Source organism: Aeromonas sp. 604443 (genome assembly GCF_049170315.1).
Taxonomy (GTDB): domain Bacteria; phylum Pseudomonadota; class Gammaproteobacteria; order Enterobacterales; family Aeromonadaceae; genus Aeromonas; species Aeromonas veronii_A.
This window is the reverse complement of sequence record NZ_JAAKMI010000010.1, coordinates 56,841-156,455: the sequence shown is the minus strand read 5'-3', so window position 1 is coordinate 156,455 and position 99,615 is coordinate 56,841. Positions and strand designations below refer to the sequence as shown.

Annotated in this window: 98 protein-coding genes and 1 other RNA gene (1 of these 99 cut by a window edge); 61 read left to right on the top strand and 38 right to left on the bottom strand. The window is 59.3% G+C overall.

Going from position 1 to position 99,615, the window contains the following annotated elements:
• Window positions 1–522 precede the first annotated feature (522 nt).
• Together G5380_RS14700 and fabR are read right to left on the bottom strand one after the other, a co-directional pair.
• The gene (locus tag G5380_RS14700) at window positions 523–888 is read right to left on the bottom strand and encodes a YijD family membrane protein (RefSeq protein WP_005339919.1); all 366 of its coding nucleotides are present in this window, start codon (window positions 886–888) and stop codon (window positions 523–525) included.
• Between the two features lie 19 nt (window positions 889–907).
• On the bottom strand, window positions 908–1,528 hold the full coding sequence (fabR, locus tag G5380_RS14695; RefSeq protein WP_005339921.1) for an HTH-type transcriptional repressor FabR: 621 nt from the start codon (window positions 1,526–1,528) through the stop codon (window positions 908–910).
• 147 nt (window positions 1,529–1,675) lie between these two features.
• On the opposite strand from fabR, the gene G5380_RS14690 reads away from it, so the two are divergent.
• On the top strand, window positions 1,676–2,794 hold the full coding sequence (locus G5380_RS14690) for a fatty acid desaturase (protein ID WP_421209480.1): 1,119 nt from the start codon (window positions 1,676–1,678) through the stop codon (window positions 2,792–2,794).
• 75 nt (window positions 2,795–2,869) lie between these two features.
• Here G5380_RS14690 and G5380_RS14685 read toward each other — a convergent pair whose 3' ends face one another.
• Window positions 2,870–3,025: a hypothetical protein gene (locus G5380_RS14685; RefSeq protein ID WP_005348505.1), complete on the bottom strand. Its 156-nt coding sequence runs from the start codon at window positions 3,023–3,025 to the stop codon at window positions 2,870–2,872.
• Window positions 3,026–3,200: 175 nt separating this feature from the next.
• Between G5380_RS14685 and G5380_RS14680 the strand changes: the two genes are divergently transcribed.
• Window positions 3,201–3,827, top strand: coding sequence for a lysoplasmalogenase (locus G5380_RS14680; RefSeq protein ID WP_005348507.1), 627 nt, complete (start codon window positions 3,201–3,203; stop codon window positions 3,825–3,827).
• 79 nt (window positions 3,828–3,906) lie between these two features.
• On the opposite strand, the gene G5380_RS14675 is transcribed toward G5380_RS14680, so the two are convergent.
• The gene (locus G5380_RS14675) at window positions 3,907–5,460 is read right to left on the bottom strand and encodes a DHA2 family efflux MFS transporter permease subunit (RefSeq protein WP_421209478.1); all 1,554 of its coding nucleotides are present in this window, start codon (window positions 5,458–5,460) and stop codon (window positions 3,907–3,909) included.
• The gene (locus tag G5380_RS14670) at window positions 5,460–6,512 is read right to left on the bottom strand and encodes an HlyD family secretion protein (RefSeq protein WP_201944010.1); all 1,053 of its coding nucleotides are present in this window, start codon (window positions 6,510–6,512) and stop codon (window positions 5,460–5,462) included. Before G5380_RS14670 ends, G5380_RS14675 begins: the two co-directional genes overlap by 1 nt.
• A gap of 96 nt (window positions 6,513–6,608) precedes the next feature.
• On the opposite strand from G5380_RS14670, the gene G5380_RS14665 reads away from it, so the two are divergent.
• Both G5380_RS14665 and G5380_RS14660 read left to right on the top strand, forming a co-directional pair.
• Entirely contained in the window at window positions 6,609–7,511 is a 903-nt protein-coding gene (locus tag G5380_RS14665) for a LysR family transcriptional regulator (protein WP_005357631.1), read from the top strand.
• A gap of 9 nt (window positions 7,512–7,520) precedes the next feature.
• The gene (locus G5380_RS14660) at window positions 7,521–7,835 is read left to right on the top strand and encodes a DUF2007 domain-containing protein (protein WP_005339933.1); all 315 of its coding nucleotides are present in this window, start codon (window positions 7,521–7,523) and stop codon (window positions 7,833–7,835) included.
• 11 nt (window positions 7,836–7,846) lie between these two features.
• Here G5380_RS14660 and G5380_RS14655 read toward each other — a convergent pair whose 3' ends face one another.
• Window positions 7,847–9,130 carry a dicarboxylate/amino acid:cation symporter gene (locus G5380_RS14655; protein WP_042052525.1) on the bottom strand — a complete coding sequence of 428 codons (1,284 nt, stop codon included), beginning with the start codon at window positions 9,128–9,130 and terminating at the stop codon, window positions 7,847–7,849.
• A 209-nt stretch (window positions 9,131–9,339) separates the two neighbouring features.
• On the opposite strand from G5380_RS14655, the gene G5380_RS14650 reads away from it, so the two are divergent.
• Both G5380_RS14650 and G5380_RS14645 read left to right on the top strand, forming a co-directional pair.
• Window positions 9,340–9,585 carry a YecH family metal-binding protein gene (locus tag G5380_RS14650; protein WP_005357633.1) on the top strand — a complete coding sequence of 82 codons (246 nt, stop codon included), beginning with the start codon at window positions 9,340–9,342 and terminating at the stop codon, window positions 9,583–9,585.
• A 99-nt stretch (window positions 9,586–9,684) separates the two neighbouring features.
• A complete protein-coding gene (locus G5380_RS14645) occupies window positions 9,685–10,284 on the top strand; it encodes a YhgN family NAAT transporter (RefSeq protein WP_139735873.1) in 600 nt (199 codons plus the stop codon).
• Between the two features lie 75 nt (window positions 10,285–10,359).
• Here the strand turns inward: G5380_RS14645 and G5380_RS14640 are convergent, their stop codons facing one another.
• Window positions 10,360–11,328 (bottom strand): LysR family transcriptional regulator, encoded by a 969-nt coding sequence (locus G5380_RS14640; RefSeq protein WP_005357635.1) that lies wholly within the window; start codon window positions 11,326–11,328, stop codon window positions 10,360–10,362.
• A 276-nt stretch (window positions 11,329–11,604) separates the two neighbouring features.
• Here G5380_RS14640 and tatA point away from each other — a divergent pair, with 276 nt between their 5' ends.
• The 3 genes from tatA (at window position 11,605) to G5380_RS14625 (ending at window position 13,735) form a co-directional block, all read left to right on the top strand.
• Window positions 11,605–11,766 (top strand): twin-arginine translocase TatA/TatE family subunit, encoded by a 162-nt coding sequence (gene tatA, locus G5380_RS14635; protein ID WP_005339944.1) that lies wholly within the window; start codon window positions 11,605–11,607, stop codon window positions 11,764–11,766.
• Between the two features lie 16 nt (window positions 11,767–11,782).
• Window positions 11,783–12,085 carry a YfcZ/YiiS family protein gene (locus G5380_RS14630; RefSeq protein WP_421209475.1) on the top strand — a complete coding sequence of 101 codons (303 nt, stop codon included), beginning with the start codon at window positions 11,783–11,785 and terminating at the stop codon, window positions 12,083–12,085.
• A gap of 228 nt (window positions 12,086–12,313) precedes the next feature.
• The gene (locus tag G5380_RS14625; RefSeq protein WP_227341810.1) at window positions 12,314–13,735 is read left to right on the top strand and encodes a transglycosylase SLT domain-containing protein; all 1,422 of its coding nucleotides are present in this window, start codon (window positions 12,314–12,316) and stop codon (window positions 13,733–13,735) included.
• Here the strand turns inward: G5380_RS14625 and G5380_RS14620 are convergent.
• A complete protein-coding gene (locus G5380_RS14620) occupies window positions 13,713–13,889 on the bottom strand; it encodes a hypothetical protein (protein WP_005339947.1) in 177 nt (58 codons plus the stop codon). The genes G5380_RS14625 and G5380_RS14620 overlap by 23 nt on opposite strands.
• A gap of 73 nt (window positions 13,890–13,962) precedes the next feature.
• Between G5380_RS14620 and G5380_RS14615 the strand changes: the two genes are divergently transcribed.
• Entirely contained in the window at window positions 13,963–15,216 is a 1,254-nt protein-coding gene (locus G5380_RS14615; protein ID WP_421352847.1) for a phospholipase D-like domain-containing protein, read from the top strand.
• A 578-nt stretch (window positions 15,217–15,794) separates the two neighbouring features.
• Here G5380_RS14615 and murA read toward each other — a convergent pair.
• The 7 genes from murA to mlaF are packed head-to-tail and all read right to left on the bottom strand — an operon-like array spanning window position 15,795 to window position 20,315.
• Window positions 15,795–17,051: a UDP-N-acetylglucosamine 1-carboxyvinyltransferase gene (gene murA / locus G5380_RS14610; RefSeq protein ID WP_005336355.1), complete on the bottom strand. Its 1,257-nt coding sequence runs from the start codon at window positions 17,049–17,051 to the stop codon at window positions 15,795–15,797.
• An 18-nt stretch (window positions 17,052–17,069) separates the two neighbouring features.
• Window positions 17,070–17,327 carry a BolA family iron metabolism protein IbaG gene (gene ibaG / locus G5380_RS14605; RefSeq protein WP_005306001.1) on the bottom strand — a complete coding sequence of 86 codons (258 nt, stop codon included), beginning with the start codon at window positions 17,325–17,327 and terminating at the stop codon, window positions 17,070–17,072.
• Window positions 17,327–17,599, bottom strand: coding sequence for an STAS domain-containing protein (locus tag G5380_RS14600; protein WP_005336352.1), 273 nt, complete (start codon window positions 17,597–17,599; stop codon window positions 17,327–17,329). Before G5380_RS14600 ends, ibaG begins: the two co-directional genes overlap by 1 nt.
• A complete protein-coding gene (locus tag G5380_RS14595) occupies window positions 17,596–18,228 on the bottom strand; it encodes an MlaC/ttg2D family ABC transporter substrate-binding protein (protein ID WP_005336350.1) in 633 nt (210 codons plus the stop codon). Before G5380_RS14595 ends, G5380_RS14600 begins: the two co-directional genes overlap by 4 nt.
• A 2-nt stretch (window positions 18,229–18,230) precedes the next feature.
• A complete protein-coding gene (mlaD, locus tag G5380_RS14590; protein WP_005336348.1) occupies window positions 18,231–18,728 on the bottom strand; it encodes an outer membrane lipid asymmetry maintenance protein MlaD in 498 nt (165 codons plus the stop codon).
• Between the two features lie 7 nt (window positions 18,729–18,735).
• Window positions 18,736–19,515, bottom strand: coding sequence for a lipid asymmetry maintenance ABC transporter permease subunit MlaE (gene mlaE, locus G5380_RS14585; protein WP_005336345.1), 780 nt, complete (start codon window positions 19,513–19,515; stop codon window positions 18,736–18,738).
• Window positions 19,515–20,315 carry a phospholipid ABC transporter ATP-binding protein MlaF gene (gene mlaF / locus G5380_RS14580; protein ID WP_005336343.1) on the bottom strand — a complete coding sequence of 267 codons (801 nt, stop codon included), beginning with the start codon at window positions 20,313–20,315 and terminating at the stop codon, window positions 19,515–19,517. Before mlaF ends, mlaE begins: the two co-directional genes overlap by 1 nt.
• Window positions 20,316–20,522: 207 nt before the next feature.
• On the opposite strand from mlaF, the gene G5380_RS14575 reads away from it, so the two are divergent.
• The 10 genes from G5380_RS14575 to npr all read left to right on the top strand — a co-directional run bounded on the left by G5380_RS14575 (window position 20,523) and on the right by npr (window position 27,338).
• Window positions 20,523–21,518 carry a KpsF/GutQ family sugar-phosphate isomerase gene (locus G5380_RS14575; RefSeq protein WP_204382278.1) on the top strand — a complete coding sequence of 332 codons (996 nt, stop codon included), beginning with the start codon at window positions 20,523–20,525 and terminating at the stop codon, window positions 21,516–21,518.
• Entirely contained in the window at window positions 21,518–22,072 is a 555-nt protein-coding gene (kdsC, locus tag G5380_RS14570) for a 3-deoxy-manno-octulosonate-8-phosphatase KdsC (RefSeq protein WP_108542371.1), read from the top strand. The genes G5380_RS14575 and kdsC overlap by 1 nt, the downstream gene beginning before the upstream one ends.
• Window positions 22,069–22,629 carry an LPS export ABC transporter periplasmic protein LptC gene (lptC, locus tag G5380_RS14565; protein WP_128814797.1) on the top strand — a complete coding sequence of 187 codons (561 nt, stop codon included), beginning with the start codon at window positions 22,069–22,071 and terminating at the stop codon, window positions 22,627–22,629. The genes kdsC and lptC overlap by 4 nt, the downstream gene beginning before the upstream one ends.
• Entirely contained in the window at window positions 22,616–23,143 is a 528-nt protein-coding gene (gene lptA, locus G5380_RS14560; RefSeq protein WP_040068817.1) for a lipopolysaccharide transport periplasmic protein LptA, read from the top strand. The genes lptC and lptA overlap by 14 nt, the downstream gene beginning before the upstream one ends.
• A 3-nt stretch (window positions 23,144–23,146) precedes the next feature.
• Window positions 23,147–23,872 (top strand): LPS export ABC transporter ATP-binding protein, encoded by a 726-nt coding sequence (lptB, locus tag G5380_RS14555; RefSeq protein ID WP_421209471.1) that lies wholly within the window; start codon window positions 23,147–23,149, stop codon window positions 23,870–23,872.
• A gap of 65 nt (window positions 23,873–23,937) precedes the next feature.
• Window positions 23,938–25,377, top strand: a complete 1,440-nt coding sequence (locus G5380_RS14550; RefSeq protein ID WP_201938916.1) for an RNA polymerase factor sigma-54 — start codon at window positions 23,938–23,940, stop codon at window positions 25,375–25,377.
• 20 nt (window positions 25,378–25,397) lie between these two features.
• On the top strand, window positions 25,398–25,685 hold the full coding sequence (hpf, locus tag G5380_RS14545; protein ID WP_005336323.1) for a ribosome hibernation promoting factor: 288 nt from the start codon (window positions 25,398–25,400) through the stop codon (window positions 25,683–25,685).
• Between the two features lie 2 nt (window positions 25,686–25,687).
• Window positions 25,688–26,134: a PTS IIA-like nitrogen regulatory protein PtsN gene (gene ptsN, locus G5380_RS14540; RefSeq protein ID WP_005336322.1), complete on the top strand. Its 447-nt coding sequence runs from the start codon at window positions 25,688–25,690 to the stop codon at window positions 26,132–26,134.
• Window positions 26,135–26,178: 44 nt separating this feature from the next.
• Window positions 26,179–27,045, top strand: coding sequence for an RNase adapter RapZ (gene rapZ / locus G5380_RS14535; RefSeq protein WP_421209469.1), 867 nt, complete (start codon window positions 26,179–26,181; stop codon window positions 27,043–27,045).
• 20 nt (window positions 27,046–27,065) lie between these two features.
• Window positions 27,066–27,338, top strand: a complete 273-nt coding sequence (gene npr, locus G5380_RS14530; protein ID WP_005336318.1) for a PTS phosphocarrier protein NPr — start codon at window positions 27,066–27,068, stop codon at window positions 27,336–27,338.
• 146 nt (window positions 27,339–27,484) lie between these two features.
• Here the strand turns inward: npr and degS are convergent, their stop codons facing one another.
• From degS to G5380_RS14515, 3 genes are all read right to left on the bottom strand, one after another.
• Window positions 27,485–28,609 carry an outer membrane-stress sensor serine endopeptidase DegS gene (gene degS / locus G5380_RS14525; protein ID WP_421209467.1) on the bottom strand — a complete coding sequence of 375 codons (1,125 nt, stop codon included), beginning with the start codon at window positions 28,607–28,609 and terminating at the stop codon, window positions 27,485–27,487.
• A gap of 109 nt (window positions 28,610–28,718) precedes the next feature.
• Window positions 28,719–30,080: a Do family serine endopeptidase gene (locus G5380_RS14520; RefSeq protein WP_216952220.1), complete on the bottom strand. Its 1,362-nt coding sequence runs from the start codon at window positions 30,078–30,080 to the stop codon at window positions 28,719–28,721.
• A gap of 81 nt (window positions 30,081–30,161) precedes the next feature.
• Window positions 30,162–30,542, bottom strand: a complete 381-nt coding sequence (locus G5380_RS14515) for a YhcB family protein (protein ID WP_216952219.1) — start codon at window positions 30,540–30,542, stop codon at window positions 30,162–30,164.
• A gap of 140 nt (window positions 30,543–30,682) precedes the next feature.
• Here G5380_RS14515 and zapE point away from each other — a divergent pair, with 140 nt between their 5' ends.
• From zapE to G5380_RS14475, 8 genes are all read left to right on the top strand, one after another.
• Window positions 30,683–31,777 carry a cell division protein ZapE gene (gene zapE, locus G5380_RS14510; RefSeq protein ID WP_421209466.1) on the top strand — a complete coding sequence of 365 codons (1,095 nt, stop codon included), beginning with the start codon at window positions 30,683–30,685 and terminating at the stop codon, window positions 31,775–31,777.
• 266 nt (window positions 31,778–32,043) lie between these two features.
• Entirely contained in the window at window positions 32,044–32,472 is a 429-nt protein-coding gene (gene rplM / locus G5380_RS14505) for a 50S ribosomal protein L13 (protein ID WP_005341737.1), read from the top strand.
• Window positions 32,473–32,487: 15 nt separating this feature from the next.
• Window positions 32,488–32,880 carry a 30S ribosomal protein S9 gene (gene rpsI, locus G5380_RS14500; RefSeq protein WP_005336286.1) on the top strand — a complete coding sequence of 131 codons (393 nt, stop codon included), beginning with the start codon at window positions 32,488–32,490 and terminating at the stop codon, window positions 32,878–32,880.
• 295 nt (window positions 32,881–33,175) lie between these two features.
• On the top strand, window positions 33,176–33,766 hold the full coding sequence (gene petA / locus G5380_RS14495) for a ubiquinol-cytochrome c reductase iron-sulfur subunit (protein WP_216952217.1): 591 nt from the start codon (window positions 33,176–33,178) through the stop codon (window positions 33,764–33,766).
• A gap of 2 nt (window positions 33,767–33,768) precedes the next feature.
• On the top strand, window positions 33,769–34,986 hold the full coding sequence (locus G5380_RS14490) for a cytochrome b (protein ID WP_201938937.1): 1,218 nt from the start codon (window positions 33,769–33,771) through the stop codon (window positions 34,984–34,986).
• A complete protein-coding gene (locus G5380_RS14485) occupies window positions 34,983–35,717 on the top strand; it encodes a cytochrome c1 (RefSeq protein ID WP_201938939.1) in 735 nt (244 codons plus the stop codon). Before G5380_RS14490 ends, G5380_RS14485 begins: the two co-directional genes overlap by 4 nt.
• A gap of 87 nt (window positions 35,718–35,804) precedes the next feature.
• On the top strand, window positions 35,805–36,434 hold the full coding sequence (gene sspA, locus G5380_RS14480; RefSeq protein WP_421352846.1) for a stringent starvation protein SspA: 630 nt from the start codon (window positions 35,805–35,807) through the stop codon (window positions 36,432–36,434).
• Window positions 36,431–36,856: a ClpXP protease specificity-enhancing factor gene (locus G5380_RS14475; RefSeq protein WP_005336278.1), complete on the top strand. Its 426-nt coding sequence runs from the start codon at window positions 36,431–36,433 to the stop codon at window positions 36,854–36,856. The genes sspA and G5380_RS14475 overlap by 4 nt, the downstream gene beginning before the upstream one ends.
• Window positions 36,857–36,899: 43 nt before the next feature.
• On the opposite strand, the gene dolP is transcribed toward G5380_RS14475, so the two are convergent.
• From dolP to G5380_RS14455, 4 genes are read right to left on the bottom strand one after another with little or no spacing between them, the layout of a single operon-like run.
• Window positions 36,900–37,478, bottom strand: coding sequence for a division/outer membrane stress-associated lipid-binding lipoprotein (dolP, locus tag G5380_RS14470; protein WP_005336277.1), 579 nt, complete (start codon window positions 37,476–37,478; stop codon window positions 36,900–36,902).
• A 4-nt stretch (window positions 37,479–37,482) separates the two neighbouring features.
• Window positions 37,483–38,073: a D-sedoheptulose-7-phosphate isomerase gene (locus G5380_RS14465; RefSeq protein WP_005336275.1), complete on the bottom strand. Its 591-nt coding sequence runs from the start codon at window positions 38,071–38,073 to the stop codon at window positions 37,483–37,485.
• Window positions 38,074–38,082: 9 nt separating this feature from the next.
• Window positions 38,083–38,475: a YraN family protein gene (locus G5380_RS14460; protein ID WP_058057529.1), complete on the bottom strand. Its 393-nt coding sequence runs from the start codon at window positions 38,473–38,475 to the stop codon at window positions 38,083–38,085.
• Window positions 38,396–40,183, bottom strand: coding sequence for a penicillin-binding protein activator (locus G5380_RS14455; protein WP_421209463.1), 1,788 nt, complete (start codon window positions 40,181–40,183; stop codon window positions 38,396–38,398). Before G5380_RS14455 ends, G5380_RS14460 begins: the two co-directional genes overlap by 80 nt.
• A 199-nt stretch (window positions 40,184–40,382) precedes the next feature.
• On the opposite strand from G5380_RS14455, the gene rsmI reads away from it, so the two are divergent.
• The 20 genes from rsmI to mutT all read left to right on the top strand — a co-directional run bounded on the left by rsmI (window position 40,383) and on the right by mutT (window position 63,397).
• Window positions 40,383–41,216, top strand: coding sequence for a 16S rRNA (cytidine(1402)-2'-O)-methyltransferase (gene rsmI, locus G5380_RS14450; protein ID WP_042079676.1), 834 nt, complete (start codon window positions 40,383–40,385; stop codon window positions 41,214–41,216).
• A 157-nt stretch (window positions 41,217–41,373) separates the two neighbouring features.
• An RNA gene (rnpB, locus tag G5380_RS14445) (RNase P RNA component class A) lies at window positions 41,374–41,760 on the top strand.
• 442 nt (window positions 41,761–42,202) lie between these two features.
• On the top strand, window positions 42,203–42,661 hold the full coding sequence (mraZ, locus tag G5380_RS14440) for a division/cell wall cluster transcriptional repressor MraZ (protein WP_013723406.1): 459 nt from the start codon (window positions 42,203–42,205) through the stop codon (window positions 42,659–42,661).
• A complete protein-coding gene (rsmH, locus tag G5380_RS14435) occupies window positions 42,662–43,600 on the top strand; it encodes a 16S rRNA (cytosine(1402)-N(4))-methyltransferase RsmH (protein WP_421206666.1) in 939 nt (312 codons plus the stop codon). It abuts the gene before it with no gap.
• Window positions 43,601–43,603: 3 nt separating this feature from the next.
• Window positions 43,604–43,918, top strand: coding sequence for a cell division protein FtsL (gene ftsL / locus G5380_RS14430; RefSeq protein ID WP_216952213.1), 315 nt, complete (start codon window positions 43,604–43,606; stop codon window positions 43,916–43,918).
• Window positions 43,915–45,669 (top strand): penicillin-binding transpeptidase domain-containing protein, encoded by a 1,755-nt coding sequence (locus G5380_RS14425; RefSeq protein ID WP_216952212.1) that lies wholly within the window; start codon window positions 43,915–43,917, stop codon window positions 45,667–45,669. Before ftsL ends, G5380_RS14425 begins: the two co-directional genes overlap by 4 nt.
• Window positions 45,653–47,134, top strand: a complete 1,482-nt coding sequence (gene murE / locus G5380_RS14420) for a UDP-N-acetylmuramoyl-L-alanyl-D-glutamate--2,6-diaminopimelate ligase (protein WP_216952211.1) — start codon at window positions 45,653–45,655, stop codon at window positions 47,132–47,134. The genes G5380_RS14425 and murE overlap by 17 nt, the downstream gene beginning before the upstream one ends.
• Window positions 47,131–48,486 carry a UDP-N-acetylmuramoyl-tripeptide--D-alanyl-D-alanine ligase gene (locus G5380_RS14415; protein ID WP_421206669.1) on the top strand — a complete coding sequence of 452 codons (1,356 nt, stop codon included), beginning with the start codon at window positions 47,131–47,133 and terminating at the stop codon, window positions 48,484–48,486. Before murE ends, G5380_RS14415 begins: the two co-directional genes overlap by 4 nt.
• Window positions 48,480–49,562, top strand: a complete 1,083-nt coding sequence (gene mraY, locus G5380_RS14410) for a phospho-N-acetylmuramoyl-pentapeptide-transferase (RefSeq protein ID WP_421206671.1) — start codon at window positions 48,480–48,482, stop codon at window positions 49,560–49,562. The genes G5380_RS14415 and mraY overlap by 7 nt, the downstream gene beginning before the upstream one ends.
• A gap of 4 nt (window positions 49,563–49,566) precedes the next feature.
• On the top strand, window positions 49,567–50,850 hold the full coding sequence (gene murD, locus G5380_RS14405; RefSeq protein WP_421206673.1) for a UDP-N-acetylmuramoyl-L-alanine--D-glutamate ligase: 1,284 nt from the start codon (window positions 49,567–49,569) through the stop codon (window positions 50,848–50,850).
• Window positions 50,847–52,028, top strand: a complete 1,182-nt coding sequence (ftsW, locus tag G5380_RS14400; RefSeq protein ID WP_005341699.1) for a cell division protein FtsW — start codon at window positions 50,847–50,849, stop codon at window positions 52,026–52,028. Before murD ends, ftsW begins: the two co-directional genes overlap by 4 nt.
• Entirely contained in the window at window positions 52,028–53,110 is a 1,083-nt protein-coding gene (gene murG, locus G5380_RS14395) for an undecaprenyldiphospho-muramoylpentapeptide beta-N-acetylglucosaminyltransferase (protein WP_216952208.1), read from the top strand. The genes ftsW and murG overlap by 1 nt, the downstream gene beginning before the upstream one ends.
• 111 nt (window positions 53,111–53,221) lie before the next feature.
• The gene (gene murC / locus G5380_RS14390; RefSeq protein WP_216952207.1) at window positions 53,222–54,676 is read left to right on the top strand and encodes a UDP-N-acetylmuramate--L-alanine ligase; all 1,455 of its coding nucleotides are present in this window, start codon (window positions 53,222–53,224) and stop codon (window positions 54,674–54,676) included.
• Window positions 54,677–54,773: 97 nt separating this feature from the next.
• On the top strand, window positions 54,774–55,526 hold the full coding sequence (locus tag G5380_RS14385; protein WP_216952206.1) for a cell division protein FtsQ/DivIB: 753 nt from the start codon (window positions 54,774–54,776) through the stop codon (window positions 55,524–55,526).
• On the top strand, window positions 55,507–56,766 hold the full coding sequence (ftsA, locus tag G5380_RS14380; protein WP_005336148.1) for a cell division protein FtsA: 1,260 nt from the start codon (window positions 55,507–55,509) through the stop codon (window positions 56,764–56,766). The genes G5380_RS14385 and ftsA overlap by 20 nt, the downstream gene beginning before the upstream one ends.
• 39 nt (window positions 56,767–56,805) lie before the next feature.
• Window positions 56,806–57,957 (top strand): cell division protein FtsZ, encoded by a 1,152-nt coding sequence (gene ftsZ / locus G5380_RS14375; RefSeq protein ID WP_005336147.1) that lies wholly within the window; start codon window positions 56,806–56,808, stop codon window positions 57,955–57,957.
• A gap of 99 nt (window positions 57,958–58,056) precedes the next feature.
• Window positions 58,057–58,980 carry a UDP-3-O-acyl-N-acetylglucosamine deacetylase gene (gene lpxC / locus G5380_RS14370; protein ID WP_005336146.1) on the top strand — a complete coding sequence of 308 codons (924 nt, stop codon included), beginning with the start codon at window positions 58,057–58,059 and terminating at the stop codon, window positions 58,978–58,980.
• Window positions 58,981–59,120: 140 nt separating this feature from the next.
• Entirely contained in the window at window positions 59,121–60,026 is a 906-nt protein-coding gene (locus G5380_RS14365; protein ID WP_257124209.1) for a peptidoglycan DD-metalloendopeptidase family protein, read from the top strand.
• Window positions 60,027–60,086: 60 nt separating this feature from the next.
• On the top strand, window positions 60,087–62,807 hold the full coding sequence (secA, locus tag G5380_RS14360) for a preprotein translocase subunit SecA (RefSeq protein ID WP_421209460.1): 2,721 nt from the start codon (window positions 60,087–60,089) through the stop codon (window positions 62,805–62,807).
• Between the two features lie 185 nt (window positions 62,808–62,992).
• The gene (gene mutT, locus G5380_RS14355) at window positions 62,993–63,397 is read left to right on the top strand and encodes an 8-oxo-dGTP diphosphatase MutT (protein WP_257124211.1); all 405 of its coding nucleotides are present in this window, start codon (window positions 62,993–62,995) and stop codon (window positions 63,395–63,397) included.
• 75 nt (window positions 63,398–63,472) lie between these two features.
• Here the strand turns inward: mutT and yacG are convergent, their stop codons facing one another.
• From yacG to G5380_RS14310, 9 genes are all read right to left on the bottom strand, one after another.
• The gene (gene yacG, locus G5380_RS14350) at window positions 63,473–63,667 is read right to left on the bottom strand and encodes a DNA gyrase inhibitor YacG (RefSeq protein WP_216952204.1); all 195 of its coding nucleotides are present in this window, start codon (window positions 63,665–63,667) and stop codon (window positions 63,473–63,475) included.
• Window positions 63,668–63,676: 9 nt separating this feature from the next.
• The gene (zapD, locus tag G5380_RS14345) at window positions 63,677–64,399 is read right to left on the bottom strand and encodes a cell division protein ZapD (RefSeq protein WP_216952203.1); all 723 of its coding nucleotides are present in this window, start codon (window positions 64,397–64,399) and stop codon (window positions 63,677–63,679) included.
• A 37-nt stretch (window positions 64,400–64,436) separates the two neighbouring features.
• A complete protein-coding gene (gene coaE, locus G5380_RS14340) occupies window positions 64,437–65,051 on the bottom strand; it encodes a dephospho-CoA kinase (protein WP_421209458.1) in 615 nt (204 codons plus the stop codon).
• Between the two features lie 14 nt (window positions 65,052–65,065).
• On the bottom strand, window positions 65,066–65,938 hold the full coding sequence (locus G5380_RS14335) for a prepilin peptidase (protein ID WP_216952201.1): 873 nt from the start codon (window positions 65,936–65,938) through the stop codon (window positions 65,066–65,068).
• Between the two features lie 60 nt (window positions 65,939–65,998).
• The gene (locus G5380_RS14330; protein ID WP_227341827.1) at window positions 65,999–67,240 is read right to left on the bottom strand and encodes a type II secretion system F family protein; all 1,242 of its coding nucleotides are present in this window, start codon (window positions 67,238–67,240) and stop codon (window positions 65,999–66,001) included.
• Between the two features lie 129 nt (window positions 67,241–67,369).
• Window positions 67,370–69,076: a PilB family type IVa pilus assembly ATPase TapB gene (gene tapB, locus G5380_RS14325; protein WP_416034850.1), complete on the bottom strand. Its 1,707-nt coding sequence runs from the start codon at window positions 69,074–69,076 to the stop codon at window positions 67,370–67,372.
• The gene (locus tag G5380_RS14320) at window positions 69,076–69,525 is read right to left on the bottom strand and encodes a pilin (protein WP_421209455.1); all 450 of its coding nucleotides are present in this window, start codon (window positions 69,523–69,525) and stop codon (window positions 69,076–69,078) included. Before G5380_RS14320 ends, tapB begins: the two co-directional genes overlap by 1 nt.
• 314 nt (window positions 69,526–69,839) lie before the next feature.
• On the bottom strand, window positions 69,840–70,715 hold the full coding sequence (gene nadC / locus G5380_RS14315) for a carboxylating nicotinate-nucleotide diphosphorylase (RefSeq protein WP_421209454.1): 876 nt from the start codon (window positions 70,713–70,715) through the stop codon (window positions 69,840–69,842).
• Window positions 70,716–70,718: 3 nt separating this feature from the next.
• Complete coding sequence (locus tag G5380_RS14310) at window positions 70,719–71,189, bottom strand: retropepsin-like aspartic protease family protein (RefSeq protein ID WP_421209452.1); 471 nt, start codon at window positions 71,187–71,189, stop codon at window positions 70,719–70,721.
• A 130-nt stretch (window positions 71,190–71,319) separates the two neighbouring features.
• Here G5380_RS14310 and ampD point away from each other — a divergent pair, with 130 nt between their 5' ends.
• From ampD to lpdA, 5 genes are all read left to right on the top strand, one after another.
• On the top strand, window positions 71,320–71,895 hold the full coding sequence (gene ampD / locus G5380_RS14305; RefSeq protein WP_421209450.1) for a 1,6-anhydro-N-acetylmuramyl-L-alanine amidase AmpD: 576 nt from the start codon (window positions 71,320–71,322) through the stop codon (window positions 71,893–71,895).
• A gap of 278 nt (window positions 71,896–72,173) precedes the next feature.
• On the top strand, window positions 72,174–72,938 hold the full coding sequence (pdhR, locus tag G5380_RS14300) for a pyruvate dehydrogenase complex transcriptional repressor PdhR (protein WP_005336127.1): 765 nt from the start codon (window positions 72,174–72,176) through the stop codon (window positions 72,936–72,938).
• Between the two features lie 79 nt (window positions 72,939–73,017).
• A complete protein-coding gene (aceE, locus tag G5380_RS14295) occupies window positions 73,018–75,678 on the top strand; it encodes a pyruvate dehydrogenase (acetyl-transferring), homodimeric type (protein ID WP_421209448.1) in 2,661 nt (886 codons plus the stop codon).
• A gap of 119 nt (window positions 75,679–75,797) precedes the next feature.
• Window positions 75,798–77,687: a pyruvate dehydrogenase complex dihydrolipoyllysine-residue acetyltransferase gene (gene aceF / locus G5380_RS14290; RefSeq protein WP_335812138.1), complete on the top strand. Its 1,890-nt coding sequence runs from the start codon at window positions 75,798–75,800 to the stop codon at window positions 77,685–77,687.
• A gap of 148 nt (window positions 77,688–77,835) precedes the next feature.
• Window positions 77,836–79,263 (top strand): dihydrolipoyl dehydrogenase, encoded by a 1,428-nt coding sequence (gene lpdA / locus G5380_RS14285; RefSeq protein ID WP_005341659.1) that lies wholly within the window; start codon window positions 77,836–77,838, stop codon window positions 79,261–79,263.
• Window positions 79,264–79,331: 68 nt separating this feature from the next.
• On the opposite strand, the gene G5380_RS14280 is transcribed toward lpdA, so the two are convergent.
• Both G5380_RS14280 and G5380_RS14275 read right to left on the bottom strand, forming a co-directional pair.
• Complete coding sequence (locus G5380_RS14280) at window positions 79,332–79,514, bottom strand: hypothetical protein (protein WP_005341657.1); 183 nt, start codon at window positions 79,512–79,514, stop codon at window positions 79,332–79,334.
• A 143-nt stretch (window positions 79,515–79,657) separates the two neighbouring features.
• On the bottom strand, window positions 79,658–81,568 hold the full coding sequence (locus G5380_RS14275; RefSeq protein ID WP_421172500.1) for a methyl-accepting chemotaxis protein: 1,911 nt from the start codon (window positions 81,566–81,568) through the stop codon (window positions 79,658–79,660).
• A gap of 234 nt (window positions 81,569–81,802) precedes the next feature.
• On the opposite strand from G5380_RS14275, the gene G5380_RS14270 reads away from it, so the two are divergent.
• The 5 genes from G5380_RS14270 (at window position 81,803) to G5380_RS14250 (ending at window position 91,446) form a co-directional block, all read left to right on the top strand.
• Window positions 81,803–84,058 (top strand): patatin-like phospholipase family protein, encoded by a 2,256-nt coding sequence (locus G5380_RS14270; RefSeq protein WP_407959346.1) that lies wholly within the window; start codon window positions 81,803–81,805, stop codon window positions 84,056–84,058.
• Between the two features lie 229 nt (window positions 84,059–84,287).
• On the top strand, window positions 84,288–86,885 hold the full coding sequence (gene acnB, locus G5380_RS14265; RefSeq protein WP_421352845.1) for a bifunctional aconitate hydratase 2/2-methylisocitrate dehydratase: 2,598 nt from the start codon (window positions 84,288–84,290) through the stop codon (window positions 86,883–86,885).
• A 280-nt stretch (window positions 86,886–87,165) separates the two neighbouring features.
• On the top strand, window positions 87,166–88,752 hold the full coding sequence (locus G5380_RS14260) for an EAL domain-containing protein (RefSeq protein ID WP_005355079.1): 1,587 nt from the start codon (window positions 87,166–87,168) through the stop codon (window positions 88,750–88,752).
• 162 nt (window positions 88,753–88,914) lie between these two features.
• The gene (locus G5380_RS14255; protein ID WP_421209441.1) at window positions 88,915–90,309 is read left to right on the top strand and encodes a D-arabinono-1,4-lactone oxidase; all 1,395 of its coding nucleotides are present in this window, start codon (window positions 88,915–88,917) and stop codon (window positions 90,307–90,309) included.
• Window positions 90,310–90,318: 9 nt separating this feature from the next.
• Window positions 90,319–91,446, top strand: a complete 1,128-nt coding sequence (locus tag G5380_RS14250; protein ID WP_258721559.1) for a CobW family GTP-binding protein — start codon at window positions 90,319–90,321, stop codon at window positions 91,444–91,446.
• Here G5380_RS14250 and G5380_RS14245 read toward each other — a convergent pair.
• Window positions 91,431–94,538, bottom strand: a complete 3,108-nt coding sequence (locus G5380_RS14245; protein ID WP_421352844.1) for an efflux RND transporter permease subunit — start codon at window positions 94,536–94,538, stop codon at window positions 91,431–91,433. The genes G5380_RS14250 and G5380_RS14245 overlap by 16 nt on opposite strands.
• Entirely contained in the window at window positions 94,535–95,635 is a 1,101-nt protein-coding gene (locus G5380_RS14240; protein WP_421209437.1) for an efflux RND transporter periplasmic adaptor subunit, read from the bottom strand. The genes G5380_RS14245 and G5380_RS14240 overlap by 4 nt, the downstream gene beginning before the upstream one ends.
• Before the next feature lie 90 nt (window positions 95,636–95,725).
• Here G5380_RS14240 and G5380_RS14235 point away from each other — a divergent pair, with 90 nt between their 5' ends.
• Window positions 95,726–96,334, top strand: coding sequence for a TetR/AcrR family transcriptional regulator (locus G5380_RS14235; RefSeq protein ID WP_158113360.1), 609 nt, complete (start codon window positions 95,726–95,728; stop codon window positions 96,332–96,334).
• Between the two features lie 11 nt (window positions 96,335–96,345).
• A complete protein-coding gene (mdtD, locus tag G5380_RS14230) occupies window positions 96,346–97,749 on the top strand; it encodes a multidrug transporter subunit MdtD (RefSeq protein ID WP_158113361.1) in 1,404 nt (467 codons plus the stop codon).
• On the opposite strand, the gene G5380_RS14225 is transcribed toward mdtD, so the two are convergent.
• The 3 genes from G5380_RS14225 to folB form a co-directional block, all read right to left on the bottom strand.
• Entirely contained in the window at window positions 97,721–98,209 is a 489-nt protein-coding gene (locus tag G5380_RS14225; protein WP_158113362.1) for a YbaK/EbsC family protein, read from the bottom strand. The two genes, mdtD and G5380_RS14225, sit on opposite strands and share 29 nt — an antisense overlap.
• A 126-nt stretch (window positions 98,210–98,335) precedes the next feature.
• Window positions 98,336–98,845 carry a 2-amino-4-hydroxy-6-hydroxymethyldihydropteridine diphosphokinase gene (folK, locus tag G5380_RS14220; protein ID WP_107684303.1) on the bottom strand — a complete coding sequence of 170 codons (510 nt, stop codon included), beginning with the start codon at window positions 98,843–98,845 and terminating at the stop codon, window positions 98,336–98,338.
• Window positions 98,845–99,216, bottom strand: coding sequence for a dihydroneopterin aldolase (folB, locus tag G5380_RS14215; RefSeq protein WP_270905374.1), 372 nt, complete (start codon window positions 99,214–99,216; stop codon window positions 98,845–98,847). The genes folK and folB overlap by 1 nt, the downstream gene beginning before the upstream one ends.
• 157 nt (window positions 99,217–99,373) lie before the next feature.
• Here folB and plsY point away from each other — a divergent pair, with 157 nt between their 5' ends.
• On the top strand, window positions 99,374–99,615 hold the 5' portion of the coding sequence (gene plsY, locus G5380_RS14210) for a glycerol-3-phosphate 1-O-acyltransferase PlsY (RefSeq protein WP_270905373.1). Its footprint extends 421 nt past the window's final position; only the first 242 of its 663 coding nucleotides appear in the window; it begins with the start codon at window positions 99,374–99,376; its stop codon lies beyond the right edge, outside the window.

Sequence of the window (99,615 nt, the reverse complement as noted above, 5' to 3'; positions counted from 1 at the left end):
TTAGAATACCGGCCTGTCACGCCGGGGGTCGCGGGTTCGAGTCCCGTCCGCTCCGCCACTAATTTGAAGGCCTTCCCTGATGGGAAGGCCTTTTTGCTATGGGCGGTTTTTGCCCATAAGTCCCACTGGTTTGCACACCAGAACCAACACAAAGCCCAGTCTGACGACTGGGTTTTGATGTTTTTAGCGTGTTAGACAGCCAGTGTTAGCATTTATCTGCCGGAAGATAACCAGACAGCCTGTTCTTATCACTATTTTCTAGTTATATCAGAGCGTTATCAGCTCAATTTACAGCCATTCGAGTGGTGCTATGGCCAACCAACTCAGGCTTTATCTGCATGCTGGCTACAAGGCAGCTCCATATTGCCCCCTCTCTTCTATCTTGGAGGCCAAGCTGCTTGGCTAGGTTGGGAATACCGAGATTGCCGGATTAATCAGGTACCGTTCAAGCAAAGAGGCCTTCCCGACGGGAAAGCCTCTTTGTTTTATCTATCAGCTGATTAGCATCACTCGGTCTATTTATCAGGGCTTCTCTTTGTTGCCAATGCTCAGGCCGAGCTTGATGGAGAGGGCCGCCAGTAACAGCAGCATCATGATCAGGGAGAAGAAGTTGCTGCCAAGCTCCGGGTATTGCACCTTGAGCAGCGCGGAGTGGCCGAAGACACCGATAAAGAAGCAGAGCAGAGTGCAGATGGGGGTGTTGCCCACCATTGGTTCATGGCGATAGTGCTGGAACAGCTGATAGGCCGCCAGCCAGAGGGCAATCAGCGGGAAGAAGGAGAAAGGCACAACCGAGTTGGTCAGCACGGCCAAAGAGGCATCGCCACAGATACCAATCAGCATGGCCATGGCGAGCGGTTTTTTCGGGATCATAAGCTGTTCAGTCATATCGTTCTCCATCCTGTGGTCATGGGTGAGGTTCACGGCGCTTCTGGTTTTGTACCTCGGCGCCCATGGCGATCATCCGCAGTTGGCGAATTGTTCGGTCAGAGAGTGCGCGGCACTCTTCGCTGGTCATGTCGAGTGCATCGGCACCGGCACTGAAGACGATGGTGACCATGGCTTCTGCCTGGATGTAGGCATCTTCCCGTGGTGCTTCGGTGGTGGCTTCCAGATAATCGGTCAGCTCTGCGATAAAGTGCTGGATTTCGCGAGCCACCGCCTGACGAAAGGCGGCCGAGGTGCCGGAGCGTTCCCGTAGCAGCAGCCGGAAGATGTTGGGGTTGTTCTCGACGAACTCCATAAAGGTCTGCACCGAAGTGCTGATGACACTGCCGCCACCGGCAATGCGCTGGCGTGCCTGGCGCATCAGTTGGCGCAGGGTGAGACCTCCTTCGTCAACCAGGGTCAGGCCCAGCTCCTCCATATCGCGAAAGTGGCGATAGAAAGAGGTGGGCGCGATACCCGCTTCACGAGCGACTTCCCGCAGGCTGAGATTGGAGAAACTGCGATTGGCGCACAGTTGGCTGAATGCAGCATCGATCAATGTACGCCGGGTTTTTTCTTTTTGTTGAGCGCGAATACCCACGAAATCAGTCACCTTCAGCTTAACGAGGACAAATGATAACCCGAAGGCGCCTCAGGATCAGGTTTGTATCCTACTTTTTTACCATTGACCGTGAGGAAATCACCATAGAAAATGGCTAACAGCTGTTCGCTGAAAGGATGCAATGAGATGGCCAGACCCCCCATTATTTTCACCAATACCCTGCTGTTCTCCCTCTCCGGGATAGTGGCGTTGATTGTCGTGCCCTGGTACGGCATGAGCCACGGTTACGATCTCTGGCAGTGGGCCAGTTTCCTGTTGTTGTTCTGCCTGAGTGGTCTCTCCATCACCGCAGGCTATCACCGGCTCTGGTCGCACAAGGCCTATAAGGCGCACCTCGCTTTGCAGTGGTTGTTTGCCATCGGCGGTGCGTTGGCGCTACAGAATTCGGCCCTGCACTGGTCGGCCGATCACCGCCGTCACCATCGTCATGTGGATGACAACGATAAAGACCCCTACAGCGCGGGGCGCGGCTTCTGGTATTCCCACATCGGCTGGATGTTGCGGGAGCATCAAGGAGATCGCTATGGCGATTACAGCAATGTGCGTGATCTGCAAAACAACCCGGTGGTCGCGTTTCAGCACCGTCACTATCTGACACTGGTGCTGGCGACCAATCTGGGCCTGCCGCTGCTGCTCGGCCTGTGGCACGGGGACTTGCTCGGCATGTTGCTGTTGGCGGGCGTGCTGAGGATGGTGATGACTCACCACACCACCTTCTTCATCAACTCGCTGGCCCATATCTGGGGCAGTCAGCCCTATACCGATCGCAATACCGCTCGCGATAACGGCATCCTGGCTTTTTTCACCTTTGGCGAGGGGTACCACAACTTTCACCACCTGTTCGAGAATGATTACCGCAACGGCATTCACTGGTGGCAGTTCGATCCGACCAAGTGGTTGATCCGGCTCGCCTCTTGGTGTGGTCTGGCGGGGGATCTCAGATCCTCGCCGGAGGAGCGTATCGAACAAGCCCGGCTGCAGATGCAGCTGAAACGGGCACAAGCCAAGTTGCGCAAGCAGGAAGATCGTGAACTGTGGCAGGCGCTGCTGCAGGAGGAGTACGACAAGCTGAGCCAGCAGTTGCAACACTATTACGCCAGTCGCAAGCGGCTGCTGGAGCTGCGCAAGCGCAAGGCGCTGGCGCGCTATGACCGCCTCAAGCTGCAACTGGAGTACCGGGCCCTGCGGGACGGCTTCATCGCTGGTAAACGCAACTGGAGTCGTTTGCTGGCAGGTATTGCATGATGCCGTCCGATTATCACAGAGACTAAAAGAGAAGACCGCCTGCTGGCGGTCTTCTCTTTTATGATTCAACTCAAGCTAGTTGGCTTGGCTCTGCTGTTGCTGCAACTGATCCAGTGCCTGTTGCTCCTGCTGGCTAAGACCCAGCTGTTCGCAGGCCTGCTCAAAGCTGATCCCCAGATGGCACATCATGATATCGATGGCGGGCAGATAGTTCTTCATAGCTTCTTCCATGGTGATCCTCCAGACCCGTCACTTATGCCCTGAACCACTCGGTGCGGCAATTAGACTTTAGGCTTAGTCTGTCCATTTGATAAGCACCCCTGCCACTGGGGGAGGGAATTTGTTACCCTGCACCATGATAAAAACGGTTGCCGTATGACTGCGAGCAACAGGTGAGGAGCAGGGCATGTTATTGAGTTTCTTGATCATCGCTTCAGGTTGGTGGCACATCCGTGCTGCCTACGGTTCAGACAGCCGCCAGTTCTATATCAGCAAGCCGCTGACCATGCTGCTTATCATCGCGTTGGCGTTCGGCTACCAGAGTTATGACCACGACGGTTCACACGCCTGGATCCTGCTCGGCCTTTGTCTCTCGCTGGCGGGCGATGTGCTGCTGATGCTGCCAAGCGATCGCTTCATTCAGGGGTTGGCGGCATTTCTTGTCGCGCATCTCTGCTATATCGTCGGTTTTGCCCAAGGGCCATTGCTGCTCAATCTGGTGGATGGTTTGCTGCTGTTGCTGATCGCCGGCATGGTATTCGGCCTGTTGTGGGGCAAGCTGGGGGAGATGCGGATCCCGGTCTTCTGCTACATGCTGGTGATCATCGGCATGGCCTGGGTGGCTGCCGGTGCCTGGCACGCCTCTCTCACTGCCGGTTCGGCCGCCGCTCTGGTGGGGGCGCTGATGTTCCTCTTCTCCGACAGTATGCTGGCGCTCGATCGCTTCCGTCGCCCCTTTCCCCACGCCCGCGCCTGGGTGATGAGCAGCTACTTCGCGGCGCAATTCCTGATTGCAGGGTCGCTGGCGGGATAACGCCTTCTGGTTGAGTGCAGTTAACAGATAACGAAAAACGGGCTTTGGCCCGTTTTTCGTTTTATGCCCCGGCGGTTTTTCACGCCTCTAGCGGTTCGGCATCCGCTGCCCGTGGGGTGGGGGATTTGAGCAACAACATCAGGCCGCTGGCGATCAGCAGGAAGATCCCCATGATGTAGAACACCTGGTTGTAGGCCATGATGGCCGCTTCCCGGTTGATGGTATTGGCCAGTATGGCGTGGGCTTGCTGCTGGGCTATCTCGGGGCCTGACCCCTGCGCCATCATGCTCTGGGCCAGCTGCAGCAGATAGCTCTGCCCCTCGATACTGCTGGCGGCCAGAGTGCTGCCAATCTGCAGCACATGGGTGCGGGTATCGTTGTCGAGCAGGGTCGCGATGATGGCGATACCGAACGCACCACCGAGGTTGCGCAGCACGTTGAGCAGAGTCGAGGAGGAGGGGATCTCGTCGTGGTTCAGGCTGGCGGTGGCGACCAGGGAGAGCGGCACCATGATGAAGGGCTGCCCCAGCGCCCGCACGATAAGCGACTGGATCAACTGCGGCCCGGCGTAGTCGGCACTCATGTTGACGTTCATAAAGCAGCTGACGGCGAAGATCAGGAAGCCGAAGCTCACCAGATAGCGCGGGTCTATCTTGTGGGTCAGTTTGGGCACCAGTGGTAGCACCAGCAGTTGCGGCAGCCCCATCCACATCAGTACCTCGCCGATTTCCAGCGCGTTGTAGTTGTGGATCTGGGTCATATAGAGCGGCAACACATAGATGGAGCCCATCAACGCCATACCGAGGATCAGATAGGCGAAGCAGGCCAGCGCGAAGCGCGGGTTGTGCAGCAGCCGCAGATTGACCAGCGGGTGACGGCGGATCAGCTGGCTGATGACAAAGAACACCAGCGCCACCGCCGAGATGACCGCCAGTCGCACGATGAAGCTTGAACCGAACCAGTCTTCCCGGTTGCCCTCCTCCAGCACTACCTCCAGCAAGCCGAGGCCAAGTGCCATGGTGACGATGCCGATAAGGTCGACCCGCTTGATCACGGCCCAGTCCACCGGTTTTTTATCCAGCCCGTGGGCCAGCATGGCCATCACCAGCAGTCCCGGCGGCACGTTGAGATAGAAGATGTAGTGCCACGACATCTGCTCGGTGAGCCAGCCGCCGAGGGTTGGGCCGATGGCGGGGGCGAAGGTGGCACAGAGGCCAAACAGCGCCATGCCGGTGGCCCGCTTCTGTAACGGCAACAGGGTGACGATGAGGGAGAAGGCCATCGGGATCAGCGCCCCGCCAGTGAAGCCTTGCAGCGCCCGGAAGACGATCATGCTGGTGAGGTTCCAGCTGAACGAGCAGAGCACGGAGGCGGCGATAAACGCACTGGTGGTCCAGAGCAGGTAGCGGCGCACGCTCAGCCCCCGGCTCAACCAGCCGCTCAGGGGGATGGCGATCATCTCCGCCACCAGATAGGAGGTGGAGATCCAGGAGCTCTCGCTCAGGGTGGCCGACAGGGCCCCCTGAATATCCTTCAGAGATGCATTGGTGATCTGGATATCGAGGATGGCCATGAAGGCGCCGATAAGGCCCCCCATGACCGCGATCCAGTTGCGACGTGGAATGGGTTCCATCAGTTGGCAGCCACCACGGGATCAGGAGTGCGGGTATCCACGATCACTTCGGTCGAGAGACCCGGCAGCAGCTTGCCTGCCAGCGGGCCCGGCTCGGGGATGCGGATCTTCACCGGTACCCGTTGCACAATTTTGGTGAAGTTGCCGGTGGCATTCTCCGGCGGTAGCAGAGCGAACTTGGCGCCGGTCGCCGGAGCCAGGCTGTCGATGATCCCCTCGACCGGTTGATCCGGGTAGGCATCGAGTACCACTTCGACCTTCTGGCCCGGCTGCATATGAGCGAGCTGGGTCTCCTTGAAGTTGGCCTCGACCCACACCTGCTGCAGCGGCACCAAGCTGGCGACCTGCATACCGGACTGGACGTAGAGCCCCTCCCGCAGGCTGCGCTTGCCGATGATGCCATCGGCCGGTGCCCGCAGCTCGGTATAACCTAGCTCCAGCTTGGCCTGCTCCAGTTGTGCTTCGCTCAATGCCAACTTGGCCAGATTCTGTTTGCGTTCAGCATCCAGTACCAGCAGTCGCTCACGGGCCGCCTGCAGGGCGGCTTGGGCCTCCCGGGCTTGCGCCTGATTGACCTGCAGGCCGGCACGAACCTCGTCCAAACTGTCTTGCGAGCTGTAGTGGCGCTGGTTGAGCTGACTGATCCGGTTGACCTGCTGGCTGGCACGCAGCTGTTCGGCATTGGCGGAGGCGACCTTGGCCTCGGCCTGCTGGATCAGGCTTAGTTGTTGGGTGCGGGTGGCAGCCAGATTTTCGGCCGTCGCCTGATTGAGGCGCAGGTCGGCTTCGGCCTCCGCGACCCTGGTTTTGTATTCGCGATCATCGAGACGGGCTATCAGTTGGCCCGCTTTGACCGGCTGGTTGTCGGTCACCAGCACTTCGCTGATATAGCCGGGCAGCTTGGAGCTGATCCCGGTTACCTCGCTCTGGAGATAGGCGTTGTCGGTGCTCTCGAAATAGCGGCCGTGGAGATACCAGTAGGCGGAGAAGAGGAGAGCGAGCAGGGCCAGGATCATGGCGGCCAGGAGAGGGATTTTCTTGTGTTGACTCATTTTGGAGATTCCTGAACGTAAGGGGCGCAGGCTAACACTGGTCAACTGTTTCGATTAGTATTGGTTCACGAGATATACAGTTTCACTGGTGCAACAATGGATCTCAATGCCGCGTTAATTCTGGTGCGTATCGTCGACAAGGGCTCGTTTACGGGGGCCGCCCGCGAGCTGGGGATGACCAAGGCGATGGTCAGCCGCCGCATCGCCGAGCTGGAACAGCGGCTCGGAGTGCGTCTGCTCTATCGCTCCACCCGTCAGCTCACTTTGACCGAGGAGGGGGAGAAGTACTACCTGCACTGCAGCAAGGCGGTCGATGCCCTGACCGAAGCCGAGCTGATGCTGAGCGCCAGTCAGCAGGAGGTAACCGGCACCCTCAAACTGGCGGTACCCATCGAGACGGGGCAACTGGTGGTTGGGCGCTTGGTCGCCAAGTTTTTGCAGGCCTATCCCGCCCTGCAGGTGGAGCTGGAGCTGACCAACCGGGTGGTGGACCCCATCAGTGAAGGGCTGGATGCGGTGGTGCGGATTGGCGACATGAGCGACTCCAACCTGGCGGCGCGCCGACTCTGGAGCACCGGAAGGCTGCTCTGTGCCAGCCCGGACTATCTGGCCCGTAGTCCGGTCATCGAGCGGCCGGAGGATCTGGCCAACCACGAGCGGGTGACGGTGAGCAGCGGGTTTCTCGCCTCTCACTGGTGCTTCGAGCTGGATGGCAGAGAGGTGCTGGTTGACCCCCCATCCCGTTTTCGGGTCAATAATATTACCTGTGCCCGGGAGGCGGCGAAGGCGGGGCTGGGGTTGGCCTCGTTACCCGCTATGCTCTGTCAGGATGAGCTGGCCAGCGGCGAGCTGGTGATCCTGCTGCCAGAGTGGCAGCAGCCCAGGGTGCCGATTTATTTGCTGTTTCCGGAGCGGCAACTGATGCCGCGCAAGTTGCGGGCATTCATCGATTTCATGATTGATAACGGCGCCGAGTTTGGCATCGACAAGTTGTTGTAAGGGGGAGCTATGGATAACTGGATCAATCTCTATCGCGCCTCACACACCCTGGAGGCGCACGCGTTGAAAGGGGCGCTGGAGGCGGAAGGGGTGCTGGTGCGCCTCAATGGCGAGGGGCTGTCGGGCGCCCTTGGCGAACTGCCGGTCGACATGTTGCAGGTGACCCTGATGGTGCGGGCCGAGGATCGCAGCAAGGCGGGACGGGTCATCGAGCGTTACCAGCAGCGTCAGGGTAACGGCTGGCTGTGCGGCCAGTGCGGGGAGGAGAACGGCGCCAACTTCGACGTCTGCTGGCGCTGTCATCACGATCCCCACGATAGCTGATCTCTCTTCCGCTAGCGCGGCGGGAACTCGATATCTTCCCCTGCGCTGGCATCGTGATAGGTCGCCAGATCCAGCTCGTTTTCGCTGCGGGCGATCAGCACCGACACCAGAATATCCCCCGAAACATTGACCGTGGTGCGCGCCATGTCGAGGATCCGGTCAATGCCTGCAATCAGTGCCACCCCTTCCAGCGGCAAGCCCACCGCCGTCAGGGTCAGGGTCAGCAGCATCAACCCGGTGCCTGGGGTGCCAGCGGTGCCGATACTGGCCAGGGTAGCGATGCTGATGATGGTCAGGTAATCGACCATGTGCAGCTCCACACCGAATGCCTGAGCTACGAACAGCGCAGTCACTCCCTGATAGAGGGCGGTGCCATCCATGTTGATGGTGGCGCCGATGGGCAGCACCTTGGCGGTGATGGCGGGGGAGACTCCCAGCCGCTTCTCGGCGCAGGCCAGACTGATGGGCAGGGTGGAGTTGCTGGAACTGCTGGTAAACGCAACCGCCTGGGCGTCAACGATGCTCTTGAAGTAGTGCAGCGGATTGAGCCGTGCCAGCAGGAGCAGCAGGGTGCTGTAGACCCCGAGCACGTGCAGCAGGCAGCCGAGGTAGACGGCGCCGATCACCTTGAGCAGCGGCAGCAGCAGGTCGAGACCGTACTTGCCGGTCATCCAGGCCATCAGGGCGCAGACACCGTAAGGCGCGAGCGCCATCACCATCTGGGTCAGCTTGAACATCCCCTCGGCCAGCGAGGTGAAGAAGAGGATGGCGGGGCGGCCACGGCGACCGCTGGCATTGAGGGCGACCGCCAGCGCCACCGCAAAGACGATCACTTGCAGGATCTTGCCATCCACCATCGCCTGTACCGGGTTGCTCGGCACCAGATGGCTCAGCACGCTGGCCAGGGTGGGTGGTTCCGACATACCGATCCGCTCATAGGGGCCCATGTCGGCACCCATGCCGGGCTCCAGCAGCCAGCCCATCATCAGGCCGATGCAGATGGCGATGGCGGTCGAGCAGAAGTAGAGGCAGATCGCCTTGCTGCCGATGCGATCGAGGGCCTTGCCCTTGAGCAGCGAGGTGAGACCGGCGATGACCGAGCAGAAAATGAGGGGCACCATCAGCATCTGGATGGTGTTGACGAACAGGACACCAAGGGGCTTGAGCAGCAGGGCTTGCTCTTCAAAGCCGACGCCCAGACCCACCCCTGTCAGCATGCCGATCAGGGTCTTGAGCCAGAGTGGTCGGCGGGTCCAGATCTGCCAGGGCTTGAGAGCCTCTCCATGGAACAGCATGACGCCAATATCCTTATACATTGTCTGCGATGGCCAAAAAGGGGCGCCAGTGTAGCGATCCCTGACGCGGGTTGCCACATTATCGACAAAGCGGTGGCGGTGACCACTCCCCTGACCAGGTAATGCGCAATTTATTGGCCTATATCAAGATCCCTCCGGGCGGGGAGATATTTAATTGGCATTAAATATGTTCATTATTGAGGTGAGAGATGTCGCAATCGGTTCATGGTCACGAAGTGATGGAGATGATGTTGGCACAAGGGGGGCAATTTACCCGTGCCAGCCTGAAACAGGCGATGGCCGAGCGGTTCGGTGCCGAGGCCCGTTTTCATACCTGCAGCGCCAGCGAGATGGATGCGGAAGCGCTGATCGACTTTCTGGCCGCCCGTGGCAAATTCATCGACTCGGCCGAGGGTTTTCAGACCCGCGCCGACAAGATCTGCAACCACGGTTAATCCCGCTGCGAGCGCATCATGGCGCTCGCTCAATTCTTCGCCCTTTGCTATATTTCGCCCCCTCTCTTTTCCCTATTCAGGGCGTAGCCCGGGCGTTGTATGGATACTTTCTCTGCCGCAGTCATGCTGTTTCTGATCATGGACCCGCTGGGCAACCTGCCGGTCTTCCTCTCTATCCTGCGTCATATCGATCCCAAGCGACGTCGCAAGGTGATGATCCGCGAGCTGCTCTTCTCGCTGGCCATCATGATGCTGTTCCTGTTCGTCGGTCAGCAGATCCTCGGCTTCCTCAACCTGCGGCAGGAGGCGGTCAGTATTGCGGGGGGTATCATCCTGTTCCTGATCGCCATCAAGATGATCTTCCCGAGTGAGGGGGGCGTGACCGGGCTGGCGGCGGGCGAGGAGCCCTTCCTGGTGCCGATGGCGATCCCGATGATCGCCGGTCCTTCTATCTTGGCTTCTTTGATGCTGCTGGCCAATCAGGAGCCGACCCGGATGGTGGACTGGTCGCTGGCACTCTTTCTGGCCTGGGCTGCCAGTGCGGTGATCCTGATGTTCTACGAGGTATTCAACAAGCTGCTGGGTGAGCGGGGACTCACTGCGGTGGAACGGCTGATGGGCATGCTGTTGGTGATGATCTCGGTCCAGATGTTGCTGGACGGGGTACATCACTATCTGGCGGTGACCGGTCAGGGCTGAGCGGTTTACATCTTGAAGTGAATGAAACGGGGCTACGCAGAGCCCCGTTTTTTGTGCCGCCGAGAAGGGGGGCGGTCACCCGTGAGTGGTCGCAGCGGGTTCCAGTTTGCTCATGATGAGGGAGAGCAGCAATTCCCGCAGCCAGCGGTGGCCCGGATCCTCGCTGTGACGCTGATGCCAGATGAGCAGATGGGAGATGCTGTCCAACCCGATGGGCAGCGGCAGCTGTAACAGCGGATAGACCTGGGTGGCGTGGCGGGCGTAGAGCCGGGATAGCGTCACTATCATGTCGGAGTGCATCCCCATCCGCAGCGCCGCCTCGAAGGAGGGCACGGTTGCCTCGATACGTCGGTAGAGATCCTGCTCTGCCAGCTTGTGATCCAGCATCCAGCGGTCCCGCCCCTCGCAGTAAGTCTGCACATGGGGATAGCTGAGGTAGTGCTCCAGATTCCAGTTGGGCTCCCGCAGCGCGGGGTGGTGCTGTTGCACCAGACAGGTGAGATCATCGACCGCCAGCACTCGCTGACAGATGCTGTCGGGCAGGGTATCGAGCCGATAATCGGAGCTGATGCAGTTCTCTCGCACCGCGAAGGCGATGTCCACCTGTCCCTGACTCATCTCGGTCAGACTGTTCTCGGTCCACTCCTCGTAACGCAAGCGGATCCGTGGTGCCTGCCGTTTCAGCTCGCTCAGGTAGAGCGGGGCAAACAGGGTAAAGGCGCTGTCCATGCTGGCGATGACGAACTCTCGCTCCGAGCTGGCGGGGTCGAACTCGGGCGGCTGGATCAGGTTGTCCAGCGACAACAGGATGGGTTGCAACTGTTGTTGCAGCGCAAGGGCGCGGCCGGTGGGTTCCAGCCCGTAGGCGGAGCGGATGAAGAGGGGATCATTGAAGGTATCGCGCAGACGGCCGAGGGCTTTACTGACCGCGGACTGGCTCAGATGAAGGCGGCGTGCCGCCTTGCTGCCGTTGCGCTCTTCCAGCAGTACCTGCAGGATAATCAGCAAATTGAGGTCGATGCGACCCAGTTGTTCCAGCAGCATGATATGAATCCTCTTCAATTCTAAGATGAATTTATACCATTTGTTTTCATATCTTGGCGATCTTATCCTCGAATGGTCTCAGGTTCGCATGAACCACTGGTACAGGATGTAGCGGTTGAGGGGACATGTAGCACAATCAATATGGCGACCTCAGGGTCGCCCTATTTTTTGGCTATGATTTATTTGCTCACTTGCACCTGCCTTGATTTTGCCCAACAATCCCTGCGCTCTATTTTGATACAAGTAACAGATATCTCTTTGTGAGGGAGTATCCCTATGGGACTCGGTGGAATTCATATCTGGCATATGCTGATCCTCTTGCTGGTCGTTGTGCTGGTCTTCGGCAGCAAGCGTCTTGCCAGTGCAGGTGAGGATCTGGGTACCGCCATCAAAGATTTTCGCAAGGCGATGCGTGACGACGCAAATCATCCGAAATAAGCAGTAGGAGTAGAAAATGTCTGTAGACGAGAAAGTTGAACTGAACGAAACCTGTGACAGCTGCGGCTGTTTTGCCGAGATCGGCACCATCATCGGCGAAGGCGACGATGTGATGGATCTGGTGATTGAAGCCGCTGCCGAGGCTGATGCCCGCGCCAAGCTGGCTGCCTATGAAGCACTGGCCAAACAGGTCACTGCCGAAGCTCAAGTGAGCAGCGAACTGAGCCAGGGCGCCAACGGCGTGATCCTGAAAGCCCGCCTGCAATTCACCTGCACCGCCGAAAAACTGATTTTCGAAATGCGGGCCCGCTCTATCTGAGTTGTCTGATAACGCGGCAGGTTTGCCTGCCGTGTTGACCCTTCTGCTGTGGGTCGGCGTTCTATAGTTACTCTATCCCACAGACGTTTTGCCCGGCGCGAGTCGGCCAACAGAAGGCGTAAACATCATGACGCAGCGATGGATCTCTGCCCCCAATCCCACCCTCTATCGTGATCCGTGCTGCCAACAGGCAGCAGGCGTGACCTCAGCACAGGGGCAGCCATCGTGATGCGACGCTGGATTTGGGCTCTGCTGGCCCTCTGCTGTTTTTCCCTGCTGGCGGCTGAGCTCAAGCCGGTGCGTTTGCCCCAACCCGGGGACCTCGAAAGCATTCTGCAAAAGCGCGAACTCAGGGCTCTGGTGGTCTATGAGCGCGGTTTCTATTTTCTCGATCGCGGCACCCAGTACGGCATTCTGGTCAATCAGCTGCAAGGATTCGAGCGCTGGCTGAACAACACCTATCTCGCTAAAGAGAAGGTCAAACTCAAGGTGGTCTACATCCCGGTGCGGCAGGACAAGCTGCTGGACTATCTGACCGAGGGGCGTGGGGATCTGGTGGCGGCGACCATGACGGTGACCCCGACCCGGCGTGAACAGGTGGCCTTCTCCCGGCCTCTCATCTCTTCCATCGAGGAGTGGGTGGTTAGCCAGAACAGCCTGCCCGCCTTCAGCCGCATTACCCAGCTCTCCGGCAGGCGGGTCTGGGTGCGGGCCAGCTCCAGCTACTACGAGAGCTTGCGCCAGCTCAACTGGTTGTTTCGCGAGTTGGGGCTGCCCCCCGTCTATATCGAGACGGTGCCCGAATATCTACAGGATGGCGATCTGCTGGAGATGGTGGCCGCCGGCATTATTCCCCTGACGGTGACCGACAGCTACAAGGGGCGGATCTGGCTGAGTGGCATGATCTCCGGTCTCAAGGCTCACAAGTTGATCCCCCTGCGCAGCAACGGCACCAGTGGCTGGGCGCTGCGCAAGAACAGCCCCGAGCTGCTGAAAGCGGTCAATGGCTATCTGGCGAGCGTCAGCCGCAACAGCCTCTACAGCGACATGACCCTGCGCCGCTTGCTGGTTCGCAGCGATCAGATGAGCAATATCCTGGCGCCGGATCCTATGGGGCGCCTCGCGACCATTCGCAAGGTGCTGGAGAAGTACGCCAATCAATACGATCTCGACTGGCTGATGCTGGCGGCGCTTGGCTACAAGGAGTCCGGCCTCAATCCCAAGGCGCGCTCGCCCAAGGGGGCCGTGGGCCTCATGCAGTTGCTGCCCAGTACGGGGCGGGAAGTCGGCATCAACGGCGCCAGACTCACCACGCTGGAGGGAAATGTGGAGGCCGCCTGCCGCTACATGCGGTTGATCCTCGATACCTACTTCAATGATCCCAAGCTGGATCGGCTCAACCGCCACCTGTTTGCCCTCGCCGCCTACAACGCTGGGCCGAACCGGGTGCAGGCGCTGCGAGGCAAGGCGGAGAAACTGGGACTCGATCCCAACGTCTGGTTCGGTAACGTGGATCAGCTGGTGGCCAACGAAGTCGGACAGGGGCCGATCAACTATGTCGGCACCATCTACAAGTACTACGTGGCCTATCGTTTCAGCCTGCCCCAGATCGAGGGCAAGGCTGCCGCTATCGAAGCGGCTCAGCCCTGAGCCGGTTGACCGGCAGGGTCGCCTGCACGGTCGGCAATTGCCAGCCACCGTCCCTGTGTTGCAAAAACCAGTGAGCAGGGCCGGTGGCCGGGATGAGATCTGGCTGGCTGAGCTGGCCCAGATAGCGCAACATCGGGGTATCATGCAGTTCCATCAGCAACTCCTTTTGAATATGTGAAGAGGCTCGCCAGCGTTATGACACCCGGCCATGACAGCAGGATGACACCATGATCCCCGGATCCTTTGCCCTGATCGACGATCCCCAGCTGGCGCTCAAGGTGCGTTGTCACTGGATCCGCCATGCCCGCGAGCGGATCCAGGCGCAGTACTACAGCTGGGAGGAGGACAGCAGCGGCAAGCTGCTGCTGAGCGAGCTGCTTCACGCCGCCCGGCGTGGCGTCAAGGTACAGCTGCTGGTGGATGATCTCTATGCCGGTGACAACCGCTTTCTGGAGATGGTGGCTCACTACCCGGGGATCGAGGTACGGCTGTTCAACCCCTTCTGGCTGCGGGGCTGGCGCCCGCTGGCACTGCTGCTGGAGGGACTGCTCAGCTTTCGCCGCATCAACCACCGGATGCATAACAAACTGCTGCTGGTGGATGGCAAGCTGGCGCTGATCGGCGGGCGCAACATAGGCGATCGCTACTTCGGTCTGGATCCGCAAGCCCCCTTCGTGGATCTCGATCTCGCCTGTCAGGGGGGACTGTGCCAGCAGATGGTGCAGGGGTTCGAGCAGTTCTGGCACAGCCGCTGGAGTCACTCCATCCGCCATCTGTTGCGCCGCGAGCTGCTGCCCGCCGAAATAGAGGTGGTCAACGACTTCCTGTTCACCATGACGGATCCGGCGGTAGCGACGGTCTACGATCTGCCCGCGGCGCTGTTTGACGAGCGCGATGTGCCGCTGCAATGGCATGAGGGGCGGGCCGAGGTGTGGTTCGACCGTCCCGGCAAGGGGCTTATCTCCCGTCCCACCACTGCCCGTCAGCTCTGGCGCCAGCTGGCCGACAATCCCGGCTCGCTGGGGTTGGTGACCCCTTACCTCATCCTGACCCGCGGGTTTCGGCACCGTCTGGCGCGGCTACGCCAGCAGGGGGTCGCCATCGACATTCTCACCAACTCGCTGGCCAGCACCGATGTGCCGCTGGTCTATGGCGCCTATCAGCGCTATCTCGGCTGGTTGCTGCGCCGCGGGATCCGGGTCGCCGAGTTTGATCATGGTCACGGCAGCCTGCACGCCAAGCTGATCCTGCTGGGGAAGGAGCGGGCGCTGTTTGGCAGCCTTAATCTCGATCCCCGCTCGCTGTTTCTCAATACCGAACTGATGCTGCATCTGCACTGCCTGCCGATCTGCGAGGCGCTGCGAACGTGGCTGGCTCGCTGGCAGGAGCAGGCCGGTGGATTGCCGCGCAAACCCGAGGGGTGGCCAAGGCGACTGATAGCTCGCCTGAGTGACTGGTTGCCCCTGCGCCGTTGGCTGTAAGGCAGCCATTTTTTGTGCGAGATCTCGCAAAGCCTTGTAAGCCATTGCTGATGCCCTTTGCGGGTGAATAACCATGCATGAATCTATCTTTCTGTTTTATAACAATTTAGTGGTGATGATAAGGCTGTTTTTTGTACTCTGATGTGAATGGAATTAGTATAAAAACGTTTTTTATTTTGTTTTTATGCGTAATATTTCAGTTGCAAGGACAAACACGGCGGCTTGTCTGCCGTGTGGACGAAGGTTGTAACGGGTAGCTGGCCGGTTGCATTGCTGCAATTGGCGCGCACTTAAGATGGGTCGCGAACTATCGGAAAGTGAAACAGAGACCTGGCGTGGCCGGACTCCAATATGGAACATGCTATTTGCGAGGGGGTGACATGGACATGTCACCCCACTTTTTTGGTTCTTTGGCGAGTCTCGAGCCAATGAACGTTGGCCGCCAGGGGGCTGGTAAATAGCCTGACACGATATGGACCACTCTCGACCGCATTGAATCTCGGCAGCCCAGATGAATGTAAAAAGGCCCCCTTGCATTAGCGAGGGGGCCTTTTTATCGGCCTGCGATCAGTGGGCTATCAGCCCTTGATGCGCTCGATGCGGCCGCCCAGACCCTGCAGCTTCTGCTCGATGTCTTCGTAGCCACGGTCGATGTGATAGATACGGTCGACGATGGTGGAGCCTTCGGCCACGAAGCCGGCCAGCACCAGACTGGCGGAGGCGCGCAGATCGGTCGCCATCACCTGGGCACCCTTGAGCTGCTCGGTGTCACGGCAGATCGCCACATTGCCCTGCAGTTCGATGTCTGCACCCATCCGTACCAGTTCGGGAACGTGCATGAAGCGGTTCTCGAAGATGGTCTCGGTGACCATGCCGGTGCCTTTGGCAACGGCGTTCAGCACGGTGAACTGTGCCTGCATGTCGGTCGGGAAGGCCGGGTAGGGGGCAGTCTTGATGGTGACCGGCTTGAGGGTGCGGCCAGTCATGTCGAGGGTGATCCAGTCTTCACCCTTCTCAATCAGTGCACCAGCCTCTTCCAGCTTGACCAGTACCGCTTCCAGCAGGGTCGGATCGGTCTTGCGGCAGGTGATCTTGCCGCCGGTGACCGCTGCGCCCACCAGGAAGGTACCGGTTTCGATGCGGTCAGGCTGCACGCTGTAGTTGCCGCCGTGCAGACGCTCGACACCGTCGATGGTCAGGGTGTCGGTGCCCGCACCCTGAATCTTGGCACCCAGGGTATTGAGGAAGTTAGCCAGATCGACCACTTCCGGCTCGCGCGCGGCGTTTTCAATCACGGTGCGGCCATCTGCCAGGGTCGCAGCCATCATCAGGTTTTCGGTACCGGTCACGGAGACCATGTCCATCAGGATGTGGGCGCCTTTCAGGCGACCATCGACACGGGCCTTGATGTAACCATCTTCGATGGTGATCTTGGCACCCATCAGCTCCAGGCCGTGGACGTGCAGGTTGACCGGACGGGCACCGATAGCGCAACCGCCTGGCAGGGAGACGTCAGCTGCGCCGAAACGGGCAGCCAGCGGGCCCAGCGCCAGAATGGAGGCGCGCATGGTCTTCACCAGCTCGTAGGGGGCGACATGGTTGTTCACCGCACCGGTCAGCACGGTGACGTTGCCGTTGACCTTGGTGGTCGCGCCCAGCATCTCCAGCAGCTTGATGGTGGTGCCCACATCTTTCAGGCGCGGCACGTTGGAGAGGTGAACCTCTTCATCACAGAGCAGGGTCGCGAACAGGATCGGCAGCGCGGCGTTTTTGGCGCCGGAGATGGTCACTTCGCCGTTGAGAGTACAACGACCATCGATTTTGAATTTGTCCATTTTTACTTCGTTACCAAATCAGGAGGGCAATAGGAATTTACGTTCGCGTTTCCACTCGGCGTCGGTGAACGCCTTGATGGAGAGGGCGTGAATGGCGTTGCTGGCGATCTTGTCCATCAGCGGGGCATAGATGGCCTGCTGCTTCTTGACCCGGCTCATGCCGTCAAACATGTCACCGACGGCGATCACTTGGTAGTGACTACCGTCCCCTTTGACATGGACTTCGGACAATGGCAGAGCCTCAAGGAGTATCGCTTCAATTTCAGAGACTTGCATTATGCGTCCTCAGTTGTGAGCGGGGTTGACTGAAACAGCCCGGCCACCCCGTAGAGGTTGGCCAGGGTATAGAAATCACTGGAGGCGCCCACCAATTGCGGTGTGGCGCCTCGCGCTAATACGGCTTTGGCCCATTTGACCAGCAGGGCCAGTCCGGCAGAGTCGAGGGTGGTGACGCCGCCGAGCTCAAGCTGGTCGTCCTGCCACCATTCAGCGCGGCGTTGCCACAGGTCATTGACCTGTGGCGCCTGCAGCTCACCGCTGAGGGTCATGGTTTGAGTACCAGCGGCTTGGCGTTGTGCTCGCGCAACTGGGCGATCACCGCATCGATGCCGTTCTGGCGGATCAAACCGCCCAGCTCGCTCTGCTTGGCGGAGAGCAGGCTGATCCCCTCTGCCACCATGTCGAAGGCTTTCCACTCGCCGGTCTTGTTGTTCTTGCGCAGCTTGAACTCGAGGAAGATGTCCGGCTTGCCGGCCTCTTTCACGCTGACGTTGACGGCGGTGATATTGCCGCTGGGGGCTTTGCCCGGCTCGACCTTGACGGTCTGCTTGTCAAAATGGGCCAGCGCATCGGCGTAGGAGCTCACCATGTACTCGGTGAACACCTCGACGAAGGCATTGCGCTGCGCTTCGGTGGTCTCTTTAATCTGGTTGCCAAGCACCTTGTAGGCGGCGAAGCGGTTGTCCACATAGGGCAGCAGCTCTTCGCGGATGATCACCCGCAGGTGATCCGGATTGCTTTTCACCTGGGCCTGATCGGCTTTCAGGCGGGCAAAGGTCTGCTTGGCAGCCTGATCCACCAGCGCGTTGGGGTCGGTGGCATCGACTGCGGCCTGGGCAGACAGGGAGAAGAGCATGCTGGTCATCAGACCCAGCAGCAGGGCGATTTTCTTGAACATGGTTACTCCTTCTTGCTGTCTGATTTGCTGTCGGAGGATTGGCTGTAGAGGAACTTGCCAATCAGATCTTCCAGCACGATGGCGGATTTGGTGTCTTCAATCAGGTCGCCATCCTTGAGCATCTCGGTGCCCATCTCCTCATCGCTGAAGCCGGGGGCCAGACCGATGTACTGCTCGCCGAGCAGACCGGAGGTGAGGATGGAGAGGGAGCTGGTATCGGCAAACTCGCCAGCGCTCTTTTGCATCATCAGGGTGACTTCGGGCACCTGGGTTTTCGGGTCCAGTACGATGTCGCTGACCCGACCGACCACCACGCCGCCGACCTTGACCGGCGAACGGACTTTCAGGCCGCCGATATTATCGAAATGCGCGCGCAGGGTATAGGTTTCTCCTTCCGGTTTGAAGCTCAAACCGGCCACTTGCAGGGCCAGTGCCAGAATGGCACCGATGCCAGCCAGCATGAAGGTGCCGACCAGGAATTCTACTTTGCTGAACTTCATCTTTACCTTATCCAAACATGACTGCAGTGAGTATAAAATCCAGGCCGAGCACGGCGAGGGATGAGTGGACCACAGTTCGGGTCGTGGCCTGACTGATCCCGGCCGAGGTCGGCTTGGCATCATAGCCGTTAAAGAGCGCAATCCAGGTGACCACCAGGGCGAAAATCAGGCTCTTGATGGCGCCCTGCATGATGTCTTCATGCCAGTCGACGGAGGCCTGCATGGCAGACCAGAAGCCCCCTTCGTCCACGCCGAGCCAGTCCACGCCGACCAGCTTGCCGCCGAAGATACCGATCAGGCTGAACATAAAGGCCAGCAGCGGCATGCTGATGACGCCAGCCCAGAAGCGGGGGGCAACCACCCGGCGCAGCGGGTCGACCGCCATCATCTCGAGGCTTGAAAGTTGCTCGGTGGCCTTCATCAGGCCAATTTCAGCGGTCAGGGCCGAACCGGCACGGCCGGCAAACAGCAGTGCCGTGACCACAGGCCCCAGCTCCCGCAGCAGGGAGAGGGAGACCAGCGGTCCCAGGCTCTGCTCGGCGCCGAAATCCTTCAAGACGTTGTAACCCTGCAGCGAGAGCACCATGCCGATGAACAGGCCGGAGACCAGAATGATGGCCACCGACTGCACACCCACCACATAGAGCTGCTGGACAAGCAGCGGGAAGTGCTTGCGCGGCTCGGGTTTGCCCGCCAGCGCATGGAACAACATGATGGTGGCGCGACCGACGGAGCTGATAAACCGCACTCCGACCCGCCCCAGCTTGCTTATTTGACTTATCAACATCAGAGATCCTGTAGCAGATCGCCTGCCGGAAAATGAAACGGAACAGGACCATCGGGCAATCCTTTGAGGAACTGCTCGACTTCGGGATTGTGCTCCTCGCGCAGCTGATCCGGCGTGCCGTGCGCCACCACCTTGCGATTGGCAATGATGTAGGCGTAATCGGCGATGCTCAGCACCTCTTTCACGTCGTGGGTGACGATGACGGAGGTGATGCCGAGGGCATCGTTCAGCTCCTTGATCAGCTTGACCAGCACCGCCATGGTGATGGGATCTTGCCCGACGAACGGCTCGTCATACATGATGAGGTCAGGATCGAGCGCAATTGCCCGAGCCAGCGCCGCCCGGCGCGCCATGCCGCCGGAGAGCTCGGAGGGCATCAGTTTCGCCGCGCCGCGCAAGCCCACCGCCTGCAGCTTCATCATGACGATGGTGTGGATCAGCTCCTCCGGCAGGCCGGAGTGCTCTCGCAGCGGGAAGGCCACGTTGTCGTAGACCGTCATGCCGGTAAACAGGGCGCCGCTCTGGAACAGCATGCTCATCCGCTTGCGCACTTCATAGAGGCGCGAACGGGATAGGGTGGGGATATCTTCCCCGTCAAACAGAATGTGACCGGACTCCGGCTTGAGCTGGCCACCGATCAGCCGCAGCAGGGTGGTTTTACCGATGCCGCTCGGGCCCATGACGGCGGTCACCTTGCCACGAGGAATGGTCAGGTTGATCCCGTCATACAACAGCCGATCTCCGTGACTGAAGGTCAGATCGGAGATGGTGATCAGGTCATTGTTCAAACAATTGTCCATCCGGTGTAAATGAGGTGCGAATTTTATGGGGTAGTCTAGGTCTAAGCAACAGCAAGGAACAACTATTGAACAGGCCGCAAGCCCATTTGAACGACAGTTTTCTGTAACAAAGTGCGTCATTGAGAGCGGGACTTGCCATCCGATTCGCTTATCCGGGCAGACTTTTTTATAATCCCGCAGCTAATTTCGGCCCGGAGCTGTGTCTTTATGTCTGTAAAGCCTGAGAAAGTGTCTGAACTGTTCGATTTTCGTCGCAGTGCCCGCGCGGTGCTGGACACAGAAAAGCAAGCCATTGATGGACTCTATCAGTATCTGAACGACGCCTTCGACAAGGCGTGCGAAATGGTGCTGCGCTGTGGTGGCAAGATAGTGGTCACCGGCATGGGCAAATCGGGCCATATCGGCAGCAAGATCGCCGCCACCCTCGCCAGCACAGGCACACCGGCCTTCTTCCTTCACCCGGGAGAAGCGAGTCACGGCGATCTGGGGATGATCTCCAGTGGCGACCTTATCATCGCTATCTCCAACTCCGGTGAGAGCGATGAAATCCTGGCCCTGCTGCCGGTACTCAAGCGCCGCGGCATTCCGCTCATCTGTATGACCGGTAATCCGGCCTCCACCATGGCCAAAGAGGCCAACGTGCATCTGTGCATCAAGGTGGAGAAAGAGGCCTGCCCGTTGGGTCTGGCACCCACTTCCAGCACCACGGCAACCTTAGTCATGGGCGATGCCCTGGCGGTCGCCCTGCTGGAAGCGCGCGGTTTTACCGCCGATGACTTCGCCCTCTCTCACCCGGGCGGGTCGCTCGGCAAGCGTCTGTTGCTGCGGGTTGGCGACCTGATGCACAGTGGCGATCTGTTGCCCCGGGTGGGGATAGATGCCACCATCAGCCAGGCGCTGCTGGAAGTGAGCCGCAAGGGGCTCGGTATGACGGCTGTGGTCGATGGCAATGGCCTGCTGGCCGGGCTCTTTACCGATGGCGACCTGCGCCGCATTCTTGACCAGCAGATCGATATCCATCACACCCCCATCAGCCGTGTGATGACGGCCAACTGTGTTACCGTAGGTCCAGAGATGATGGCTGCGGAAGCCGTCAAGCTGATGGAAACGAGAAAAATCAACGGATTACTGGTCGTAGATGGTGACAAGCGCCCGCTAGGCGCCTTCAACATGCACGACCTGCTGAAAGCCGGAGTAATTTGATGCAAAACGTACCGACCCTCTATGGTCCGGTGACGCGCAGCCAGTTCGACAAGGCGGCGCAAATCCGCCTGCTGGTGTGCGATGTGGACGGGGTGCTCTCCAACGGCCTCATCTACATGGGAAACAACGGCGAAGAGCTGAAAACCTTCTGTACCCGCGATGGTGCGGGCATGCGAGCGTTGCTCAATGCCGGGATCGAGATCGCCATCATCACCGGGCGCAACTCCCGTATCGTCAGCGATCGGATGAAAAGCCTGGGGGTGGCTCATGTGGTGCAGGGGGCTGATAAAAAGCTGCCTCACTTCGAAGCGCTGCTGGCCAAGCTGGGGCTGAGCCCGGAGCAGGCTGCCTATATGGGCGATGACACCATCGATCTGCCGGTGATGGCCGCCTGCGGCCTGGGTATCGCGGTGGCCGATGCTCATCCGCTGGTGTTGAGCCGTGCCGATATGGTGACCCGGCTTGGCGGTGGCATGGGAGCGGTGCGCGAGGTGTGTGACCTCATTTTGCAGGCGCAGGGCCACGACGATTATCAGCCCGAGGCTTCGGTATGAGCAGACAGACCCTGTTGTTTGCCCTGCTGTTTCTGGTCGCTCTGGTTGCCTGGCAGTTGGGCAAGGTGGAGCTGGTGCCGGAGAGCGCCGTCAAAATAGAAAACTATCAGCCGGATTTTGTCGCCAAAGATCTGGTGACCACCCGTTTTGATATCAACGGCAAGCGCACCGAGCGGCTGGAGTCGACCTACGCCGAGTATTATCAAATCCTCGAGCAGGCCACCTTCGACAAGCCGGTGGTCTACATGTATGACGAGCAGGGTGCTGCCGAGTGGAAGGTGACCGCCGAAACCGGCGTGCTCAACACCGGCGACAACGTCATCCTGCGGGACAAAGTGCATCTGGATGGTCTGCTACCTACCTCTTTCATCTCCACACTGGATACCCCCTATCTGGAGCTGGATCTGGTGACACAGGATGTGCGCAGCAACCGGGAAGTGAACATTCTGGGTCGGGATTTCCAGACCCAAGGGGTTGGCCTCAAGGGCCATCTGGACCGCAAATATTTTGAGTTACTGGATCAAGGCCATGCCATCTATTTCAATGAAAAACGCTAATCTGGCCCTCGCAGCCCTGTTGTTGTGTGGTGCGGTGACCGCCAAAGAGTCCGACTTTGCCGAGAAGGTTTACGTCGATGCCGTCAAACAGGTGGCCGAGATGCAGGACAACCGCATCACCTTCGAAGAGGACGTGACCATCAATCAGGGCACCATCCGGATCAAGGCTGACAAGGTGGTAGTGACCCGTTCCGGCGAGAAAGGGGCCGAGGTGATGACTGCCTACGGCAAGCCCGCCACCTTCTTCCAGATCCTGGATAACGGCAAGCCGGTCAATGCCCACGGCAACACTATCCGCTACGAGCTGAAGAACCGTCTGGTGACCATCACCGGCAACGGTCAGCTCAAGCAGGAAGATAGCCAGGTCAATGGCGATCTGATCCGCTACGACATCGTCAAACAGAAGATGATCGCCGAGAGCAAGAGCCCGAGCCAGCGGGTCAAAACCGTATTCCTGCCGGATCAGGTAGAGAATTTCGACAAGCCCGCCGACCAGAAGAAGCAGGGAAAATAAGCCATGGCAGTGTTAAAAGCAGTGGGCCTGCAGAAGAGCTACAAGCGCCGCATGGTGGTGAGTGACGTCAGCCTTGAAGTGGGCACCGGCCAGATTGTCGGCCTGCTCGGCCCCAACGGGGCGGGCAAGACCACCTCCTTCTACATGATCGTGGGGCTGGTGCAGCGCGATGCCGGTCTCATCACCATCGACGATCAGGACATCAGCCTGCAGCCCATGCATGTGCGGTCGCGCAATGGCATCGGTTACCTGCCGCAGGAGGCCTCCATCTTCCGTCGCCTGTCAGTGTTCGACAACCTGATGGGCGTGATGCAGACCCGCAAGGGGTTGAGTCGCGAGGAGCGTGAGGACAAGGTTCAGCAACTGCTGGAAGAGTTCAATATCACCCACATTCGCGACAACCTGGGTCAGAGCCTCTCCGGCGGTGAGCGCCGTCGGGTAGAGATCGCCCGTGCGCTGGCGGCCGAGCCGCGTTTTATTCTGCTGGATGAACCCTTTGCAGGGGTTGACCCGATTTCTGTGATAGACATCAAGAAGATCATTCAGCATCTGAAAGATAGAGGCCTTGGCGTCTTGATTACCGACCACAACGTCAGAGAGACTCTGGACGTATGTGAGAAGGCCTATATCGTCAGCCACGGCAAGATGATTGCCGAAGGTGCACCGGCTGACATCCTTGCCGATGAGCAGGTCAAGCGCGTCTATTTGGGCGATCAATTCAGTCTATAGTAAGGGGGCATGCCTTCATTTCCTTTGACGAGTGCCTCGCTGAACATAAGGATATCCCGACGTAGATGAAGCCGACATTACAGTTGCGTCTCGGTCAGTCCCTGACCATGACGCCGCAATTACAACAAGCGATTCGTCTGCTCCAGCTCTCCACTCTGGAACTTCAGCAGGAAATTCAGCAAGCGCTCGAAAACAACCCTCTGCTGGAGCAGGAAGAGAGCGAGGCGCAAGAGACCAGTCCGGAAGCGCCGGTCGATGCCAGCCAGCTGGATTCCAGCGATGCCATGGCTCAGGAGCAGATGCCGGACGAGTTGCCGGTGGATACCACCTGGGACGAGGTTTACTCTGCCGGCACCGCCCAGAGCGCGGGCCCCATCCACGATGGGGAAGATAGCGTCTATCAGGGTGAAACCACCGAAAACCTGCAGGATTATCTGCTGTGGCAGATGCGGCTCACACCGTTCAGCGATGTGGATGCCGCCATCGCGCTCGCCATTATCGATGCCATCGACGAATCCGGTTATCTGACCGTTGCGATGGAGGATATCCAGGCTGCCGTCACCAGCGATGACGTAGAGGTGGAACTCGATGAGGTCGAGGCGGTACTCAAGCGGGTGCAGCACTTCGATCCGGTCGGCATTGCTGCCCGTTCTGTGCAGGAGTGTTTGCTCATCCAGCTGGATCAGTATGACCCGCAGACCCCCTGGCTCAACGAGGCCAAAGAGGTGATCCTCGAGCACATGGAGCTGCTCGGCAACCGGGATTACCGCACCCTCGCCCGCAAGACAAAACTCAAAGAGAGCGACCTCAAGGAGGTGCTGGATCTGATCCAGCTGCTGGAGCCACGTCCCGGCAACGGCATCATCCAGAGTGACTCTCAGTACGTGATCCCCGACGTCTCCGTGGTCAAGAAGGGCAGCAAGTGGGTGGTCGAGCTCAATCCCGACTCCGCCCCCCGCATCCGGGTCAACGAGACCTATGCCGCCATGGCCCGCAACGCCCGCAGCAGCACCGACACCCAGTTTATCCGCTCCCATTTGCAGGAAGCCAAGTGGTTCATCAAGAGCCTGGAAAGTCGCAATGACACCCTGCTGAAAGTGGCCAGTTGCATTGTCGAGCAGCAACAGGGCTTTTTCGAGTATGGTGAAGAGGCGATGAAGCCGATGGTGCTCAATGACATCGCCGAAGCGGTAGAGATGCATGAGTCGACCATCTCCCGGGTGACGACCCAGAAGTACATGCATACCCCCCGTGGTATCTTCGAATTGAAGTTTTTTTTCTCCAGCCATGTGAACACCGAAGGAGGAGGAGAGTGCTCATCGACCGCAATTCGCGCGCTCATCAAGAAGCTGGTCACGGCAGAGAATCCTGCCAAGCCGTTAAGTGATAGCAAGATCGCGGATTTGCTGGCCGAACAGGGTATTATGGTGGCGAGACGCACGATCGCTAAGTATCGCGAATCCTTGTTTATCCCACCTTCCAATCAGCGCAAACGCCTGGTTTAGGCAAACAAAAGGATGATGTTATGCAAATTAACCTGACCGGACACCATGTCGAGATCACCGAAGCTCTGCGTGATTATGTGAATAACAAATTTGCCAAACTCGAGCGTCACTTCGACCACATCAACAATGTTCATGTGGTGCTTAGCGTGGAAAAACTGAACCAGATAGCGGAAGCCAAATTGCACGTCAGCGGTGGCGAAGTGTTTGCCAACTCTGAACATGCCGATATGTATGCTGCGATAGACACCTTGCTCGACAAGCTGGACAGGCAGATCATCAAGCACAAAGATAAGTTAAATAAAAAATAACCATGCAACTTGAACACATACTGAGTCGGGACTGCACCAAGAGTGCAGTCCCTTGTACCAGCAAGAAACGCGCCCTCGAAATCATCAGCGAGCTGGCCGCCGAACGCCTTGGCACCTCCCGTCAGGCGCTGTTTGAATGCTTGCTGGCCCGCGAAAAAATGGGTAGTACCGGGATCGGTGCCGGTATTGCGATCCCCCACGGTCGCATTGACGATGAGTTCCCGCCAACCGCGATCCTGATGACCTTTGCCGACCCTATTCCTTTCGACTCCATCGACAATCAACCGGTTGACCTGCTGTTTGCCTTGCTGGTGCCGGAAAGCGAGTGCAAGCAGCATCTCAAGACCCTTTCTCTGATGGCTTCCAAGCTGGGTGACAAGGCGGTTTGCCGCCAGTTGCGTCAGGCAACCAGTGACGAAGAGCTCTATCAGATCATGACCTCGGCCTGACAGCAGGCCAAGGATGAGACACCCGTTTGGCGTGAGGGAACAAGATGCAGTTAATCGTGGTAAGTGGACGTTCGGGCTCCGGTAAAACGGTAGCCCTGCGAGTGCTGGAAGATCTGGGTTACTACTGTGTGGACAACCTGCCGGTCAATCTGCTGCCCCAGCTGATTGTCTCGGTGGAGAGCCAGTACGACAAATTGGCGGTCAGCATCGATGTGCGCAACCTGCCGAGCGATCCGGAGAAACTGGAAAATCTGCTGGCTCAGGTGCGCAATGAGGGGCGGGTTGAGTTCTCCAGCTTCTTCTTCGACGCCGACAACGGCACCCTGCTCAAGCGCTATGGTGAGAGCCGCCGCTTGCACCCCCTCTCACGCAACAAGCTGTCGCTGGATGAGGCGATTCGGGAGGAGACCCACCTGCTGGCGCCCATCTCCTCGACCGCTGACCTGCGTATCGACACCACCAACCTCAGCATTCACGACCTGAGCGAGCTCATCAAGACCCGGGTGCTTGGGAAGAAAGAGAACGAGCTGGTGCTGGTGTTCGAGTCGTTCGGCTTCAAGTACGGCATTCCCAAGGATGCCGACTTCGTGTTCGATGCCCGCTTCCTGCCCAATCCGCACTGGATCCCCGAGCTCAAGCCGTTTACCGGCAAGGATGAGCCGGTCGCCAACTACCTCTCGGCGCAGGCTGACGTGATGCTGTTTACCCAGCAGATCGAAAACATGCTGGTGACCTGGTTGCCCCATCTGGAGCGCAACAATCGCAGCTACCTCACGGTCGGCATCGGTTGCACCGGCGGTCAGCACCGCTCGGTCTTTATTGCAGAACGGCTGGCCAGTGCATTCCGTTTGCTTGGCAAGAACGTGCAGATCCGCCACCGCACTCTCGACAAGAGTGCCCCCCAATCTTGACGGACCAATAGGACGACCCGATGACTGTTTCCGCCTCGGTTGAAGTGAAAAACAAGCTGGGTATTCATGCCAGACCTGCCATGATGCTGTTCGAGCTGGTGCAGGGTTTCGATGCCCACGTGCTGCTGCGCAATGAAGATGGTGTGGAGGCCGATGCTGACAGCATCATCGGCCTGCTGATGCTGGATTCCGCGCAAGGGCGGCAGGTGGAAGTCCAGGTTGAGGGCCCCGAAGAGGTCGAGGCCCTAGCCGCCGTGGTGGAGCTGTTCACCTCCGGCTTTAATGAGGAGTAGTCACTCCTCGTTCTTCTTCTATTCCTTTCACTTGTATTCGGTCGCGCTATTGCGGCATGACATGGCTGACTATGTAGTTCCATGGAGAAATGAGAGTTAGGCGCAGCCTAACAGGCTGCAGGCTGATGCAATAGACCGTTGCCGCGTTAGCTGGCCGATGAGACATTGCTGACTCCAGCCCGGTTCTGATAGCGCACATCCTCTTCAATGGTGACCACCACTTCCAGCGGCTTGCCGGAGCGTAACACCGATATGGTCAGCTTGGTGCCGGGGCGGCTCTCGGCGATCTTGTCCAAGGCGGCTCTGGGACCGCTGATGGCTTCGTCGTTGATCTTGAGCAGCACATCCCCTCGTTGCAGACCGCCTTTGGCTGCTGGACCGTAGGGATCCAGACTCTTCACTACCAGACCACGCAGATCGCCGAGATTCATCATCCGCGCGATTATCGGGTTGATCTCGACGCTGGATATCCCAAGGTAGCCGCGAATGACCCTGCCGTTGGTGATCAGCTCATCCATGATCCGCTTCGCCAGCCGGTAGGGGATGGCAAAGCTGATGCCGTAGCTCTCCTGATTGCCGTTGAGGTGATAAGTGGCGGTGTTGATGCCCACCAGATCGCCACGACCGTTGACCAGCGCGCCACCCGAGTTGCCCTCGTTGATGGCGGCATCGGTTTGCAGCAGATCCTGCCGGCCATTGCTGTCCGGCCCCATGCTGGAGAGACCGGTGCGGCCAGTCGCGCTGATGATGCCCTGGGTGATGGTCTGGCCGACGTTGTAGGGATTGCCGATGGCGAGTACTACATCGCCCACTTCTGGCAACCGCTCCGGATCTTGCGGGATTACCGGCAGGTTATCTGACTCGATATAGAGCACGGCAAGGTCGGTAAGCGGGTCTGTGCCGACCAGCTCGGCACTGAAAACCCGGCCATCCTGCAGGGCTACGATGATCTGGTCGGCGTCAGCGATGACGTGGTAGTTGGTCAGCACGTAGCCGCGCTGGGTCATGATGACGCCGGAGCCCAGTCCTTGTGGACGCAGTTCCCCCTGATTGCCCTGGTTGGGAGCAAAGCTGCGGGTGTAGATGTTGACGACGGCGGGGCCGGCCCGATGAGCGGCATAGGAGAAACTCAGTTCTCGGGCATTGGTGATGAGCCCCGGGAGTTGGGCGCCACCGCGAAAATTGGGAAACAGCAGCAACAGCAGCACCGCGACGGTCAAACCGAAACCGACAGACTTGCCCAAGTAACTGACTAAAGGGGAAATTTTCATGTCATTCTCATCCGTACAGGCTGCGGGCAGAGAATAACACTATCGATGGATAAAAATCACCCGCGGCGAAGGCCGCGGGTGATAGAGAGGTTGTTGAACCATCAGGGGGTTAGCGGATCACCAGATAGAGCGAGGAGTCGCCGCGCTGGATATTGAGCGCCAGTACGTCAGGCTTGTTCTTGAGCGCCTTGCTCAGCTCGCCCAAGGTGTTGATGCGCAGACGGTTGACCCCGATGATGATGTCCCCCTTCTGCAGGCCGGAAGCGGCTGCCGGAGAACGGGGATCAATGTCGGCCACGGCGACGCCGGAGACCGGATCGGTAGTTGTGCTCAGCTTGGCCCCTTCCAGTGCCGGATGCAGCGCGCTGGCGCGCACTTCGCTGTCATCGGCCTGCTTCAGGGTCACTTTGGCCGTTTGTGACTTGCCATCGCGGATCAGTCCCAGCTCGACCTGCTTGCCAGCGCCCATGGTGGCGATCTTGGCACGTAGCTCGCCGAAGGAGCGAACCGGCTTGCCATCGATGCTGACGATGATATCGCCCGCCTTGATGCCCGCCTTGTCTGCGGCGGAGTCAGGCATGACCTGGTTGACGAAGGCGCCATCCTTCTTGTTGTAGCCGAAGGTCTTGGCGATGTCTGAGGTGAGTTCGGTACCGGTAATGCCCAGCTGACCGCGACGCACTTCACCGTACTTGACGATCTGCTCGGTCAGATCCCGCACCATGTTGGAGGGGATGGCAAAGCCGATGCCGATGTTGCCGCCGTTCGGGCCCAGAATCGCGGTGTTGATACCGATCAGCTCGCCACGCAGATTGAGCAGGGCACCGCCCGAGTTACCTGAGTTGATGGCCGCATCGGTCTGGATGAAGTTTTCCAGATTCTCGATGTTGAGGCCGCTGCGACCGAGCGCGCTGACGATACCTGAGGTAACGGTCTGACCCAGACCAAACGGGTTGCCGATTGCCAACGCATAGTCACCCACCCGCAGCTCGTCGGAGTCGGCGAACTTGATCTGCACCAGATCCTCGGCCTTGATTTGCAGCAGGGCGATGTCGGACTGCTTATCTTCACCGATCTTCTTGGCCGCATATTCACGACCATCCTTCAGAGTGACCTTGATCTCGTCCGCCTCGTGAACCACGTGGGCGTTGGTGATCACGTAACCCTTCTTGGCATCGACGATGACACCGGAGCCGAGTGCCTGGAACGGCTGCTCGCTCACCTGTTCATCGGGCATATTGGGACCGAAGAAGAAACGGAATTGTTCCGGCAGACGCTGGCGGGTGATCTTCTTGCCGGAGACAGAGATATTAACTACGGCAGGAGTGACCTGTTCGAGAACGGGGGCCAGACTTGGCATCTCCTGATTAGAGCCTAACAGGGAAGGCAGTGCGGCCTGAGCAGGGGCCGCAGACATGGCGATACCGACGCTGAGGGCTAGCACACTGAGCATGGAAAGAGGTTTACGCATATGAAAAACAGCTCCCAGAAAAAGTTGCATTGCAATCGTCAAGGTCAGACCACAGGGCTGGCCAATTAGTTCCGCGAGGAACTAATTTGGTTGTTTGAGCAGTCCGGAAGAGGCGCCGGCATAGTCGCGAGGCGGTACGCCCGGCTCATCTGCTTCTTTGGTTGGGGCTTCTTCTACCAATGATTCACGGAACAGCGGTTCCTGTGCCTTGGCCAGGAATTTGCTCTGCTCGGCCATGTGGCGATAGAGGGTCTGATACTGCTCGGCCAGTTGCTCCATCAGCGCGGCGCTGTCGGCGAAGTGGGTATTGATTTGGCCCTGATAGCTTTCAAGCTCCTTGTGGGCCTTTTTCAGTTCCTGTTCCAGACGGCCGGCATCGCGGCTGCGTACCGAAAAACGGCCGAGAACGATACCGATAATCAAGGCCGCGACAGCCAGCAGGATCCCAGTTAACAGACTCATAGATGCTCCTTGTTACAGCTAAAACAGAGTGGGTTTATGCGGTCGTCATAACCGCCATGCCTTGATGGCACTATACCGTGCGTCCTGAGGCCGTGATACCATTTTGTCCTCGATTCAGGGACTTGGAGAGGCGCTCAAGGATGACACCGCAGCAAAAATACCAGCAGGATCTGCTGCGCCCCGGCTTTGTGGCCGACCCCGCGCAGGGGATGGCCATTAGCAGGCTGGAGCGACTGTATCAGGATTTGCTACGGCGCCCGACTCCGACCAGATCTCGAGGGTTGCTGGGTTGGCTACAAAAGCCCAAGCAGCCGGAGCCCGTCCTCGGTATCTATATGTGGGGCGGAGTGGGCCGAGGCAAGACCTGGCTGATGGATACCTTTTTCGACAGCCTGCCGGGGACGCGCAAGATGCGCAGCCATTTCCACCGTTTCATGCACCGCATTCACGATGAATTGCAGGGGTTGAGCGGGCAGTCCGATCCCCTCAAACTGGTGGCCAGCAAGCTTGCCAGCGAGACAGACATCATCTGTTTCGACGAATTTTTTGTCTCCGACATCACCGATGCCATGTTGCTGGGCACGCTGTTTCAGGAGCTGTTTGGTCACGGTGTTGTGCTGGTCGCCACTTCAAATATTCCGCCGCAGGATCTTTATCGCAACGGGCTGCAGCGAGCCCGTTTTCTGCCAGCTATCGAGCTGATCGAGCGTCATTGCGAGGTACTTAACGTAGATGGCGGTATCGACTATCGCCTGCGTACGCTGGAACAAGCGGAGATTTATCACTGCCCGCTGGACTTGCAGGCAAAAGCCAATCTTGACCGCTATTTTCAGCAATTAACCGGTGGGCACACGGCTTGCGAGGGGACGTTCGAGGTCAATCATCGTCAGCTGACGTCGCTCGGAATGGGGGAAGGGGTGCTCTATATGGAATTTGAGCAACTTTGCTGTACTCCCCGCTCCCAGAACGACTATATCGAGCTGGCCAGACTGTTCCATACTGTTCTGCTGGCCAATGTGCAGCCAATGGGCACAGGCACGGATGACGCGGCTCGCCGCTTCATTGCCATGGTCGATGAGTTTTATGAACGGCACGTCAAGCTCATCATGTCGGCGGCGGTTCCCATGGCAGAACTCTACGGTGAAGGGCTGCTGAATTTCGAATTCCAACGCTGTCTTTCACGGCTTCAGGAAATGCAATCGCACGAATACCTTGCCAGAGTGCACCTTCCTTAGTCACAATACCGCGCCTGCCAGTCGGATGGGCATCTGCGGCAGGTAGGGCCGGGCGACATTTGCTGGTTTCATGGCAGTGAAATTAGCAGGTGATATTTAAGGCAACTTCACTTATAATCGCCCGGCCCACGTTACAGCTGTCGATAAGACAGCAACACTTTAAGCTTTACTTGTATTCGAAGGGGTACAGGTAGGCCATCGTTTGTTGTTTGTGGGAGAGCCCCCATAAACAATTGGGTCTGTAACAGGTAATTGGGTTTAACTTAATGAAAACTTTCGTTGCCAAGCCAGAAACCGTAAAACGTGACTGGTACATTGTGGACGCAGAAGGTAAAACTCTGGGTCGTATCGCAACCGAGATCGCTGCTCGTCTGCGTGGTAAGCACAAAGCTGAATACACTCCGCACGTTGACACCGGTGATTACATCATCGTTGTAAACGCTGAGAAGGTACGTGTTACCGGTAAGAAAACTACCGACAAAATGTACCACGCTCACTCCGGTTTCCCGGGTGGTATCAAGTCAATCAGCTTCGACAAGCTGATTCAGCGTAAACCGGAAATGGTAATCGAAGCTGCTGTTAAAGGCATGCTGCCGAAAGGTCCTCTGGGCCGTGCCATGTTCCGTAAACTGAAAGTTTACGCAGGCGCCGAGCACGCTCACGCTGCTCAGCAACCTCAAGTACTGGATATCTAATCGGGAACTGGCAACATGGCAGAAAATCAATACTACGGTACCGGCCGTCGCAAAAGCTCCACTGCTCGCGTATTTATCAAAGCGGGTAGCGGTAAGATCGTAATCAACCAGCGCTCCTTGGAGCAGTACTTCGGTCGTCCGACTGCCCGCATGGTAGTTCGTCAGCCGCTGGAACTGGTTGAGATGACCGAGAAACTGGATCTGTACATCACCGTTAACGGTGGTGGCATCTCCGGTCAAGCTGGTGCGATCCGCCACGGTATCACTCGTGCTCTGATGCAGTACGATGAAACCCTGCGTTCCGAACTGCGTAAAGCAGGCTTTGTTACTCGCGATGCCCGTAAGGTTGAGCGTAAGAAAGTCGGTCTGCACAAAGCTCGTAAGCGTCCGCAGTACTCCAAGCGTTAATTCGCTTTCGGTGCTCACTCTTTCGAGTGTCAAAAAAGCCTGGCAACCGCCAGGCTTTTTTTATTAGTAATATTACCGACATCAATGCTAACCACGCGTCACAAAAGACAAAAAATTGTTTCTTTATTGTTTTTATTGCTCACCGCTCTTTCTTGTCAAGTTGTTATCTTTTCTTTAAAATTTCCCCTGTTTTCTGTGGCAATTGTAAATCCAGCTTCCGCCGCTGTTGTCACGGGAAAAATGGGGAACAGGGACACTATAAGAATGTGCGGAGTCCACATGGGAGAGTTTTTGGATGAGCAATGCGCCAGTTGATACCGGTCGCCGCAGATTTCTTACCTGGTCAACGGTTGCCGTTGGTGGGGTAGGAGCTGCGTTTACCGCAGTGCCGTTTATAAAGTCATGGAATCCGAGTGCCAAGGCCAAAGCAGCCGGTGCACCGGTTGAAGTCGATATCAGCAAGTTGGAACCGGGTCAGCTCATCCGTGTCGAGTGGCGTGGCAAACCCGTCTGGGTGGTGAAACGCACCAAGCAGACGCTGGATGCCCTGGCAGCACATGATGACAAGTTGCGGGATCCCTCATCAGAAGAGCCGCAGCAGCCTGACTATGCCCATAACGGGTACAGATCGATCAAGCCCGAAATTTTTGTCGCGGTCGGTATCTGCACCCATCTCGGGTGTTCACCTTCTTATCTGCCTGACAGTTTTGGTGAGCAGGTGCAGGGGGTTGCGTCCGGCTTCTTCTGCCCGTGTCATGGCTCCAAGTTCGATATGGCTGGCCGTGTGTTCCAGGGGGTGCCTGCACCACTGAACCTGGTTATTCCGCCGTATCAATTCATTAACGACACCACCATTCTGGTCGGTGCCGATGGCAAGGAGGCCTGATCATGTTGAGCAAACTGATGGGCTGGATTGACTATCGCTTTCCGCTTACTGCCATGTACAACGACCACATGGCCAAGTATCCGGCTCCGAAGAACCTGAACTTCTGGTATTTCTTCGGTTCGCTGGCCATGTTGGTGCTGGTTAACCAGATCATCACCGGCATCTGGCTGACCATGAACTACAACCCCTCTGCGGAAGGTGCGTTTGCCTCCGTCGAGTACATCATGCGGGATGTGGAGTATGGCTGGCTGCTACGTTACATGCACTCTACCGGTGCCTCTGCCTTCTTCGTGGTGGTCTACCTGCATATGTTCCGAGGTATGATTTACGGCTCTTACCAGAAGCCGCGCGAGCTGCTGTGGATTTTCGGCATGCTGATCTTCCTGGTGCTGATGGCGGAAGCCTTTATGGGCTACTTGCTGCCCTGGGGACAGATGTCATTCTGGGGGGCCCAGGTCATCATTTCGCTGTTTGGTGCCATTCCGGTCATCGGTGACGATCTTACCCTGTGGATCCGTGGTGACTACGTTATCTCTGGTGCGACCCTGAACCGCTTCTTCGCGCTGCACGTCATCGCGTTGCCGCTGGTTTTGGTGATGCTGGTTGCGATGCATATCCTGGCGCTGCACGAAGTGGGCTCCAACAACCCGGATGGCATCGATATCAAGAAGCACAAGGACGAGAACGGCTGGCCGCTGGATGCGGTGGCATTCCATCCTTACTTCACCGTCAAGGATATGATCGGTGTCGCTGGCTTCCTGTTCTTCTTCTGCGCCATCATTTTCTTCAAGCCGGATATGTGGGGTTACTTCCTCGAGAAGCCGAACTTTGAAGTGGCCAACGGCCTGAAGACTCCGGCTCACATCGCGCCTGTGTGGTACTTCACCCCCTTCTACGCGATTCTGCGTGCGGTACCTGACAAGCTGCTTGGCGTCATCATGATGGGCCTCTCTATTGTGGTGTTGTTCCTGCTGCCCTGGCTGGATCGCTGCAAGGTGCGTTCAGTACGCTATCGCAGCAAGCTGCACAAGCTGAACATCGCCCAGTTTGTGGTCTGCTTCATCATTCTGGGGGTGCTGGGTGTACTGCCGTCGACGCCGACTCTGACGCTGGTTGCCCAGATCTGTACCTTGGGTTATTTCGGTTTCTTCGTGCTGTTGTTCTTCTACAGCAAAAACGAACGCACCAAGCCGCTGCCGGAGAGGGTGACATTTAAATGAAAAAAATAATATTTGCAGTGCTGACCCTGCTGCCCTCTCTGGTGTTTGCCGCTGGAGGTGCGGTTGCACTGGACAAGGCCAATTACGATCTGAGTGACAAGGCATCCCTGCAACGCGGAGCTGCCACCTTCATGAATTATTGTGCCGGCTGCCACTCTACCCAGTACCAACGCTACAACCGGGTTGCTGCCGATCTGGAGATCCCTGAGGATCTGATGAAGGAGAACCTCATTTTCACCGACGCCAAAGTGGGTGATCTGATGAAGAGTGCCATGTCTGAGAAGGATGCCGCCAAGTGGTTTGGTGCGCCGCCTCCCGACCTGACTCTGGTTGCCCGAGTACGTGGTGCGGACTGGATTTACACTTATCTGCGTTCTTTTTACGTGGATCCGACCCGTCCGTTTGGTGTGAATAACGTGGTGTTCCCGTCAGTGGGCATGCCCCATGTGCTGGAGCCGCTGCAGGGGACTCCCCGTGCCGAGTTCGCGACTCACATGGTCGATGGCGTCGAGACCCAGCAGGTTGTCAGCATCAAATCTGACGGCAACGGTGAAATGGATGACGAAGAGTATGATAAGACGGTACTGGATCTGGTAAACTTCTTGGTCTACTCGGCTGAACCGGTACAACAGGAGCGTGAACGCATGGGCTTCTGGGTGCTTGGCTTCATCGTGATCTTCTTCATCTTCACTGTGCTGTTGAAGAAGGAATTCTGGCGCGACGTTCACTAAGCGACCAGATCCGGGTAATATAATGCACGGCAATGAAGACCAAGATGCTTCATTGCCGTTTCTGCTTTTTTATGACGGGAGGGTTCAATGGCTGTAGCTGCCAATAAGCGTTCGGTAATGACGCTGTTTTCCGGTGCCAACGATATGTTCAGCCATCAGGTGCGTATTGTCCTGGCGGAGAAGGGTGTTAGTGTGGATATCTGTCAGGTTGACCCAGCCAATCTGCCGGATGAGCTGGCCGAGCTGAACCCGTACAACTCTGTACCGACCCTGGTTGATCGTGAGCTGGCGCTCTACACCTCGCGCATCATCATGGAGTATCTGGATGAGCGCTTCCCGCATCCGCCCCTGATGCCTGTTTACCCGGTTGCCCGCGGTAACAGCCGTCTGATGATGCACCGCATCGAGCTGGACTGGTACTCCCTGGCCGACAAGATCATGGCCGGTACCGATGCTGAAGTGGCACGCAACGAACTGCGTGACAACCTGCTGGCCATCGCGCCGATCTTCGGTGAAATGCCCTATTTCATGAGCGAAGAGTTCGGTCTGGTGGATTGCTACATGGCACCGCTGCTGTGGCGTCTGCCGAGCCTTGGCATCGACCTGACCGGTCGTGGCGCCAAAGAGCTGAAGGCCTACATGGTTCGTCTGTTCGAGCGTGAGTCCTTCCAGGCTTCCCTGACCGAAGCCGAACGCGAGATCCGTGCTGGCGTATGAGCATGGAACCGACAATGACACCGAGCCGCCCGTACTTGTTACGGGCGTTCTTTGACTGGTTGCTGGACAACGATCTGACCCCTCATCTGGTGGTCAACGTCAACATTCCCCATGTGATGGTGCCGATGCAGTTTGCTCAGGACGGGCAAATTGTACTGAATATCGCGCCCCGAGCCGTGATGCAATTTCACATGGATAACGAGGCTATCAGCTTCAGTGCCCGTTTTGGCGGGGTATCCCAGCAGGTCTATATCCCGATGGCGGCCGTGCTGGCTATCCATGCCCGGGAGAACGGCGTGGGCACCATGTTCCCGCCTGAGCCGGGTTACGATATCTGGCTGGAGCAGGCTGAAGCGCCGGTGGAGCCTGAGCCGGAACCGCCGCGTCCAAGCGGTCGTCCGACCCTGAAGGTGATCAAATAAAAAACGCAGCCGATTGGCTGCGTTTTTTTATGTGCGGTCGGGCTTAGTTCTGGGCGAATTCGAAGGCCTTGATCACGCGCTTCACGCCGGTGACATGGCGGGCGATGTTGACTGCCTGCTCTCCCTCCTGGCGAGTCACCAGACCAATCAGGAACACCTCGCCGTTCTCGGTGACCACCTTGACCTTGGTGCTGTCGAAGTTCTTGGTGCCGAACATGTCGGCTTTCACCTTGGAGGTGATCCAGGAGTCATTGCTGCGGGTGGTGAAACTGGCAGGTTGGCCGATGCGCAATTCGTTGTAGACGTGGCGGACCCCTTCGATGCGACTGACAATTTTGCCCGCCTCAATCTTGTAAACGTCAGAAGGTGTCTGGCCGACCAGCAGGACGCGGCCATTGTTGCTGTAGACGCTGATCTTGCTGGCTGCGCTGAGGGGTTTGTTGTCGGCCAGCAGATTGGCCGCTTTCAGCTCGATGGTCTGGTCATCCCACTGCGCGCCCAGGGTTCGGCGATCGCCAGAGGCCTTGGCAGTCCCTGCGGCGCCGCCAACAACCAGGGCTGCGCAGCCTTGCAGCAGCAGGGTGCTAACCAGCAGACCGAGCAGGATAGTGTGCTTTTTCATGGTTTCAATCTTCCTGTTGCGGGAAAAGTGTCTGGTCGATGAGATCACACAGGCAGTGCAGGGTCAACAGGTTCACTTCCAGAATGCGAGGGCGACGGGCGGAGGGAACACGGATCTCCACATCGTTCGGGCCGAGCAGACCAGCCATTTCGCCACCGTCACCCCCGCTCAGCACCACTATGGTCATGTCGCGGGAGAGGGCGGCTTCGGCGGCCTTGATCAGGCTACGGCTGTGGCCGGAGGTGGTGATGACCACCAGAATGTCGCCAGGCTGGCCCAGCGCGCGGATCTGCTTGGCATAGACCTCTTCAAAACCGTGGTCGGTGGCGATGGCGCTGATGGTCGCCATGTCCGGGGTCAGGGCCATGCCGGGCAGGGAGGGGCGCTGGGTCTCGTAGCAGTTGACCAGCTCGGAGATGAACAGTTGCGCCAGTGCGGCAGAAGGACCGTTACCGCATGCCAGCACCTTGTGGCCATTGAGCAGGCAGATGGTGATCATCTGGGCTGCAGTATGGATGGCATCCGGCAGCGCCTCGGCGGCGGCTATCTTGGTCTGGATGCTTTCGGTGTAGTTCTCTTTGATGCGGTCAGTCATAGGGTCCTCTTAAAATGCGTTCTGGATCCAGGCTGGCTGGTCGCCCTCGAACGCAATCACATCGAATCGGCAGGCCTGATTGGCCTCGTTGATGGCATGTTGCTTCAAATAGTGGCGCGCTGCCAGCATGATCTTGTGCTGTTTGCTGCGGGTGACCGAGCTGGCGGCCCCGCCATGGCTGCCGGTGGCCCGGTAGCGCACCTCAACAAACACCAGGGTCTGGCCCTGGTGCATGATGAGATCTATTTCACCGCCACGACAGCGGTAGTTGCGAGCTACCGGTTGCAGGCCCCGAGCCTGCAACCAGCGTTCAGCGACTTGTTCAAAGTGCTGTCCCTTGCTCGTTGGTGAGGGGAACAGGCTCGGCAACTGCTGGCGTATCCGTTTCCATAGTTCCTTCATTGGAGGGCTCCTCCAGTTGCTGAACGGCGTTCTCGTCGACCAGCTTGCCGTTCTGGTAAGTACCCCAGCTCAGCATCCGCACGATATTGCCCTGGGCATCCACGCTCAGCTGACCGCTCATGCCGGCCTGCTGCATGCCACCTACCTTGCGCATCTGCTGCAGGTTCTCAGCCAGGCTGACGGCATCGTAGCCCATGGCAAACAGACGCAGCAGGTCGCCCTGGGTCTGCGGCCAGAGCAGGGCGATCTGCTCGCGCTGTTTCTCGTAGCCACCCAGCAGCAGCGGCATATCGGCGATATGCATGCCGTTGAGCTCGGAGGCGACCTCGGTGGCTGCGCTGTCGTAGCCGCGGGAGCTGGTGTAGATGGGCAGGCTTCCCATCGGATTGACCGAGACATCCACGTAGGGCTTGATCATCCGGGTTTCCAGGCTGTTGGCCACCACATAAACGGCATCGATGCTGCGCGGTGCGGCATCAGAGAGTTGCACTACCTCGCCAGCACGGGCGGTAGAGCGGCCGCTCAGGGCATTCTTGACCATCCCCTGTACTTCGTTGCGGGCACCGAAGGTGGCAACGACTGGCTTATCCTGGCTCAGGGTGGCCCAGCTTTGCTCAAACGCTTTGATACTGCTGTAACCGATCCGACCCTGGGCGGCGATCAGCAGCGGTTTACGGTAGCCCTGGGTGTAAAGGTACTGGGCTGCCTGCGCGGCATCTGCGGCGGCAGAGAGGGAGAAGTAGTAGGTGGTGTCGTTGACGACCGGCTTGTCCAGCTCGTTGAGTGCCAGCACCGGCACGGTCGGATTGGCCTTGAGTAGCTCCTCGACCCGATCTTTCAGCAGCGGGCCGATGATCATGTCTGCCCCTTCCTGAATCGCCTGCTTGTAAAGGTCGCCGGTCGACTTGCTCTGGGTGTCGTAGAAGTTCAGGGTGAATTGCCCCTGATTTTCCTTATAAGACATCAGCATACCATTACGGATGGCTGCGCCCTGCGGCTCCAGATTGCCGGAGAGGGGCAGCAGCACAGCGATCTGTTGCACCGAGGTGCTGGCAGTGGCCGCCAGATCGCCCAATCCTGCCGGCATATCTTTCTGGGCCGGATGGTTGGGGAAGTCACGCTTCCAGCCTGCCAGTTGGCGGGCCAGCAAGTTCGGCTGGGCGCCAAACTCGTTGACCAGTGCCGCCAGTCGTAGCCAGCCGGTGGTCACATCAGGGGCCGGAGCCTCTTCCAGCGCTTGCAGGGTGGAAGGGGTCATGCTTTTGAGCAACGACCAGATTTGCTGATGGTTGGTCGCCTGCTCGCTCTGATTGAGGTAGGGCTCCAGTGCAATCAATGACTTGGCTGCGCCAAACTTGTTATTGATGTCGAGCTGCAGCACTACGCGCTGGCGATACCAATCCTTCTGGGTATCGGCATCCAGCAGCACCTCAGGTTTGCCTTCCAGCAGGATCAGCGCCTGATTGGCGTGGCCTTGCGCCAGCAACAGATGGGCTTGCAGTAGTTGCAACTGCGCCTTCTGAACGGGATCCTTGGCCTGCTTCTGCAATTGCTGGAACAGCGCCGAGGCCGGTTTGGCCTGGCCCAGCGCCAGATAGCTGCGTGCCGCCAGCATCTGCCAGGTAAAGGCCTCGGCCGGCTTGGCGGGATCCACCTGCTCAAGATACCACTGGGCATTCTTGGTCAGATTGGAGAACGCAGAGGGCATGCCTGACTGCCCTGACGGTTGAGTGGGCTCCGACGCACAGGCGGCGAGCAGTACTGCCGCGAGTATGATGCCGAAGAGTCGTGATACACTTAGCTGCTTTGTAACCCGGTTCAAGTTCATTCCCCGACCAGTGTTGAAGTTCCCCATAGTGTAAACGGGCCAATATGGCGACACAATTGTCGGGGCACTCGGAGATCCCATGAGTGACATCCCAACCCTGTATATAGTCCCCACTCCGATCGGCAATCTGGCGGACATCACCCAGCGTGCATTGGACATTTTACGCAGTGTCGATCTGGTGGCCGCCGAAGATACCCGTCATACCGGTATCCTGCTCAGCCACTACCAAATCTCGGTGCCGACCTTCGCCCTGCACGATCACAACGAGCAGCAGAAAGCCGATGTGCTGATCGGCCGGATCAAAGAGGGCAAGAGTGTTGCGCTGGTCTCCGATGCCGGCACCCCGCTCATCAGCGACCCCGGTTATCACTTGGTCACCCGCTGTCGTGAAGCCGGGGTAAAGGTGGTGCCGCTGCCCGGTCCCTGTGCTGCCATCACCGCGCTAAGTGCGGCCGGTCTGCCCACCGATCGCTTTGCCTTTGAAGGCTTCCTGCCCGCCAAGAGCAAGGGGCGTGACGATCGCCTGCAAGCCGTTATTGAAGACACCCGCTCGCTGGTGTTTTACGAATCGCCGCGCCGTGTGCAGGATACAGTAGAAGCGATTGCTCGCATTCTCGGCGAGCGTCAGGTGGTGGTGTGCCGCGAGCTGACCAAGACCTTCGAGTCAATTCATGGTCTGCCTGCCTCTGAAATGCTGGCCTGGCTTGGTGAGGATGACAACCGTTGCCGCGGCGAGATCGTGCTGGTCGTGAGTGGTGCCTCCAAAGATGAAGAGGATCTGCCAGCCGAGGCGATCCGTACTCTGGGTCTGCTGGTGACTGAGCTGCCACTGAAAAAAGCGGCTGCCCTGACCGCCGAGGTCCACGGCGTGAAAAAGAATGCCCTCTACAAATATGGTCTCGAGCACTATTGAGCGGATGAAATAGGCTGGCAGACTGCTTTTTGACCTGTGCAATCCCCCGAACCGTCGAGCATTCAGCATGTAAACGGGGGGCAAAGCGCGATAAATGGCTGTAAACGGGAATTGCCGGTTTACCCCGTGCGTATCGCAAGGCTATAATCCGCGCCTCGGAGTTGGCTAGGCAATCGCTGCTTCGTCGTTGTGTCCCTCGGGACAGACGGGCGGAGGGGAGGAAAGTCCGGGCTTCACAGGGCAGGGTGCCAGGTAACGCCTGGGGGGCGTGAGCCTACGACCAGTGCAACAGAGAGCAGACCGCCGATGGCCCGCAAGGGATCAGGTAAGGGTGAAAGGGTGCGGTAAGAGCGCACCGCGCGACTGGCAACAGTTCGTGGCACGGTAAACTCCACCCGAAGCAAGACCAAATAGGCCCCTATTGGCGCGGCCCGCGTTGGGGGCGGGTAGGTTGCTTGAGCCAGCGAGCGATTGCTGGCCTAGAGGAATGATTGCTACCCGGGGCAACCCGGTACAGAACCCGGCTTACAGGCCGACTCCGACCTCATTCCGAAGAGCCCCGCGATTTATCGCGGGGCTCTTTTTTATGCATGAGAAAATATGGCTTCGTTGGCAAGATATTTTCGACCTTGTCATTTTGCATGAAAATATATGTTTTAAATCAATCGAATAGTTTTGTATTTGGCACGATGGCAGCGATAGATGGTGATAGAACCCAGGATGGTTGTTCGCACCCACATATTGTGTGTGTTCTCAGTTCATTCACTTATTTCAATTAATCACCAGAGTTTAACGCCAAATAACTTGTGGAAAATCAACCCACTCAATCCGCAGCATGCAATTGCTGCGTCAATATGTTCCCTCTGCCTCATCTCCTTGCTTGAAAAGCCCCCTGCACGTCCTTAAACTTCAAGGTGGGGAAAAGTGGATCAAAGTGGTTTTTAGAGGGGCAATCTGCCTGCTCACTCACCTTCAGGGACTGCAATTTGTTGCGTGGCGCTCATGCCATCAGCCTGGACAGTAAAGGGCGGCTGGCAATTCCGACCAAATTTCGTGATTGGCTGCGCGATGAAAGCGACGGCCAGCTGGTCTGCACCATCGATATTGCCCATCCCTGTCTGCTGCTTTATCCCCTGAATGAATGGGAAGAGGTCGAGCGCAAGCTCAAGACTCTCTCCAGCATGAATCCGCAAGAGCGCCGTTTGCAGCGCCTGCTGCTGGGACATGCAACTGAATGCGAGCTGGATGGCAATGGCCGTCTGCTGCTCAGTCAGCCACTGCGCAACCATGCGGGGCTGGACAAGAAAATTATGCTGGTGGGCCAGCTCAACAAGTTTGAGTTGTGGGATGAAGCCCGCTGGCAACAACAGGTCAATGACGACATCTTGGGTCTGCCCGGGGACGATTGGGCAAGCTCACCACGACTACAGGATTTCTCTTTATAAATGACCCAAGCCGCTGAACACATCACAGTGCTGCTGCACGAAGCCGTTGAAGGTCTGGCCATCAAGCCGGACGGTGTCTACGTCGACGGTACTTTTGGCCGTGGTGGTCATTCTCGTCTGATCCTGCAGCACCTTGGCCCGAATGGCCGCCTGATCGCCATCGACCGCGACCCGCAGGCGATCGCCGAAGCGGCCAAGATCCAGGATCCCCGCTTCGAAATCGTGCACGGCCCCTTCTCCGGCATCGCCTCCTATCTGGATGAGCGCGGTTTGCTGGGCAAGGTGGATGGCTTCCTGCTGGATCTGGGGGTCTCTTCACCCCAACTGGATGATGCCGAGCGCGGCTTCAGCTTTATGAAAGATGGTCCGCTCGATATGCGGATGGACCCCACTTCCGGCCAGAGCGCCGCCGAGTGGCTTGCCAAGGCCGATGTGGATGATATCGCCTGGGTGCTGAAGACCTTCGGTGAGGAGCGCTTTGCCAAGAAGATCGCCCGCGCCATCGTCCACGACCGGGTGACCGAGCCTTACGTGCGTACCCGTCAGCTGGCTGAGATGATTGCCCGGGTCAATCCGAGCAAGGAGAAGGGCAAGCATGCGGCAACCCGCAGTTTCCAGGCCATCCGCATCTATATCAACAGCGAGCTGGACGAGATCGAAACCGCGCTCAACGGTGCATTGGACGTGCTGGCACCACATGGCCGTCTGTCTGTGATCAGCTTCCACTCGCTGGAAGACCGGCTGGTGAAACACTTCATTCGCAAGCACGAGAAGGGGCCTGAAGTGCCCTACGGCATTCCCTTGACCGAGGCCCAGCTGGCTGGCGGTCGCAAATTGAAGTCGGTCGGCAAGGCGCTCAAGCCTTCTGATCATGAGGTCTCTGAAAACACCCGTTCGCGCAGCTCGGTGCTGCGGGTCGCCGAGCGGCTGGCGGAGTAAGCGATGAGCGAAGTACGTGTCCACCTAGCCAAGGAGATCGTTGCCGATCTCTGGCGGCACAAGCTGCAGATTTTTCTGTCGGTTGCCGTACTGGTGACCGCGTTTGCCGTGATCCTGGTGACCAACATGACCCGTGGCCTCACCGCCAAACAGAATGACCTAATGGCGGAAGAGGATCGCCTCAATATCGAATGGCGCCACCTCTTGCTGGAGCAGGGCACTCTGGCGGAACACTCCCGGGTCGCCACGCTGGCCATGGACAAGTTGCAAATGGGTCGCCCTCTGGTGACCACCGAGAAGGTAATTACTCTGCCATGAAACGGAAGGCTACAGCCAAAACCGCTAAAGCGAACGTTAAAGCGCCATCTATCTATCCGTGGCGCTTCCGCACGCTGGTCGTATTCATCGGCATCGCCTTTGTCGGGCTGATCCTCCGTCTGGCCTGGATCCAGGTGATCAATCCGGATCGTCTGCGTCAGGAGGGGGACATGCGCTCTCTGCGAACCACCTCCACCCAGGCGGTGCGCGGCATGATCACCGATCGCAATGGTGAACAGCTGGCTGTTTCCGTTCCGGTCGAGGCGGTCTGGGCCGATCCCAAGACTGTGCACGAGTCCGGCGCTATCCACAATGAGCGGGCTTGGATGGCGCTCTCAGCAGTCCTCAAAATCGATATCAATACTCTCAAGCAACGTATAGCCAACCCCAGCAAGCGCTTCGTCTATCTGCAGCGTCAGGTAACGCCCGCTGTCTCTGAATACATCAAGGGGCTCAAGCTGGGTGGTGTCTATCTGCGTCCCGAGTCGCGCCGCTTCTATCCGACTGGCGAAATCAGTGCCCACCTGGTGGGGGTAACCAACATCGATGGCAACGGGATCGAGGGGATCGAGCGCAGCTACAACGAGTGGCTGACGGCGACACCGGGCGAGATGCGGGTGCGCAAGGACCGGCAGGGCAGGGTCATCGAGCGTCTTGGTATCGTCAAAGAGGGCAAGAACGCCAACGATCTGCAGCTCAGCATCGATCAGCGGGTGCAAGCATTGGCCTACCGTGCCCTCAAGCGGGCAACCGACGAGAACAAGGCAACGTCCGGCTCCATGGTGATGCTGGATATCAAGACCGGCGAAGTGCTCGCCATGGTCAATACCCCCTCCTATAACCCGAACAACCGCGGCCAGTATCAGAGTTTCCGGGTACGCAACCGGGTGGTGACCGATACCTACGAGCCGGGCTCCACAGTCAAGCCGCTGATTTTGCTAAGTGCCTTGCAGGCGGGTGTCACCAGCTGGAAGGATTTCATTCCCGGTGGCCCGCTCTTTATTGGTGCCAAGCAGATCAAGGACGTCAGTATTCACAAGGCGACCAACCTTTACGATATCCTGCGCTACTCCTCCAACATCGGCATGTCGCGCATCGCGCTACGGATGCCGGCCCAAGAGATGATCAACACCCTCAGTATGTTCGGTTTCGGCATGGATACCGGCAGCGGACTGATGGGCGAGAGCGGTGGTATGTTGCCTCAGCGTCGGCGCTGGTCCGATATCGAGCGGGCGACCCTTTCATTTGGTTATGGTCTGCGGGTTACCCCGCTGCAACTGGCTTCCGCCTACGCCACCTTGGCCAACAAAGGCAAGCGAGTGCCCATCTCCATCGTCAAGGTGACCACGCCGCCCAAGGGTGAGCAGGTGATCGACCACAACAACGCCTCCGCCATGCTGCAGGCGCTGGAGTACGTGGTCGACAACGCTATTCCCAAAGCCAAGATTCCGGGTTATCGGGTCGGTGGCAAGAGTGGTACCGCCAAGGTCGCCGTTGCCGGAGGCTACGGCAAGGATTACATGGCCTGGTTTGCCGGTTTTGCCCCTGCCAGTAATCCCCGTTTCGTCATGGTGGTGGTGATTAACGAGCCAAAAGGCAGTGCTTACTATGGCGGTGCCGTGGCGACCCCGCCGTTTGCAGAGGCCATGGGCGGGGTACTGCAACTCTTCAACATTCGTCCTGACGCGGTGCCCACAGCGGTGCCCGCCAAACTTGCCCGTACGGAGGCTCCTCTTGTCCCGCGCACTTGATGCATTACTGCGCCCCTTCGGTATCCAGGCGCCGGCGCTCACTCTGACCGATATCCAGCTGGATAGTCGGCGGGTTGGCCCCGGCTCGCTCTTCGTGGCTATTTGCGGTCATCAGGTGGATGGCAGACGTTTCATCGAACAGGCGGTTGCTCAGGGAGCGACCGCTGTTGTGTTTGAGGAGGATGGTGAATTTATCCCACCATCGACTCCGGTTCCCTGTATCGGGATGCGGGATCTGCCCGCTCACCTCTCTGCTCTTGCGGGCTATTTCTACGATCAGCCAGCCCAAAAATTGGATCTGGTCGGGATCACCGGCACCAACGGCAAGAGCACTACCGCTTTGCTGGTCGCCAACTGGCGCACCCTGCTGGGTGGTAAGGCCGGGGTGATGGGCACCATCGGCAACGGCCTGTTTGGCCATCTGATCGAAGCGGAAAATACCACTGGCAGCGCCGTGCAGGTACAAGCCAATCTGGCTGCGCTGCAAGAGCAGGGGGCGGATCTGGTGGCGATGGAGGTCTCCAGCCATGGTCTGGTGCAGCACCGTGTCGCCGCGCTGCCCTTTTCCGCCGCTGTCTTTACCAACCTGAGCCGGGATCACCTCGACTACCACGGCACCATGGAAGCCTATGGCGCGGCCAAGGAGCAGCTGCTGCAGCTGGTCGACGAGTCGAATGCGGTGATTAACCGAGATGACGAATTGGGTGCCAAGTGGCTCGAAAAATACCCGGCAGCGGTGGCTTTCAGTGTGAATGGCCCGATTGAACACCATTTTGGCCGTCAATTAACGGCGCAGCAGCTCGATTTTCACCAGCAAGGTTTTCGCGCGCAGATTAACTCCAGCTGGGGGAATGGTGTATTATCCGCCCCCTTGCTCGGGCGCTTCAACGTCAGCAATGTGCTGGCGGCGATGGGCGTAATGCTGGTGCTCGGTTACGACTTCCATGAGCTACTGGCAACTGCCCCGAAATTGCAGCCAGTGACCGGTCGTATGGAGTGTTTCGGCGGTGGTGATACGCCGCTGGCGGTGGTCGATTACGCCCACACCCCTGATGCGCTGGAAAAGGCATTGCAGGCCCTGCGGGTGCACTGCACCGGCCAGCTTTGGTGTCTGATTGGCTGTGGTGGCGACCGCGATCGCGGCAAGCGTCCCATGATGGCCGCCATGGCCGAGCAGTATGCGGATCGCGTGATCCTGACCGACGACAATCCCCGTACCGAGGAGCCGGCCCGGATCATGGCCGACATGGTGGCGGGTCTTCGCGATCCTGCTGCGGTGCAGGTGGAGCACGACCGGGTCAAGGCGATTGCGCTGGCCATCGGTCAGGCGAGCAAGCAGGACATCATCCTGGTGGCCGGTAAGGGCCATGAGGATTATCAGATCATTGGAACCGACAAGCGGCACTACAGCGACCGGGAAACCGTCGCGGCCGCCTTGCACACATTATTGGAGTCATTCAAATGATGACCCTCAGGCTTGCCGAGCTGGCGCAGGTACTCGATGCCCGTCTGATTGGTGACGATGGCGAGATCACCGTTGTCAGTACCGACACCCGCACTTTGGGCGCGGGTGCCCTGTTCGTTGCCCTGCGCGGCGAGCGTTTCGATGCCCACGATTTTTGCGAGCAGGCTGTTCAGGCAGGGGCCTCTGCTCTGCTGGTCGAGCGTGAGCTGCCGCTGGCCATTCCCCAGCTGGTGGTGGCGGACAGCCTCAAGGGGCTGGGCCGACTCGGCAAGCTGGTGCGCGAGCGCATCAATCCGAAAGTGCTGGCCATTACCGGCAGCTGCGGCAAGACCACGGTGAAGGAGATGGCAACTGCCATCCTGCGCAACGAAGGGGAAGTGCTGGCCACCGCTGGCAACTTCAACAATGAGGTGGGCGTGCCGCTCACCCTGCTGCGCCTCGAGCCGCAACACCAGTTTGCGGTGATGGAGCTGGGAGCAAACCACAAGGGCGAAATCGCTTGGACTACCTCGCTGGCCAAGCCCGATGCCGCCATCATCAACAACGTCGCAGCTGCCCATCTTGAGGGCTTCGGCTCTCTTGAGGGGATCTACCACGCCAAGAGCGAAATTTTTGAGGGCTTGAGCGAAGGCGGCACCGCCATCGTCAACGCCGACAACGAATTCTGGCCGAAGTGGCGCGAGCGTGGCATTCGCTGCGCCTTCTCCATCGAGGATCAGAGCCAGCCGTTCCATGCTCGCGATGTGGTTCTCAACGCTCAGGGTTGTGCCGAGTTCGTCATGGTAACCCCGCAGGGTGAGGTGAGCCTGACTCTGGCGATCCCCGGCCGCCATAACGTGGCCAATGCGCTGGCTGCCGCCGCGGGCTGTCTGGCCCTCGGCGCATCCCTCGACTCCGTCAAGGTGGGGCTGGAGCAGATGGCACCGGTCAAGGGACGCTTCTGCGTCCAGCGCTGGGGCGGTCTGACTCTGGTGGATGATACCTACAATGCCAGCGTGGAGTCCGTGCTGGCGGGCATCGATGCCTTGACCGCCATGAGCGGCTTTAAGGTGCTGGTGTTTGGCGACATGCGGGAACTGGGTGAGGAGTCTGCCGAGCAACATGCCCGGGTTGGCCGTCATGCCCGCGAGTGCGGTCTGGATGCCGTGCTGACAGTAGGGGAACATAGTCGCTATACCGCAGATGCCGCGGCTGGCCGACATTTCGATAACAAGGCGTCGTTGTTTGAAGTGCTTGCGCAAATGATAAATACACATCAGGAAATTTCGATTCTGGTCAAGGGTGCCCGTGGCTCCCGCATGGAAGATATCGTCGAGATGGTCAAAGGCCATCAGGAGTCAGCCACATGCTAGTCTGGCTGGCCGAACTGCTCACCCCGCACTTCACCTTCTTCAACGTCTTCTCCTACCTGACGTTTCGCGCCATCCTGTCGATCATTACCGGTCTGGGAGTTGCGCTCTGGATGGGGCCGCGCCTCATTCGTCGCCTGCAGATCCTGAAGTTCGGTCAGGTGATCCGCAACGATGGTCCCGAGTCCCACCTCAGCAAGCGGGGCACTCCGACCATGGGTGGTCTGATGATCATTGCTGCGATTTTCACGTCTGTGCTGCTCTGGTGCCGCCTCGACAACCCCTATGTCTGGCTGGTGCTGTTTGTGCTGGGTGCCTATGGCGCCATCGGCTTTGCCGACGACTACCTTAAGGTGGTGCGCAAGAATACCGACGGCCTGATCGCCCGCTGGAAGTACTTCTGGCAATCCGCCGTTGCGCTGGGAGTGGCTGTATTCCTCTACGTCACGGCCACCCATGATGGTCAGACCCAGCTGGTGGTGCCCTTCCTCAAGGATGTGATGCCGCAACTTGGCCTGATGTTTATCCTGCTCACCTATTTCGTCATTGTTGGTACCTCCAACGCGGTCAACCTGACCGATGGTCTGGATGGCTTGGCCATCATGCCGACCGTGATGGTGGCGGGCGGCTTTGCGTTTATCGCCTGGGCAACCGGCAACGTCAACTTCGCCAGTTACCTGCATATTCCCTATGTTCCCTATACCTCCGAGCTGGTGATCGTCTGTACTGCCATCGTCGGGGCAGGTCTGGGCTTTCTCTGGTTCAACACCTATCCGGCACAGGTCTTCATGGGGGACGTCGGTTCCCTGGCATTGGGCGGCGCGCTCGGCACCATCGCCGTGCTGGTACGCCAGGAGTTCCTGCTGGTGATCATGGGCGGTGTCTTCGTGATGGAGACTGTCTCGGTGATCCTGCAGGTGGGGTCTTACAAGCTGCGCGGCGTGCGGATCTTCCGCATGGCGCCGATCCATCACCACTACGAGAAGAAGGGCTGGCCGGAGCCGCGCGTTATCGTGCGTTTCTGGATCATCACCCTCGTGCTGGTGCTGCTGGGTCTTGCCACCCTGAAGGTGAGGTAAGGCCATGGTCATCGTTATCGGACTCGGCAAAACCGGACTCTCCTGCGTCGACTACTTCCTCGGCCGTGGTGTCACCCCACTGGTGATGGACACTCGCGCCAACCCGCCCGGCAAGGATCAACTACCTGCCGAGGTGGAACTCATTTACGGGCTGGATGGTGAGCGACTCAAACAGGCGCATATGATCGTCGCGAGCCCGGGCATTGCCCTGGCTACCCCTGAATTGAAAGCGGCTGCCGAATGTGGTGTGCAGATCGTCGGCGATATCGAGTTGTTCGTTCGCGAGACCGAGACACCGGTCATCGCCATCACAGGTTCCAATGGCAAGAGCACTGTCACGACCCTGGTGGGTGAGATGATTGCCGAAGCCGGGCTCAAGGTGGGCGTGGGCGGCAATATCGGTACGCCTGCGCTGGAGCTGCTCAAGCAGCCGATGGATCTCTGCGTACTGGAGCTATCCAGCTTCCAGTTGGAGACCACTCACAGCCTGCGTGCTGCCGCCTCTGTGGTGCTGAACCTCTCTGAAGATCACATGGATCGCTATCAGGGTATGGCCGACTACCGTGCCGCCAAGATGGAGATCCATCAGCACTCCAAACACATTCTGGTCAATCGCGACGATCCCCAGACTTTGCCCGATGTGGGTCAGGTGTGGCAGAGCTTCGGTCTTGACTGCAATGGCTATGGCCGCTGCCTGCTGGATGGCCGCTACTGGTTGACCCTGCACGGCGAGCCGCTGCTGGCGGTGGACGAGATGAAGATCGTCGGTGCCCACAATCAGGCCAACGCGCTGGCCGCCATGGCGCTGTGCGATGCGGTCGGCATTCCCCGCGCTGCCCAGCTCACCGTGCTGCGCCGCTTTGAAGGCTTGCCCCACCGTGCCCGTTTCGTGCGCGAAGTGAACGGGGTGCGCTGGATCAACGACTCCAAAGCCACCAACGTGGGAGCTACGCTAGCTGCCGTTGCCGGTGTGCGCGAGTCGGTCAAGGGGCGCCTGTTGCTGCTGGCCGGTGGTCAGGGCAAGGGGCAGGATTTTGGCCCGATCCAGGTGCTGCTGGGCAACCAGATCGATCACATGTACTGCTTCGGTCAGGATGCCGAGGTGCTGCTGGCGCTGGGTGAGCAGACCGAACGGGTGGCCGACCTGGCCGCTGCGGTTGCCAAGGCGGCTGCCGATGCCAAGCCCGGTGACTGGGTGCTGCTGGCGCCAGCCTGTGCCAGCCTCGATCAGTTCAAGTCGTTCGAGGTGCGTGGCGATCGCTTTACCGAGATGGTGATGGCGCTATGAATGCCCTTCGCGCAGCCGCAGGTCTGTTCCAGCGCTGGCTATTGCCGGCGCGCCCTGCCGGCCTCTATGACCGGCAGTTGGTGTTGCTGGCGCTCTCCCTGATGGCGGTCGGGGTGGTGATCGTGGCATCAGCCTCGATCCCGGAGGGGATCTCCCTGGGGGATGATCCCTTCATGTTTGTGAAGCGTCACGCCATGTTTCTGGTGATGGCGCTCGGTATCTCCTGGTTTGTGTTGCAGGTGCCGATGGCGCGCTGGCAGGAGTACAACGGACCCATGCTGTTGCTGGCCATTCTGCTGCTGGTACTGGTGCTGGTGGTCGGGCGCAATGTCAACGGTGCGGTGCGCTGGCTGCCACTGGGCCCCTTCAACCTGCAGCCGGCCGAGTTTGGCAAGCTGGCCCTATTCGTCTATCTGGCCGGTTATCTGGTGCGGCGTCAGAACGAGGTGCGTGAAGCCTGGCTTGGCTTCCTGAAGCCCTTGGCAGTATTCGGGGTGTTGGCGATCCTGTTGCTGCTGCAACCGGATCTGGGGTCGACCGTGGTGATGTTCGTCACCTCGTTCGGCATGCTGTTTCTGGCTGGCGCCAAACTGTGGCAGTTCATGATCCTTATCGGTGGCGGTCTTGGTGGGGTGATCATGCTGATCATCGTCGAGCCATACCGGATGCGTCGGGTGACCTCTTTTATGGATCCCTGGGCCGATCCGTTTGGCAGTGGCTACCAGTTGACCCAGTCGCTGATGGCGTTTGGCCGTGGCAGCTGGTTTGGCGAAGGGCTCGGCAACTCCATCCAGAAGATGGAGTACCTGCCGGAAGCGCATACCGACTTCGTGTTTGCGATCCTCGGCGAAGAGCTGGGTTACGTTGGGGTACTGGGCGCCCTGTGTCTCATCTTTGCGTTGGCGATCAAGGCGTTGAAGCTGGGGCATCGCGCCCTGCAAGCCGACCGCCTCTATGATGGCTATCTGGCTATCGGTATCGGCATCTGGTTCAGTTTCCAGACTTTCGTCAACGTTGGCGCAGCCAGCGGCATGATGCCGACCAAGGGGTTGACCCTGCCGCTGGTCAGTTACGGCGGCTCGAGTCTCATCATCATGACAGTGGCGGTGAGCATGTTGATTCGAATCGATTTTGAGTTGCGTCAGGCGACTGCCCAGGCGCGGGTGCGGGAGGTTTAGTGAGCAAGACGCTGTTGGTGATGGCAGGTGGTACCGGGGGGCATGTCTTTCCCGGTCTGGCCGTGGCCGATCGACTGAGGGAGCAGGGCTGGACTGTCCACTGGCTGGGGACGGCGGACCGGATGGAGGCGGAGCTGGTGCCCGCCCATGGTTATCCCATCTCCTTCATCGATATTCAGGGGGTGCGTGGCAACGGCATCAAGCGACTGCTGATGGCGCCCTATCGCATCGTCAAATCAATCTTGCAGGCGCGTCAGGTGCTCAAGACTGTTCGCCCGGATGTGGTGCTCGGTATGGGGGGCTTTGCCTCCGGTCCGGGGGGAGTGGCTGCCTGGTTCTCCGGCATCCCGTTGCTGCTCCATGAGCAGAATGCTGCTGCAGGCATGACCAACAAGCTGCTGGCGCGTATTGCCAAGCGGGTGCTGATGGCATTTCCGGGCGCCTTCGCGCCGAGCCGCCGTACCGCCGTGGTAGGCAATCCGGTGCGTCCCGAAGTGGTCGCCCTGCCGGATCCGCAGCTTCGCAGCGAAGCCGAGCCGCTGCATCTGCTGATCGTCGGTGGCAGCCTGGGTGCCCGGGTGCTCAACCAGCAGGTACCCGCTGCGGTGGCGGCGGCTGGTGTGCCTATCGAGGTGCGTCACCAGTGTGGCAAGGGCAATGCCGAGACAGTGTCTGCTGCCTATGCCCAGCACGGCATCAATGCCGAGGTGAGTGAATTTATCAAGGATATGGCCGGCGCCTATGCCTGGGCCGATCTGGTTGTCTGCCGGGCGGGAGCCCTGACGGTATCCGAGGTGGCCGCCGCCGGGGTGGCAGCCATTTTCGTCCCGCTGCCCCATGCAGTGGATGATCACCAGACCCGTAACGCTCTGACTCTGGTCGACGGTGGTGCGGCCGAATTCCTGCCCCAGTCCGAGCTGACCACCACCTCGCTGGCGGCGCGCCTCTCCTGGCTGGCTGGCCGCAGGGAGACCCTGTTTAGCATGGCTCAGGCCGCCCGTCGCGTTGCCATTACCGATGCGGCCGAGCGGGTTGCTGATGAGTGCAAGCGGCTCGCCAGTGGGCAGAGTGGTAAAGATTAATGAGCAAGGTTGCAGTGGTGACTCCGTGCAGCCTTGTACCTGTATGTATTGATGCCGCTGTGCAGCCGAGCTTTGACGGTACATGGCCTGCGGCAGACTAAAGAGATGATTATGACCAAGGTTGAACTGGCAAAACTGCGTACTGTTATCCCCGAAATGCGCCGCGTGCGTCGCATCCATTTTATCGGTATCGGTGGTGCCGGTATGGGCGGGATCGCCGAAGTACTTGCCAACGAAGGGTATCAGGTAACGGGTTCTGATCTGGCTCGCAATGCGGTGACCGAGCGGCTTGAGGCTCTGGGCGCCCATATCTTTACTGGCCACAACGCCGAGCACGTCAACGGCGCCAGCGTGGTGGTGGTTTCTACTGCCATCAAGCAGGACAACCCGGAGTTGCTGGCTGCCCGCGAACTGCGGATCCCGGTAGTACGGCGTGCTGAGATGCTGGCCGAGCTGATGCGTTTCCGGCACGGTATCGCCATTGCCGGTACCCACGGCAAGACCACCACCACCAGTCTGGTGGCGAGCATCTATGCCGAAGCCGATCGCGACCCGACCTTCGTCATCGGTGGCCTGCTCAACAGTGCCGGCACCAATGCCCGCTTGGGAAGCAGCCGCTACCTGATTGCCGAAGCGGACGAGAGCGACGCCTCTTTCCTGCATCTGCAACCGATGGTCTCTATCGTGACCAACATCGAAGCGGATCACATGGACACCTACGGCGGTGACTTCTCCAGGCTGAAGGCCACCTTCATCGAGTTTCTGCACAATCTGCCCTTCTACGGACTGGCGGTGGTCTGCATCGATGATCCGGTGATCCGTGGCATGTTGCCGGAGATTGCCCGCCCGACCCTGACCTACGGTCTCTCTGAAGACGCTGACGTGCAGGTACTGGATTTTGTCCAGACCAACAACCACAGCCGCTTCCGGGTGCGCCGCAAAGAGGCGGGTGAACTGCAGGTCACCCTTAATTTGCCGGGCATTCACAACGCCTTGAACGCCGCCGCGGCGATTGCTGTCGCGACGGAAGACGGTGTCAGCGACGAGGCCATCATCTCTGCGCTGGCCAAGTTTGAAGGTGTCGGCCGTCGCTTCCAGCAGTATGGCGAGTTCGAAACTGGTCGTGGCAAGGCGATGCTGGTGGACGATTACGGCCACCACCCGAGCGAAGTGAAGGTCACTATCAATGCCGCCCGTGCCGGTTGGCCCGAGAAGCGTCTGGTGATGGTGTTCCAGCCGCACCGTTATACCCGCACCCGCGACCTCTACGAGGACTTCGCCGATGTGCTCTCCAAGGTAGACGTGCTGGTGATGCTGGAGGTTTATGCTGCCGGTGAGGAGCCGATCCCGGGCGCTGATGGACGGGCACTGTGCCGCTCCATTCGCTCGCGCGGCAACCTGGAACCCATCTTCGTCGCTACACCGGATGACGTGCCAGCCGTGCTGGCCGACCTGATTGGCGAGGGGGATTTGGTGCTGACTCAAGGCGCCGGGAACGTCGGGGCACTGGCCCGTCGTCTTGGCGAGATGAAATTGAGCATAGATAGCATGAAATCTGGTGCCTGAGGGCCCAATGAGTATTTTGACCGCCAAGCCGGGGCCTATATAATGGCGAACCGGTCTGTCAAAGGCCGGTTTAGCGCGTTACACGGGGATCGAACGGGTGGAGGCAAGGGCACAGGGGCGCACCAAGGGTGGCTTCATCGCAGGGGTGATGTTTTTCCTGCTGGTGATATGGGGCTGCTACCGGACGGCGCTGGATGTTAAAGATTGGCTGACGGATGCCAATCGGTTGCCCATGAGCGAATTGTTGCTGCAAGGGCAACATCAGTATCTGGAGACGGAGGAGCTGCGGTTAGCGGTACTGGATGGTGCCGAATTACGCAACTTCTTCGAGTTGGATGTCAATGAATTGCAGGCAAGGCTCAATGCCTTGCCATGGGTGGCCTCGGTATCGGTACGCAAGAAGTGGCCGAACAAGATCAAGGTCTACCTGACGGAACAGGACGTAGCGGCGCGCTGGAACGGCAACCGCTTCGTCAACACCAAGGGCAAGGTGTTCAGCGCCCCGGATCGGGTCAAGACGCCGCTGATGCAGTTGTCGGGGCCGGATGACCAGGCCGCCATGGTGTTGAAAGAGAGTCGGCAGTACGAGTCGCAACTGGCTGCCAAGGGATACAAGTTGCTGGGAGTGAATCTGACTCCCCGCCATGCCTGGGAGCTGACCCTGGATGGCAATATCAAGCTGTTTCTGGGTCGCAACGACATAGCGCTCAGGTTGCAGCGATTTATCGATGCCTTCCCGGTTATCGAACCCCGTTCGCAGGTTGCGTATGTGGATCTTCGATACGATACCGGTGTGGCAGTTGGCTGGAAGAAGAGCGAAGAGAAAGTGCATGACCAACACCGCAGATAGGAATTTGATTGTCGGACTGGATATCGGCACAACCAAGGTGGCGGTTCTGGTCGGGGAAGTATTGCCGGACGGTGAGCTGAACGTCATCGGTATGGGCAGTCACGCCTCCCGCGGGATGGAGAAGGGTGGGGTCAACGATCTCGACTCCGTGGTCAAGTCATTGCGCCGTGCGGTGGAAGAGGCCGAGATGATGGCCGACTGCCAGATCAGCTCGGTTTATCTGGGTTTGTCCGGCAAGCATATCGACTGCCGCAACGAGACCGGCATGGTGCCCATCTCCGATGAGGAGGTGACCCAGGAGGATGTGGACAACGTGATCCACACCGCCAAGTCGGTTCGCCTCTCCGACGAGCTGCGTGTGCTGCACGTGCTGCCCCAGGAGTTTGCGATCGACTATCAGGAAGGGATCAAGAATCCGGTCGGCCTCTCCGGCGTGCGGATGGCGGCCAAGGTTCACCTGATCACCTGCCACAACGACATGGCTCGCAACATCGAGAAGTGTGTGGAGAAGGTCGGTTTGCGCGTGGATCAACTGATCTTCTCCGCGCTGGCCTCCAGCTATGCCGTATTGACCGAAGACGAGAAAGAGCTGGGTGTCTGCGTGGTGGATATCGGTGGCGGTACCATGGATATGTCGCTGTTTACCGGCGGTGCCCTGCGCCACACCAAGGTGATCCCGTATGCTGGCAGCACTGTGACCAGCGACATCGCCTACGCCTTCGGCACGCCGCCGCTCGACGCGGAAGCGATCAAGGTGCGTTACGGTTGCGCCCTCGGTCGTCTGGTCAGCAAGGAAGACAATATTGAAGTACCCAGTGTCGGTGGTCGCCCGGCGCGCAGCCTGCAACGGCAGACACTGGCTGAAGTGATTGAGCCCCGTTACACCGAGTTGCTCTCCATGGTGAATGATGAGCTGGTGCGGGTACAAAGCGAGTTGAAAGCGCAGGGGGTCAAGCATCAGCTGGCAGCCGGTGTGGTCTTGACCGGCGGCGCTGCCCAGATTGAAGGTATTGTGGAGTGTGCAGAGCAGATCTTCCAGAGCCAGGTCCGGGTGGGAGAGCCCATGAACATACGTGGTTTGAGTGATTACGTGCAGGCACCGGTGTACTCGACTGCGGTCGGGTTGCTGCAATATGGCCGCACCCATCAAGCCACAGGTAGCAACAAAGAATATGCCGCCAAGGCAAGCGTCGGTGGCCTGGTCAAACGGGTTAGCAACTGGCTGCGTGGCGAGTTCTAAGAATTTTGCTGAGTCAGGCAAATAAAGCGGAGAGACAACATGTTTGAATTTATGGATAGCCACACTGACGAAGCCGTCATTAAAGTGATCGGTGTAGGTGGCGGCGGCGGTAACGCTGTCGAGCACATGGTTCGTCAAAATATTGAGGGTGTTGAGTTCATTACCGTCAACACCGATGCCCAGGCACTGCGTAACTCCAGCGCCAACACTACCCTGCAGATCGGCGGTGGCATCACCAAGGGTCTGGGTGCCGGCGCCAATCCGGAAGTTGGTCGTGATGCGGCCATGGAAGATCGCGAAGCACTGCGTGAGCTGCTGACCGGTTCCGACATGGTGTTCATCGCCGCCGGTATGGGTGGTGGTACCGGTACCGGTGCTGCGCCGATCGTGGCCGAAGTGGCCCGCGAGATGGGCATCCTGACCGTTGCTGTGGTGACCAAGCCGTTCTCCTTTGAAGGGAAGAAGCGGATGGGCTTCGCTGCGCACGGTATCGAAGAGCTCTCCAAAAATGTTGACTCCCTGATCACCATCCCCAACGACAAGTTGCTGAAGGTGCTGGGTCGCGGTATCTCCCTGCTGGATGCCTTCAAGGCGGCCAACGATGTACTGCTTGGCGCGGTACAGGGCATTGCCGAGCTGATCACCCGTCCGGGTTTGATCAACGTCGACTTCGCGGACGTGCGTACCGTGATGCGTGAAATGGGTACCGCCATGATGGGTACCGGTTCCGCCTCTGGTGATGACCGTGCCGAAGAAGCGGCCGAGAAAGCCATCTCCAGCCCGCTGCTGGAAGATGTGGATCTGGCCGGTGCCCGTGGCATCCTGGTCAACATCACCGCCGGTATGGACATGACCATCGAAGAGTTCGAAACCGTGGGTAACGCGGTCAAGGCCTTCGCTTCCGAGAACGCCACTGTAGTTGTGGGTACCGTAATCGATCCGGAAATGCACGACGAACTGCGTGTGACCGTGGTTGCTACCGGTATCGGTGCCGAGCGCAAGCCGGACATCACTTTGGTCAAGAGCAGCCAGGTGCAAGAGCGCCCGGTGCGTCAGCCGCTGGTTAGCGACATGATGCAAGGCCGCGTGATGGATGAAGCCCCGGCCAAGGTGGTCAACGCCGAGCCGCAAGCTCGTCGTGAACCGGATTACCTGGATATTCCGGCGTTCCTGCGCAAGCAAGCTGACTAAGCCTCTTATGGCTCTCGTTTGTTTGTTGTTCAAGGAATGTGCTAAGATGGCCTGCCAACGACCATCTGGTCCGGATTTTAAGCTGTTTAGGGTACACCCATGATTAGACAAAGAACCTTGAAAACGAGTGTACAGGCGACTGGTGTCGGCCTGCATTCGGGCCGGAAAGTCACCATGACGTTCCGTCCGGCACCTGTGAACACAGGGATCGTTTACTTGCGTACCGACCTGAATCCTGTGGTGGAGCTGCCAGCCAATGCCGATCAGGTGCGCGATACCGTGCTCTGTACCGCTCTGGTCAACGAAGCCGGTGTCCGTGTCTCTACCATTGAGCACCTCTCCGCTGCGCTGGCCGGGATGGGGATCGACAACCTCTACGTTGAGGTTGACGCGCCCGAGATCCCGGTGATGGATGGCAGTGCGCATCCCTTTATCTACCTGTTGCAGGAAGTCGGGATCCGTGAGCAGAATGCTGCCAAGCAGTTTGTGCGGATCAAGAAGAGCATCCGGGTTGAAGACGGCGACAAGTGGGCGGAATTCCACCCCTATCGCAACGGCTTCAAGATGGATCTCGAGATCGATTTCCAGCATCCGGTCTTTGAAGGGCGCAATCAGCGTTGCGTACTGGACTTCTCCGGTGCCTCCTTCGTGAAAGAGATCAGCCGTGCCCGTACCTTCGGGTTCATGCGTGATATCGAGTACCTGCGTTCCCAGAACCTGGCGCTGGGCGGAAGCCTGGAAAACGCCGTGGTACTGGACGACTATCGGGTGCTGAACGAAGACGGTTTGCGTTATGAGGACGAGTTCGTCAAGCACAAGATGCTGGACGCGATCGGTGACCTCTATATGTGTAACCGCAGCATCATCGGTGAGTTCCGTGCCTACAAGACCGGACATGCCCTGAACAACAAGCTGCTGCGTGCCTTGCTGGCCGAGCAGGAGGCTTGGGAACTGGTGACCTTCGAGGGTGAGGGCGACAAAGCGCCTATCGCTTACTACGATAACGGTCTGGTTCTGGCCTGATAGCTGTGCAACGGAACGTCGGTCCTCTCTCCGCACCGACGTTCCGTCATTTGTTTACTCCATCCTTTAATACCGATTATCTCCCGGTTTTATTTCCCGTGCAGGCTCCTGGCCGCACCTGACCGAGCAGACTGATTTCTATGAGCATTACCCTGATCCTCCACGGCAAGCAGCGACGCAAGTTGCACCTGCCCAAACAACGTCTGGCATGGGTCGGCGGTATTGTTTTCTCCCTGTTGGCCCTTGGTGGTGGCTGGCTCTGGCAGAGTTGGCACCAGAAAATGGAGGCGCTGGAAGTAGCGCTGGCCATGGCCGAACAGCGCTCCGCCGAGCAGAGCGGTGACGAAGCGCGCGAACAGCTGGCCATGTTGGCTGCTCAGGTGGGCACCATGCAGGGGCAGCTGGGTCGTATCAATGCCCTTGGCGAGCGACTGACCGAACAGGCCGACCTCGATCCCGACGAGTTCAATTTCAAAGAGCTGCCCCCCATGGGCGGTCCCTCTTACGATGAAGATCTGGAAGTGAGCCTCAACGAGCTGCAGGCTTCGATGAAACACCTCAGCCAGCAGCTCAGCAGCCGCGAAGAGCAGCTGTCGGTACTTGAATCTTTCATCATGAATCACCATATCACCGATGCCGGTTTTATTTCCGGCACGCCAGTCAAACAAGAGCGAGTTTGGGTCTCATCCGGCTTTGGCGGACGGGTCGATCCGTTCAATGGGCGTGCCAAGATGCATAAAGGGGTCGATTTCCGTGGCAAACCCGGAACCCCGATTCTGGCCACCGGGCCCGGCATTGTCAGCTGGGCCGGCCGTCATCCGGAATTTGGCAATATGGTGGAGATTAATCACGGCAATGGTCTGGTCACCCGCTATGCCCACAACTCCAGGTTGCTGGTCGAGGTGGGCACCCTGGTTGATCAGGGGCAGAAAATTGCCTTGATGGGGCGCACCGGTCGCGCGACCGGGGTCCATTTGCATTACGAAGTGTTGAAAGATGGTCGTCAGGTCAACCCCGCACGCTTTCTCAGTGCCAGCCGGGGTTAGGTTTTTTTCTTCAGGTTCCAGTGACGGAACGCTTTATATAACCAGAAATAGTTGGTACCCATGATTAGCACACTGCTTACCAAGATTATCGGCAGCCGGAACGACAGAACGCTCAAGGCTTTGCGCAAAATTGTAAAACAGATCAATGCCATGGAGCCGCAGTTCGAGGCTCTCTCCGATGCCGAGTTGCAGGCCAAAACGGCTGAATATCGTCAGCGTATCGAGCAGGGTGAGACTCTGGAGCAGTTGCTGCCGGAAGCGTTCGCGACCGTGCGTGAAGCCTCCAAGCGGGTGTTTGGCATGCGTCACTTCGATGTGCAGCTGATCGGCGGCATGGTGCTGAACTCCAACCGCATCGCGGAAATGAAAACCGGTGAAGGTAAGACCCTGACCGCAACCCTGCCAGCTTACCTGAATGCCCTGAGCGGTCGTGGCGTCCACGTGGTGACGGTAAACGACTACCTGGCCAAACGTGATGCGGAGGCGAACCGCCCGCTGTTCGCCTTCCTCGGCATGACCGTTGCGTGCAATGTGCCCGGCATGGATGCGTCCCAGAAGCGTGACGCCTACGCCGCCGACATCACCTACGGTACCAATAACGAATTCGGTTTCGACTACCTGCGCGACAACATGGCGTTCTCGCCGGAGCAACGGGTACAGCGTCCGCTCAACTACGCGCTGGTGGATGAGGTTGACTCGGTGCTTATCGATGAAGCTCGTACCCCGCTGATTATCTCAGGCCCGGCCGAAGACAGCTCCGAGCTCTATATTCGTGTCAACAAGCTGATCCCCTTGCTGGTCAAGCAGGACAAGGAAGATACCGAAGAGTACACCGGTGACGGTCACTACACGGTAGACGAGAAGAACCGTCAGGCGCTGCTGACCGAAAACGGCCAGATCTTCGTGGAAGAGCTGCTCAAGAAAGAGGGGCTGCTGGATGAGAACGATTCCCTGTTCTCCGCCTCCAACATCAGTCTGTTGCACCACGTGAACGCCGGTCTGCGTGCTCATACCCTGTTCGAGCGCAACGTGGACTACATCGTCCAGAAAGACGAGATCGTCATCGTCGATGAGCACACCGGTCGTACCATGCCGGGTCGTCGCTGGTCTGATGGTCTGCATCAGGCCGTTGAAGCGAAGGAAGGGGTGAAGATCCAGAACGAGAACCAGACGCTGGCCTCCATCACCTTCCAGAACTACTTCCGTCTCTACAACAAGCTGGCGGGGATGACAGGTACTGCGGATACAGAAGCCTTTGAATTCCAGCAGATTTATGGCCTGGATACCGTGGTTATCCCGACCAACAAGCCGATGGTGCGCAAGGACATGGGCGATCTGGTCTACCTGACCGCCAACGAGAAGTATGCCGCCATCATCGAAGATATCCGTCAGTGCGTGGCCAAGGGCCAGCCTGTACTGGTTGGTACTGTCTCTATCGAGAACTCCGAGCTGCTCTCCGGCATCCTGACCAAGGAGAAGATCCCGCACAAGGTGCTGAACGCCAAGTTCCACGCCATGGAAGCGGAGATCGTTGCCCAGGCCGGTCAGACTGGCGCGGTCACTATCGCCACCAACATGGCCGGTCGTGGTACCGACATCGTGTTGGGCGGCAACTGGCAGGCTGAGATTGCCAAGCTGGAGAACCCGACCAGCGAGCAGATTGCCGAGCTGAAAGCCGCCTGGCAGGTGCGTCACGATGCGGTGCTGGCCGCCGGTGGTCTGCACATTATCGGTACCGAGCGTCACGAGTCCCGCCGTATCGATAACCAGCTGCGCGGCCGTTCCGGTCGTCAGGGTGACCCGGGCTCCTCCCGTTTCTACCTCTCCATGGAAGATACTCTGATGCGGATCTTCGCCTCCGATCGCGTCACCGGCATGATGAAGAAGCTGGGCATGGAAGAGGGCGAAGCCATCGAACACCCCTGGGTCACCAAGGCGATCGAAAATGCCCAGCGCAAGGTGGAAGGTCGCAACTTCGACATCCGCAAGAGCTTGCTGGAGTTTGACGACGTGGCCAACGACCAGCGCAAGGTAGTGTACGAGCAGCGTAACGAGTTGCTGGATACCAACGATATCTCCGAGACCATCCACGTTATCCGTGATGATGTCTACGGCAGCGTGATTGACGAGTACATCCCGCCCCAGTCTCTGGAAGAGATGTGGGATGTGCCGGGTCTGGAAGCGCGCCTGAAGGCAGACTTTGCGCTGGATCTGCCGCTGCAGCAGTGGCTGGCGGAAGATGACAAGCTGTATGAAGAGAAGCTGCGCGAGCGCATTCTGGACGAAGCCACCAAGCTCTATGCCCACAAGGAGGAGCTGGTTGGCAAAGAGGTGCTACGCAACTTCGAGAAGGCAGTGATGCTGCAAACTCTGGATGGTCTGTGGAAAGAGCATCTGGCGGCCATGGATCACCTGCGTCAGGGCATCCATCTGCGCGGCTACGCCCAGAAGAACCCCAAGCAGGAGTACAAGCGCGAATCCTTCGATCTGTTCACCCAGATGCTGGAAACCCTCAAGCGCGACGTGGTCAGCATCCTGAGCCGTGTTCAGGTGCAGGAGCGCGATGTGGAAGCGATGGAAGAGCAGCAGCGCCAGCAGGCGGAAGCCGCTCCCCGTACCTACACCCATGCCGCGGCTGAGAGCCAGCTGGCCGATGAACAGGCCGCAGGTGAAGAGGGCCACACCACCTTCGTGCGCGATGAGCAGAAGGTTGGTCGCAACGATCCCTGCCCGTGCGGTTCAGGCAAGAAATACAAGCATTGCCACGGTCAGTTGACCTGATCGATGCAGTGCTATGACAAGGCGGGCCCGGTGCCCGCCTTGTTTTTGTCAGAGGGTGGCGACGTCACTGTGGTGGCGCCATCTGACCAAGGGTTATCGGATATCAGGCATCATCGGCCGTTCATCCAGCCGGAGGTTGGGCACATTGAACGGCCTGGTCAGCCATAGCGTACAAAGGTAACAAGATGGAACAGAAAAAGCGGATCTGGGTAGCGGTTGGCGTCATCGAGAATGAACAGGGCGATATCTTTATCGCCAGACGCTCCTCCGATCGCCATCAGGGGGATCGCTGGGAGTTTCCAGGTGGCAAGGTCGAGTCGGGCGAGGATCTTCTCACCGCACTGGATCGGGAGCTGTGGGAAGAGATCGGCATCCGGGTGCAGGATTGTGCCCCTTTCATGGAGCTGCAGCACGACTACCCCGAGAAGCAGGTGTTGCTGGATATCTGGAAGGTGACCCGTTTCAGCGGCGAGCCGTTCGGCAAAGAGGGGCAGGAGTGTCTATGGGTGCCGGTGTCCGAGCTGCACAACTACCACTTTCCCGATGCCAACGGTCCGATTGTCGCGCGGCTTCAAGGCCTGCTGGCTTGAACCGGTTGCAACAACAAGCATCAAAAAAGGGCCCATCGGCCCTTTTTTATTTTATAGCGGAGAGTGACCAGGGGCTTATAGCCACTGATCGCCCTCTTCCTGCTCTGGCAGCAGATCCGGGTTGATCTCCCCGGGTATCCGTTTCTCTTCATCAGCCCACTCGCCGAGATCGATCAACTGGCAGCGTTTGCTGCAGAAAGGTCGGAACGGACTCTGCGAGCCCCACTCCACTTCGCTCTGGCAGGTCGGACACTTTACCTTGGTGACCATAAGTACTCCTTAGCAGCAGGCGAGCTGGAATGGCACATCGCCAATCTGCTGCTCGCCCGTAGGCAGGAAGCGCAGGGCAAAACGATTCTTGTGGCCGCTCAGGGTCGGGTAGCAGAACAGATTGCCCGGCAGCTTGATGCGGATCAGCTCGGCGCTTTCGGCGGTGTCCTGGAAGAAGCCGTTGGTCGCCACCTGCTCGCTGAAGCTGCCCGATTCACGCCACAGACGCAGCAACAGGGTGATGGCGTTCATCAGCAGGGTGATGTCGCTAAGCCAGCCCTGCATCTGCTGGTGACGGGTGATGGCCGGGGTTCCGAGCCAGTGGTGCAGCTGGGGCACGTCGAAGGCACACAGACCACCCGGGATGGAGAAGCGCTGGCGAATGGAACCGAGCAGACGATCCTCTTTCAGGCGGGCTCCCGGGCGTGGCGAGTTGAGCAGGTTGCGGGAGAGCTGGCTGCTCTCTTGCTGCATCTGTTTGATCTGCTCCAGATCGACGTCGGGCAGGCTGGCCCAGTGGCTCAGACGTTGGCCGAGACGCTCCAGATCCTTGATAAGGTCAGCGCGCAAGTCACCACGCTCCAGCAGCTCCTGCAGATCGAACAGCCCTTTGAAGAAGGCGATATGGGCCCAGGATTGCTCGCTCTCCAGATTGTCGCGAATTTGGGAAAACAGGGACTCCAGACGCAGGTAGGTCCGGCTTTTTTCATTGAGGGGAAAATCGTAAATCATGCCTAATCCTGGCCAGCCATAAACCGGCCTAGTGTACTCACTGTTGACGGGGTTGTTGAGAGGCAAATGCCAGATATGTCTCGTGTAGTGCCAAAATCCGCGTTTTTATCGCCATTTCGCTGCCATTGGCGTTCTCGATGACATCATCCGCCGCAGCTAGCCGTTCTGTCCGGCTGGCCTGTGCTGCGATGATGGCTCTGGCCTGCTCGGTGCTGACGCCATCACGGCGGCAGGTGCGCTCAATCTGGGTCGCTTCGTCCACATCGATCACCAGCACCCGGTCGGCGAGGCCGGTGAGTTTGTTCTCCACCAGCAGCGGCACCACCAGCAGGCAGTAAGGAGAACTGGCTGCGGCACACTGGCGCAGCATTTCACTGCGAATCAGCGGATGGAGCAGTGCATTGAGCCACTCCTTGGCCTGCGGGTCGCTGAAGACCCGCTCGCGCAGGGTGCGACGGTCGAGTTGACCGCTCGGCTCAATCACATCCGGGCCAAAATGGTCGGCGATGGTGGCAAGGGCCGGGGTGCCCGGCTCTACGACCTCGCGGGCGATCACATCGGCATCCACCACCTCGATACCCAGTTCGGCAAACTGATTGGCGATGGTGGTCTTGCCACTGCCGATACCACCGGTAATAGCAACTACATACATGGGGGGCCTCTTGCTCAAAGCAGGGTAGAGAGATACCAGTTGGTGATGGTATCGCCCCACAGCAGGGCAATCCAGCCCGCGATGGCGAGGTAGGGGCCGAAGGGGATGGGCTTGCCCTGATGGTGTTTGTGCAAGGCGATCAGGCTGATGCCGATCACGGCGCCGACCAGGGATGAGAGCAGCAATATGATCGGCAGCGCCTGCCAGCCGAGCCAGGCACCCAGCGCCGCCAGCAGCTTGAAGTCGCCATAGCCCATCCCCTCCTTGCCGGTGAGCAGCTTGAAGGCCCAGTAGAGGCTCCAGAGCACCAGATAGCCGACCATGGCGCCAATCACGGCATCCGCCAGCGGTACGAAGCCACCTGCCAGATTGAACAGCAGACCGCCCCACAGCAGGGGCAGGGTGAGCTGATCTGGCAGCAACATCTTGTCGAGATCGATAAAGGTGAGGGCCACCAATACCCAAGTCAGCAGCAGGGCGGCCAGTGTGCCCCAGCCCGGCGTTATGACCATGGCAACGGCCACCGAGAGCAGGGCTGTTATCAGCTCTACCAGCGGATAGCGGGCCGAGATGGGCGCCTGACAGTCGCGGCAACGCCCCTTGAGCCAGAGCCAGCTCAGCAGCGGAATGTTCTCGATGGCGGTAATGGGGTGACCACAGTGAGGGCATGCGGAGCGCGGTACCATCAGGTTGTAGCGCTCTGGTGCGATGGCCTCTTCGTCGGGGGAGAAGTAGCTGCGATACTCGGCCTGCCACTCTCGCTCCAGCATGATGGGCAGGCGGTGGATCACCACGTTGAGGAAACTGCCGATCATCAGGGAAAAGATAAAAACCAGCGAAAAAAAGAGCCATGGCAAGCCGTGAGCCAGCTCGAGAAGAAGTGTCATAACCAACCGTCAGTTTTTGAATGAGGTAAGGGCATGGCTTTGGCGCCCTGCCCTGATGAATCAACCCACCACGTCGCCAAGTTTGAAGATGGGCAGGTACATGGCGATAACCATGCCGCCGACCAGCACCCCGAGCACCACCATGATGAGGGGTTCCAGCAGGCTGGTAAGGCCATCGACCAGGTCGTCCACCTCTTGCTCGAAGATGGTGGCAACCTTGGAGAGCATATCATCGATGGCACCGGACTCCTCGCCGATCATCACCATCTGGATCACCATGTCCGGGAAGAGATCGACGGTGCGCATTGCCACGTTGATCTGCATACCGGCCACCACCTCGTTGCGAATGGCCATAACGGCGGTGCGATAGACATAGTTGCCGGAGGCACCGGCCGCCGAGATGAGTGCATCCACCAGCGGGATACCGGCCGAGAAAGTGGTTGAGAGTGTGCGGGCAAAGCGGGCCATCGCCGCTTTGTGCAGGATCATACCGACTACCGGGATGGTGAGCACAAACTTGTCGGTATTGTCCCTTACCTTCTGGGAGGCGCGCCAGGCGCGCACATAGAGGAAGATGGCGAGCGCAGCTCCGCCGAAGAAGACATACCACCAGTTCTGCATAAAGCGTGAGATGCCGATGACAAACTGGGTGAACACCGGCAGCTCGGCGCCAAAGCTCTTGAAGATATCCTCGAACTGGGGGATGACGAACAGCAGCAGGATGGAAGTCACCACTATGGCCACCAGAATAACCATGGTGGGATAGAACATGGCCTTCTTGATCTTCGACTTGAGCGCTTCCGACTTTTCTCGATAGGTGGCGATACGGTCGTAGATGGTCTCCAGTGCACCGGATTGCTCCCCCGCCTCAACCAGATCGCAGTAGAGATCGTCAAAATGGCGGGGATGGCGGCGCAACGCCTCCGACATGGGGGTTCCGGTCTCAACATCGGAGGCGATCTCACCCATCAGCTCGCGCATGGCGGCTTTCTCGTGGCTGCGGGCGATGATCTGCAGGCTTTGCACCAGCGGTACGCCGGCGGAGAGCATGGTGGTGATCTGGCGGGAGATAATCGCGATATCCATCGGCTTGATCTTGGCGCCGCCTTTGGAGAAGAGCCCCTGAGATTTTTTGGCCACCTTGGTGACGTTTACTCCCTGCTTGCGCAGCTCCGCCTTGACGGTATTGATGCTGTCAGCCTGCAGCTCGCCGGAGACCTTCTGCCCCTTGCGATTGACCCCGTGCCAGCGGAAGGCAAAGACTTTTTTCGGGGTGTTGTTCTTTTTCGTTAGGGTTGCCATCTTTGCATCCTGCAATTGGGCGGATGGTCAGGGAGCCCCTGAACCATCTGACCTGATAAATATCCTCAAACGGCTTGGCACCATCTGGTCGCTTGCTGGTAGATCATCTTGCTCGCATCTTGGCGAGGTTTAATTGGTGGTGACCCGGTTGACCTCGGCAAGGCTGGTGACACCAAGCCGTGCCTTCTCCAGTCCCGAAGTGCGCAGGGTGCGCATGCCCTCTTTCTGGGCAATCGCCGCAATTTGCAGGGAGTTGGCCCCCTGCATGATCAATTTTGCGATATTTTCCGACATTAGCATGATTTCGTAGATGCCGACTCGCCCCTTGTAGCCGCCGGAACACTCCTTGCAACCAACCGGTTTGAACAGTCGCAAGCCGGCTGCCAGCTGCTGCGGGGTAAAACCCAGCTCCAGCAGCTCGGCTTCCGGCACCACCTCCGGCGCCTTGCAGTGGTCACACAGCTTGCGGGCCAGCCGTTGGGCCATTATCAGGGTGACCGAAGAGGCAATATTGAAGGCGGGCACCCCCATATTCATCATCCGGGTCAGGGTTTCGGCAGCCGAGTTGGTATGCAGGGTTGAGAGCACCAGGTGGCCGGTTTGTGCCGCCTTGATGGCGATCTCGGCGGTTTCGAGATCCCGTATCTCCCCCACCATCACCACATCCGGATCTTGCCGCAAGAAGGAGCGCAGGGCGCTGGCAAAGGTGAGCCCCGCCTTGGGGTTGACCTGTACCTGGTTGACGCCCGGCAGATTGATCTCCACCGGATCTTCGGCGGTGGAGATGTTTACCTCGGTGGTGTTGAGAATATTGAGGCCGGTATAGAGCGAGACCGTCTTGCCCGAGCCGGTGGGGCCGGTGACCAGTATCATCCCCTGCGGTTTCGAGAGGGCTCGCAGGTACTGTGCCTTCTGGCGGTCGTCAAAGCCAAGCTGCTCGATATTGAGGCGGGCCGCCGAGGAGTCGAGCAGACGGATAACGATCTTCTCCCCCCACATGGTGGGCAGGGTGTTGACCCGCATATCCATCGACTTGTTGCGCGACAGCTTCAATTTGATGCGGCCATCCTGCGGCAGCCGCCGCTCGGCGATATCGAGCCGCGCCATCACCTTGAGGCGGGCAGAGAAGCGGTTGGCCAGATTGACCGGCGGGGTTGCGATTTCGTGCAAAATGCCATCGATGCGAAAGCGCACTCGATATTTGAACTCATAGGGCTCGAAGTGCAGGTCGGAGGCACCGCGCTTGATGGCATCCATCAGGATCTTGTTGATGTACTTGACGATGGGGGCATCGTCATCGGCGGTATTGACGCTCTCGTCCAGCCGGCTGTTCTCGTCGCTTACCTCGAGGTCGGAGATCTCGGCCTCGTCGATATCCTCCATGCCGAGGGCGTCGTTTTCGCTCTCCAGCAGCTTGCCGATCGCGGCGGTGAGCTTGTTCTCCTCCACCAGCAGCGCCTCGGTATGGAGCCCGAAGCTGAAGCCGAAGTCCTCCAGGGCCGACACATTGGTCGGATCCGACATGGCGATATAGAGAGTGTGGCCCTGGGTATAGATGGGCAGGACGTGGTGCTTCTCAATCAGTTTCTGATTGAGGTACTTCTGCGGGATCTCGGCCAAATCGAAGGCGGCAAGATCCAGCAGAGGTACCCCATACTCCAGCTCGCAAAAATCGGCGAGCGCCTTGCTGTCGAGGATGTCGTTTTCTATCAGAAAGGTCACAAAGGGTTTGCGCTGGGCCTTGGCCTGGCTCAGATAGCGCTGGGAATCCTCTTCACTGATCAGTGAAGAGGCGGCCAGGCTTAACGCCAGGCCGCTATTAGGGCTAGAGGTCATTATTTAGCTGGGCAATAATCTGCTGCCGTTGCTGCACAAGTAAGAGTCCATGTTAATGGGTCTGTATTGGAAGGGGTTGAGCTTGTCAAAATTGCAGTGTCTCCAACGACAAGAGGTGCAAGTGAGCCTGCTGCGGCGCTCGCTGTTGGTGCTGAAGTTACAACCCAAGCAGAGGTTCCTCCTCCAGTCACGGTTGTTGTGACATTTCCTTGCGCAACAGCACCACTTTGAATGTCGGCTAAGACGCAAGCAGTGCCTTTAGTTTGCACACAGACTTCAATAGAGGTTTTGTATTTACCGGTAGCAGAAGCAACCTCAGTCATTTTGGCTTTTTTGGTGTAGTTCTGATATGCCGGCAGCGCGACGGCGGCCAAGATGGCCACGATCGCAACCACGATCATCAATTCAATAAGGGTAAAGCCTGATTGTTTCTTCATTTTGCTGTTCATGGAAAATATCCTTTTATCCTTGGTTCCTGGGAAGTGCCGGTGGAAAATCATCTGCACGTCAGTATCTTATCCGAGCTGTCAGGGGTGGCAACAGAGATTGTCCATTTTGTTAATCACACTTCTTTCATTTAGCAAAAACTTGATGCGTGTCATAAAAGAAGTGGCTTCCTATGACTCTTTTTGTGGCCGAATTAGGGTCCGTCTGTACACTCCTTTGCCGAGGGATCCTGCATAAAGAAAAGGCGCCTCTGGCGCCTTTTGCAAGTTGTTTGTCCGGTTATATCGAGTGTTTGCTCAAGCCTGTGGGGGGCGTCTCACGGTTGGATAAAGCGCATGGAGAGATCGAGTGCCCGCACATGCTTGGTCAGTGCCCCGACCGAGATAAAATCGACGCCGGTGGCGGCAAACTCGGCCAGAGTGTCGAGGGTCACATTGCCGGAGACCTCCAGCTTGGCGCGGCCCTGATTGATGGCGACCGCTTCTCGCATCATGGTCACGTCGAAGTTGTCCAGCATCACGATATCGGCGTTGGCCGCCAGCGCCTGTTCCAGCTCGGCCAGCGATTCCACTTCCACCTCTACTGGTTTGCCCGGATTGAGATGGCGAGCCTCATTAATCGCCTCGACAATGCCGCCACAGGCGAGGATATGGTTCTCCTTGATGAGATAGGCGTCATAGAGGCCGATGCGGTGATTCTTGCCGCCGCCACAGGCGACCGCGTACTTCTGGGCGGTGCGCAGCCCCGGTATGGTCTTGCGGGTGTCGAGCAGGCGGCAGTCAGTGCCCTCCAGCTCCGCCACATAGCGAGCGGTGAGGGTGGCGACGCCGGAGAGGGTCTGGACAAAGTTCAGCGCATTGCGCTCGCCGGTCAGCAGCAGGCGGGCAGGGCCGTGGAGGCGGAACAGCTCCTGATTGGGGGAAAGCACTTCCCCATCCTGCACCTTCCACTCCACCTTCACTTCGCCACCGAGCTGGGCCTTCAGTTGCAGGAAGACTTCATCCACCCATGGCTGGCCGCAGAACACTCCGGCCTCGCGGGTGATGACCCGGGCGCTGGCCATCCGGTTGGCCGGGATCAGCTGGGCGGTGATATCGGCGCTGGCGTCCGGTTGGTCCAGCGTGGTGAGGGCATCGCCCAGATCTTCGAGTAGTGCGGCGCGCACGGCGCGGCTGACATCCTGTTGAAACATGCCTTATTCCTGCAAGGGTCTGAGCAGCAGTTGCCGCTCCTTTTGAACCAGCTCCAGCCGACCGAGGGCGTTCATGCCAACCAGCACTTCGTCACCGTCTGCCGCCGGATTGATAAAGATGGCCAGATCGTACAAGGTCAATGGCCCCATCGCCAGCGTTTCGATGGTGCCGTTGCCGACCCGGACCTGCCCCGCGGCGGTATTGACCTGGCTGCTGCCATGAGCGGTCAGGCCGAGGCGCTCGGCAACCTGCTGCGGAATGGTGATGCGAGTGGCGCCGGTATCGAGCAGCAGTTGCACCGGCTGGCCGTTAATGGCACCCTCCAGACGATAGTGGCCGCTCTGGTCGGCCCGCAGCAACAGCTCGCCGCTGGCGGTGACGCTTGGTTGGTTGCGGGAGTGAAAATAGAGGGTCAGCAGGCCCATCAAAGAGAGCCAGGCCAGTAACCACATCCAGCGTGCCGTGTGCTGCATACCCCATCCATATCGAGCGGAAGATGACTCAGCCTAACATACCACTTCCCATTGATTCAGTGAGTTGGTGTCGGGTTGCCTATCAGGTATCTTCGTTTTCTCGCCATTTATCAGTCAACTCGAGTAGCCGATGACTCAACTCGCTTCGCAACCTTGTTTCTCTATCGATGCCGCTGGCTGGTGCCAGCAGGCGCGCCGGGTGCCTTCTCCCCATCACAACGAACGGGCCGTGCCGGACGATATCTCCCTGCTGGTGGTACATGGCATCAGCCTGCCGCCGGGGGAGTTTGGCGGTCCCTTTATCGACGATCTCTTTATGGGACGACTCGACCCTGAGGCTCACCCCTATTTTGCCGGTATCCATCAGCTGCGAGTCTCGGCTCATTGTCTGATCCGCCGTGATGGCGAGCTGGTGCAGTATGTGCCGTTTGGCGCGCGCGCCTGGCATGCGGGAGTATCGAGCTGGCAGGGGAGGGAGGCGTGCAATGACTTCTCCATTGGCATCGAGCTGGAAGGGACCGACGAAACCCCCTATACCGAGGCTCAATACCGGGCGCTGGCGGGGCTCACTCGAGCCATCTCGGAGCGCTATCCGGCGATTACCCACGAAAAAATTGTCGGCCATTGCGATATCGCGCCAGGGCGCAAGACGGATCCCGGGGCCAGTTTCCAGTGGGATTACTACCGTCAGTTACTAAACAGATAAAGTAAATATTCAAATTTAGTTTGGATTTTAAAATCAATGGCTTGCCGATCTGGCAGGCCATTTTTGCTTCTGGTTGCACATATGTTATTTGTGAGCGCAGTCAAGAATATTGGTCAGACCATTTTCTATGAGCTAAATCATGTTTCCCCTGCTTTACCCCTTAAGTGGTGGGGTTGATTCTTGACTCAGATCATCTTTTGAGTGGACTTTTCAAAAGGCCTCTGCTAATTTTCGCCCCATCCATAAAATTGGTAATACCAATTTAACAAAGTAGCCTCATGCCCTATCGCAAGATTACGCAACCCAAGTTGGCCGACTCCATTGTCGCCGAGCTGGAACAGATGATTCTGGAAGGCAGCCTGCAGCCGGGGCAGAAATTGCCTCCCGAGCGGGAACTTGCCATCCAGTTTCAGGTATCGCGCCCCTCCTTGCGCGAAGCCATCCAGCGACTGGAAGCGCGCGGATTGCTTTATCGCCGTCAGGGCGGCGGCACTTATGTGCAGAATGCCCTGAGCAAGGGGATCGCCGATCCTCTGTTCGAACTGCTCAGTACCCACCCGGAAGCCCAGTATGACTTGCTGGAGTTTCGCCACGCGCTGGAAGGCATCTGTGCCTACTACGCGGCCTTGCGGGGAACCGGGTCTGATTTCGAGCGTATTCGTCAGGTGCAAACCACCATCGAAGAGGCGGGGCAGCTGGGCTCGCTGGTGGCCGAATCGGCAGCCGTGACCCAGTTTTATCTTGCGGTGGCCGAGGCGTCCCACAACGTGGTGCTGCTGCACCTGCTGCGGGCCATGAGCCCGATGCTCGAACAGAACATTCTGCAGAATAACGAGATTTTGAATCGCCGCCCGGGAGTGGTAGCCAAGATACGTCGCCATCGCGCGAATCTGATCGAGGCTATTCTTTCGGGGGCTCCGGAGCGGGCCAGAACAGCTTGTCATGAGCATCTGGCCTTTATCGAGGACACCTTGTTGGATATGCAGAGGGAAGACAGCCGGATCCAGCGATCCATGCGTCGGATCCGTCAGCAGGAAAACTAATCCCACAAGGCTTTATTGTCGAATGCTTGCGCCCTTCGCCGTGCAATGCCGTGCAATCACAACAACATAGGAACCAGCCATGTCTGATATCCTGAAGAACGATGTGGACCCGATAGAAACGCTGGAGTGGCTTGCCTCTCTGGAATCCCTGCTGCGTGAAGAGGGTCCGCAACGCGCTCAGTTCATCCTTGAACAGTTGGCCGAGAAAGCCCGCGCAAGCGGTGTGGACGTGGCTGCCAAGGCAAATCGCGATTACATCAACACCATCCCGTCCAGCGATGAGCCGGACTACCCGGGTGACCTGGAGATGGAACGCCGCATTCGCGCCATCATCCGCTGGAACGCCATGATGATCGTGCTGCGCGCCTCCAAGAAAGACCTGGACCTGGGTGGTCACATGTCTTCCTTCGCTTCTTCTGCGACCATCTATGATGTCTGCTTCAACCACTTCTTCCGTGCTCGCAACGAGAAGGATGGTGGCGATCTGGTTTACTTCCAGGGTCACATTTCCCCGGGCATCTATGCTCGCGCCTTTGCTGAGGGTCGTCTGACCGAAGAGCAGCTGGACAACTTCCGTCAGGAAGTGGACGGCAAGGGTCTGCCTTCCTATCCGCACCCGAAACTGATGCCGGACTTCTGGCAGTTCCCGACCGTCTCCATGGGTCTGGGCCCCATCGCCGCCATCTATCAGGCTCGCTTCCTGAAGTACCTGACCGACCGTGGCATCAAGGATTGCTCCGAGCAGACCGTTTACGCCTTCCTGGGTGACGGCGAGATGGACGAGCCGGAAGCCAAAGGTGCCCTGACTGTTGCCGTGCGTGAAAAGCTCGACAACCTGGTGTTCGTGGTTAACTGCAACCTGCAGCGTCTGGATGGTCCGGTTGTCGGTAACGGCAAGGTCATCAACGAGCTGGAAGGCCTGTTCGCTGGCGCCGGTTGGGACGTGACCAAGGTTATCTGGGGTCGCAAGTGGGATGAGCTGCTGAAGAAAGACACTTCCGGCAAGCTGATCCAGCTGATGAACGAGACTGTGGACGGTGACTACCAGACCATGAAGTCCCGCGACGGTGGCTACATCCGCGAGCACTTCTTCAACCGTTATCCGGAAACTGCCGCGCTGGTCAAAGACATGACCGACGAGGAGATCTTCGCTCTGAACCGCGGTGGTCACGATCCTCGCAAACTGTTCGCTGCATTCAACAAGGCGACCCAGACCAAGGGCAAGCCGACCGTTATTCTGGCCAAGACCATCAAGGGTTACGGTATGGGTGAAGCGGCCGAAGGCAAGAACATCGCTCACCAGGTCAAGAAGATGGAGCTGGACTCCGTGCGTCACCTGCGTGACCGCTTCAACCTGCCGGTGGCCGACGAGCAGCTGGCCGATCTGCCGTACCTGAAGATCGAAGAGGGCAGTGAAGAGCACAAGTACCTGCATGCTCGTCGTGCAGCCCTGAAAGGCTATCTGCCGACCCGTCTGCGCGAAAGCACCACCAAGCTGGAAATCCCGGCGCTGGATGCCTTCGGCCCGCTGTTGGGCGAGCAAGCGCGCGAAATCTCCACCACCATGGCGTTCGTGCGTTCCCTGAACGTGATGCTGAAAGACAAGTCCATCGGCAAGCGCATCGTTCCGATCCTCGCTGACGAAGCCCGTACCTTCGGTATGGAAGGTCTGTTCCGCCAGATCGGTATCTACAGCCCGCACGGTCAGCAGTACACCCCGCAAGACCGCGACATCGTCTCCTACTACAAGGAAGACAAGCAGGGTCAGGTTCTGCAAGACGGTATCAACGAGCTGGGCGCCATGTCCTCCTGGCTGGCTGCTGCGACCTCTTACAGCACCAACGATTGCCCGATGATCCCGTTCTACATCTACTACTCCATGTTCGGCTTCCAGCGGATCGGCGACATGGCGTGGGCAGCCGGTGACCAGCAAGCCCGTGGCTTCCTGCTGGGTGCAACCTCCGGTCGTACTACCCTGAACGGCGAAGGTCTGCAGCACGAAGATGGTCACAGCCACATCCTGGCGAACACCATCCCGAACTGCATCTCTTACGACCCGTCCTATGCCTATGAAGTGGCGGTGATCGTACAGGACGGCCTGCGCCGCATGTACGGTGAGAACCCGGAGAACGTGTTCTACTACATCACCACCCTGAACGAGAACTACGCCATGCCGGCCATGCCGGAAGGCGCCGAGGAAGGCATCCGCAAGGGTATCTACAAGCTGGAATCCGTCGCCGGTGCCAAGGCGAAAGTTCAGCTGCTGGGTTGTGGTTCCATCCTGGGGCACGTGCGCAAGGCTGCCCAGATCCTGGCCAGCGAGTACGGCATCGGTTCCGATGTGTTCAGCGTCACCTCCTTCAACGAGCTGGCCCGTGACGGTCAGGACGCGGATCGCTGGAACATGCTGCACCCGACCTCTGAAGCGCGTGTTCCCTACATCGCTCAGGTACTGGGTTCCGAAGCCACCATCGCTGCGACCGACTACATGAAGTCCTTCGCCGATCAGGTTCGCGCCTTCGTTCCGACCGAGAACTACCGCGTGCTGGGTACCGACGGCTACGGCCGTTCCGACAGCCGTGCCAACCTGCGTCGTCACTTCGAAGTGAACGAGTTCTACGTGGTGGTTGCTGCTCTGACCGAACTGGCCAAGCGCGGCGAGGTAGACAAGCAGGTTGTGGCCGACGCCATCGCCAAGTACGGCATCGATGCCGACAAGGTCAACCCGCTGTACGCGTAAGTGGATCAAGGGTCGCGCCGTCATGCGGCGTGACCCTGCCAGGATTTAAAACGGTTAACGCGAGATGTGCGTGGCGGCATCAACCAGTCACGCGGATCGACGCAAGAGGATAAAGCACAATGTCCAAACAGATTATGGTGCCGGATATCGGCGCCGATGAAGTTGAAGTCACCGAGATTATGGTGGCCGTGGGTGACAAGGTCGAGCTGGACCAGTCCATCATCGCGGTAGAAGGCGACAAGGCCTCCATGGAAGTACCGGCCCCGTCTGCCGGTATCGTTAAAGAGATCCTGATCAAGGTAGGCGACAAGGTTGCCACCGGTTCCCAGATCATGATCTTCGAAGCCGAAGGCGCTGCCGCCCCTGCTGAAGTTGCTGCACCGGCTGCCGCTGCTCCGGCCGCCGCACCTGCCGCTGCCGTGCGCAAAGATGTGCACGTACCGGACATCGGTGACGACGAAGTGGACGTGACTGAAATCATGGTTGCCGTGGGCGACATGGTTGAAGCTGACCAGTCCATCATTGCCGTGGAAGGTGACAAGGCCTCCATGGAAGTGCCAGCGCCGTTTGCCGGTCGCGTGGTCGAGATCAAGGTTGCCGCTGGTGCCAAGGTCTCTACCGGTTCTCTGGTGATGGTATTTGAAGTGGCTGGCGCTGCGCCTGCTGCCGTTGCTGCTCCGGCTCAAGCTGCCGCGCCCGTGGCTGCTGCCCCGGTTGCCGCTGCTGCCAAAGAGGTCAACGTACCGGATATCGGTGGCGACGAAGTGGAAGTCACCGAGATCATGGTTGCCGTGGGTGACAAGGTTGAAGCTGACCAGTCCCTGATCGCCGTGGAAGGTGACAAGGCCTCCATGGAAGTGCCTGCGCCGTTCGCCGGTGTGGTCAAAGAGATCAAGGTGAAGGCGGGTGACAAGGTCTCCACCGGTTCCCTGATCATGGTATTCGAAGTGGCTGGCGCAGCTCCTGCTGCCGCGCCGGTTGCTCAAGCTGCCGCTCCGGTCGCCGCTGCCCCTGTTACTGCTGCTCCGGCTCCGGTTGCTCAGGCTGCTGCCGCTGCGACCGATTTCGTTGCCAACGACGCTTATGTACACGCCTCTCCGGCGGTACGCCGTCTGGCGCGCGAGTTCGGCGTCAACCTGGCCAAGGTGAAAGCCTCCGGTCGCAAGGGTCGCATCGTCAAAGAAGACGTGCAAGCCTACGTGAAGGATGCCATCAAGCGTGCCGAGTCCGCTCCTGCCTCTGCTGGCGTAGCCGGTGGCAACGGTCTGGGCGTCCTGCCGTGGCCGAAAGTAGACTTCAGCAAGTTCGGTGATGTGGAAGAGGTCGAGCTGACCCGCATCCAGAAGATCTCCGGTCCGAACCTGCACCGCAACTGGGTCATGATCCCTCATGTCACCCAGTTCGACGAAGCCGATACCACCGAGCTGGAAGCGTTCCGCAAAGAGCAGAATGCGATGCTCGAGAAGCAGAAGGCAGACGTGAAGATCACCCCGCTGGTGTTCATCCTGAAAGCCGCCGCCAAGGCGCTGGAAGCCCACCCGCGCTTCTGCAGCTCCCTGTCCGAAGATGGCAGCAAGCTGATCATGAAGAAGTACATCCACATCGGTGTGGCGGTAGATACCCCCAACGGTCTGGTTGTGCCCGTGGTGCGCGATGTTAACAAGAAGGGCATCATGGAGCTGTCTCGCGATCTGGCCGAGATCTCCAAGAAGGCCCGTGCCGGCAAGCTGACCGCTGCCGACATGCAGGGCGGTTGCTTCACCATCTCCAGCCTGGGTGGCATCGGCGGTACCAGCTTTACCCCGATCGTCAACGCGCCGGAAGTGGCCATCCTCGGTGTTTCCAAGTCCGAGATGAAGCCGAAGTGGAACGGCAAAGAGTTCGCGCCGCGCCTGATGCTGCCGCTGGCTCTGAGCTACGACCACCGGGTGATCGATGGTGCCGATGGGGCTCGCTTCATCACCACCATGAACGGTGTGCTGTCCGACATTCGTCGACTGGTCCTGTAAGTGAGAGGGCGGGCCCAGAGCCTGCCCTTTTTACTTCTCATTTCATTAACATGATCGTAAACTTGCCCCGTTTTTTTCACGGCTGCAGCCACCCGTTTCGGTATAAGACTGCGCTGTCCGGGGATATAAGAACGACAAAGAGGTCATGATGAGTAAAGAAATCAAAACCCAGGTCGTAGTACTGGGTGCTGGCCCTGCCGGTTATTCCGCTGCTTTCCGTGCAGCCGATCTGGGTCTGGATACTATTATCGTCGAGCGTTACTCCACCCTGGGTGGCGTCTGCCTGAACGTGGGCTGCATCCCCTCCAAGGCGCTGCTGCACGTTGCTAAAGTGATTGAAGAAGCCAAAGCGCTGGCCGAGCACGGCATCGTCTTCGGTGCACCGCAGACCGACATCGACAAGATCCGTCTGTGGAAAGAGAAGGTTATCAACCAGCTGACCGGCGGTCTGGCTGGCATGGCCAAGATGCGTAAAGTTCAGGTTGTTAACGGCTTGGGTAAATTTACCGGCCCGAACACGCTCGAAGTGACCGGGGAAGACGGCAAGACTACCGTGACCTTCGACAACGCCATCATCGCGGCCGGTTCCCGTCCGGTGAAGCTGCCGTTCATTCCCCACGATGACCCGCGCGTATGGGACTCTACCGATGCGCTGGAGCTGAAAACCGTTCCCGGCAAACTGCTGGTTATCGGTGGCGGCATCATCGGTCTGGAGATGGGTACCGTTTATTCCTCTCTGGGTTCCGAGATCGACGTGGTGGAATTTGCTGACCAGCTGGTTCCGGCTGCCGACAAAGACATCGTCAAGATCTACACCAAGCGTGTGGCCAAGAAATTCAACATCATGCTGGAGACCAAGGTCACTGCAGTTGAAGCGCGCGAAGACGGCCTGTACGTCTCCTATGAAGGCAAGCACGCTCCGGCCGAGCCGGTTCGTTACGACAACGTGCTGGTTGCCGTAGGTCGTGTGCCGAACGGCAAGATGCTGGATGCCGAGAAGGCTGGCGTTGCCGTGACCGAGCGCGGCTTCATCGAGGTGGACAAGCAGCTGCGTACCAACGTGGCGCACATCCACGCCATCGGTGACATCGTGGGTCAGCCGATGCTGGCACACAAAGGTGTTCACGAAGGTCACGTTGCCGCCGAAGTCATCGCCGGCAAGAAGCACTACTTCGACCCGAAAGTGATCCCGTCCATCGCCTACACCGAGCCAGAGATGGCATGGGTTGGTCTGACCGAGAAAGAGGCCAAGCAACAGGGTCTGAACTTCGAAGTTGCTACCTTCCCGTGGGCAGCTTCCGGCCGCGCCATTGCATCCGATTGCTCCGACGGCATGACCAAGCTGATCTTCGACAAGGAGAGCGGTCGCGTCATCGGTGGTGCCATCGTGGGTACCAACGGTGGTGAACTGCTGGGTGAAATCGGTCTGGCCATCGAGATGGGTGCTGACGCCGAAGATATCGCGCTGACCATCCACGCTCACCCGACTCTGCACGAGTCCGTGGGTCTTGCTGCCGAAGTGTTCGAAGGCTCCATCACCGACCTGCCGAACGCCAAGGCCAAGAAGAAAAAGTAATCTTCTGCCATCTTCATGAAAAAGCCGCTCATTTGAGCGGCTTTTTGTTTTCGGGTTTGGCTAAGAGGTTAGCAGCGCCCCTTCTTGGCCTGACCGGGCGGGCAGAAGGTGCCATAACCGCCACCACTGCCGTCACTGACCCGGATCCGGGTATCGTCTACGCTCACGTCGGCGCCGTGTACTCGTACCGGCCCGCTGCTGCAGGCGCTGAGCACTCCCCCCAGCAATATCATTACGATCAGCTTGCCCATAACTCCTCCTCATATTTCCCTGATTATGAGGCATTTCGAGAGCCGCATAACGGCGGTTGAATGGCCGTGCGTCACCGTTTGCCGTGGCTATGACAGAGGGCACCGCAGCGCCCTCTGGTGAGTCTTCATAAGTGGGATGCAGACTACAGACGGAAGTTGCCGACCAGCTTGTCGAGTTGACCGGAGAGCTGCTGCAGGCTGCGGCTGGACTCGGTCAGCTGGTGGGCAATGTCGGCGGTCTCCATGGTGAGCTGGTTGATGTCCTCTACGTTACGGTTGATCTCGCCCACTACGCTGGATTGTTCCTCGGTGGCGGTGGCGACCTGGATATTCATGTCGTTGATCTGGGTGATGTGGGCGGTGATCTGGCCGAGGGCGGCGTTGGCCTCATCGGCCTGGCTCACTACCTCCAGACTCTGGTTGCGCCCCTGTGCCATGGCGCTGACGGCGCGGGCACTCTGCTCCTGCAAGCGGTTGATCATCCCCTGGATCTCGGCGGTCGAGGCGGCGGAGCGGTTGGCCAGATTGCGCACCTCATCTGCCACCACGGCGAAACCGCGACCCTGTTCACCGGCCCGTGCGGCCTCGATGGCGGCGTTCAGTGCCAGCAGGTTGGTCTGCTCCGAGATGCTGCGGATGGTTTCGAGGATGCTGCCGATGGAGTCGGTCTGGCTTGCCAGCGACTCGATAACCCCTGCCACCTGCTCAATCTCGCCGGAGAGGCCGACGATGCCGTGGCGCGCCTGCGCTACCACTACTGCCCCTGCATCGGCCTGATCGTTGGCCTGTCTGGCTACTTCTGCTGCCAGCGAAGCGTTACCGGCGATCTCGCTCACCGTGGCCCCCATTTCGTGGATAGCGGTGGCCACCTGCACGGTGCGATCGCGCTGGGCAGTACAGTTGTGCTGGGTCAGCTGTGCCTTGTTGGCCACCTCGTTGGCGGTGGCCGCGAGCTGGCGGGAGTTCTCCGCCACCTGCTCGATGGAGCCGTGGATCTTGGCGACGAAGTTGTTGAAGCCGGTCGCAACCTGACTCAGCTCGTCACGTCCTTCCACCTTGAGGCGCTGGGTAAGATCCCCATCGCCGCTGCCCAGCTCCTTGAACAGGCGGGCCAGTTCGTTGAGCGGGCGGCTGACCGAGCCTGCCAGCAGCATCCCCATCAGCCCCATGGCAAGGGCAATCACCAGCGAGATCATCAGGATCTCGTTGCGGGTCTGATCCAGCTCGGCATAGATCTCGGCTTCTGGCACCTGGGCCACCAGATACCAGTCGAGCAGCGGGATATAGCTGCTGGCCAGTACCATGGGCTCGCCATTGACTTCGGCGTTGATGACGGCAAAGGGACGTTTGGCCAGCAGGCTGCCGGTATCACCGCTGGCGATGCCGCCCAAGGTATCGCGTTCGATACGGTTGGCCTCGGGGTGCAGCTTCACCTTGCCGCTGCCATCGACCATAAAGACGATGCCGCTCTCTTCCAGCCGGAAGTTGGAAACCATGGTCACCATGGTATCGAGGGATTTGGCAAAGCCGGCCAGCCCGCGCCCGTTGAGCTGCTGGAAGTTGACGAACAGCTTCACCTCGCCGTTGCTCTCGCGGAAGATGCTGAGGGTCATCTCCTTCTGGCTCTTGGTGTAGTCATAGAACCAGGCGTCCTGCGCTGGGGTCAGGTTGCGCAGAAAGCCATCCTGGTTGTAGTAGGCTGCGGTCTGGCGATCGGCGAAGGAGGCCGTCACCAGACCATACTGGTTGGCCACATCCTTGAGCTGGTTGATGAGGATCGGCTCCTGCTCTTTGGGCATGCCCCGATCCACCCAGTCGAGAATGAAGCGGTCGGTGGCCAGTTGGCGGGCGGCCTGGGCGATGCCGTGGAGATCCTGTTCAATCTCCTTGCTGATCCGCTGGGTCAGGTTGGGGAGCTCCTGCTCGAACATCCGGTTTTCGATCAGTTGCTGGGCCGAGCGTTGACTGAAGTAGCCTACCAGCAGGCAGGAGACGACCACGGCCAGGGTGACCGTGGCCAGTATTTTCTGTTTAAGAGTGAGGGTTGCCAGCATAAAGGTGCTCAAAAGGTTGAGATTGACGACGCTCATATTAGCGGCAGCGCGGCGCTACCCATGAGGCTTGCAGCCCTTTATTTGCGGATTACGTTTGCGCTCACAGGGGCGGCGACTCGCCCCTTCGCCATGCAGCACAGGCGGGAGGCGGATTGACGGTTGCGCTAACTGCCGGGCCCCTTATAGTAGAGGCCATCCTTGGTGACTGACCCTCTGAATAATATGGAAAATATGATGCGCAGCTTAGGTGCGGGATGGACCCGTCTGCTTTTGGTGATGCTGGCGGCCTGCCCGCTGCTGGCTGTGGCGGCACAGGGGGAGCGCCCGAAAATTGCGGTGGTGCTCAGCGGCGGCGGTGCCAAGGGATCGGCCCATATCGGCATCCTCAAGGTGCTGGAGCAGAAACGGATTCCGGTCGACATCATAGTCGGCACCAGCATGGGCTCTTATGTGGCGGGGATGTACGCCATGGGGCTCAGTGCCGAGGAGGTGGAGCGCACTACCCTGGCCATCGACTGGAACAAGGGCTATCAGGACAAGGTGGGCCGCGACGAGCTGTCGTTGCGTAAAAAGCAGCAGAACGAGCAGTATCAGCTGCGCACCGATATCGGGGTGAATGGCGACACCACCCAGCTGCCGGACGGTTTTTTCCAGGGCCAATCCATGGCCAGCCTGCTGCGGGGGGCCACCTCCAACCTGCCGGTACAGGAGAGCTTCGACGATCTCCCCATTCCCTACCGCGCCATGGCGACCGACATGGAGACGGTCACCCCCTTTGTGCTGGATCACGGCAGCCTGGCCAAGGCAATGCAGGCCTCCATGTCCATTCCCGGTGCCCTCAAGCCGGTGGAGTGGGAGGGGCACATCCTGGCGGACGGCGGTAGCGTCAACAACATGCCGGTGGATGTCGCCAAGGCAATGGGGGCCGACGTGGTGATCGCGGTGGATATCGGTGCCAAGCTGCGTACCCGTGAATCACTCAAGTCAGGGTTGGCGATGATCGACCAGCTCACCACCTACATGACCCAGGTGGGTACCGACAAGCAGAAGGCGCTGATGGGGCCGAAAGACATACTGATCGCTCCCGAGTTTGGCGATATGGGGATCGCCGACTTTGCCCGCATGCCGGAGGGGATCAAAATGGGTGAGGCGGCGGCGTACAAGGCGTCGCTGCAACTCGATAAGCTGTCGCTCACCAAGGCGCAGTACAACGCCTATCGCAACCAGAAGCTGAGCCGCCGTGCCGAGCGAAGTGGTCAACCCGCCTACTTCATCGACAAGGTGGAGATCATCAACAAGTCGCGCCTCTCCGACGAGACGGTGCACGCCATGCTGAAGGTTCGGCCGGACAAGATCCAGACCAACGAGAGTCTGGAGGCTGGCATTCGCCGCCTCTATGCGCTGGAGTCGTTTGACCGCATCACCTATGAAGTGGAGGAGCGCGATGGGGAGAACGTGCTGGTAGTGGATGCCAGCGAGAAGAACTGGGGGCCTGGTTACCTCAACTTCCAGTTCGGTTTCACCGATGACTTCGAGAATACCTCCAACTACAACGTCGGCATGTCCTACACCCTCACCAACGTCAACGAGTGGGGGGCCGAGTGGTTGACCGAGGCATCACTGGGCACGGCCAAACATATCAAGACCGACTTCTATACACCGCTGGAGCCCTCCCAGACCTTCTATGGCGAGGCGAGCCTAGCCTATGACCAGACCCAGAGAAGCCTCTTTAATCCGGATCCGGACGAACCGATATTTACCTATCTCGATACCGAGTACTCCTTCTTCAGCGCCGATCTGGCGGTCGGCTGGAATCGTCAGCCCTGGAGCCGCCTGTCTATGGGGCTGGAAGGGCAGACGGGCAGTATCGAGATCAAAAACTTCAAAGAGCTGCAAGGGGATGCCACGGCGTGGGGCCCCTATGTCCGCTTTGAACACGACAATCTGGATAGCCGCTATTTCCCCTATCAGGGGGTGAAGTGGGATATGAAACTGGGCCACTCCCACGTCAGTGTGGATGGACTCGAGTCGGCAGATGGCCGCAGTGAAGGCTGGAATTATCAACTCTCCATGATCAAGCCCTGGTCATGGGACAGGCACAGCCTCAACCTGATCCTCGAAGGGGGTGGCTCGGGCAGTGAAGAGGTGGTGCCACTGCATATTCAGGATCTGGGCGGGCTGTTCCGCCTCTCCGGTTTCCAGCGCTACCAGCTGAGCGGTCGCTACAGCCTGTTTGGTGGCCTGCGTTACATCTATCGGGTGGCAGACAATGACTTCGGTGCCCTCAAGATGCCGCTCTATCTGGGCGGATCTCTGGAGCAGGGCGGGGTCTGGAACAAGGGGGAGGATATCAGTCTGGAGAGCTCGTTTACCGCCGGGTCGCTTTATGTCGGGGTGGAGAGCTTCCTCGGCCCTGTGTTCCTCGGCTACGGCATGGCGGAGGGGGGCAATGACGTCTTCTATCTGCAATTGGGCAGTACGTTCGAATAATGCCGAAATGATGCCAATTTGTTAACTCTGATTGATGACGTTCAATTAATTATCAAAAAATACCAGCCTGTTTAATTGGTTATGATTTTGTGGTGAATGAGTAAACAGGGTTTGGATTTTAATTAGTCGTTAAAACTTATATAGTGGGGAGCACCCTACGGGGTGTCCCGCAAGGACGATCGCCGCGAGCCTGGGCGAACCCCAAAAAAAGACCAAAGAGGAATTAGTCGTGCTTGAAACATACCGTAAACACGTCGCAGAACGTGCCGCCGAGGGCGTGGTCGCCAAACCTCTGGATGCAGAGCAGGTCGCTGCCCTGGTTGAACTGCTCAAGAACCCGCCCGCTGGCGAAGAAGACTTTCTGAAAGAGCTGTTGTCCTCCCGTATTCCCCCCGGTGTTGATGAAGCGGCCTATGTCAAAGCCGGCTTCCTCACCGCCGTCGCCAAGGGCGAAGCCCACTCTCCCATCCTGACTGCCGCCGAAGCTGTCGAGCTGCTGGGCACCATGCAGGGTGGTTACAACATTCAGCCGCTGATCGACCTGCTGGATCACGCCACTCTGGCGCCGCTTGCCGCCAAGGGGCTCTCCCACACCCTGCTGATGTTTGACTCCTTCCACGACGTGGAAGAGAAGGCCAAGGCGGGCAATGCCCACGCCAAACAGGTGATGCAATCCTGGGCTGATGCCGAGTGGTTCCTCTCCCGCCCGGAGCTGGCCGAGAAGATCACTGTCACCGTGTTCAAGGTGACCGGCGAAACCAATACCGACGACCTCTCTCCGGCACCGGACGCCTGGTCCCGCCCGGACATTCCGCTGCACGCCCTGGCAATGCTGAAAAATGCCCGTCCCGGCATTACCCCGGACAAGGATGGCGCCATCGGCCCCATCAAGACCATCGATGCCCTGAAAGAGAAAGGCTTCCCGCTGGCCTACGTGGGTGACGTGGTCGGTACCGGCTCTTCCCGTAAATCCGCCACCAACTCGGTGCTCTGGTTCATGGGCGACGACATTCCGTTCGTGCCGAACAAGCGTGCTGGCGGTGTCTGTCTGGGTGGCAAGATTGCCCCGATCTTCTTCAACACCATGGAAGATGCCGGCGCTCTGCCTATCGAAGTGGACGTCTCCAAGCTGGAAATGGGCGATGTGATCGACATCTACCCCTATGCCGGCAAGATCTGCAAACACGGCACCGAACAGGTGCTGGCGCAGTTTGAACTGAAAACCGACGTGCTGATCGACGAAGTGCGCGCCGGTGGCCGTATCCCGCTGATCATCGGCCGCGGCCTGACCGACAAGGCCCGCGAAGCGCTGGGGCTGCCGTTCTCCACCGTATTCCGTCGCCCGCAGCCGGTGGCCGATACCGGCAAAGGCTTCACCCTGGCCCAGAAGATGGTGGGCAAGGCGTGCGGCGTGAAGGGCATTCGCCCCGGCACCTACTGCGAGCCCAAGATGACCACGGTCGGCTCCCAGGACACCACGGGCCCGATGACCCGCGACGAGCTCAAAGATCTGGCCTGCCTCGGCTTCTCCGCCGATCTGACCATGCAGTCCTTCTGCCACACTGCCGCCTATCCGAAGCCCATCGACGTACAGACCCACCACACCCTGCCGGACTTCATCATGAACCGCGGCGGTGTGAGCTTGCGTCCGGGTGATGGCGTCATCCACTCTTGGCTGAACCGCATGCTGCTGCCGGATACCGTGGGAACCGGTGGTGATTCCCATACCCGTTTCCCCATCGGTATCTCCTTCCCGGCGGGCTCCGGTCTGGTGGCTTTCGCCGCCGCCACCGGTGTGATGCCGCTGGACATGCCGGAGTCCGTGCTGGTGCGCTTCAAGGGCGAGCTGCAACCGGGCATCACCCTGCGTGATCTGGTCCATGCCATCCCCTATGCCGCCATCCAGAAGGGGTTGCTGACCGTCGAGAAAGCGGGCAAGAAGAACATCTTCTCCGGCCGTATCCTCGAGATCGAAGGTCTGCCGACCCTGAAAGTGGAACAAGCCTTCGAGCTGGCCGATGCCAGTGCCGAGCGTTCCGCTGCCGGTTGCACCATCAAGCTGGATAAAGAGCCGATCATCGAGTATCTGAAGTCCAACATCGTGATGCTGAAATGGATGCTCTCCGAAGGTTACGGTGACCCGCGCACCATCACCCGTCGCATCAAGGGGATGGAAGAGTGGCTGGCCAACCCGACCCTGATGGAAGCGGACAAGGATGCCGAGTATGCCGAGATCATCGAGATTGATCTGGCCACCATCAAGGAGCCGATCCTGTGTGCGCCGAACGATCCGGACGATGCCCGTCTGCTGAGCGACGTGGCTGGCGACAAGATCGACGAAGTGTTCATCGGTTCCTGCATGACCAACATCGGTCACTTCCGTGCCGCCGGCAAACTGCTCGAGAAGTATCAGGGCGAGCTGCCTACCCGCATGTGGATCGCGCCGCCCACCAAGATGGACAAGGATCAGCTGACCGAAGAGGGCTACTACGGCATCTTTGGTCGCGTCGGTGCCCGCATCGAGATCCCGGGCTGCTCCCTGTGCATGGGCAACCAGGCGCGGGTAGCGGAAGGGGCCTCGGTGGTCTCCACTTCCACCCGTAACTTCCCGAACCGTCTGGGTAAAGGTGCCAACGTCTATCTGGCCTCTGCGGAGCTGGCCGCCGTTGCCGCCATCCTCGGCAAGATCCCGACTGTGGCGGAGTACCTGCAGTATGCCAAGGCGCTGGATGCCACTGCGGCAGACACTTACCGCTACCTCAACTTCAACGAGATCGCCTCCTACACCAAGAAGGCCGATGCGGTGATCCTGCAGCAAGCCGTTTAACGGAGTTCTTGCGCGATTTGCGCGATAAGAAGCCAATAATGCCGCTTATTTACGCGGCATTATTTATTTGTGTGTTATTCACCGTCTTTTTTGAAGATTGTTTGCACGATCCTTGCTAGAGAGATCCAACCACCTGTTTGGTGGTTCGTTTTATAAACGCTTTGGGTTATGTTGTTCGGTTATGTGCGGTAATGATGAGGCATCGTTATCGAGGGAAAGTGGATATCTGTTCACTGGGTGCTTGCGTTGGCAGGCCTGACGAATTGCGGCGTGGTTCTTTATGTTTCTGTTCAGGATCGATCTCTCCCGAACCGGGTTACGCTTCGGCGGTGCCTTGCTGGTCTTTACCCTGCCGCTGCTGGTGGGAGCTTGGCTCATCCACAGCAATTATGTGCAGGAGCTGAAAGCGGAATCCAGCGCCTCGGCCCACAAGGCCAGAACCCTGATGGAGTCGATGCTGGATCATGCGGAGCAGGCCAACCGCTCCGTGCTGCCTCTGGTGAATGCTCCCTGTCGCGACAACCTGCTGGTGCTGCGCAAGAAGGTCGCCATCGAGCCCTTCCTGCGTTCGGTCAATCTGGTGCGAAACGGCATCATCAATTGCACCTCGCTGTTTGGTGAGGCCAATGATGCCGATGACGGCTCCATTTACACCGGCCGCAAGCTGCTGCTGATGAGTGGCAACCGGGTGCGGCAAAATCACCCGCTGCTGGTAGTGCGCACCGAGCAGGGCAAGGATGCCGCCTTGAGCGCCATCGACAGTACCCAGCTCAGCTTCATGCTCTCCATGAGCGGAAAATCCAGTGCGCTCTATCTGCAGGTGGGGTCTGCCTGGCTCAATGAGTCGGGCCGCTATCTGAGCGAGGCGCCCACCCTCCATCGCGGGATCAGCCAGGCCCTCACCTCATCCCATTATCCTTTCACCATCCATGCCGGTTATGCCATGCCGGTCTACTGGAAGTCGCTGTGGGCCGCGCGGCATGTGGCGCTGTCGTGGCTGGCGGTTTCCTCGCTTTTGCTGGCCTGGCTGGTGTGGTGGGTGCTGGGGCGGCCCGGCTCGCCAACAGATGAGTTGCGACGAGCCCTGCGGGCCAGGGAGTTTGTTCCCTATCTGCAGCCGCTGATTGCCAGCCACGACGGCAAGATGATGGGCGCCGAGGTGCTGATGCGCTGGGAACATGTCAATGAAGGAGTGATCCGGCCCGATCTCTTTATTCCGCAAGCAGAGGAGTCGGGACTGATCGTCCCCATGACCACCCATATCATGAAGCAGGTGGCGACACGGTTGAACCGCTCTCAGGAGCAGTTGCCCGATGGGTTTCATATCAGCTTCAACATCAGCGCCGCCCATTGCCACGATTTTGCCCTGTTGGCCGAGTGCCGCGCCTTTCTCGGTCACTTCCTCCCCGGCAAGGTGGTACTGGTGCTGGAGCTGACCGAGCGGGAGCTGCTGATGTCAGATCCCCAGACCCTCTCCCTGTTCCGCCAGCTGGACGAGATGGGGGTCAAACTCGCCATCGACGACTTTGGTACCGGCCACTCCAGCCTGGCTTACCTGCAGCAGTTTCATGTGGATTACCTCAAGATCGACAAATCCTTCATCGCCCGCATCGGTACCGAGTCGCTCTCGGAGCATATCGTGGACAATGTGATCGATCTGGCGACCCGGCTCGGTCTGGCGCTGGTGGCGGAAGGGGTGGAGAGCGAGCGTCAGGCTGACTACCTCAGGGCCAAAGGGGTCGACTATCTACAGGGATACCTGTTTGCCCGCCCCATGCCGCTGCGCCAGTTCTGCGAGGAGCTGCTGCCGGAAGAAGCACAAACCCGCCAGCCAGATGGGGTGCGAGGCATCCCGAACGCCACCTGATCTATCGGTGACAGACGGGCGGCCACGCTCCCGTCTGGCAGGGTAGGGGAGTGCTCTCCCCCTATCCCCCCTCTAGTGCAGGGGCTTGTTTTCCATGCCTTGTGGCTCACTTTTCGGTAGAATCGGCGCTCATTTTGACGTCAGTAAAAGATGAGGCGCGGTATGACGGTTCAGTTCCAGGCATTTCACAGCATCAAGGCGATCGGTAATCGGGAGGTGCTGTTCAACTGGTCGAGAACCAATCCCCTCGGGGCGCTGGATCAGGTGTGGCGCCCGAAAAACCGCGACGAGCTGCAGGCGCTGCTGCGGGAACACCCCGAGCGCAAGCTGCGTCTTATCGGCTCCGGCCTCTCTTTTGAGCCCATTCACAGCGTCTATACCGAGGGCAGTCAGGCACTGCTGGTGGACTTGCACCACCTGCGCGGCCAGTTGGCGAAAACCGCCGATACCGTGACCTATCAGGCGGGGACGCCGCTCGATACCGTTTATGCCGAGCTGATCGCCATGGAGCGGATGCTGCCCGCATCCCCGGGCGTTATCGGCATCCAGACCCTGGGCGGCGCCCTCAGCACAGGTACCCACGGTCAGGGGCTGCACCAGTCTGCCCTCTGCGATGTGGTGGAGGCGATGACGGTGATGCTGGCCAATGGCGACATCATCCGGGTGGATCGCACCGATCCGCGCTTCGGCGCCTTCGTGATGGGGATGGGGATGCTCGGCATCCTGCTCGACGTCACCCTGCGCACCGTGCCAAATCGCATCATGCGCTGCACCAAGTTCACCACCGACTACCCCTTCCTGCTGGAGCACAACGAACGGCTCAACCGCGAGCACGGCTTTGTGAAGAGCTGGTGGTTTGCCTGGACCGGCGAGAGCCACATCTGGCTGGTGGATCCCGCCTCCGATGACGAGGTGGCCCGCTACCGCGCTGGCGGCAGCGAGCCGCTGCTGCTGGATGGCGATATCGACGCCCGCATGAACGCCACCATTGATGCCACCTTGCAGAAGATGGCGAAAGATACCAAGGATGAGGCGCTGGCCGGTGAGCACTTCGAGACGGTGCGCCGCTTCAAGGATGCCTCCGATCTGGTGGGCAACGTCTACCAGATCCTCTGCAAGGGGATCCCGGCACCTCAGATCAACTGTGAGGTGGCGGTGCCGCTTCATCGGATGAACGAGGCACTGGAGACCCTGCAGGCCTGGCAGCAGGCCAACCCGGGCGTGCTGCACTACCCCTTTATCCTGCGCTGTACCGGCCCCTCTGAGGCCTGGCTCAGCGCCGCTTATGGCCAGCCGGTCTGCTGGATCGGTTTTCTGGTCTATCTGGCGGCGGACGGCACCTTCGTCAACGGCTCCATGGAGCAGATGCGCGAGCTGCAACAACTGCTGGTGCCGCTCGGCGGCATTCCCCACTTCGGCAAACATCTGGCGATGGATCTCTACGACTTCCCGGCCCTGCTGCCGCGCTGGAACGACTTCGTGGCGTTGAAAGCCGAGCTCGACCCCTATGGCCGCTTTGAAAACCGCTGGCTCAGCGACCTGTTTGCCAACCGGTAAGGATCTGACATGACCGATATGCAAGATACCCGTATCCCAGTGACCCTGCTGACCGGCTTTCTCGGTAGCGGCAAGACCACCTTGCTCAATCACTGGGTCAAGCAGCCGGAGCTTGGTGAGTGCGCCGTGCTGATCAACGAGTTCGGCTCGGTGGGGCTGGATCACCATCTGGTGCAACAGGTGGATGAGCAGGTGATGCTGCTCGACTCCGGCTGCATCTGTTGTTCGGTGCAGGGCTCTTTGGTGGAGGCGTTGCAGGGGCTCTTTATGAAGGCCATCCAGCGCAAGATCAAACCGTTCAAGCGGCTGATTATCGAGACCACTGGCCTCGCCGATCCGGCCCCCGTGCTGTTCACGTTGAGGGAAGAGGGCTTTATTGCCCAGCGCTACCGCTTCGATGGCACTGTCACCGTCGTGGATGCCGGCCATATCGAGCAACAGCTGGCGGCTCAATATGAAGCGGTGAAACAGGTGGCGCTGGCGGATCTGCTGGTGGTGAGCAAAGGCGATCTGGTGGATGACGAGCAGCTGGCACGGGTCGAAGCCCAGTTGGCGGCACTCAATCCGGCGGCCCCGATCCAGCAGGTGACCAATGGTGAACTGTCGCCAGCAGTGCTGGAGAAGCTCGGCGTCTACAACGAAGCGGCAGGGCGCGATGTGCGCCAGCTGCTGGCCTGGCTGCGCACCGAATCTCCCAAGCAGGGGCTGGCGTCACCGATGCAGCCGAAGATGCAACCGTTCGCCGCCAAGGTGGGCACAGCTGCGCCCACCCACTTCGAGCACGGCAACATCGAGAGTTTCTCCCTGCGTATCGGCGAGCCGCTCAAACCCTCTCGCTTGCTGGCCGCCATCGATGCGGTGCAGGCCCAATATGGCGATGCCCTGCTGCGCCTCAAGGGGATTTTGCAGCTGGAAGGGGAGAGCCAGCCGGTGGTGATCCACGGCGTCCACGGCCAGCTCTATCCGCTGCAGGCGCTGGGCGACTGGCCGGAGGGCAAGGCCCAGTCCCGACTGGTGTTTATCGTGAAAAGTCAGGACAAGGCCGGTATCGAGCAGCTCTTTATGGCGACCCTCAAGGCCCCCGAGCCCACTCTGGAAGAGCGGCTCAAAGCCATGCTGGGTCAGCCCGACAACTGATCTTGCGCGTTGCAGCTCTCCTGCATCAGGTCAGGACGGCGACGGTTGAACAGCACAAACGCCACCGGCACGAAGTAGAACGAGAGCAGGGTCGCCAGCGCTGTGCCACCGGCGATGGCGATGGCAAAGGGGGGCCAGAAGCCGCCGCCCCCCAGCAATAGCGGGATGAAGCCGCCCACCGTGGTGATGGTGGTCGAGACGATGTGGCGGCTGCAACCGGCCACCAGATCGCGGATCTGCGGCAGATTGCCCTGTTGTGCCAGCGGGTCTGCCCTCAGCTCGGCCAGAATGACGATGGCGGCGTTGATGGCCAGCCCCATCAGTCCCAGCAGGGCGATGATCACCGTAAACCCGAAGGGGTACCCCAGTAGCCAGACCCACAGCAGCCCGAGCCCAGCCGACTGGATCGCCACCAGGGTGACGATGCCTGCCAGCCGGAACGAGTTGAAGCTGAGCACCAGCACGGCCACCAGCAGCACGGCGACCAGGCTGACGTGCGCCATCAGATTGCCCACCGATTCATCCCGCTTGGCGGCTTCCCCGCCAAACTCCAGTCGATAGCCCGGCGGCAATGCCAGCGCCTTGGCGGCCAGCCTCTCTTTGACCTGCTCCAGCACGGTTTGCGGCAGTACGCCGACCGCCAGATAGGCCTCCAGCACATTGACCCGCTCACCATCCCGGCGGCTGATCTCCCCCCAGCTTGGCAGCAGCTCGGGAGTGGCCAGCGCCCGCAAGGTGAGATTGGCTGCCCCTTGCTGGCCGGTGCCGGTGAGCGACAGCGGCACATTGAGCAGCGCATCCGGATCCTGACGCAAGGGCTCGGCCAGCCGCACCCGAACCGGGATTGACTCGGTGCCTTCCAGCACAGTGCCGCCCAACCTGCCATCCAGTGCGCCCGCCAGCCGGGAGGCAACATCGGTCAGGCTCATGCCTGCCAGTCGGGCTGCCTCCTCATCGACCTGCAACCAGAGTTTGGGTGCCCCTGCCTGCAAGGTGGCGCGGGTCTGCACCACGGCCGGGGTATTGGCGAGCAGACTGCGCAGCTCCTCTCCCAGACGGTGTAGTTGTTCAAGGTCGGGGCCAAACAGCCGCAGCTCGACCGGGGCATTGAAAGGTGGCCCCTGTTCCAGCTTGCGCACCAGGATCTGCGCTTCGGGAAATGTTGCATCGAGCCGCTGCTGCAGTTGTGGAATGAGCCGCTCGGCAGCATCGGCATCCTGCAGAGTGATCATCCCCTGGGCGTAATCGGCCCGCCCCTGTTTTCTGGGCACCAGGTTGTAGTAGAAGCTGGGGGCGTTGTCGCCCACCACCCAATCCTGACGAATCAGCTCGGGGAGACTGGCCAGCTCGGCGGAGATCCCCAGAGCCAGCTCGCGGGTGCGCGCCAGGCTCGCCTGTGGGGAGAGGCCGGCCTCGATGTGGATCATGTCCCGGTCGGCAGGGGGAAAGAACTGTTCGGTGAGGCGGCCCGCCACCCAGAAACCGAGCAGGGGCAGCAGACTGACCAGCAGCAGGGTACGCCAGGGGTGAGCCAGCGCCATGGCGATGCTCTGCTGGAAACGGGCGCTCACCCGGGGCAGGTGCAAGCCATCCTGATACCAGCGCCCCCCCTGGTCACTGCCAATCCAGCGGGCTGCGAGGCCAGCCACTAGGGTGTGGGCGATGAGGTAGGATCCCAGCAGCGAACAGATCACCGCCCAGGCGATGCCGCCGACAAACTCGCCCGCCGGGCCCGGCATCAGAATGATCGGCATAAAGGCGAGCATGGTGGTGAGGGTGGAGCCCAGCAGTGGCAGCCAGAGGTGGCCGATGGCTTCCAGTGCGGCGGCACTCATGGCCATGCCGTGGCGGCGCTGATACTGCACCCGATCCGCCATGACGATGGCGTTGTCCACCATGATCCCGAGCGCCACCACCAGACCGGTGACCGACATCTGGTGAATGGGCAGATTGATCAGGTTCATGCAGGCGAAAGAGAACGCCACGGTAAGCGGCAGCGACAGGGCCACGATAATGGCGGCCTTGACTCCCAAGGTCACCAGCAGCACTGCCACTATGATGAGGAAGCCCTGCACAATGTTGAGCAGCAGGGTATCGAGCCGCTGATCGGTATAACGCTGCTGATCGAAGCTGGTGACGAGGCCGATATTATCCGGCAAGTCCTGTTGCAGCTTGGCCAGCATTGTATCGACCCGTGCCGACCAGAGGTCGATGCGGTGATCCTGTGCCATCCGCAGGCCGACCACCACGGCCCGTTCACCATTGGCAAAGGCCAGCTGACTCTCCGGCTGGTGCAGGGTACGTCTTACCTCGGCCAGATCGCCAAGGCGCAGGGTCTGGCCCTGCTCGCCGGTACGCAGCGGGATCTGGCGGATCCGCTCCAGGGTATCGAGGGCGCCGCGGATCTCCACCTGAAAGCGATTGTGGCTGCCCTGCAACTCTCCGGCGGTTACTTTGGCATCGGCACCGCTCAGCGCCTGGGCAAGCTGTTCGCCACTCATGCCGCTGGCACTGAGGGCGAGGGGATCGAACCGCACCTCGATCTCCTCCTGTGGTGTCCCGACCCGCTCGACGTATTCGGTGCCCGGCAGCTGGCGAGCCCGGCGTTCCAGCTCGGCGCTGTAGCGGGCGAGGCGATCCAGCTGCGGCTGGCCCGGCCCGCGCCAGACCACATTGACCAGCCGGGTGAAGGGGTAGCCCTTCTCGTCATCCAGCTTGGGGGCACTGGCGCCTGCTGGCAGTCCGGCGGCCAGATCTGCCAGCCGGTCACGAACTCTGGACCAGACAGGCTCGACATCGCTGACCTCATCCTTGAGCTCCAGATTGATGATGGAGAGACCGGGGCGAGAGCTCGACTCGATCAGCTTGATCTCGCTCTGGGCCCGCAGCCGGTTCTCGATGGGCTCGCTCACCAGCGCTTCCACCCGTTCGGCGCTGGCCCCGGGGAAGTGGGTAACCACGCTGGCAAAACGGCTGGTGAGCTGGGGATCTTCGGTTCTGGGCAGGGTCTGCAATGCCGCAAGGGCGGCCGTCAGCAGCAGTGCGACCGTCAACAGCAGCAGGCGGCCATTCTCGATAAACGGGCGGATCATGACTGTGGCTCCGGATGCGCCACCTGATGATCCACGCTGGTGGTCAGGGTGACCTGCTGGCCCGGCACCAGTTTATGCAGGCCATCGGTCACCAGCTGTTCTTGTCCGTTCAGGGCACCACTGATCCAGGCTCGTTCGCCATCTTGCTGCAGCAGGGTGACGTCCCGACTGACTACTCGGGGTGGCGTTTCGTCGTTGAGCAGATAGAGGGTCCAGCTGCCGCGCAATCCCTGGGTCAGCGCGGTGAGCGGCACCTCGTAAGCACGGGTGGGCTCGCGGGTCTGATGCAACAGGGTGATCAGTTGCCCCTCTGCCAGTTGTTCGCCGCCCCGGGTCAGCTGGAAGCGGGCGGTGCGGGTGTGGGTCTGCCCGTCCACTTGTACCCCCAGATTAAGCAGGCGCCCCTCCAGTGATTGCACACCGCTTTGCAGGGGGTAGCGTTGGCCGACGATCAGGGTCTCGGCCTGTTTCACCGGCACGCCGATATCGGCCTCCCACTGGCCGCTGCGGGTCAGGGAGAAGAGAGGCTGGCCTGCGGCCACCACGGCCCCCAATGCCTGCTCGCGGCTGACCACAATCCCGTTGAAGGGGGCGCGCAGCTGTGATTTCTCCTGTTTGACCCGGTTGGCTTCGAGGGCGGCGGCCAGCTGGTTGGCGCTTGCCTCCAGCATGCGGACTTTGCCTTGCTGTTCATCCAGCGCCTGACGGGAGCTGAACTGCTGCTGGCGCAGGGCGGTGAGTCGATCGAGCGTCTGCCGGGCAAGGGTCAGCTCGGCCTCGTTCTGGGCGGCCCGGGCGGCCAGCTCTTTGGCTTCCACTGCCAGCAGCCGGGTGTCCAGTGTGGCGAGCAGTTCGCCGGCCTCGACCGGCTCTCCGCGTCCCTTGTGCAGAGTGGCGATCCGCCCTGCCAGCTCGAAGCCTATCTGGCTGTGCTCGGGGGCGATCACCCGGCCATTGAAGCGGTGCAGCACCGGGTAGTGATCGCTGGCTTGCAGCGGCTGGGCGATCACCCGGGTCAGGGCGGGTGTTTCTTCTGACTCAGTGACCGGGCTGCAGCCACTCAGTAACAGCGCCAGCAGGATTAAGCAAAGTGTCATGACATCATCCTCTGGTTGACATAACATCAAATCACACCGGTGAGTCTAGTTTTTCGAAACTAGACTGTCCAGTTTGATTGTGGAGGAAAAATGAACATTTCACCCCGTAGTCAGCAGAAGCGGGCTGCGATCCTCGATGCTGCCGGGCGGCTCTTCTGTCAGCACGGTCTGCATCTGGTCAGCATGGACATGGTGGCCAGTGAAGCGGGCGTCTCCAAGCAGACGGTCTACAGCCATTTTGCCAACAAGGAGTCGCTGTTTGCCGAAGCGGTGGGCAGCAAGTGCGTCAGCAGCGAGCTGATGCCGGAGGTGTTGCTGCGTGGCAACAATGTGCGGGAGAGCCTGATTGCCTTTGGTCGCAGCTTTCGCAAGTTGATCCTGAGCGATGATGCCATCAATATCTTTCGCACCTGCATCAGCTGCAACGATGCCCAGCTGGCCACCCTTTTTTTCGAAGCGGGCCCGCTCTATGTGACCGAGATGCTGTCCAACTGGCTGGAGCAGCAGAAGCAGCAAGGCCTGCTTTGCCATCAAGACAGTGAACAGGCCGCCATGCAGCTGTTGCTGATGTGGCAGGGCAAGGAGCGAATGCTCCGTGAGCTGGGTCTGCCGTTGACCCAGAGCGCTGCCGAGCAGGATGCCTGGACCCTGAGTTGTGTCGATCTCTTCCTGACCGCCGCCGCTCCCCCGCAAAAATAATGGAGGTGGCAATGAGCCACACAGTGACAGATGCCCAGCGCAAGTGGCTGCCCCTGCTGGCGGCGGTCGGTTTCTTTATGCAGGCGCTGGATGGCACCATTCTCAACACCGCCCTGCCCAGCATGGCCGAGACCTTGGGAGAGAGCCCGCTGCAGATGCAGTCGGTGATCATTGCCTACATGTTGACGGTGGCGTTGCTGATCCCGGCTTCCGGCTGGCTGGCTGACAGGTTCGGCACCCGCCGCATCTATCTGGCTGCCATCTCGCTCTTTACCCTCGGCTCGCTCGCCTGCGCCGCCTCCAATTCCCTCTCCATGCTGGTGGCCGCCCGTGTGCTTCAGGGGATTGGCGGTGCGCTGCTGATGCCGGTGGGACGGTTGGCGGTGCTGCGGGTCTATGACAAGCACGAGCTGCTGCGGGTGATGTCGTTTGTCACCATCCCGGGGCTGCTCGGCCCGTTGATGGGGCCGGCGCTCGGTGGCTGGCTGGTGGAAGTGGCGAGCTGGCACTGGGTGTTTCTCATCAACCTGCCGGTGGGGCTGCTCGGCTTTATCGCCAGCTGGCACTTTATGCCGGAGCTGCGGCAGCAGACCGCCCGGTTCGACTGGCAGGGCTTTGTGATGTTCAGCGTCGGCATGGTGCTGGTGTCGGTCGGCTTGCAGGGGCTGGGGGAGCACAGCATCTCCACCGGTTGGGCGCTGTTTGCACTGATCTTCGGCTTGGCGGCGATGGCGAGCTACTGGCTCTATGCCGCTAATGCACCGCAGCCGCTCTTTAGCCTGAACCTGTTCAAGACCGCCACCTTTGCCATCGGCATCTGGGGCAACCTGTTTGCCCGCCTCGGCAGCGGCGCCATGCCCTTCCTCACTCCGCTGTTTCTGCAACTGGGGCTCGGTTTCTCGCCGAGCAAGGCGGGGATGACCATGATCCCTACGGTTATTGGCGCCATGCTGACCAAGACGCTGGTGAACAAGCTTATTCCGAAGGTGGGCTATCGCCGCATTCTGATCGGCAACACCCTGTTGCTGGGGGCGATGATCGCCAGCTTCTACTTTATCGACAACCAGCTCCCTTACGGGGTCTTGCTGGGCTGGCTGGCGATCTTCGGCGCCATCAACTCGCTGCAGTTCTCCGCCATGAACACTCTCACGCTGCAAGATCTCAGCCCGACCCTGGCCAGCAGTGGCAACGGTCTGCTCTCGGTGGTGATGCAGCTCTCCATGAGTTTGGGTGTGGCGATTGCCGCCAGCCTGCTCGGGCTCTTCTCGGCGGGTACCTCAGCGGCCAACGGCCAGTGGCTGGCCGGGTTCCATCTTACCTACCTCTGTGTCGGCCTGCTCTCCATGCTGGCGGCGCTGATCTTCGCCCAGCTGGCGCGCGATGGGGCTACGCCATCGGGGCGGGCAGATAGCTGACTTGGCAGGGGAGCTGCGCCAGCACTTCGGCCAGATGCTCGGTCGCCAGCAGAAAGGTCTGCTCCGGGTGGCCCGGAGTCCAGGTGAAGGCGGTGTGGTTGAGCAGTTGCGGATCCACCAGTAGCGGAATATCGGCACGGGGCAGGAAGGGGCAAACCGCCCCCGGCAGGCAGCCGATCTCCGCCTGCATCTCTTCGGCGGTGCAGATGGAGGGCTTGGCACCGAGTGCGGCCTTGACCGCCTTGTTGTCGAGCCGTCCGTCCCTGTGGGTCAGCAGCAGGGCGAAGCGGCCATCCTTGAACTTGAGAAACAGGGTCTTGCTGAACTCCGCCTGCCAGCCGAGGCGGGCCTTGACCTTTTCATCGGTGGCGTAGTCGAGGATGGGTTCATGCTCATAGCGCTGGTGGGGCAGTTCTGCCAGCAGTTGGCAGTTGAAATGGTGAATGGTATCGAGTGGCATGGGGTTCTCCTGTAGTGGGCGCTATCCTGCCAGCCTCGCAGGGTCAGGCCCAATGACACTTTCTTATCCGTGATAAGCAACCCTGTCTGTGCAAACAACAAGGGCGCCGTGAGGCGCCCTTGCGGATCAGTGATGCTGCAATTCGCACGCTTCCCAGTGAAAGGGAATGGGGCACAGCTGCTGGGAGGCCTTGTCATAGGCTTGCCACAGCTCGCCCATGGTGCGGCCATCGACGGGGTGGCGCAGTTTGGGGGCCAGCTCGGCCAGTGGCCAGAGCACGAAGGCGTTGGTGAGCACTTCACCGCGCGGCAGCACCAGCGGGGTGTCGCAGACCAGATCGCCATAGAGCAGTAGGTCGAGATCCAGGGTGCGCGGGGCGAACTTCTTGGCATCCGGCTCACGGCCGTGGGCGAACTCCATGGCCCGCAGTCGCTGGCAGACGGTGGTCAGCGGCAGATCGGTCTCGGCAGCCGCCACCAGGTTGTAGAAGGGGCGGCCGTTGAAGCCGACCGCCTCACTCTCGAATACCCGGGAGACCCGCAGCTCACCAAATTCGGCGTGCAGGGCATCGAGCCCGGCACGGATATGGCGCTCCCGCTCGATGTTGGAGCCCAGGCTGATATAGATGGTGGTCATCAGTTGCTGCTCGCGGCCGGCGTGCGATGGCGCAGGATCTCGACGCCGACCCCGGCGGCATTGGGCACGGCGCCCGGCTTGGTGAGGGTCACCTTGACCCACTGCACCCGCGCGTCGGTCAGAACCAGCATGGCGACCTGCTCGGCCATGGTCTCGACCAGCTCGACCACCTTGCCGCTGACATGTTCGCAAATCTTGTTGGAGAGGTCGGCATAATCCAGTGCCAGATTAATGTCGTCGGTTGCTGCCGCGGGGCGGTTGTCGAACCCCATCTCGAGGTCAAAACGGAGCTTTTGGCGAATGCCCTTCTCCCACTCATATACACCTATGGTGGTCAAAACTTCGAGTCCGCGAATAAACACCTTGTCCATGACTGTACTTCTTCTTTACTCTTGATGGGCTGTGATGACAGCGCAGGGATGCTGGCCGGGCAACAGGCTTGCCGAGGCGCTCTGGGTGGGCATGGGCCCATGCCAGCGTATGTGGCCCGCATCATACCCCATTCATATCGTGGTAAAAACGACCAAGATGACGGCCCTGACGATTTTGATGATTATTCTGGCCTACCTGGGTGGTTCACTATCCAGTGCTGTGCTGGTCTCTCGCTGCACCGGTCTGCCCGACCCGCGGGATCATGGCTCCCACAATCCGGGGGCAACCAATGTGCTGCGCCTCGGTGGCCGGATGGCGGCGCTGGTGGTGCTGCTGCTCGATGTGCTCAAGGGCACTGTGCCCGTCTATCTCGCCTGGTATCTGCAGATCAAACCCGT

Excerpts from the sequence above, each read along its gene's own strand:
- G5380_RS14615 (WP_421352847.1), top strand. The coding sequence starts at position 13,963 with ATGATCCCCGGATCCTTTGCCCTGATCGACGATCCCCAGCTGGCGCTC.
- mlaD (WP_005336348.1), bottom strand. The coding sequence starts at position 18,728 with ATGAAGTTCAGCAAAGTAGAATTCCTGGTCGGCACCTTCATGCTGGCT.
- G5380_RS14335 (WP_216952201.1), bottom strand. The coding sequence starts at position 65,938 with ATGACACTTCTTCTCGAGCTGGCTCACGGCTTGCCATGGCTCTTTTTT.
- folK (WP_107684303.1), bottom strand. The coding sequence starts at position 98,845 with ATGACCACCATCTATATCAGCCTGGGCTCCAACATCGAGCGGGAGCGC.
- G5380_RS14660 (WP_005339933.1), top strand. The coding sequence starts at position 7,521 with ATGGATAACTGGATCAATCTCTATCGCGCCTCACACACCCTGGAGGCG.
- murD (WP_421206673.1), top strand. The coding sequence starts at position 49,567 with ATGGTCATCGTTATCGGACTCGGCAAAACCGGACTCTCCTGCGTCGAC.
- G5380_RS14250 (WP_258721559.1), top strand. The coding sequence starts at position 90,319 with ATGACCGATATGCAAGATACCCGTATCCCAGTGACCCTGCTGACCGGC.
- G5380_RS14520 (WP_216952220.1), bottom strand. The coding sequence starts at position 30,080 with ATGCGTAAACCTCTTTCCATGCTCAGTGTGCTAGCCCTCAGCGTCGGT.
- ibaG (WP_005306001.1), bottom strand. The coding sequence starts at position 17,327 with ATGCAAGTCTCTGAAATTGAAGCGATACTCCTTGAGGCTCTGCCATTG.
- G5380_RS14240 (WP_421209437.1), bottom strand. The coding sequence starts at position 95,635 with ATGACACTTTGCTTAATCCTGCTGGCGCTGTTACTGAGTGGCTGCAGC.
- sspA (WP_421352846.1), top strand. The coding sequence starts at position 35,805 with ATGGCTGTAGCTGCCAATAAGCGTTCGGTAATGACGCTGTTTTCCGGT.
- G5380_RS14650 (WP_005357633.1), top strand. The coding sequence starts at position 9,340 with ATGTCGCAATCGGTTCATGGTCACGAAGTGATGGAGATGATGTTGGCA.
- yacG (WP_216952204.1), bottom strand. The coding sequence starts at position 63,667 with ATGGTCACCAAGGTAAAGTGTCCGACCTGCCAGAGCGAAGTGGAGTGG.
- G5380_RS14460 (WP_058057529.1), bottom strand. The coding sequence starts at position 38,475 with ATGAAGGAACTATGGAAACGGATACGCCAGCAGTTGCCGAGCCTGTTC.
- G5380_RS14260 (WP_005355079.1), top strand. The coding sequence starts at position 87,166 with ATGTTTCTGTTCAGGATCGATCTCTCCCGAACCGGGTTACGCTTCGGC.
- G5380_RS14310 (WP_421209452.1), bottom strand. The coding sequence starts at position 71,189 with ATGCAGCACACGGCACGCTGGATGTGGTTACTGGCCTGGCTCTCTTTG.
- zapD (WP_216952203.1), bottom strand. The coding sequence starts at position 64,399 with ATGATTTACGATTTTCCCCTCAATGAAAAAAGCCGGACCTACCTGCGT.
- G5380_RS14270 (WP_407959346.1), top strand. The coding sequence starts at position 81,803 with ATGCGCAGCTTAGGTGCGGGATGGACCCGTCTGCTTTTGGTGATGCTG.
- G5380_RS14255 (WP_421209441.1), top strand. The coding sequence starts at position 88,915 with ATGACGGTTCAGTTCCAGGCATTTCACAGCATCAAGGCGATCGGTAAT.
- ampD (WP_421209450.1), top strand. The coding sequence starts at position 71,320 with ATGACTCAACTCGCTTCGCAACCTTGTTTCTCTATCGATGCCGCTGGC.
- G5380_RS14465 (WP_005336275.1), bottom strand. The coding sequence starts at position 38,073 with ATGACTGACCGCATCAAAGAGAACTACACCGAAAGCATCCAGACCAAG.
- G5380_RS14630 (WP_421209475.1), top strand. The coding sequence starts at position 11,783 with ATGTCTGTAGACGAGAAAGTTGAACTGAACGAAACCTGTGACAGCTGC.
- pdhR (WP_005336127.1), top strand. The coding sequence starts at position 72,174 with ATGCCCTATCGCAAGATTACGCAACCCAAGTTGGCCGACTCCATTGTC.
- G5380_RS14515 (WP_216952219.1), bottom strand. The coding sequence starts at position 30,542 with ATGAGTCTGTTAACTGGGATCCTGCTGGCTGTCGCGGCCTTGATTATC.
- G5380_RS14600 (WP_005336352.1), bottom strand. The coding sequence starts at position 17,599 with ATGACCCTCAGCGGTGAGCTGCAGGCGCCACAGGTCAATGACCTGTGG.
- nadC (WP_421209454.1), bottom strand. The coding sequence starts at position 70,715 with ATGTTTCAACAGGATGTCAGCCGCGCCGTGCGCGCCGCACTACTCGAA.
- secA (WP_421209460.1), top strand. The coding sequence starts at position 60,087 with ATGATTAGCACACTGCTTACCAAGATTATCGGCAGCCGGAACGACAGA.
- tapB (WP_416034850.1), bottom strand. The coding sequence starts at position 69,076 with ATGACCTCTAGCCCTAATAGCGGCCTGGCGTTAAGCCTGGCCGCCTCT.
- coaE (WP_421209458.1), bottom strand. The coding sequence starts at position 65,051 with ATGTATGTAGTTGCTATTACCGGTGGTATCGGCAGTGGCAAGACCACC.
- tatA (WP_005339944.1), top strand. The coding sequence starts at position 11,605 with ATGGGACTCGGTGGAATTCATATCTGGCATATGCTGATCCTCTTGCTG.
- G5380_RS14245 (WP_421352844.1), bottom strand. The coding sequence starts at position 94,538 with ATGATCCGCCCGTTTATCGAGAATGGCCGCCTGCTGCTGTTGACGGTC.
- npr (WP_005336318.1), top strand. The coding sequence starts at position 27,066 with ATGACTGTTTCCGCCTCGGTTGAAGTGAAAAACAAGCTGGGTATTCAT.
- kdsC (WP_108542371.1), top strand. The coding sequence starts at position 21,518 with ATGCAAAACGTACCGACCCTCTATGGTCCGGTGACGCGCAGCCAGTTC.
- aceE (WP_421209448.1), top strand. The coding sequence starts at position 73,018 with ATGTCTGATATCCTGAAGAACGATGTGGACCCGATAGAAACGCTGGAG.
- G5380_RS14225 (WP_158113362.1), bottom strand. The coding sequence starts at position 98,209 with ATGCCACTCGATACCATTCACCATTTCAACTGCCAACTGCTGGCAGAA.
- ftsL (WP_216952213.1), top strand. The coding sequence starts at position 43,604 with ATGAGCGAAGTACGTGTCCACCTAGCCAAGGAGATCGTTGCCGATCTC.
- rsmI (WP_042079676.1), top strand. The coding sequence starts at position 40,383 with ATGAGTGACATCCCAACCCTGTATATAGTCCCCACTCCGATCGGCAAT.
- G5380_RS14700 (WP_005339919.1), bottom strand. The coding sequence starts at position 888 with ATGACTGAACAGCTTATGATCCCGAAAAAACCGCTCGCCATGGCCATG.
- G5380_RS14645 (WP_139735873.1), top strand. The coding sequence starts at position 9,685 with ATGGATACTTTCTCTGCCGCAGTCATGCTGTTTCTGATCATGGACCCG.
- mlaE (WP_005336345.1), bottom strand. The coding sequence starts at position 19,515 with ATGTTGATAAGTCAAATAAGCAAGCTGGGGCGGGTCGGAGTGCGGTTT.
- rpsI (WP_005336286.1), top strand. The coding sequence starts at position 32,488 with ATGGCAGAAAATCAATACTACGGTACCGGCCGTCGCAAAAGCTCCACT.
- G5380_RS14280 (WP_005341657.1), bottom strand. The coding sequence starts at position 79,514 with ATGGGCAAGCTGATCGTAATGATATTGCTGGGGGGAGTGCTCAGCGCC.
- G5380_RS14620 (WP_005339947.1), bottom strand. The coding sequence starts at position 13,889 with ATGGAACTGCATGATACCCCGATGTTGCGCTATCTGGGCCAGCTCAGC.
- G5380_RS14475 (WP_005336278.1), top strand. The coding sequence starts at position 36,431 with ATGAGCATGGAACCGACAATGACACCGAGCCGCCCGTACTTGTTACGG.
- lpxC (WP_005336146.1), top strand. The coding sequence starts at position 58,057 with ATGATTAGACAAAGAACCTTGAAAACGAGTGTACAGGCGACTGGTGTC.
- rsmH (WP_421206666.1), top strand. The coding sequence starts at position 42,662 with ATGACCCAAGCCGCTGAACACATCACAGTGCTGCTGCACGAAGCCGTT.
- G5380_RS14365 (WP_257124209.1), top strand. The coding sequence starts at position 59,121 with ATGAGCATTACCCTGATCCTCCACGGCAAGCAGCGACGCAAGTTGCAC.
- lptB (WP_421209471.1), top strand. The coding sequence starts at position 23,147 with ATGGCAGTGTTAAAAGCAGTGGGCCTGCAGAAGAGCTACAAGCGCCGC.
- G5380_RS14680 (WP_005348507.1), top strand. The coding sequence starts at position 3,201 with ATGTTATTGAGTTTCTTGATCATCGCTTCAGGTTGGTGGCACATCCGT.
- G5380_RS14550 (WP_201938916.1), top strand. The coding sequence starts at position 23,938 with ATGAAGCCGACATTACAGTTGCGTCTCGGTCAGTCCCTGACCATGACG.
- G5380_RS14275 (WP_421172500.1), bottom strand. The coding sequence starts at position 81,568 with ATGCTGGCAACCCTCACTCTTAAACAGAAAATACTGGCCACGGTCACC.
- hpf (WP_005336323.1), top strand. The coding sequence starts at position 25,398 with ATGCAAATTAACCTGACCGGACACCATGTCGAGATCACCGAAGCTCTG.
- mraY (WP_421206671.1), top strand. The coding sequence starts at position 48,480 with ATGCTAGTCTGGCTGGCCGAACTGCTCACCCCGCACTTCACCTTCTTC.
- rapZ (WP_421209469.1), top strand. The coding sequence starts at position 26,179 with ATGCAGTTAATCGTGGTAAGTGGACGTTCGGGCTCCGGTAAAACGGTA.
- G5380_RS14575 (WP_204382278.1), top strand. The coding sequence starts at position 20,523 with ATGTCTGTAAAGCCTGAGAAAGTGTCTGAACTGTTCGATTTTCGTCGC.
- G5380_RS14485 (WP_201938939.1), top strand. The coding sequence starts at position 34,983 with ATGAAAAAAATAATATTTGCAGTGCTGACCCTGCTGCCCTCTCTGGTG.
- degS (WP_421209467.1), bottom strand. The coding sequence starts at position 28,609 with ATGAAAATTTCCCCTTTAGTCAGTTACTTGGGCAAGTCTGTCGGTTTC.
- G5380_RS14685 (WP_005348505.1), bottom strand. The coding sequence starts at position 3,025 with ATGGAAGAAGCTATGAAGAACTATCTGCCCGCCATCGATATCATGATG.
- ptsN (WP_005336322.1), top strand. The coding sequence starts at position 25,688 with ATGCAACTTGAACACATACTGAGTCGGGACTGCACCAAGAGTGCAGTC.
- G5380_RS14670 (WP_201944010.1), bottom strand. The coding sequence starts at position 6,512 with ATGAGTCAACACAAGAAAATCCCTCTCCTGGCCGCCATGATCCTGGCC.
- lpdA (WP_005341659.1), top strand. The coding sequence starts at position 77,836 with ATGAGTAAAGAAATCAAAACCCAGGTCGTAGTACTGGGTGCTGGCCCT.
- ftsA (WP_005336148.1), top strand. The coding sequence starts at position 55,507 with ATGACCAACACCGCAGATAGGAATTTGATTGTCGGACTGGATATCGGC.
- ftsZ (WP_005336147.1), top strand. The coding sequence starts at position 56,806 with ATGTTTGAATTTATGGATAGCCACACTGACGAAGCCGTCATTAAAGTG.
- mlaF (WP_005336343.1), bottom strand. The coding sequence starts at position 20,315 with ATGGACAATTGTTTGAACAATGACCTGATCACCATCTCCGATCTGACC.
- G5380_RS14640 (WP_005357635.1), bottom strand. The coding sequence starts at position 11,328 with ATGCTGCTGGAACAACTGGGTCGCATCGACCTCAATTTGCTGATTATC.
- mdtD (WP_158113361.1), top strand. The coding sequence starts at position 96,346 with ATGAGCCACACAGTGACAGATGCCCAGCGCAAGTGGCTGCCCCTGCTG.
- G5380_RS14655 (WP_042052525.1), bottom strand. The coding sequence starts at position 9,130 with ATGCTGTTCCATGGAGAGGCTCTCAAGCCCTGGCAGATCTGGACCCGC.
- ftsW (WP_005341699.1), top strand. The coding sequence starts at position 50,847 with ATGAATGCCCTTCGCGCAGCCGCAGGTCTGTTCCAGCGCTGGCTATTG.
- rplM (WP_005341737.1), top strand. The coding sequence starts at position 32,044 with ATGAAAACTTTCGTTGCCAAGCCAGAAACCGTAAAACGTGACTGGTAC.
- G5380_RS14330 (WP_227341827.1), bottom strand. The coding sequence starts at position 67,240 with ATGGCAACCCTAACGAAAAAGAACAACACCCCGAAAAAAGTCTTTGCC.
- G5380_RS14690 (WP_421209480.1), top strand. The coding sequence starts at position 1,676 with ATGGCCAGACCCCCCATTATTTTCACCAATACCCTGCTGTTCTCCCTC.
- zapE (WP_421209466.1), top strand. The coding sequence starts at position 30,683 with ATGACACCGCAGCAAAAATACCAGCAGGATCTGCTGCGCCCCGGCTTT.
- lptA (WP_040068817.1), top strand. The coding sequence starts at position 22,616 with ATGAAAAACGCTAATCTGGCCCTCGCAGCCCTGTTGTTGTGTGGTGCG.
- G5380_RS14490 (WP_201938937.1), top strand. The coding sequence starts at position 33,769 with ATGTTGAGCAAACTGATGGGCTGGATTGACTATCGCTTTCCGCTTACT.
- G5380_RS14455 (WP_421209463.1), bottom strand. The coding sequence starts at position 40,183 with ATGCCCTCTGCGTTCTCCAATCTGACCAAGAATGCCCAGTGGTATCTT.
- G5380_RS14235 (WP_158113360.1), top strand. The coding sequence starts at position 95,726 with ATGAACATTTCACCCCGTAGTCAGCAGAAGCGGGCTGCGATCCTCGAT.
- lptC (WP_128814797.1), top strand. The coding sequence starts at position 22,069 with ATGAGCAGACAGACCCTGTTGTTTGCCCTGCTGTTTCTGGTCGCTCTG.
- murA (WP_005336355.1), bottom strand. The coding sequence starts at position 17,051 with ATGGACAAATTCAAAATCGATGGTCGTTGTACTCTCAACGGCGAAGTG.
- mutT (WP_257124211.1), top strand. The coding sequence starts at position 62,993 with ATGGAACAGAAAAAGCGGATCTGGGTAGCGGTTGGCGTCATCGAGAAT.
- G5380_RS14595 (WP_005336350.1), bottom strand. The coding sequence starts at position 18,228 with ATGTTCAAGAAAATCGCCCTGCTGCTGGGTCTGATGACCAGCATGCTC.
- dolP (WP_005336277.1), bottom strand. The coding sequence starts at position 37,478 with ATGAAAAAGCACACTATCCTGCTCGGTCTGCTGGTTAGCACCCTGCTG.
- murC (WP_216952207.1), top strand. The coding sequence starts at position 53,222 with ATGACCAAGGTTGAACTGGCAAAACTGCGTACTGTTATCCCCGAAATG.
- petA (WP_216952217.1), top strand. The coding sequence starts at position 33,176 with ATGAGCAATGCGCCAGTTGATACCGGTCGCCGCAGATTTCTTACCTGG.
- G5380_RS14665 (WP_005357631.1), top strand. The coding sequence starts at position 6,609 with ATGGATCTCAATGCCGCGTTAATTCTGGTGCGTATCGTCGACAAGGGC.
- aceF (WP_335812138.1), top strand. The coding sequence starts at position 75,798 with ATGTCCAAACAGATTATGGTGCCGGATATCGGCGCCGATGAAGTTGAA.
- G5380_RS14675 (WP_421209478.1), bottom strand. The coding sequence starts at position 5,460 with ATGGAACCCATTCCACGTCGCAACTGGATCGCGGTCATGGGGGGCCTT.
- folB (WP_270905374.1), bottom strand. The coding sequence starts at position 99,216 with ATGGACAAGGTGTTTATTCGCGGACTCGAAGTTTTGACCACCATAGGT.
- G5380_RS14425 (WP_216952212.1), top strand. The coding sequence starts at position 43,915 with ATGAAACGGAAGGCTACAGCCAAAACCGCTAAAGCGAACGTTAAAGCG.
- G5380_RS14320 (WP_421209455.1), bottom strand. The coding sequence starts at position 69,525 with ATGAACAGCAAAATGAAGAAACAATCAGGCTTTACCCTTATTGAATTG.
- G5380_RS14415 (WP_421206669.1), top strand. The coding sequence starts at position 47,131 with ATGATGACCCTCAGGCTTGCCGAGCTGGCGCAGGTACTCGATGCCCGT.
- G5380_RS14625 (WP_227341810.1), top strand. The coding sequence starts at position 12,314 with ATGCGACGCTGGATTTGGGCTCTGCTGGCCCTCTGCTGTTTTTCCCTG.